Source organism: Arthrobacter sp. H-02-3, from assembly GCF_003097355.1.
Lineage (GTDB): Bacteria > Actinomycetota > Actinomycetes > Actinomycetales > Micrococcaceae > Arthrobacter > Arthrobacter humicola.
In genome coordinates this window covers 1-112965 of record NZ_PYUI01000008.1, presented here as the reverse complement: position 1 = coordinate 112965, position 112965 = coordinate 1, and the positions used below count along the sequence as shown (strand labels likewise).

Sequence of the window (112965 nt, the reverse complement as noted above, 5' to 3'; positions counted from 1 at the left end):
CAGGTAAGCCGGGCGGGGGACGGACGATCTCAGATCCGAGATAGAGAGCGTGAGAACCTGCGCATGGGGGAGCCCCGTGACGGGCTGGCGGGCCTCCGGCCGTCCGTCCCTGAGCAGGCCCAGCCCCGTGCCGGCCCGCAACGTCACGACATCCGGGCCCTCCGCCGTCGAGTATTCATATTCGCTGTAACCCAAGAACGTGAAGTTGCCCCGGTCCAGCCAGCCCAGCAGCTCCACGAGCTGCTCCGGGGTCGGAGCCGTGGCCGCCGGCAGCCGCTCCAAGGAGCCGACGGTGCGCGCGAGACTGGCGTGGATGGCGGGGGTGTCATCAGCGACCAATTGGACGTCCGCCAGGACGCGCCGCACGTTATCCGTAAGCTCCGCGATGGCCCGCGGCCCCGGCAGGCGGCCTATCTCTGCCGCCACCCAGATTTCGGACGACCAACCCGGCGGGATCTGGGCGGCCTCGGGGGCGCCCGGAATGCCCGGGATTCGGCCCGTCGGTGCGGACTGCGGCAACCCGTGCCGTACTTCCAACAACCGGCCGGTACGGGGATCGCGCCGCACCAGAAAATTGGGATGCACCAGCAACCGGATGGACTCGTTTTGGCGCGTCAGTTCCGCGGTGAGCGAATGGATCAGGTGCGGTATGGCGTCGGCAACCACCAGCAGTACGCTGGCATCGCTTTCGTTCAAGACGTCTACGATGGCCGTGCCTGCCCGGTGGCTGCCCGCCAGTTCCGCATGGCGCCTGGCCCGCTTCGCCAGGTTTTCGGGACTGTATCCCTGGAGGTCCTCCGGCGCTACGTGCTCGTAGTACTCCGCGAGGAACTGTTCATCGAGGCCGTCGAGGATGCTTGCGCGCGCATGCCCCGGATGTGCAGATTTGGGTGACATAAGCCTGCGCCTCCACTGCGCGGGATCAACCGCATGCCGCCGGCCGTTCCATCCCCGCGCCTGCTTTCATCATGGCCGCGTTGAGGGGTGCAGTCCAGCCCCTGTGGGCAGGGTGCGCCTCCGCCGGGGACCGGCAGCCAGGAACGCGCCGCCCGCTACGCCGGACGGCCGGTGGGATCTTCCGCCGTCGGGTCTGCCAGGGCCAGGCCCTCCACGGGGCTCTCGTCCCAGTGGATGAGCCGCCATCCGGCGTCGGGATCGCCCTCCAGAGCCACAATGCCGGTGTTGGCAACTACGTGGCGGACAGCGAATTCAGGTTCCACGTTGACGGCCCGCACGCCCGCCCAGACCCTGATGGCGGCGCCATGGCTCACCACGGCCACAGCGCCGGACCCGGCCGTTGACCCGGCCGCGGCCGCAATCCGGGCAATCGAGTCGTCGAAGCGTTCAAAGAAGTCGTGGCCGCTGGGCCCGGCCGGCATCCTCCGGGCCAGGTCGCCCTCGGTCCACGCAGCGACCGTACTGAAGTAGCGCATGTGGGACTCGCGGTCGGTGAGTTTCTCCAGTGAGCCTGCTTCGATTTCCCGCAGGCCCGCCAGGACCTCGATGTCGAGGCTGCGCATGGCGGCCAGCGGTTGTGCCGTGATCTGGGTGCGGATCAGGGTGGACGCGTAAAGCAGCCCGATCTCCTCATTCGCCAGCGACCTCGCCAGGGCAGCGGCCTGCCGCTCGCCGAGCTCCGTCAGTCCGGGGCCAGGGTGGGCGGTGTCCAGCTGCCCAAGCACGTTCCCGGGCGTCTGGCCGTGGCGGATGAGCAGGAGCCTCACTTGAGGTGGTCCACCAGCTTGTCCGCGATGCCGGTATAGCGGCCGGGGGTCAGCGCAAGCAGCCGGGCTTCGGCGTCGGCGGACAGGCCCAGGCCCTGGACGAATTCCTGCATCCGGGCGGCGTCCACGCGGTGTCCGCGGGTCAGGTCCTTGAGCCGCTCGTACGGGTTCTCCATGCCCTCGACGCCGGCGATCGCCTCGGCACGCATGACCATCTGGATGGCCTCGCCCAGGACCTCCCAGTTGGTGTCCAAGTCCGCGGCCAGGACGTCCTCGGCCACCTTGAGCCGGTCCAGGCCCTTGGCGACGTTGGAGATGGCGAGCAGCGAGTGGCCGAACGCCACGCCGATGTTGCGCTGCGAGGACGAATCGGTGAGGTCGCGCTGCCAGCGCGAGGTGACGAGGGTGGAACCCAGCACGTCCAGCAGCCCCGAGGAGATCTCGAGGTTGGCCTCGGCGTTTTCGAACCGGATCGGGTTCACCTTGTGCGGCATGGTCGAGGAGCCGGTGGCGCCCGCGACCGGGATCTGCACGAAGTAGCCGATCGAGATGTAGCTCCAGATGTCGGTGCAGACGTTGTGCAGGATGCGGTTGAACCGCGCGACGTCGGCATAGAGTTCGGCCTGCCAGTCGTGGCTTTCGATCTGGGTGGTCAGCGGGTTCCAGGTCAGGCCGAGGCCTTCAACGAAGCTCTTGGCAACCTGCTCCCAGTCGGCGCCAGGGACGGAGGCGACATGGGCGGCGTAGGTGCCGGTGGCGCCGTTGATCTTGCCGAGGTATTCGGTCCGGGCAATCCGGTCCAGCTGGCGGTTGAGGCGGTGCGCAATGACGGCCAGTTCCTTGCCCAGCGTGGTGGGGGTAGCCGGCTGGCCGTGCGTGCGGGAGAGCATCGGCACCGCGCGATTGTCCTCGGCCATGGCACTGATCTGGGCAACCAGGGCGCGGGCCGCGGGCAGCCAGACGTCCTCCACGGCTCCCTTGACGCCGAGGGCGTAGGAGAGGTTGTTGATGTCCTCCGAGGTGCAGCCGAAGTGCACCATGGCGGTCAGGTGATCGATCCCGATGCCGGGCAGGCGGCGGCCGATGTAGTACTCCACAGCCTTGACGTCGTGCACCGTGACCGCCTCGATCTCGGCCAGTTCGGTGACTGACGCGGCGTCGAACTCCGTGACAATCGCGCGCAGCTGCTCCTGCTGGGCCGCTGTGAGCGGGCCAGCGCCGGGCAGGACGCTGTTGCTGGTCAGGTGGATCAGCCATTCGACCTCCACAGCCACGCGGTCGCGGTTCAGTGCTGCTTCGGAGAGGTAGTCCACCAGGGGGGCGACGGCGGACTGGTAGCGGCCGTCCAGCGGGCCGAGCGCGATCTGGTGGTCGGACGCGGCGAGGGCCAGGCGTCCGGACGGCGTGCGGGTATCAGCTGTGGCGGCAGTTTCAGGCATGTTCCGATTCTTTCACGAAGTGACGCCGGGCCTTAAGCGCCCCGTCCTTATGACATCACCGTGTGACAATGCCGGTTCGCATCGCGCGGCGATCCGCGGCCGATGTCCACATAGCCGGACTGTCCACATAGCCCGACGCCGCTCTTCAGCGGGTGCCGGCCGCCCGCTAGCGTCACTTCCATGACCAGCATGATGCGCCCCGGTTCGGCTTGCAGTGCGGCTATTTTCGGCGTGACGGCCGCCGACGCCGTTGAGTGCGCATCGCGCAGTTACGAAGTCCAGCAGCTCGCGGCGCGCGTGGCGCGGTGCGCCGATGAGGCCGACGCCGTGCTGGCGGCACTGGGCCGCCTTGAACTGCAGACCTGGCAGTCGCCGGCCGGGCGAGCCTACCGGCTGACCCTGTCCCTGCAGGCTGCAGCCCTGCGCCGCAGCCGGGACGCCTTGCTGGACGCTGTGGCCGTGGTGCGCCGGCACGCCCAGAACGTGACGCTGTCCTCGGGCCGGCTAGGTTCCTGATGGCCGAAGCAACACCGGCAGACTCTGGCGGGATACCCCGGGTTTCCGCGCCGCCGTCGGACGGCAGCCTGCGCATCCGCGGCGGAATCGGAGGGCTCAGCTTCCAGTTCGAGGAGCTCCTTGCCGGCGCAGCGGCACTGGACGCGCTGGTCCGGCAACTGCAGTCGGTTGAACTGGAGGCTGACACCGTGAAGCACGCACTCTTCCCCTATCAGTCCGACTCCTACACCAGCGGCAGCAACGCCATCATCGCGGTGGGAGAAGCTGGCCGGGATGTCGGCCGTGTCCGGTCGCAGCTGCAGCGGATCGGCGACGACGTCCGTGCCAGCCACCGGGAGTACGAGTTTGCGGAGGCCCGGAATGCCCTGCTCCTGCGGCTGGGATTCCACGGCGCCGAGTACGGTGCGGCCCCGGAGCCTTTGGCCCTCCCCGGCGTGCGCGGCGTCGTAGAGGACTGGGTCGCCACGGCGCCGCGGAATCTCGCCGCGCTGCTGGGCCTGCCCGCGCCTCTGGCCGCCGTTCTCGGAGCCCTGAGCGGACCCGCCGACGTCCGCAGCCTGGTCCGGGATGTCTCGGAGGCGCCCGGGCTCGAGTTCCTCAAGCCCCGCCCCGTCAGCATCGTGGGGCGGGAGACGTATTCCGCGGCCGTCGACCTCTCCCCGGCCGGATTGCTGCGGAGAGCCGGAACGGTGGGCGAGCAGGACGGCCAGATCGAAGTCATCGAGGTCGACGGCGGCGCCCGGCCGGCGTGGGTGGTCATCATCCCCGGAACCCAGCTGGACGGGCCGCCGGAAGGGGCCAATCCCTTTGATCCCGCCGGAGTGGCCGAGGCTCTGGGCTACGACTCGGCCTCCACGGGTGCGGCCATCCGGGAGGCGCTCCGGCAGGCCGGAGCCGCGGCCGGCGACCAGCTCGTCGCGGTCGGCTACAGCCAGGGCGGGATTCATGCGATGAATCTCAGCAGGGACCGCGCCGTCCTGGCCGACTACGATCTTAAGTTCGTGCTCACGGCGGGCTCGCCGGTGGGTGGTATCACCCCGGAGCCGGGGATCCGCAGCCTCCACCTCGAACACGCGCAGGACTGGGTGCCGGGGGCGGACGGCCTGGCCAACCCGGATACCAGGGACCGGGTGACCGTGACGCTCACCAACCCGCTGGAAGTGCCGCCGCTGAAGGACTTCGGCTTAGGTCCCGGACACCGGCTGGAAAACTACGCCGACGGAGCCGAGCTCATCTCGGCGAGCCGGGACAACACGCTGCGGGATTCGACGGCGGCGCTGGCCGCTGTCGTGGGAACCGGCGGGGCGGCGACGGTGACCCGCTTCTCGCTCCGGCGTGAAGCACGCCCGTCATCGCTGGGAGTGCCCATGGCTCCGGGGCCGGCTCCGGAGCAGCGGACCGGGCCGGGCGGGGCTAGCGATCGAGGGCCGGCAGGAAGCTCGCCACGAGGGACACGCCGCTGATGATGAGGGCGGCGAACACCGCGGTCCACCAGAAGCTGTCAATGGTGAAGTGCACGGTGGTGTAGCTGCTGATCCAGGAGGTCAGGTAAAGCATTCCCGCGTTGATGACCACCGTAAACAGGCCCAGGGTGAGGATGGTGATCGGAAGCGACAAGAGGCTGACGATTGGCTTGACGAAGGCATTGACCAGGCCGAAGATCAGGCCGATGAACAGGTAGCCCAGGACGATGCTGAAAATGTTGTTGTTCGCGGTGGAAATATCCAGTCCGGTGAGGATCCAGCACGCGATTGCCAGGGCCAGCCCGTTGATGATGACTCGTGCGATGAATGAGCTCATGGTCCCCATGCTGTCATACGCCCGCGGGCAGCGGCAGGGACCATATCCCCCTATTGATCCCCCTATTGCGGCAGAGACCCGAAGTAGGCTAGTGAGCATGACTTCATCAGAGAACACGGCCGGGGGCATCAGGCCCCGTCCGGTGGTAGACCTCCTTCCCCGCTACGCGGCCGGAAAACCGCCCGTCCCCGTAGAGGGCCTGGTCAGCTACAAGCTTTCCTCCAACGAAAACCCGCTGCCCCCGATCCCTGCAGTGCAGCAGGCCATCGCGGCGCAGACCGACTTCAACCGCTATCCCGATCCACTCAGCAGCAAGCTGCGCGCATCGCTCGCCGGCTTCCTGGACGTTCCCGCCGAGGACATCGTCACGGGCGCCGGCAGCCTGGGCGCCCTGAACCAGTTGCTGACCACCTTCGCCGGCCAAAACGACGACGGCAAGGCCGACGAAGTCATCTATGCCTGGCGCTCGTTCGAGGCATACCCGATCTGCGTCGGACTGGCCGGCGCCGAGAGCGTACGGATCCCCCTGACCGCGGACGGGCGGCACGACCTCGACGCCATGGCGGCCGCGGTCACGGCGCGGACCCGGATGATCCTGCTGTGCACGCCCAACAACCCGACCGGACCCATCCTGACCACTGAGGAAACGGAGCGCTTCATCAAGGCCGTGCCCTCGGACGTCGTGGTGGTCATCGACGAGGCCTACCAGGAATTCGTGCGCGCCGCCGCCGCCGTGGACGGCATTGCCATGTACCGCAAGTACCCCAACGTCGTCGTCCTGCGGACGTTCTCGAAGGCTCACGGACTCGCCGGGCTCCGCGTGGGCTACAGCGTCTCCCGTCCCGAACTGACGCAGCACCTGCGGGTTGCCGCCACACCCTTCGCGGTGTCCCAGATTGCGGAAATCGCCGCCGTCACGTCGCTCGAGCACTTCGCCGACGTTGTAGAAAGGGTACAAAGCCTGGTTGATGAGCGGGATCGGGTCACCGCCGGACTGCGCGAGCTCGGGTGGTTCGTTCCCGAGGCGCAGGGCAACTTTGTGTGGCTCAACCTGGGCGCAAACAGCGCGGAATTCGCCGCCCTGGCAGCGGAACGGGCGCTTTCCGTGCGGGCCTTCGGCGACGAGGGGGTGCGGGTCAGCATCGGAGAAACGGAAGCCAACACCCGGTTCCTTGAGCTCTGTGCAATCTATACAAAACCACCACGGCGTTCCTAGCGCTTAACATGACGCGTTGTGGCCGCCCCGTGCGGATAAAGTAAGGACGAGTAAGCCAAAATATATGCCGAATTCGGAATGTATTCCCAGTTCGGCATATATCCCAGCGATTGCGGCGCATTCGGATGCGGCAAGCAAGGAGACGGTATGGGCGCCACACATCTGCCCTCTACCGAGTTCGACGGAACCGATATCGATGACCAGCTCGAGGCGGAAGCCGAGGCCCAACTGGGCGCGCCGGCCGAGCCGATGGTGCAGCTGCTAGGCCCGGACGGCACCCTGGGCTCGGACCCGGTTTTCTCAAAGTACGCCGAGAAGCTCGATCCCGAGACCCTGCGCGGCTTCTACGCCGACATGTCGAAGATCCGGCGCTTCGATGTGGAAGCCACCGCTCTGCAGCGGCAAGGCCAGCTGGCCCTGTGGGTCCCGCTCACCGGGCAGGAAGCAGCCCAGATCGGCTCCGGCCGGGCCAGCCAGCCGCAGGACTACATCTTCCCGACCTACCGCGAACACGGTGTTGCCCTGACACGCAATGTAGACCTGGCCGAGCTGCTGCGACAGTTCCGCGGCGTCTCCAACGGCGGCTGGAATCCCAAGGACACGAACTTCCACCTCTACACGCTGGTCCTGGCCGCCCAGACGCCGCACGCCGTCGGCTATGCCATGGGCATCCAGCGGGACCAGAGGCTGGCGGCCGCCAACGCCGTCGGGGAAGCGGGACAGTCCGCGGAGCCCAAGGCCGCCGTCATGGTGTACTTCGGCGACGGCGCCAGTTCAGAGGGCGACGTTCATGAATCCATGGTGTTCGCCTCGTCCTACCAGGCCCCCGTGGTCTTCTTCTGCCAGAACAACCACTGGGCGATCTCCGTGCCGAGCTCCGTGCAGACCCGCGTCCCGCTGGCCAACCGCGCCAAGGGCTACGGCTTCCCGGGCATCCGGGTGGACGGCAATGACGTCATTGCCGTCCACGCCGTCACGGAGTGGGCCCTGGAGCAGGCCCGCGAAGGCAACGGACCCGTGCTGATCGAGGCGTTCACCTACAGGGTGGGGGCGCACACCACCGCCGATGACCCCACCAAGTACCGCGGATCCGCCGAAGAAGGCCTATGGCGGGCCAAGGATCCGCTGGAGCGGCTGGAGAAGTACCTCCGGGCCGAGGGCCTCGCGGACGATGCCTTCTTCGAACAGGTCAGGGCCGACGGCGACGAACTCGCCGCCTACGTCCGCAAGACCACCCACGACCTGGAAACACCGGACATCCGGACTGCCTTCGCCAATACGTATGTGGAGGCCCATCCGCTGGTGGCCGAAGAGCTGGCCTGGTTCGAGGAGTACAGCGCAGGGTTCGCCGACGAGGAACCTGCAAACGCTGACCAGACAGACAAGGCGGCCCGCTGATGACCACCATGACCATTGCGAAGGCCATCAATGAAGGCCTGCGGGCGACGCTGACCAACAACCCCCGCTCGCTGCTGATGGGCGAGGACATCGGGGCCCTCGGCGGCGTCTACCGGGTCACCGACGGACTGATCGGCGAATTCGGCGGCGACCGTGTGGTCGATACGCCGCTGGCCGAATCCGGCATTATCGGCACCGCGATCGGCCTGTCCCTGCGCGGTTACCAGCCCGTGTGCGAGATTCAGTTCGACGGTTTCGTGTTCCCGGGCTTCAACCAGATCACCACCCAGCTGGCCAAGATGCACTCGCGCAGCAACGGCAACCTGACCGTTCCGGTCGTGGTCCGGATCCCGTACGGCGGCGGCATTGGCTCGATCGAGCACCACTCCGAATCGCCGGAGGCGCTGTTCGCCCACACGGCCGGCCTGCGCATCATCACGCCGTCCAATCCGCACGATGCCTACTGGATGATCCAGCAGGCCGTCGAATGCCAGGATCCCGTGATCGTTTTCGAGCCGAAACGCCGGTATTGGCTCAAGGGTGAGGTCGACACCGAGAACCCCGGCGCGTCCGCGGACCCCTTCAAGGCGCACGTGCTGCGGGAGGGGAGCGACGCCACGGTCGTCGTCTACGGCCCGCTGGTGCCCGTGGCCCTCGCGGCCGCCGAAGCCGCGGCTGAGGACGGCCGCAGCGTCGAAGTGATCGACCTCCGTTCCATCTCTCCGATCGACTTTGACACCGTCACGGCCTCGGTCCAGAAAACCGGCCGGCTGATCGTGGCCCACGAGGCCCCCACCTTCGGCGGCATCGGCGGCGAAATCGCGGCCCGGATCAGCGAGCGTGCCTTCCACTCGCTTGAAGCCCCCGTGATCCGGGTCGGCGGTTTCCACATGCCTTATCCCGTCGCCAAGGTCGAAGAAGACTACTTGCCGGACATCGACCGCATCCTTGAGGCGCTGGACCGCGCCCTCGCGTACTAACGAGGACCCATGACGCTTAACAAGTTCAACCTCCCGGACGTCGGCGAAGGGCTGACCGAGGCCGAAATCGTCGACTGGAAGGTCAAAGCCGGCGACACCGTGGCCATCAACGACGTCCTGTGCGAGATCGAGACGGCCAAGTCCCTCGTGGAACTGCCCTCACCGTTCGCGGGGACCGTCACCGAACTGCTGGTTCCCGAGGGCGTCACGGTGGAGGTCGGCACGCCGATCATCAGCGTGAGCGACGACGCGGCGGCCCCGCCAGCTGCTGCACCGTCGCCTGCTGCCCAGGCACCCGCCGTTGCCGCGCCGATGTACGGAAAGCTGACGGCCGACACGTCCGACGCCGGCGAGACGTCCGGACGCCCGGCCGGCGGCCCGCTGGTCGGTTCCGGTCCCAAGGCCGACGCCGTCAAGCGCCGGCGGCGGATTTCGGCCCCGGCGGCTGCTCCGGCCACAGGCCGCGAAACACCGGCGGCCTCGGCAGCCACCGGCGCTTCCGCCACGGTGGCGGAGCGGGTGGGCGTAGAGACCCACGACATCTGGATCAACCCGGACACCGTCGGCCGAACGGCTGACGAAGCCGCTGGCCCCGCCGGCGCCATCGACCCGCGTCCCACGTTCAGCGGTGCCATCAGCGGCCTGGTGGGCAAGGTGCTGGCCAAGCCGCCCGTCCGCAAGATCGCCCGGGATCTCGGGATCAACCTGGCTGACGTCGTGCCCACCGGCGCCCGCGGTGAAGTGACCCGTGAGGACCTGGTGAGCTACCAGGCCCAACGTGACGCCGAGGTGGACAAGGCGGACTCGTTCTGGGGCAAGTCCGGCCGTCCGCAGGACCAGCGGATCGAGCGGATCCCGGTCAAGGGCGTCCGCAAGGCCACCGCAAAGGCCATGGTTGAATCAGCCTTTGCGGCGCCTCACGTGAGCATCTTTGTCGACGTCGACGCCAGCCGCACCATGGAATTCGTGAAGCGGCTGAAGGCCTCCCGTGATTTCGAAGGCATCAAGGTCTCCCCGCTGCTAATCCTCGCCAAGGCGGTCATTTGGGCCGCGGCGAGGAACCCGAGCGTCAACGCCACCTGGGTGGACAACCCCGACGGCAGCGACTCCGCGGAGATCCACGTCAAGCACTTCATGAACCTCGGCATCGCGGCGGCCACCCCCCGCGGACTGATGGTGCCGAACATCAAGAACGCCCAGGATCTTTCGCTCAAGCAGCTGGCCCTGGCCCTGAACGAGCTCGCCACCACGGCACGGGCGGGCAAGACCCAGCCCGCCCAGATGCAGGGCGGCACGCTCACCGTGACCAACATCGGCGCCCTCGGGATCGATACCGGCACGCCGATCATCAACCCGGGTGAGGTTGCGATCGTGGCGTTCGGCACCATCAAGCAGAAGCCCTGGGTCCTGGACGGGGAAGTCATTCCGCGGTGGATCACCACCCTCGGCGGCTCCTTCGACCACCGCGTGGTGGACGGGGACCTTTCGGCCCGTTTCATGGCCGACGTCGCCGCCATACTGGAAGAGCCGGCACTCCTCCTGGACTAGCCCCCGGAACGGCTGCCGGACCAGGGCCAACAGAACACGGAACCCCGCCGCTGAATGCTTCAGCGGCGGGGTTCCGTCAGTGTCAGGCCTCTGCGCCCGGATGCCTCAGTTTCCCGAGTATGCCGTCAGAACCTGAGCCAGGGCAGGATCGCCGCTGATGCCGGCGAGGGCGGACGCGGCGGCAAACATCAGTCCGGCGAGTCCCAGGCTGCACGCGCTGGCGCCGGCGAGGAACTTCCAGTCCTCGCGGAGCACGCTCCGCACGGTGTCCGGCATGCGCAGTCCCGGGGCAATCAGGTTGGGGGCGCTGTCCATTGATCCGTCGTCCAGAAAGGCGACAACGCGGCCTGCGCCGCGATCCACCCGCATGGTGCTGATGTGGTTACCGTGGCGGGCCAGCAGGATGTCGTGGCCAACCAGTTGGCGGCGCTGAAGAGTGATCATGGGGTCCCCTTGGTAGGTGGATTCTCGGATGTCCGCACCATCGCAGGGCACTTCCCATTTTACCGAGCCACGCTCTTCCGGACGGGGCGCAGGGCGGTGAGGCTGCCCACGGGAGGGGGTGATCCTCATCAACTCCAATCACAGCCAAGTCCGGTCCCGGCCAGGTCCGTGCCGTCCTGTCCGCCGGGCGCACCCCGGCACTAGAGTGACACCAGCCGCCGCCAGCCCGGCGGACGCGGATCAAAGGAGATGTTGCGTGTTTTCAAGCCCGTACCCCGACGTCGATGTTCCCAACCTCGGTATCTACGACTACCTCTTCGGCGACCTGGCCGAAGAAGACCTGGACCGGGTCGCCGTCGTCGACGGCGCCAGCGGTGCGGAAACCACCTACCGTACGCTCCGCGGCCAGATCGATGCCCTCGCCGGTGCCGTTGCCGCCCAAGGACTCGGCGTCCACAGCGTGGCAGCCATCCTGTGCCCGAACATCCCCGCGTTTGCCACTGTTTTCCACGGCCTGCTGCGGGCGGGCGCCACGGTCACCACGATCAACTCGCTGTACACGGCGGAGGACATCGCCAACCAGCTCACCGACGCCGGCGCGGGCTGGCTTTTCACCGTCTCGGCGCTGCTGCCGGCTGCCCGGGATGCCGCCGAAAGGGCCGGGATCCCTGCCGCGAGGCTCGTGGTGATCGACGGCGCCGACGGCCACCCCTCGCTGGCTGACCTCCTCGGCGCCGGGGCGCCGGCGCCCCATGTTTCGTTCGATCCCGCCACCCATGTGGCCGTGCTGCCGTACTCCTCCGGCACCACGGGCCGGCCCAAGGGCGTCATGCTCAGCCACCGGAATCTCGTGGCCAATGTGGAACAGTCCCGGGGACTGCTCGGCGTCGGCCCCGAGGACCGCGTCCTGGCGCTGCTCCCGTTCTTCCATATCTACGGACTCACGGTGCTGCTGAACATCGCCCTGCGCCAGCGGGCCCGGCTCGTGACCATGCCCCGGTTCGATCTGCCTGAGTTCCTCCGGATCATCAAGGATCACCGGTGCACCTACCTGTTCATCGCCCCGCCGGTGGCCGTGGCGCTGTCCAAGCACCCGCTGGTTGCCGAGTACGACCTCAGTTCGGTCCACACTGCCCTCTCCGGCGCCGCACCCCTGGACGGGGAGCTCGGTACCCGACTCGCGGAGCGCCTGGGATGCCGCGTGCTGCAGGGCTACGGCATGACCGAGATGAGCCCGGTGTCGCACCTCATTCCGCGCGATGGTGTTGATGTTCCCGTCAGTTCGGTGGGGTACACGGTGCCCAATATGCAGTGCCGCCTCGTGGATCCGGCCACGGGGGAGGAGATTCCAGTTCCCGCGGCAGGAACCAGCGCGCCGGGGCACCTGCTGTGCCGCGGACCGAATGTCATGCTCGGTTACCTCAACCGGCCGGAGGAAACCGCGGATACCCTGGACGCGGACGGCTTCCTGCTCACCGGGGACATCGCGACGGTGCGGGCGGACGGCGTCGTGACGATTGTGGACCGGCTCAAGGAACTCATCAAGTACAAGGGCTACCAGATCGCTCCGGCGGAGCTGGAGGCGCTGCTCCTGACCCACCCCGGGATTGCCGACTCCGCGGTGATCGGATCCCTCGACGCCGACGGCCAGGAAGTTCCCATGGCGTTTGTGGTGCGCCAGCCCGGCCCGGACGGCGCCGCCCTGGATGAAGACGCCGTCATGGCGTTCGTGGCGGCCAAGGTGGCGCCGTTCAAGAAGGTGCGGCGCGTGGAGTTCATCGAGGCCGTGCCGAAGTCGTCGTCAGGAAAAATCCTGCGCCGGATGCTCAAGACCACGGCTCCGGCTGCGGGGGCAGCAAAGCAGTAGGGCCTAGCCGACGTCGGTCTTGGCGATGTAGACGTCGCAGGGGGCGTTGTGGGCCACGCTGTTCGCAACGCTCCCCAGCACCCGGCCGATTCCGCTCATGCGCCGGTTGCCGACCACAATCATCCGGGCGCCGGTCCGTTCGGCTTCGTTGATGAGGGCCTCCGCGGGTTTGCCCCGGGCGGCGGCGTAGGAGACGTTGGTGCCGGGGCGGCGCAGGCCGTCCGCGACCGTGCGGGCGACCTTCTCCGCGTTGCCGGCGTCGGAAATGATCCACGTGTCGCCGCCGCTGCTGATGACCTCGGTCCTGTCGCTGTCGAAGGCGCTGACCACGTGAAGGGTCGCCCCCATGGACGCCGCGAGGTCACGCGCGGTCTGGGCCGCCCGCAGTGCAGTCTCACTGCCGTCGACGCCGACAACGATAATTCCGGTCATGGCTTCAGCCCCTCTACAGCTTCGCGCAGGACCGGCGCGAGGCGCCGCACGCCCTCACGGATGGACTCGGGCGGCACAGCGCTGAACGCCAGCCGGATCTTGTTGGACGGGTCGTCCGAATGCGTAAATGCCGCTCCCGGGATGAACACGACGCCGGCGTCGATCGCCTTCCTCAGCAACGGGTAGGTATCCACGCCGTCGGGCAGCGTGACCCACACGAAGAAGCCGCCGTCGGGGCGCGTCCAGCTCAGCCCGTCCGGCATGAATTCTGCCAGGGCGGCAAGCATTGCCTCGCAGCGTTCCTGGTACAGCCCCCGGTAGGTCTCGATCTGGCCGCGCCAGTCGTAATCGCGCAGATAGGCCGAGACCAGCATCTGGTTGAACGTCGGCGGGCAAAGAGTGACGGCCTCCGAAGCCAGGTAATAGCGGCGCTGCAGGTGGGCAGGGACGAGGGCCCACCCGATCCGCAGGCCGGGGGCAAAGATCTTCGAGAAGGACCCCATGTAGATGACGTCGTCCGGATTGGCTGCCCGCAACGGGATCAGCGGCTTGCCGTCAAAGCGGAGCAGACCGTAGGGATTGTCTTCCAGCACCAAGATATTCGCGCGGCGGCATATATCGACCACTGATTGCCGGCGTTCCGGGGAAAGGGTGATGCCGGACGGGTTGTTGAAGCTGGGAATGGTGTAGAGGAACTTGACGTTCTTCCCCGCGGTCTGGAGGGCGGCGATCTTCGCCTCCAGCAGGTCAGGTACGATGCCGTCCCCGTCCATCGGCACGGTTTCGACCTCCACCTGGTAGGCCTCGAAGGTGTTGAGGGCGCCCACATACGTGGGGTCCTCCACAAGGACAACGTCGCCCGGGTTGCAGAAGACCTTGGTGGCTACATCCTGCGCGGACTGGGAACCCGCGGTAATGACGATGTTCGCAGGATCGGCATCGAGGATCCCTTCGGCTGCCATGACCTCGCAGATCTGGGTGCGGAGTTCCTCGGTGCCTTGGCCGCCGCCGTACTGCAGGGCGGTCATGCCCTGCTCGGCGATGATCTTCGCGGCCGTCTGGCCAAGGCGCTCCAGCGGCAGGGACTGCAGATACGGGCTTCCCCCGGCCAGGGAAACGAGGCCCGGGCGCATCGAGATGTCGAAAACATCCCGCACGGCCGACTGTTTGATATTTGCTGCGCGCTCCGAGAACAGGATCTCGTGGCGGTGGGCGGACGTAGCCGCACGTTCGATTGCGTCAATGGCCTCGGCCGGAAGTACTGCTGCGGCGGCATCAAGTGTTTCGTGGGTCACAGTCCCAAGGATACTACCCATGTTGTCTATGGGGAAACGATTGTTTTCAATCCGGCCCATGCCGGGTGCCCTGCGACGGCATCTGCCGGCTGACCGTAAAGTCCAAGGCCCCCGGCAGCCGCGGCTGCCGGGGGCCTCAAGGGAGCAAGGGCTCGGTGTGGGCTACGCCGCTTCCGGGGTGCGGGCTTCGGCCAGCGCGTCGAAGACGCCCTTGATCTGCTCGACAACTTCGGCGTCGTCCTTCGGGTGAACTTCGGCAAAGCGGACCATCGAGCCGGGGACTGCCATCTTGACGTTTTCGAGGACCTGGGCGCCGGCGATGCCGACGGCCTTGCGGGCCTCGTCCTGGGCCCAGACGCCGCCGAACTGGCCGAAGGCGGTGCCGACGACGGCGGTGGGCTTGCCGGCGAGGGCGCCGGCGCCGAACGGGCGGGACAGCCAGTCAATGGCGTTCTTCAAGGAGGCCGGGACCGTGCCGTTGTGTTCCGGCGTGACCAGCAGGAGGGTGTCGGCGTCGTTGGCTGCTGCGCGCAGGGCGGCCGCCGCTGCGGGCACCTGGCCTTCGACGTCGATGTCCTCGTTGTAGAACGGGATGTTGCCGAGGCTCTCGTGAATGACGACGTTCACCTGGTCCGGCGCGTTGAGCTGGATGGCCTCGGCCAGCTGCTGGTTGGTGGAGCCGGCGCGCAGGCTGCCGACGAGGGTGAGGACGGTCTTCTTGGACATGTGTACTCCTATGCGTCACGCCGCGGGACGGTTCCTGCGGCTGGCTGGTCGTGAGGCTTGAGGCCTTCACCCATGCTAAACGGACCGCGGTCCGGTTGTATTCCCAGGCGCTAGAATCAGCGTGTGAGCCTCATCCCGATCCGTCCCGGTGCCCAGTCCGGAGGAGGGCGCGCCCCCGGGCCCGCCGCAGAGTCCGAGCGCCGTGACGCGGCGCGCAACAGGGAGCTCCTGCTCTGCGCGGCCCGGGAAATCGTTGAGGAATCCGGCGCCGACGCGCTCACCATGGACCGGCTGGCCCAGCGTGCCGGCGTTGGCAAGGGAACAGTCTTCCGGCGGTTCGGCAGCCGTGCCGGGCTGATGATGGCGCTCCTGAGCGGTGCCGAGGCCGAGTTCCAAGGCCGGTTCATGTTCGGCCCGCCTCCGGTGGGCCCCGGCGCGCCGCCACTGGAGCGCCTGATCGCCGTCGGGGCCGCGCGCATATCCTGGATCCTGGAATTCGGGGAGCTGGCCCGGGCCGCCGACGCCTCGGTCTACAACAGGTTCGATGTCCCGCCAGCCGTCCTCTGGCACCGCCACCTCGAGATGCTGCTGCGCGAAGCCGGCGTGACGGCGGACCCGTGGCTCATGGCGTCGGCCCTGGGCGCTGCGCTGGAGCCGGAACTGCTGCTGCACGCTGTCGGCGTGCACGGGATCGCGCCCGAGCGGCTCGCGGAAACGTGGCGGGAACTCGTCACGCGCGTAGTGGGTGGCGGGTAGCGGCCGGAGCGGTAGCCTAGGCACCATGAGCAACGATTCAGCGAGCAGTGAATCCGGCCGGCCCATCCGCACAGGCGTCGCCGGGTTCGGCCTCTCGGGCAGCGTCTTCCATGCCCCGTTTCTTGCCGCAAACCCCGCCTTCTCGCTGGATGTCATCTCGACGTCCGACGCCGGCCGGAAGTCTGCCGCCGCCGCCAGCTACCCGGCGGCCAGGATCGTCGACACCCCGGCCGACATCCTGGAGCTCGCCGGCGAGCTGGACTTGCTGGTGCTCGGCACGCCGCCGGCCACCCATTACCCGCTCGCAAAGGCGGCGCTGGAAGCAGGCCTCGACGTCGTCGTCGACAAGCCGTTCGCGGTGCGCAGTGCGGAAGGACGGGAACTCATCGACCTCGCCGCGCGGCGGGGCCGGGTGCTCACCGTGTTCCAGAACCGGCGCTGGGACGGCGACTTCCTGACGGTCAAAGGACTCATAGACACGGGACTCCTCGGCACAGTGACCCGGTTTGAGTCCCGCTTTGAGCGGTGGTCGCCCGACGTCTCAAAAGCGTGGAAGGCGGCCGCGACCTCGGACGACGGCGGTGGGGTTCTCTTCGACCTCGGCACCCACCTGTTGGACCAGGCGGTGCAGCTCTTCGGCCCGGCGGCGGTGACGCATGCGGAACTGGAGGTCCGGCGGCCGGGAGAGAAGGCCGACGACGACGTCTTCGTGGCCCTGCGCCACGGGTCAGGAGTAATCAGCCATCTGTGGATAAACATGCTCTGTGCCCAGCAGGGTCCGCGCTACCGCGTGCTGGGCAGCACTGGAGGTTTCTCCAAGCACGGCGTGGACCCGCAGGAGCCCTACATTGTGGCTGGCGGCAGCCCGCTGGACGCTGACTACGGCGTCGAGGACCCGGACTGGGCCGGGCTGCTGGGACGCGACGGGCACCTGGACCGGCTGCCCACCGAACGCGGCGCTTACCCCGAGTTCTACCGGATCCTGGCGGCGAAGATCGCCGACGGCGGGGCGGCCTCGGCGCTGCCCGTCCCCGTCGACCCCGCCGGGCCCGTCGAGGTGCTGCGGCTCATCGAGCAGGCTCGGGCTTTGGCCTGACGGGCTTCGCTGACCGGGCTTAAAGAGCAATCGACTGCTCCGCAACTGCCGTTTGGGGGTCCAAAAGGGCGGTTACGGAGCAGCCGATGCGCTGATGCTTACGCGGAGACCAGCTGGTGCCAGTCGGCGACGAGGGGCAGGTTGTGCGCCTCGGAGACGGAGTGGTGGGCAACCTTGCCCGCGGCGATGTTCAGGCCGGCGGCCAGGGCAGCGTCACGCTCGAAGGCGGCCTTGACGCCCAGGTTGGCCAGGGCCACGGCGTAGCGCAGGGTGACGTTGGTCAGCGCGTAGGTGGAGGTGTTCGGGACGGCGCCGGGCATGTTGGCCACGCAGTAGAAGATCGTGTTGTGGACCTTGTACGTCGGTTCCTGGTGCGTGGTGGGGTGGGTGTCCTCGAAGCAGCCGCCCTGGTCCACGGCGATGTCCACCAGCACGGAGCCGGGCTTCATCCGGGACACGAGTTCGTTGGTGACCAGCTTGGGGGCCTTGGCGCCCGGGATCAGGACGGAGCCGATCACGAGGTCGGCGTCCACGACGGACTTCTCGATTTCGTAGGAGTTGGACGCGACCGTCTTCAGGCGGCCCTGGTACTGGGCGTCGAGCTCGCGCAGGCGGTTGATGTTGATATCCAGGATGGTGACGTCGGCGCCGAGGCCTAGGGCCATGGCGGCAGCGTTCGTGCCGGCAACACCGGCGCCCAGGACAACCACCTTGGCCGGGCGGACACCGGGGACGCCGCCGAGCAGCACGCCCTTGCCGCCGGCCGGGGCCATCAGGGAGGTCGCGCCGACCTGCACGGACAGGCGTCCGGCAACCTCGGACATCGGGGCCAGCAGCGGCAGGGACCGGCCTTCCTGGACGGTCTCGTAGGCGATCGCGGTGACGCCGGAGTTGATCAGTTCCTGGGTCAGTTCCGGCTCGGCAGCCAGGTGCAGGTAGGTGAAGAGGATCAGGCCCTTGCGGAAGCGGTGGTATTCAGCCTTGACCGGTTCCTTGACCTTCATGACCATGTCGGCGCGGGCCCAGACGTCGTCGGCTTCGGCGACGATCTCGGCGCCGGCAATCGCGTATTCCTCGTCAGTGATGCCGGAGCCCAGGCCGGCGCCGCGCTCTACGAGGACAACGTGGCCGTGGGTGCGGAATTCGTGAACGCCCGCTGCCGTGATGGCGACGCGGAATTCGTTGTTCTTGATCTCTTTGGGGACACCGATGATCATTTTTTGCTCCAGTAGTGGCGGCCTCGCGGGCCTGGATGAGCGGGGGATTTCGTAATTCCAGAATAGATCCGGCTGTGAGGCAGGCGACAGGAGTGTCTGGCCGGTCCAAGGCCCCGGCCCCGTCTTTTCGGGGTTTTTCGAATCCTGTGGTAGACATTTGTCGAGATAGCGGGCGTCAGGTGTCGGCTCGTGTCCGTTCGTGTCCGCATTCGCAGTGCGGCCGTCCGGCGCAGTAGTGTGGCAGCATGCAGCAGCAGGACGTGGAGCAGCTCGTGGAGCAGGTGGCGCAGCGGCTGGGCCGCGGTCTCTCGCTCGAGGACCTCGACGGTTTGCTCCTCGCTTACAGTTCCAACCAGTCACATGCGGACCGCGTGCGGGTGAACTTCCTGCTGAGCAAGCGCGTCCCGGTGGAAGTCAGTGCGTGGCAGCTTTCCCACGGGATCGCGACGGCGGTCCGGCCGGTGGTCGTGCCGGCCAACGCGGACCTCGGCATGCTGGGCCGGGTGTGCGTGCCGCTGCTGGTGCGCGGCTTCCGGGTGGGGTACCTGTGGGTCCAGCTTGATCCCGAGGAACCCAGCGCCGCAACCGTCCTCGCCCAGCTGCCGGACGTGGCGCGGGAGCTGGAACAGCTGTCCTCCCTGCTGCTGGATTCCAACACCGCAGAGTCCGAGTTCCGCCGCCGCCGCGAGCAGGAGTTCCTGGCCGCCTGCGCCGGTGAAGCCAACGCGGCCGCGGCTGTGGCGGGCTGGAAAGAGGTCCAGGGCAAGGGGCCGTGGCAGCTGGTGACTGTCCTGGACGCCGACGGCTGGGCCGGGGGGTCGGATCCCATCGCGGACACGCTCATCCACCGCTCGGCGGCACTGCAGGCCACCATCGGCGTCGACGCCGCCTTGTTCAGTGCCGGCACCGAAACCCACGCCGTGGTGCTCTTCAAGGAATCCACCGGACGGGCTGACCACGCCCAGGTCCTGGTCCACTACCAGCTGGAACTCGCCAAACGCTCGGGGCGGACGGTCCGGCGGATCATCCTCGGCACCAGCGAGGGATTCGCCAAGCCGCGCGAACTCGCCGAGGCCTACCGGCAATCCCGGCAGGCGGCCCAGGCGGCGGCGGTGGATCCCCAGCTGGGAGAGCTCGTCGACTGCCGGGCCACCGGCGTCTACCAGCTTTTGGCATCAGCCGGCGGCGGCGCGGGCGCCTGGGCGGACGCGGGATCCGTGTATTTTCGCATCCTCGAAGACCATGACCGGAACCACGAGCTGCTTCCCGTCCTGGAGCTGTTCTATGACAACGACGGCTCGGTCCAAGAGGTCGCGACCAAGCTGCACCTCCACCGGAGCAGCATCTACAACCGGTTGGGCCGGATCCGGCAGCTGCTGGGCGTGGACCCGCTGAAGGGAATGGTGCGGCTGGAGCTTCACGCCGCGCTCAAGGCCCGGCGCTGGGCCGGCCGGCCCCGGATTTAGCCCTCGCGGTTCGACGCGTCGGCGTCGAGAACCAGTCCGGCGTCCGGGCCGGCAACAGCGGCGTCCGTCCCGGACTGGCGGGCGGCGCTCCGACGTCGGGATATCCGGCTGTCCACCCAGAGGGACACGGCAACGAACGCGACGCCGCTGGCCATATAGGTGGCGGTGTTGTTCAGGCCCATCGCGGTTCCGACGAAGCCGGCGAGCAGCATGGCGGCGATGCCTGCCACGATGTGCCATCCTCTGAATTTACCCACAATTCAAGAGTAACCCGCGGCCTTTCTGTGTTTCGGCGCCGGAGTGTGATCGTTGCTTGATCCTTATCACTGCTTCATGAAGCGCCTGTTTATGAAGCATCCGGGTCGTCATCCTGGCCGGGCAGGGTGCCCGCGCCCGCATTATTCTTCTTCTGCGTTTCGAGCCAGGCCATAATGTCGGCCAGCCGGATCCGCCGGTGCGTTCCGCGGTACTCCACCGGAATCTCGCCGCGGTCGGTCATGTTCCGCAGATACGTGTGCGAGATCCCCGCCAGCTCCGCGGCCCGCGACGTCGTCAGCATCTCCTCGACGCTGCTGACCGTGACGGCCTCGCCGCGGCTGAAGCGGCCCAGCATATCGACGACGGCGTCCCTCGCCTCGGGCGGGAGGCGGTGGACGGTGCCGTCCACGAACACCGTGATGTCGTGGCTGCCGTCGAGGGCGTACTTGAGTTTCTCTGCGTCCTCGGCCGGAAGGCCGGCCGTCACCCTGGGAGCTATCAGTGCCATGAGTGCATCCTAACGGCTGCATTCTGGCGGCTGGATCCGCTGGCGGGGACGCCGGCGGATCCAGCCGTTGGCGCTTCGTCCGTTACAGCCCGAGATCCTCCAGGACCGGCAGCTTGGCCCGGACCCAGGCCCGGGCCTCCGTTGCGCTCGGCGCGGACAGGGCCAGCTTGGCCAGCTCCTGGGCTTCGGCCAGGGTGACGGTCTTCAGTACGGCAGCGACGGCCGCGATGGAGCGCGCCGTCATGGACAGCGTGGTGACGCCCAAGCCCGTGAGGACGACGGCGAGGGCCGGGTCCGCAGCGGCCTCGCCGCACACGCCCACGGGCTTGTTGTGGCCCTCGGCCCTTGAGCCCTCCACCGTCAAGCCCACGAGCCGCAGCACGGCCGGCTGCCAGGGCGTGTTGAGGGCGGCCAGCGGGCCGAGCTGGCGGTCCGCGGCCATGGCGTACTGGGTGAGGTCGTTGGTGCCCAGGCTCGCGAAGCCGACCTCGCGGAGGATCGCCTCGGCGGTGAGCGCCGCGGACGGGACCTCCACCATGACGCCGGGGGTCTTGATCCCCGCCGCGGCACACAACGAGGCGAAACGGGCGGCCTCTTCCGCGGTGGAAATCATTGGGGCCATCACCCAGACGTCGGCTTCGGAGGACTGCTCGGCCAAGGCGATCGCCTGCAGTTGGCGCTCCAGGACCCCCGGCGTGGTGAAGTCGGTCCGGTAGCCGCGGACGCCCAGAGCGGGGTTGGGCTCAGTGGCGTCGGTCAGGAACGGCAGCGGTTTGTCCGCGCCGGCGTCGAGCGTGCGGAGCACCACTTTCTTGCCCGGGAAGGCATCGAAGACGCCCTTGTAGGCGGCGGCCTGCTCCTCCACGGTCGGTTCGGTGTCCCGTTCGAGGAAGCAGAACTCGGTTCGGAACAGGCCCACGCCCTGGGCGTTGAGCCCGGCCGCGGCTACGGCGTCTTTGGCGCCGCCGACGTTGGCCAGAAGCGGGACCAGGTGACCGTCCGCCGTCGTGCCCGTCCCGTCGAAGGCGGCCAGCAGTGACGCGGTGGCGGCCCAGTGGGCCGCGGCGGCGCGCTGGCTCTCGCCGGGCTCCGCGGTGATGAGCCCGGCGGCGCCGTCCACGTATACCTCGGTGCCGTCGGCGAGCTCATCGACTCCGGTGGCGGCCACGACGGCGGGCAGGCCCAGCGAGCGGGCAATGATGGCGGTGTGGGACTGCGGACCGCCGCCCGCGGTGACCAGGGCCAGGATCTTCTCCGGATCCAGGGTGGCGGTGTCGGCCGGGGCCAGGTCCTCGGCGATCAGGATGAAAGGCGTGGCGGATACGGGAATGCCCGGCGCGGGCACTCCGCGCAGTTCCGCAACGATGCGGGCCCGGACATCCAGGACGTCGGTGGCGCGCTCGGCCATGTAGCCGCCCAGGTTGTGCAGCATTTCCGAGACCGAGGCGCCGGCTTCCCAGATCGCCCGCTGCCCGGAGGTGCCGCGGCCGATCAGCTTGGTGGCGGATTTGAGCAGCATGGTGTCGGTGGCCATGAGTGCCGTGGCCTCAAGGACGGCCTTACCGTCGCCGGTGACGGTCTCGGCGCGGGCCTTGAGTTCGTCGTGGACCGCCTTCGCTGCGGCCTTCAGCGCCGCCGTCGCCTCTTCGGCCGTGACGCCGGCGGGCAGCTGCTCTCCGGCGGGCGGTTCGCTGATCGGTTTGGGCATCTGCCGGACGGTGCCGATGATGCGGCCGGGGCTAACGCCTACTCCTGGGAAGTTCTGCACTGAAGGTCCTCATTCTCTTTCGTAGGCCAATGGCCACTAAGCCGGTTAACCAGGTGCCGCCGCTGATCCTGCTGATCATTTGTGCTGCGCGTGACGGCTACGTCTGCGGGCGGATCACGGCACCTGCAAAAATTGTATGTGATGTAGTTCATATAGCGTTGCTATAGGTGCTAGGGTAGCGGTTATGAGTATCGATGGCCAGCTACCACCCAAAGCCCGGCTGCTGCGTGCGGCCGCCGAGCTGCTGGCCAACTCCGGCGGGTCCGCAGTCTCGACCCGTCAGATCACGCAATTGGCCGGTGTCACGGCGCCGACCCTCTACCACCACTTTGGCGACAAGGAAGGGCTGTTCGACGCCGTCGTCGCAGCGGGTTTTGACGAATATGTCGCGGGCGAACGCGACTTCGCGCCCTCTGGCCAGCCGCTGGAGGACATCCGGAGGATGTGGGACAACCACGTACAGTTCGGGCTGAAACAGCCGGAACTGTACCTCGTCATGTTTGGCAACATCCGCCCTGAGAGCAGGCCGGCGATCGTCGCCGATGCCGAGGCCCTTATGGAGGAGATGCTCAACAAGGCGGCTGTCTCCGGCCAGCTCAACGTCCCGCCCCGGGAGGCTGCCCGGTCCATCCTGGCGGCCAACGTGGGTGTGACCCTCATGTTGATCGCGGAAAAGGCGCCCGAACGCAACCTCGAGCTGTCCACCATGACCCGCGACGCCATGATCTTTGCGGTTTCCACGGAACAGGCCCGGATCAACGATTCTGATGACAGCGGAAAATCCTCCGTGGTTGTGGCGGCAATCGCATTGAACGCAGCACTCCAGGCGTCCCACTCGGACCAGCTCTCCAGTTCGGAACTCAAGCTCTTCCTCGAATGGCTCCACCGGATCTCCACCAGCTCCACCAGCTAGCTCGGCGAAATTATCGGACCATCCTGCAAAGCAGCGGGAACGACGGTTAGGAATTCACATGGCAACAGAGACAGTTGCGAAACCAAAGACCAGCGTGCGGGTACACGTCCAGAAATTCGGGACGTTCCTGTCCGGAATGATCATGCCCAACATCGGCGCTTTTATCGCCTGGGGCTTCATCACGGCGCTCTTCATCCCGGCGGGCTTCTTTCCCAATGCGGACCTCGCCAAGCTTGTCGGGCCGATCATCACGTACCTGCTCCCGCTCCTGATCGGCTACACCGGCGGCCGGATGGTCTACGGCGTGCGTGGCGGCGTGGTGGGTGCCGTGGCCACGATGGGTGTGATCGTCGGTACCGACATCCCCATGTTCATTGGCGCCATGATCCTAGGGCCGCTCACGGCCTGGCTCATGATGAAGGTCGACAAGATCTGGGAAGGCCGCGTCAAGCCCGGCTTCGAGATGCTGATCGACAACTTCTCGGCCGGCATCCTTGCCGCCATCATGGCGGCCGTCGGCATGCTCGTGGTCGGCCCGGTGGTGAAAGCGTTCAGCAACGGCGCCAGCGCCGTGGTCGAATTCCTCGTCGTCAACGGTCTGCTGCCCTTCACCAGCATCTTCATCGAGCCCGCAAAGGTCCTGTTCCTGAACAACGCCGTCAACCACGGCATCCTCACGCCGCTGGGCACGCAGCAGGCGCTCGAACAGGGCAAATCCATCCTGTTCCTGCTTGAAGCAAACCCCGGTCCGGGCTTCGGCATCCTCCTCGCCTACTCATTCTTCGGCAAGGGCCTGGCCAAGGCGTCCGCGCCGGGCGCAGCCGTGATTCAGTTCATCGGCGGCATCCACGAGATCTATTTCCCGTACGTGCTGATGAAGCCGATGACGATCTTCGCCGCAATCGGCGGCGGCATGACCGGCATCTTCACCCTGGTGGTCACCGGCGCCGGACTCCGGTCCCCGGCTGCCCCGGGCAGCATCATCGCCGTCTACGCCGCCACCGCACGCGACAGCTACGTCGGCGTGACACTCTCCGTGCTGTTCGCCACCACGGTGTCCTTCCTGATCGCCTCGGTGATCCTGAAAGCCAGCAAGGCGCCCGCCGAAGACGACCTCGACGAGGCCACCCACCGGATGGAGGCCCTGAAGGGCAAGAAGAGCTCGGTTGCCTCCGCCCTGACCGGTGCCGGCATGAATGCCGGCAGCGTCGCGGTCCTCGCGGGCCCGGTGAAGAACATCGTCTTCGCCTGCGACGCCGGCATGGGCTCCAGCGCGATGGGCGCCTCGGTGCTGCGCAACAAGATCAAGGCTGCCGGCTTCGCGGACGTCAAGGTCACCAACTCCGCAATCGCCAACCTCAGCGACACCTACGACGTCGTCATTACCCACCAGGACCTGACCGAGCGGGCCAAACCCGCCACGGCCAGCGCAGTGCACGTGTCCGTGGACAACTTCATGAACAGCCCGCGGTACGACGAGATCGTGGAGCTGGTCAGGGCCAGCAACACGGACGGGGGAGAGGCTCCCGACGCCGGGGCTCCGGCTACCGCATCTCCTGCCGTCGGCGGCACACCGGAAGCCACCGCTGAGGCTCCCGCCGAAGAGGCTGGCCCGGCGGGCATTCTCGTGGCCGAAAGCGTCATCCTCAACGGCGCCGCAACCACGCGGGACGCCGCGATCGATGAGGCCGGGCAGCTCCTGCTGGACCGCGGCGCCGTCGACTCCGGCTACCTGGACGCCATGCACGAACGCGAGGAATCCGTCTCCACCTACATGGGCAGCTACCTCGCGATCCCGCACGGCACCAATGCCGCGAAGGACCACATCATGAAGTCCGCGGTGTCGGTGATCCGCTACCCGAACGGCATCGACTGGAACGGCAAGGAAGTGAAGTTCGTCGTCGGCGTCGCCGGCATCAACAACGAACACCTGCAGATCCTGTCCTCGATCGCCAAGGTCTTCACCAATAAGGCACAGGTCGCGCAGCTCGAAGCGGCCACCACGGTTGACGAAGTCCTCGCCCTCTTCGGAAAGGTCAACTCCTAGTGAAGGCTGTTCATTTCGGAGCGGGAAACATCGGGCGCGGATTCGTTGGCCTGCTGCTGCACGATGCCGGGTATGAGGTGGTGTTCGCCGACGTCGCGGACGCCCTCATCACCCAGCTGGCTGCCGCGGACAGCTATCAGGTCCACGAGGTGGGAGACAACCCCGCCGTCCGGACCGTCGACAACTTCCGCGCGCTTAACTCCGGCACCCAGGAAGCCGACGTCGTCGCGGAAATCGCGACGGCGGACATCGTCACCACCGCCGTGGGGCCGCACATCCTGAAGTTCGTGGCGCCCGTGATCGCCAAGGGGATCGCAGCCCGCGCGGCCGGGTTGGGGCCGCTGCAGGTGATGGCGTGCGAGAACGCCATTAATGCGACCGACATCCTGAAATCCGAAGTCGCGGCCCAGTGGGATCCGGCCGCCGGATCCCTGGACGCTGCCGCGGTGTTCGCCAACACGGCGGTGGACCGGATTGTGCCCAACCAGGAGGCCGGCCAGGGCCTTGACGTCACGGTGGAGACGTTCTACGAGTGGGTGATCGACCGTACCCCGTTCGCCGGGAAAGAGCCGGTCATTCCGGGAGCGACCTTCGTTGACGACCTCGAACCCTACATCGAGCGGAAGCTGTTCACGGTGAACACCGGCCACGCGGCGGCGGCCTACTTCGGTTTCGAAGCGGGCCTGGGCAAGATTTCCGAGGCCATGGCCGATCAGGACGTCGCGGCAGACGTCCGCGCCGTCCTGGACGAAACCAAGGAGCTCCTGGTGGCCAAGCACGGCTTCAACCGCGAGGAGCAGGAGGCCTATGTGGAGAAAATTCTGGGCCGCTTCTCCAACCCGCACTTGCCGGACACTGTCACCCGGGTGGGCCGCGCCCCGCTGCGCAAACTCGGCCGGCACGAACGCTTCATCGGCCCCGCCGCTGAGCTGGCCGAACGCGGGATTGTCCCGGAGGCACTGCTCGGGGCGATCGCCTCGGCCCTGCGCTTCAACGATCCGGCGGACGCCGAGGCCGTGGAGCTGGCGAAAATCCTGTCCGCATCCACGCCCGACGAGGCCACGGAGAAGATCACGGGCCTGGCGCCGGGCCACCCGCTCTTCGCCCCCGTCTCGTCCCTCATTGAGGAAGCCAAGGCGGTCGTCTAGCCTCTTCCGATAACGCCGAGCACTAAACGCCGACGCCGCAACTCGCCTGAGTTGCGGCGTCGGCGTGTTTAAGCCCCGCAGAGGTGGGCCCACCGTCACCCGCCCGTTGCCCTATCACTTATGGCTCGTATTCGCCGGTTTTAGCGACCATAAGTGACAGGGCAACCCTTCCCCCCATTGACCATTAGGGCGCCTAACTGTTAGGCTACCTAACTATGAACGCTGAACCGGCCGACCCGGGCCTCCTCGCCCTCGCCCAAGACTTCCGCGAGGCCCTTCGCCACAGCATCTACCTCGTCCGCCGCCTGGACGCCGACGGCGAACTGAGTGCCGCGCAGCTCAGCACCCTCAAGATGCTGATGGACTCCAGCCCCGCGTCCGCCGGGGCCGGCGCCTCCGGGTCCGGAGTGCGCGTGGGGGAAATCGCCCGGAACCTCGGCGTCAAAGTGCCCAGCGCCACCGAGCAGATCATCAAGCTCGAGCGCGCCGGCCTCGCCCGCCGGGAACCGGACCCCAACGACTCACGCGCTGTCCGCGTCACCCTCACCCGAGAAGGCCGCGCCGCCGTCGAGTCCGCCAATGAGCGTCGCAACACCGTCATGGCCGGCATCCTCTTGTCCCTTTCGGACGACGACCGCGCCGCGCTTGCGGCCGCGCTGCCGGTCATCGGGAAGATCAACGCAACCCTCCAGGCCTGATACTCATCCGCAATCCGGATACTCACCCACAAATTCCAATCACTTAGGAGTGCCCCCCATGCACGGCCAGTCCGCCGACATACTGCCGGCAGCGGAAGTTACCCTCGAGGCCGAGAAAGCCTCACTACTCAAACAACCCAAGGCGGTATGGGCGACGGCCCTCGCAGCCGTGTTCGCCTTCATGGGAATCGGCCTGGTGGACCCCATCCTGCCCGCGATCGCCAAGAACCTGGACGCCACGCCGAGCCAGGTGTCGCTGCTCTTCACGAGCTATTTCCTGGTGACCGCCGTCGCCATGCTGATCACCGGCTACGTCTCGTCCCGGATCGGCGGGAAGCGGACGCTGCTGATCGGACTGGCGGTGATCGTCGTCTTCGCCTCACTGTCCGGCACCTCGGTCAGCGTGGCTGAACTCATCGGCTTCCGCGCCGGCTGGGGACTGGGCAACGCCCTGTTCGTGGCCACGGCGCTGGCCGTGATCGTCGGCGTCGCGAGTGGCGGCGCGGGCACGGCAATCATCCTTTATGAGGCCGCCCTGGGCCTGGGTATTTCCCTCGGCCCGCTCCTGGGCGCATTGCTCGGCGGCTGGCAGTGGCGCGCACCGTTCTTCGGCACCGCCGTGCTCATGGCCTCGGCGTTCATCGCTCTCATTGCCTTGCTGCCCAAGACCCCGCTGCCCGAGCGCAAGGTCCGTCTCCGGGATCCGTTGCTGGCCCTGGGACACAAGGGGCTCAGGACGACGGCGGCTAGTGGCCTGTTCTACAACTATGGCTTCTTCACCGTCCTCGCCTTCACGCCCTTCATCCTGGGCATGGACGCCTACGGAATCGGCGGGGTGTTCTTCGGCTGGGGCGTCGCCGTCGCCGTCTTCTCAGTGTTTGTTGCTCCCGTGCTGCAGAACCGCTTCGGAGCTGTCAGGGTCCTCACCGGCACCCTGTTCCTGCTGATGCTGGACCTTGTGGGACTGGGCCTGTCCGCAGGGCACTCGGTGCCCGCCGTGGTGGTCCTCGTGGTCATTTCGGGGGCGCTCCTGGGCGTCAACAACACGATCTACACCGAGCTGGCCATGGGTGTTTCCGATTCGCCCCGGCCTGTCGCCTCCGCCGGCTACAACTTCGTGCGCTGGATGGGCGGCGCCCTGGCACCGTTCGCTGCCGCGCAGTTGGGCGAGCACTTCGGCCCGCAAGTGCCGTTCTACGCCGGTGCAGTGGCCATGGTGGTGGCTATTGCTGTGGTCTTCGGCGGACGCCGCTACCTGGCAGCGCACGAGCCGCACGTGGTCTAGTGAGCCGAGGTAACAGAAACGCCCATGTTCCGCGGAACATGGGCGTTTCTGCTACCTCCTGCGGCTCGCAGGGAAGGCCTCAAGCCTTGTCGGAAGCCTTGGCGGATCCCTTGGGCACGAACAGTGTCTCGGCCTGTTCCAGGGACATCCCGTTGGTCTCGGGCACCCTGAACGCGACGAAGAAGAACGACGCCGCGGCGAACAGTGCGTACATGGCGTACGTCAGGGGCAGCGAGGCCGCGGCCATGACGGGGAAGCTCAGCGTGATGGCGAAGTTGGCGATCCACTGCGCGGCAGCGGCCAGGCCGAGGGCGCGGGCCCGGATCCGGGACGGGAAGATTTCGCCCAGCAGCACCCATACCAGCGGGCCCCACGAGGCGCCGAAGCTGATCACGAAGACGTTGGCGGCCACCAGGGCCGCGGGACCCCACGCGCCGGGCAGCGTGATGGCGTCACCGGAGCCGGTGGCCGAGCCGAAGGCCAGGGCCATGGTGCCCAGCGAGACGGCCATACCGATGGAACCCGCGAGCAGGATGGGGCGGCGGCCGATCCGGTCCACGAGGGCGATCGCGACCAGCGTCACCAGGATGTTCGTGACGGCGGTGGCCACGGAGATCATGAGGGAATCCTTTTCCTGGAAGCCCACGGCCTTCCACAGCGTGGTGGAGTAGTAGAAGATCACGTTGATGCCGACGAACTGCTGCAGCACGGACAGGACGATGCCGACCCAGACAACCGGCTTCAGGCCCAGGACGTTGCCGCGCAGGGACCCCTTCTTGCCGGCGAGCTTGTCCTCCTCGATGGCCTCCTTGATCTCGCGCAGGTGGCGGTCGGTGTCCTCGCTGGGGGCAATCGACTGGAAGACCTTGAGGGCCTCGTCGTCCTTGCCCTTGAAGACCAGGAAGCGCGGGGACTCCGGCAGGGTGAAGGCGATCCAGCCGTAGATGACGGCGGGGACGGCTCCGGCCAGGAACATCCAGCGCCAGGCCCCGATGCCGAGCCACAGGTTCTGGTCCGCTCCGCCGGCAGTGTTGGCGAAGACGGCGTCGGAGAGCAGGGCGGCGAAGATGCCGGTGGTGATGGCGAGCTGCTGGAGCGAGGCCAGGCGGCCGCGGACGTGCCGCGGCGAGATTTCGGAGATGTAGGCCGGTGCGATCACCGATGCCAGCCCGATGCCCAGGCCGCCTATCAGGCGCCAGAAGATCAGGTCCCAGACGCCGAAGCAGAAGCCGGTGCCGATGGCACTGGCCAGGAACAGCACGGCGCCCAACTTCATGGCCGGGATCCGGCCGTAGCGGTCAGCCACCTTGCCCGCGAGGTAGGCGCCGGCCGCGCAGCCAAGCAGGGCGACGGCGACGGCGAAGCCGGTCACGGCCTCGCTGAGCGCGAACTCCTCCTTGATGGCATCGACGGCGCCGTTGACCACGGACGAGTCGAAGCCGAAGAGGAAGCCGCCGACTGCGCCCGCCACGGCCAGCCAAATGACCCGTTTGGGGATCTTGGCGGTGGTCTGGTCCTGGGTGATGGTCATAAGGCTCCCTCGGCAACTCGCGGTCCACGGCCTGCGCCGCAGCTACCAAGTCTTACACCGGACCCGGTGCGGTGCCTGTCACAAGGCCGGAAAATGAGAGCAAGCTTACATTCCAGGGAAACAGCGACGGCAGGCAGTCCAAACGACTGCCTGCCGTGACGCATTGCTGCATTGAAGGCCTAGTGGGCGGCGGCCGCGGCGCTCTCCCTGGATACCGTCTTCGGGTCCGTGAGTTTCTTGTTCGGCAGGGCGAAGGTGATCAGGAAGGCGATGCCGGTGAGGACAGCGGCCGTGAGCATGACGGCGTCGATCGACTGCGCGAAGCCCTCCGTGATGGGCCGGGTCAACGTCGAATTGGCCGTGTGCAGCCAGCTGGTGTCATTCAGCGAGTCATTGCTGGCGCCGTTCTTGAAGAAGTCGTACAGCTTCGCGTTGGCGGGGTCCGCAGCCACGGCCGGATCCTTCAGCACCTTGAGGTATTCAGGGTCCTGCACGGCGTCCTTCATGCCGGTGGCGATCTTGTCGGCGGCGAGGCTGAAGAGCATGGAGATGAACACGGCCGTTCCGACCGCGCCGCCCATGGACCGGAAGAACGCGGCGGCGGATGTGCCCACACCCATGTCCTTGGACGGAACGGAGACCTGCATGGCCAGCGTCAGGGGCTGCATGCAGAAGCCCAGGCCCAGGCCGAAGAACACGGCGATGAAGCCCGGGACCCACAGCGGCGTGTCGACGCCGAGGGATAGGCCCATGACGACGGCGGCGCCGGTCAGGATGGCGGTGCCCAGGATCGGGAAGATCCGGTAGGTGCCCGATGCCGAGATGGTCCGGCCGGCCGTGATGGAGCCGGTGAGGATGCCCACTGTGAAGGTGATCATCATGAGGCCGGCCTCGGTGGGAGTCAGGCCCTTGACCAGCTGCAGGTACATCGGAAGCATCGCGATGGCACCGAACATGCCGATGCCGATGATGAAGTTCAGCAGCGAGGACAGGCCGAAGGTGATGTTCTGGAACAGCCGCAGCGGGATGAGCGCGTAGTCAGCGGCGTGCTTTTCGGCCAGCAGGAACGCAATGATGCCCACAACGCCCAGTCCGTAGCAGAGGAAGGAGTTGGTGGAGCTCCAGCCCCACGTGCGGCCCTGCTCGGCGACGAGGAGGAGCGGGACGATCGCCAGGGTGATGGCGGCGGCGCCCCAGTAATCGATCTTCTGCTTCACATGCTTGGCGGGGAGGTGCAGGTACATGAACACCACCGTGAGCGCGGCGATGCCGATCGGCAGGTTGATGAGGAACACCCAGCGCCAGCCGTCGATTCCGAGGATGGTCTCGGTGCCTGCGAAGGCGCCGCCGATCACCGGGCCCAGGACGGAGGAGACGCCGAAGACGGACATGAAGTAGCCCTGGTATTTGGCGCGGTCCTTGAGCGCCACGATGTCGCCGATGATGGTCAGGGCGAGGGCCAGGAGGCCGCCGGCGCCCATGCCCTGGATGCCGCGGGCGATCGCGAGTTCGGTCATGGAGTGGACCGATCCGGCATAGAGCGAGCCGGCGAGGAAGATCAGGATGGCGATGAGGTACAGCGGGCGGCGTCCGAAGATGTCGCTGAGCTTGCCGTAGAGCGGCGTGCTCACCGTGGAGGTGATGAGGTAGGCGGTAGTGGCCCAGGCCTGCAGGGACAGGCCGTCGAGGTCGTTTGCGATCGTGTAGATCGAGGTGGACACGATCGTCTGGTCCAGCGAGGACAGGAACATGCCGAGCATGAGTCCCACCATGACGGTGATGGTCTGACGGTGGGTCAGGACCTCTCCTGCGGCGCGCACGGAGGTGGTTTTGGACATGACTGCTCCAAGGGGAAGTGTGGGGATCAAGCTGATAGTTGCTTTCAGTAACTATGTTACTGGCAGATTTGTTCCCGCTACTACCGTCCGAAGAAGAAAGTCCTTAGCGTTCCACCAGAATTCCGTCCGGATCGCACCAGATCATCGCGCCGGGCCGGATGGTCACGCCGCCGATCTCCAGCGGAACATCCACTTCCCCGGCGCCTTCTTTGGCGCTCTTGCGCGGGTTGCTGCCGAGCGCCTTCACACCGAGCGGCAGCCCGGCGATGGCGAGCCGGTCCCGGATGGCCCCATTGATGACGACGCCGGCCCAGCCGTTAGCGACGGCGCTCGCCGCGATCATGTCCCCCATCAGTGCGGTGCGGAGAGACCCGGCGCCGTCGACCACCAGGACGGAGCCGTTTCCGGGAGTGGCCAGCAGGGACTTGACCAGCGCGTTGTCCTCGAAGCACCGGATGGTCCGGACCGGTCCGCTGAAGTGCGTGCGGCCGCCCAGGGACTGGAACTGCGCGGACACGGAGTCGAGCTCCTCGCCGCGCTCATCGTAAAGGTCTGCGGTATTGACGGCGGAAGCGTTCACGGTCACTCCTTCGGTGTCGGCAGCGCGTGTTGGCTGCGGGTGTCATCCCCGAGACTCGCACATACCCGGTTCCCGTGCCACCGCGGACAGTCCATCGGACAAGTCCACCGGGCAAGTCCGCCGGGCAACTCTGCTGCGCGGCTCCGCCGCGATAGTCTGGCTCCGCACTGATACATATGCCTGATCATCAGTTCCAGGGGGAGCCATGAGCATGTCCGATACCACCGCGCCGGCGCTCGCCGAGCCAGAGCACCGCGTCCGGCCCGTCTGGACCGCAGGGGTGGTACTGGTTAACGTCGGCATCAACGCGGCATTCTTCGGCCCGATCCAGGTGCTCCTCGGCCAGCAGGCGGCAGCCTTCAGCGAACCGGACAAGGAAGCCATCCTCGCCCTCGTAACAGGCGCAGGGGCCGCCGTCTCGCTCGTCGCCAACCCTCTCGTGGGCGCCTTCAGCGACCGCACCACCGCGCGCCGGGGCCGCCGGGTGCCGTGGGTGATTTTCGGCGCCATCCTGGGCGCCGCGACACTGATCGCGCTGGCGGGCGCCCCTAATGTCGCCGTCATGACGCTGCTCTGGTGCCTCGTCCAGGCCGGCTGCAACGGCGCCTACGCGGCCATCACCGCGGCCATCCCGGACCGGGTGCCCGTCCCGCAGCGCGGCACGGTGGGCGGACTGGCTGCCATGGGGCAGACAGTCGGGATCCTGGCCGGGGCAGTGATCGCCGCCGCCGTCACCGGAAACTTCGCCGCGGGGTACCTCGTCTGCGCGCTGGCGCTGCTTGCCGGCGTCGTGCTGTATTACTTCAAGAACGACGACGTCCCGCTGCCTGCGCAGGTCCGGCCGCCGTTCAGCCTGGCCGGGTTTGTGCGGGGCTTTTGGATTTCCCCGGCCCGCCACCCGGATTTCGCCTGGGCCTGGCTGACGCGGCTGCTGGTGAACATCGGCAACCACATGGTCACCCTCTATCTGTTGTTCTTCCTCAATGACGCCGTCCGCGTCCGTGAAACCCAGGGCATCGAGCCCGAGTTTGGTGTCCTGATCCTGACCGGCCTTTACGCGGTCATGGTGATCGCCACCAGCGTGGTGGGCGGCCGGCTGAGCGATCGCCTGGGGCGCCGGAAACCGCTGGTCATCATCTCGTCAGCCGTGATCGCCGCGGCCTCCCTCATCCTTGCGTTCGCGCCCACGTGGCCGGGCGCGCTGATCGGCGCCTCGGTGCTGGGCATCGGCTTCGGCTGCTACTTGGCGGTGGACTTCGCGCTCATCACCCAGGTGCTTCCCACGGCACTGGACCGGGGCAAGGATCTCGGCGTCATTAACATCGCCAACTCGCTGCCCCAAGTGATCGCCCCGCTCATCGCATTTCCGTTTGTGGCTCTCTGGGGCGGCTATGTCTCGCTGTATGTCGCGGCCGCCGTAATCGGACTTCTGGGCGCCGTGTTCGTGGTGAAGATCAAGGGCGTGGACTGAGCCGGGCTCGTCCCCTTCCGGGGCTCCTGCGGCCCCGGCTGACTCGCCGGACGTCCGGTTTCGTGGCGTATAGTGGACGGCAATTGCCGCGGCAGCGCTGTGGGGGATAGCTCCCGGCTGCCGAGAAAAACGACCCCCGGAACGCTGCTGATGCCTGACTTTCACTCAGATCTTCCACCGATGGCCCCTCCCCCCACTCTGCCCCGGCAACGGCTCCGCTACGTGCGGATCCTGGACGTTGCCGCAGGGTTTGCCCGCAAGGGCCTGGACTCCGTAGTCCTTTCCGAGGTGGCGGCCAAGGCGGATGTTCCCCTGGGGACGCTGTACCGCTACTTCCCCTCGGCCACCCAGCTGGTCCTGGCGCTGTACCGCAAGCAGCTGGGCGAACTCCTCGCGGGGAGCTCGCCGGCGGCGGGAAAAGCTGCGGCCCAGGCGCTTGTGGGGGTAGTGATGGAGATCTTCCACATGCGCCTCATGCAGCCTGCCGTGGAGCAGTGCCTCAACCGGGCGGTATACGTCAAGGACACGGACACCACGCGGCTGCTCCGTGAGATCGATGCGACAGCCGAGAAGGCCGTGACGGCCGCGTGCGGCGACGCCGCCGTCGCCAGGGTCTTGTTGCTAACGGTCACCGGGCTGGTCCAGGCCGTCCGCTGCCGCCGGCTGTCCCTCTTCGAAGCTGAAGAGGACCTCAAGAAGGCCTGTTCGCTTCTGCAGGGGGCACGACAGGCCGCGTAACTGGTCTAGACCGGTAGAGCTACAAACTGCACCGTGAGTGTGATCTAAGTCACAGAAGACGATGGTCAAACGTTTCACCGTCGCGGGGAATGACTGCAGTGCCGCCTCATCGCCAGGGCGCGTTGTTTACCATGGCTAGACCGGAGAAGGCTGACGCCAGCAACTCCGGGGGTTCCACCGGCGACCGCCACCTCTGGTTGCCGCCGACGCCCCCGACAGACCAACTTGAGCATCTGACGTGCTCAAGCTTCCATGTGCCGTGCGCCCACGGTGATTCCCAGGAGACAACGACGTGTCCACTGAAACGATCATTCCCGCCGATTCCGCTTCCCCGGCCGAGACAGTTGCCGCGCTCAGCGACGAGGAAATCTTCGCATCCCACCAGGGCGGCAAGCTGTCGATTTCCAGCACTGTCCCTCTTGCCAGCAAGCGCGACCTCTCCATCGCCTACACGCCCGGCGTCGCCCAGGTCAGCCGCGCCATCCACGCCAACCCGGAGCTCGCCAAGACGCTCACGTGGGCCCAGCGCCTCGTGGTCGTCGTCAGCGACGGCACGGCCGTGCTGGGCCTGGGCAACATCGGGGCCAGCGCCTCGCTGCCCGTGATGGAGGGCAAGTCCGCGCTCTTCAAGGCCTTCGGAGAGCTCGACTCCATCCCGCTGGTCCTGAACACCACCGACGTCGACGAAATTGTCGAGACGCTCGTCCGGCTGCGCCCGAGCTTCGGCGCCGTCAACCTCGAGGACGTCGCCGCGCCCCGCTGCTTCGAACTTGAAGAAAAGCTCATCGAAGCGCTGGACTGCCCGGTCATGCACGATGACCAGCACGGCACCGCCGTCGTGGTCCTCGCCGCCCTGACCAACGCCGCCAAGGTGACCGGCCGGACGCTCGAGAGCCTGCGCGTGGTGGTCTCCGGCGCCGGAGCCGCCGGCATCGCCGTCGCCGAAATCCTGCTGACGGCCGGGGTCGGCGACGTCGTCCTCCTGGACTCCCGCGGTGCGATCAGCAAGGACCGCGCGGACATCGCCGCGGATCCGGCCAGCAAAAAGGCCGAGCTCGCCGCCCGCAGCAACCCGCGCGGCGTGACCGGCGGCCCCGGCGAGGCGCTGCTTGGCGCCGACGTGTTCGTCGGCGTCTCTTCCTCGAAGCTGGACGAGGAGCACCTGAAACTGATGAACCACAGTTCGATCGTGTTCGCCCTGTCCAACCCGGACCCGGAAGTTCTGCCGGAGGTCGCTAGCAAGTACGCGGCCGTTGTGGCTACCGGACGCAGCGACTTCCCGAACCAGATCAACAACGTCCTGGCCTTCCCCGGCATCTTCCGCGGAGCCCTGGACGCCGGCGCCCGCCGGATCACCCCGGCCATGAAGCTCGCCGCGGCCCGCGCCATCGCCGAACTCGCCGAGGACGACCTGTCCGCCGACTACATCGTGCCCAGCCCGCTTGACCCCCGGGTTGCCCCGGCCGTCTCCGCAGCAGTCGCCGCGGCGGTCGAAGCCGAGTAGCCACAGCTGACCAAACGACGACGGCGGCGCTTCCTTGGGGGGAGCGCCGCCGTCGCCGTTCTAGACTGGGGCCATGAACCCCGAGAGTGCCGTGACCGTGCTGTGCGGCCTCGCCATCCTGGTGGGCGTGGCCGGAACCATCATCCCCGTGCTGCCCGGCAGCATCCTGATCGGGCTGAGCCTGTTCGCCTGGGCGTTGTGGGGCGGCGCCGGAACCACGGGCTGGGTGGTTTTCGGGATCGGCCTGGCCTTCGTCCTGGCCGGCATGGCCGCCAGCACGGTGCTGACCGGCCGGAAACTCAAGCAGCACAGCATCCCGAGCCGTTCCGTGGTGGTGGGGCTGGTGCTGGGCGTCGCCGGCATGTTCATCATCCCCGTCGTCGGGCTGTTCGTGGGCTTCGCCGCCGGGCTTCTGCTCAGCGAGCTGCAGCGTACGCGGGTGTTCAGCACCGCAGTGGCGTCGAGCTGGGCGGCGCTGAAGGCCACTGGCCTTGGCATGATCGTGGAGTTCGGCCTCGCGTGCCTTTCCGCGAGCACCTGGGTGATCGGCCTCTGGGTGGCCGCGGCCGCCTAGCAGGGGTCGCCCGGTCCTACTACCATGAGGGAATGAGCGCCACATCTGGCGAATCCGCCCACCTGAAGCCCAGTGTTCCCAGCCCCACGGGCCCGATCCGCACGGGTCCCATCCCCGCCGGCGGGTCCCGGGGGCAGGGCAGGCCGTATACCGAAACCCGCGATCTGACCCCCTTCCGCAAAGCCGTGGTCCGGACGCCCGTCCGCGGCCTGGCCGGCAACGTGGGCGGTGTGGTGACCGGACTCATGGCGGGCCGGGTCCCGGGGACGCTGGCCGCCGAGGGCGGGGTGCCCCGCCTGGGCAGAATGCCCGGCCGGATGCCGGGCAAGACGACGAAAGCCGTACACGCCGCCGTCTTCGGCAGCACCGAGCCGGACGGGCTGATTGCCCTGGCCCGCACCTACCCCGGTTGGTCCGGACTTTGCTATCTCATGGCCGGGCTGCTGGCGTACTCACACGGCGGCCATCTGCGCGCCTCCGAGCTCTTAAGGCATGGAATGAGCCTCCGGAACGACGCCGACGCCAACCGCTACGCCGCCGTGTACCTGGCGGGTGTGGTCACCAGGGTAGAGGTGGCCGAGCGGATCGAAGTTCCCGTGCTCTTCAGCGAGGAGGCCGTGGTTCTGGCCCTGTCGCATTCCCTGCGCGAGACCGGCCAGACGGAGGAGGCCCTGGCGGCCCTGGCCGGTCTGCCGCCGTCGTTGCCTCTGGCTCTGGCTCGGTGTTCCCTTGCGGCAGAGCTGGGACACGACGTCGACGTGGTGGCAGACACCGAGGGGCTGCTGAACGCGGACGATCTGGCCGCCGCCCTGTTGCTGGTGCGTGCCCGGTGCCTTCGCAGGCTCGGAGCCTACGGCGCGTCCCGTTCCGCCCTTCAGGAGGTCCTGCGGCGCCGGAAGACGCACCTGGCCCTGCGCAGCGACGCGCTGACGGACCAGGCGTTGCTTATCCTCGAGGCGGGCCGCAAGACGTTCGGCGGCCGCGAATGGCAACGCCGGAAATCGACAGAGGTGGAACATGTGGAGGTCGTCCGCAAGGACGCGGAACTGCACGAACTCTGGGACCGCGAATACGGCAGCGCTAGCGACGGCTGACAGGTCAGCGGGCCCACTTGGTGGCCAAATCCACGTAGCCACTACCCTTGCGGGCCTCCGTGGCGGGTAGTACAAACGAGGCATGAGAGATGCCGTGGCGCGCTGGATGCAGCACTACATCACGGCGTGGACGACGAACGACCCGGAGGACATCCGGGCGCTGTTCACCGAGGACGCCATCTATGCCACAAGCCCCCAGGAGCCAGAACCCTGGCGGGGCCGCGAAGATATCGTGGAGCACTGGCTCGCCGGGCGCGACGAGCCGGATGACTGGACGTTTGAGTGGAAGCTGCTTGGGGTCGACGGCGGCCGGGCATTCGTACAGGGCCTGACCACCTACCGCGGCAACAGCCGAAGTTATGACAACCTGTGGATCATCCAGCTCACCGCGGACGGCCGCGCGTCGTCCTTCACCGAGTGGTACATGCAGCGCAAATAGCCTCTGCCATGGATTCGCCGGCTCAGGCGCGGGTCATCGCCGCGCTGACGGCGGGAACGATTTGTTCAGCGAGCAGCATGGCGCCCAGGATCAGCATGATGATCCCGCTGGCCAGCGTCACCTGACGGGCGGCGCCCGGCCGAGCGTGCAGCAGTCTCCGGGCCAGAAGGGCCACGCAGCTGTAGATGACGCCCACGAGCAGCACGAACGTGAGGCCGAGCAGCCCCGACTGGACGGGAACCGGCAGCGCGGCGTCCGGGCTGACGAATTGCGGCACCAAAGCAACAAAGAACAGCAGGCCCTTGGGGTTGATCCCGCTGATGCCGATGCCCTGGAGGAAGATCCGGAACTGGCTCGCAGGGGCCGCCGCCGGGCGAGCGTCCGTGCTGAAAGTGGCGCCGCGCCAGGACCGCAGGGTGCTGTAGCCCAGCCACAGCAGGTAGAGGGCGCCCGCCGCCGTCAGCCAGCCGAGCACGCCGGGCATTCCGGCCAGCAGTGCCGCCAGTCCCAGCACCAGGAGCACGGTGTGCAGGGCGTAGCCGCCGCACAGTCCGGCGACGGCGGGAGCGAAGCTGCGCTGCCTCAGCCCCGCGGCAATCGAGTACGCCCAGTCGACGCCGGGGGTGCAGGCCAGGGCGACGGCGACAACCAGGAAGGCGAGGAAAAGCTGGGGGTTCACGGCAGACTCCAGGGGATGCAGTACCTCGTAGCAGGTACAAGGAAAACTCTAGGCAAATCCGGCCCGGAAATGTTCGCCTATTTACCGCCGAATCGCCCCATCACGGTAAGATTCTTGCGTGATTGACAATATTGACAGAAGTATTTTGCGTCACCTCCAAACGGACGGACGAATGACTGCCACGGCGCTGGCCTCGAAGGTCGGGCTGACCGTGGCCCCGTGTCATCGCCGGCTGCGGGATCTGGAGGCCGCGGGGATCATCCGGGGCTACCGGGCGGACATCGATCCGGCCGCCGTCGGGCTCGGCTTCGAGGCGATCGTTTTCGTGACGCTGCGCCAGGTGGACCGATCGACGATGGAGATCTTCGAGAACCGGGTAGCGGACAACCCCAACATCGTCGAAGCCCAGCGTCTCTTCGGCTCGCCGGACTATCTGCTCAAGGTCATCGCAGAGGATCTTCCGTCCTACCAGCGCTTCTACGACAGCGAGCTGACCTCCCTTCCCGGCGTCGAACGCCTGACGTCCACGCTGGTCATGAAGAACCTGAAGTCGAACACCGGGCCGCCGGTCTGAACGGCGACTTCGGGGCTGCCGGGCTCAGGCGCCCAGGAGTCCCGTCGTCCGGTAGGGGATGACCTCGCGAAGGAACATGCTCGTCGAGGTCCGGACGATGCCGGGACACAGCCGGATTTCCTCGGACACGCGGTAGAGGTCATCCGGGCTCTTGGCCACCACCCGGATCAGGAGGTCGGTGTCCCCGGCCGGGGCATGGCATTCGAGCACCTCGGGGATGTTGCGCAGGGCTGCGATCGCCTCGTTGAGGTGGCTCTGGTCCAGTTCCGCGCTCACCGCAGCCGCCACGCCGCGGCCCAAGGCGGACGGCAGGACCCGGCTGCTGTTCGGCCGGAGCGCGCCCGACGCCGACATCCGCTCCAGGCGGGACTGCACAGTGCCCCGGGCCAGGCCCAGCTTTTGCGCCAGCAGCATGACCGGCACGCGGGGATCGTCGTCCAGCGCGGCGAGGATCCGCCGGTCGGTCGCGTCGAGCTCCTGCAAAATGACCACTTCCTGTTCACTCTTCCGGCTGTAGTTGATCAGACTGACTACTCCTGGCCCGGTCCGTTGCACCAACTGTAGGTCTTCTGCTCAAATGGTGACAACAAAGGGACGCGGCCACCGCCACGGTCCCGAAGGCTACAGGAACCCCGGCACACCACCCGGACCCTGGATGAGGCTCCCGCAAGGAACCTGCCGCTGACTGACTCTTGTTCACGCATCGTCATTCCGCACAGCGCACCACAACACGGCAAGAGCCCCTGAGCTACCGACGTCGGACGTCCCGAAGTCATCGGTAGCTGAGGGGCTCTTGTTCTGCCCGGCATAGGCTGGACCCATGACCTCTGCCGGCCGCTTCGCCCCCAGTCCCTCCGGCGAACTTCACGTCGGCAACCTCCGGACGGCCATCCTGGCGTGGCTCTTTGCACGGTCCACGGGGCGGCGCTTCCTGATGCGGGTGGAGGACCTGGACCGGGCCCGGGCCGGTGCCGAGGCGGAGCAGCTCCGCGATCTTGCGGCGATCGGCGTGACCTGGGACGGCGGCGTCGTGCGCCAGACGGACCGTGAGCACCTGTATGCCGAGGCGATCGCGCAGCTGACGGCAGCCGGGCTGACCTACGAGTGCTTCTGCACGCGCCGCGAAATCCAGGAGGCTCCGTCCGCGCCGCACGCCCCGCTGGGCGCCTACCCGGGGACCTGCCGGAACCTGAGCGACGGGGAGCGCGACGCCAGGCGGGCCGTCCGGCCGGCGGCGGTCCGGCTCCGTGCCGCCGTGGCCGAGACGACGGTGCGGGACGTGCTCCACGGCGACTACACGGGGGTGGTCGACGACTTCGTGCTCCGGCGCAACGACGGCGTGACCGCCTACAACCTCGCCGTGGTGGTGGATGATGCCGTGCAGGGCATCGATCAGGTGGTCCGCGGGGACGACCTACTTCCCTCCACGCCGCGCCAGGCCTACCTGGCGTCCCTGCTAAATATGCCCGTTCCGGAATATGCGCATGTTCCGCTGGTGCTGAACTCCGACGGCGCCCGGCTGGCCAAGCGCGACGGCGCCGTTACGCTCGCGGACCTGGCACGGGCCGGCGTGGGCGCCGACGAGGTCCGGGACATTCTGCTGGCGTCGCTCGGGCTTCCCGCCGGCCCCCTTGCCGATGCCCTGGCCGTATTCGACCCGGCCGCGCTGCCACGGGAGCCCTGGGTGTGGCCCGGCGCGTAGGCTGGATCCATGACCGAGCCCGCACACTCCCAGCCCCGCTTCACCGTTGAGACAGCCAAAGTCCTGGCCGAGGTGGCCCACAACCGCCAGAAGGACAAGCTCAAGCGGCCGTACCGCGAGCACGTGCTCGCCGTCGGGGATGCGCTGGCGGACTTCGACGACGACATCCAGATCGCCGGGTACCTCCACGACATTGCCGAGGACACCCCGATGACCCGGCAGGCCCTCCTGGACATGGGGGTTTCCGAGCGGGCCGCCGACATCATTGAACGCGTCACGAAGCGCTTGCACGAGAACCCCGACGACTACCAGGCGGGCATCCGCTACATCGCCGAAGACCACGACGCCACCCTGGTCAAGATTGCCGACAACGCGCACAATTCGCTGCCCGAACGCGTCAAGGCGCTAGCGGAGAAGTGGCCGGACAAGCCGCCGGTCACCCGCTACGACGAGGCCCGCCCGGTGCTCTACGCCGCGGTCCCCGTGGAGGAGACCCGCAAGATCCTGGCCCGGATCAACCCGTGGCTGCTCCAGGAACTGGACGACATGCTCGACGAGGCGGACGACACCGACTACGAGAACCTGGCCTACGACAACCCGGACGCCGTCGTCTAGCGGATTCCCTCCCACAGCGAGCGTTCCCAGGACCGGGGGTCGTTCACCACACCAGGGGCGACGTCGAAGCGCATGGTGGCCCTGCGGGCGGGTTCATACCCCGGCCAGCCAGGGTCCCCGGTGGCGGCGAAGGACACCCAGGCGGCGTGCAGGGAATCGGCCAATGCCTGCGGCGGGTTGTCGCCCAGAAGCGGCCCGAACAGCCGGGCCGTCGTGTCCAGGTTGTCAAAGACGAACGGCACTTCCAACGCGTGGACCGCACCGAGGCCCGGTGCTGCCCACGCGAACTCGTACATGTAGGTGCCCGTGCCGGTACCCTGCGCCGCCTCGGCGTGGGCCTCGGCCAGGCGGATGGCCGGGATCCGCACCCACCAGTCAGTCTGCACCGCGGCAAGAAGGTCGCCGGGGCCAGCATCGGGGTAGTGGGCCCGGTACGATTCGAGCCCAGCCTGGACCGGGAGGCCGTAGGCGGCAGGCGGCGGGAAGCCCTCGATGCTGTCCGTGCCGCTCAGGCTCTCTTCCGTAACCCTGCCGAGCACGCCGGTGATGGCCAGGAACAGTTTCCAGTCCTCGGTGTTGGTGCCAACGATCACGTCGACGTGCGCGCTGGCCCCGGCGGCGATCCGGTCGATCGGACGGCGCGGAATGACCTCGCCGTCGATCACCGGCTGCCAGGGCATCAGGCTCGCCACGACGTCGTGGCCCCAGCGCTCCGGATCCGGATGCGCCAGCAGCTCGACCTTCAGCTCCGCCTGCGCCGCGAGGAACCGCTCGACCGGAACCGCCGCCATGGCCTCGCGTGTCTGCGAAACGCCCAGCTTCACGGCAAGGGACCGGCCGATCCGTTCCGCGGCCGGTTCGGGGATCACGTGGTGGGCCGCCCCGCTCTGCAGGATGGCCCGCCGGAACAAACCCTCGGCCCGGGGCATGGACAGCAGGATGCCGATGCTCATCGCGCCGGCGGACTCACCAAAGACGGTGACGTTTCCCGGGTCGCCGCCGAAGTCAGCGATGTTGTCCCGGACCCACTCCAGGGCCGCGACCTGATCAAGCAGACCTACGTTGGCGTGCCCGTCGCCGAGGCAGAGAAAGCCGTCGGCGCCCACCCGCCAGTTGATCACGACGCACACGACGCCGTCCCGGGCGAAGCTCCGGCCGTCGTACGCCGCCGTCGAGCCGACCTCGAAGGCGCCGCCCTGGATCCAAACCATCACCGGGAGTCCGGCCGCCCCTGCGCTTGACGTCCCAGCAGCCGCCCTCTTAGCGGGCGTCCAGATGTTGAGGTTCAGGCAGTCCTCCCCGGTCAGCCCGGTGTCCCAGTCGGTACCCGCACCCAGGGGCGGAGCAACCTGGGGAGGCGACGCCCCGAAGTGCGTGGCATCCCGCACGCCGGTCCACGGCTCAACCGGTTGCGGCGGCCGGAGCCGGTTCGCCCCGGACGGCGGCGCCGCGTAGGGGACGCCCAAGAAGGACGCGACGCCGTCGGTCTCCGTGCCCCGCAGCGAGCCGTTGTGGGTGGTGACGACAGCGTCCATGGCCATAACCGCCACTCTGGCAGGTCCCGGGGCGCACCGGAAGGGGCCGAAGGTCACCGGCCGGACTGGCTACACCCGGCCCAGGGCGTCGATGTCCTCGAGGAAGTCCTGGTGCACCTCGTCGCTGACCGTCGTCCGGGTGTCCCGGATGGCATCGAGATAGTCCTGGGTGGAGGGGCCCTTGCGGACAGCCGCACGGGAGGCGGGATCGCCCCCGGACGCCGCGCCGTCGTCGTCGTACACCGCTTTTTCCAGCGCCCGCTGGGAGGCGCTGCGGGCCGCGTACTCAATGTCCGCGGGGGAGAAGCCCTCGGTGCGGTCCACGAGGAGCTCGACGTCGACGTCGTCCACCACGGCGGCGGGGATGAAGCGCTGCCACATCGCCTCGCGGGCCTGCCGGTCCGGCAGGCCGATCGGGATGACGTAATCGAACCGGCCGTGCCGCAGGAATGCCGAATCCAGGGCGCGGATGAAGTTGGTGGCGCAGACCAGGATGCGGCCGGGCTGTTCGCGGAAGGCAGGGATGATCTTGAGGAGCTCGTTGGTCACGCCCTGCAGGGGAGAGGGCGGCTCGCCCGAGCGCTGCGAGGCGATTTCCTCGACCTCGTCGATGAAGACCACCGCGTGCTCGAGTTCGGCGATCTCCAGGAATGTTTCGCGCAGCGCCCCGGCCAGGCCCTGCGGGTCGGCGGCCAGCCGGGAGGGGAAGACCTCCACGAACGGCCACTCGAGCCGGGACGCGATCGCCTTGGCGAACGTCGTCTTGCCGGTGCCGGGCGGTCCAAAGAGGACGACGGCGCGCGGGGGAACCACGCCGTATTCGTCGGCGAGGTCGGCCTCGGCGAGGGGCAGCACCAGCCGGCGTTCCAGCAGTTCCTTTTCGCGGCGCATGCCGGCCACGTTCTCCCACAGGTCGCGGGCCAGGATGCGGCCGCCAAGCTGGCTGAGGGGTTCCAGCTCCTGGCGCTGGACCGGGATCTTCCGCTCAAAGTAGCGCAGGTTCTTCTTCAGCACGAAGCCGCGGCCCAGGAACGCCTCCACCCGGGTTTCAGATTCCGGCATCAGCGCGGAGAGCTTGTTCAGCCCGTGCGGGGCCATCCGGTTCTCGACGGAGGCCAGCAGCGAGGTCCCGATCCCGCGGCCCCGGAACTCGGGCAGCGTCGCCAGGAAAACGATCCAGCCCTGGTCATGGGCGGCACGTCCGACGGCGGCGCCCACCACCTGCTCGCCCTGCACCGCCACGACGGCATGGTCCTTTTCGCACGAGGCCAGGACCTCGGAGAGCGCGTAGACGGGCTCCACATTCGATTCCTTGAGGGATTCCCAAAGGTGCAGGATGCCGTCAAGATCTGCCGAGTGGAAGTCCCTGATCCGCCAGTTGGTCATGAAGTGTCTCCCGGATGGTTCGTCGCTGAGCCGGTGGGCGCCAGTGTGAGCTGGTCTGCTGAGCATATGCGAACCGCCTCGATCAGAGGTTGCGGGGGCGTTGCATTACGCCGACACCCGCCCAACTAGCTCGCAGTTGTGGCCGTTTTGAGCGATCAAAACGGCCACAACTGCGAGCCAGTTGGGCAGGGGGACGAGGTGCTAGTTGCCGCCCGGCGCCCCCGGGCCAGGCCGGTTGGCCACGAGCGGGTATGGGCCGGTGAAGCCGTCGCGGACGGCGGCGATTTCCATGATGCGGTGCCGGCAGAGGCGCCAGCCGAGCATCAGGAGCGGGATGATGACGACGAGGGACGCGATGGTCCACGTTCCCACCGGAGAGTCGAACGCCATGAGGACCAGCACTGCCAGGAGGAAGGCCAGGGTGATCCAGCCTGTGACGGGGGCGCCGGGCATCCGGAAGGAAGGCCGGAGCAGTTCCCCGCGGGCCGCGAGCCGGGCCAGCTGCATCTGGCACAACACGATCATGGCCCACGTGCTGATGATGCCCAGCGACGCGACGTTCAGGACGATCTCGAAGGCCTCGGCGGGGACCACGGCGTTCAGGACGACGCCCAGGACGGCCACACCGGCGGTCAGGGCGATGCCGCCGTAGGGGACACCGGACTTGTTCATCCGGGCGGCGAACTTCGGCGCGGAACCCGACACGGACATGGAGCGCATGATCCGGCCGGTGGAGTAGAGCCCGGCGTTGAGCGAGGACAGCGCCGCGGTAAGGACCACGAGGTTCATGATGGCGTCCACGCCGTCCACGCCGATGGAACCGAAGAACGTCACGAACGGGCTTTCACCGGCCTTGTAGGAGCTGTAGGGCAGCAGCAGCGAGAGAAGGACGAGCGAGCCGACGTAGAACACCGCGATGCGCACGATCACCGTGTTGATGGCCCGCGGCATGATCTTCTCCGGGTTTTCCGTCTCGCCGGCGGCGGTGCCGATCAGCTCGATCGAGGCGTAGGCGAACACGACGCCCTGCATCACCACGACTGCCGGCAACAGGCCGTTGGGGAACAGGCCGCCATTGTCCGCGATCAGGCTGAAACCGACCTCGTGGCCGCCGACGGGCGTGCCGAAGATGACGAAGTAGATGCCCACGAGCAGGAAGGACACCAGCGCCACCACCTTGATGAGCGCGAACCAGAATTCGAGTTCGCCGAACACCTTGACGCTGATGAGGTTCAGGGCCAGGACCAGGATCAGGGCGGCCAGGGCCCAGGCCCACTGCGGCACGTCCGCGATGGGGGCCCAGTACTTCTTGAAGAAGTTCATGTAGAGCGCGACGGCGGTGATGTCCACGATCGCGGTCATGGCCCAGTTCAGCCAGTACAGCCAGCCGGTGACGAATGCGGCTTTTTCGCCGAAGAATTCGCGTGCGTAGGACACGAACGAGCCCGACGACGGCCGGTGCATCACGAGTTCGCCGAGGGCGCGCAGGATCATGAAGGCGAAGAAGCCGCAGACGGCGTAGCTGATGATCAGGGCCGGTCCGGCGGTGGCGAGACGGCCTCCGGCGCCCATGAAGAGGCCGGTGCCGATGGCGCCGCCGATCGCGATCATCTGGACCTGTCGGGGTTTCAGGCTCTTGTGGTAGCCCTGGTCCTCGGCGTGGAGCGCGGCCTCGGTGGCGTGGGCATGCGCCGGAATGGTGTGGTCGGTGACGGCCGGCCGCTGATGGGCGGGCTGTTGGTCCTGCTGTTTTTGGGCGCGGGCAGTGTCGGGATGAGTCATGGGGGTCCTTCGGGGTTCGGAAGTACGCTACTTGCTCAGGTTGGCCAGGCGCTGCGGGCTGAGCAGCTCGGTAAGCTGCTCCGCGGTCAGGAGTCCGTGTTCGAGGACGAGCTCCGCGACGCCCTTGCCGGTGGCGAGGGCCTCCTGCGCGATGGCCGTGGCTGTGGCATAGCCCAGGTGCGGGTTGAGGGCGGTGACGAGGCCGATTGACTGTTCCACCGTGAGGCGGAGCCGCTCGGTGTTGGCGGTAATGCCCCGGACGCAGCGGGCCGTGAGGGTGCGGCAGGCGGCTTCCAGGTGGGAGATGCTCTTGTGGAGGCTGTGGACAATGATCGGTTCGAAGGCGTTCAGCTGGAGCTGGCCGGCCTCGGCGGCCATGGTGATGGTGACGTCGTTGCCGATGACCTCGTAGGCCACCTGGCTGACCACTTCCGGGATGACCGGGTTGATCTTGCCGGGCATGATCGAGGAGCCGGACTGCACGGCGGGCAGGTTGATTTCGCCAAGCCCGGCGCGCGGGCCGGAGGAGAGCAGCCGGAGGTCGTTGCAGATCTTGGACAGTTTCACGGCGACCCGCTTCAGCACGCCGGAGAGGTGCACAAAGGCGCCGACGTCCTGCGTGGCCTCGATCAGGTCTACGGCCGTGACGAGCGGAAGGCCTGTGATGTCGGCCAGGTGCCGGCAGGCGGCCGCGGCGTACCCGGCCGGGGCGTTCAGGCCGGTGCCGATCGCCGTGGCACCGAGATTGATTTCGTGGATCAACAGGTCGGCTTCGGCCAGGCGGAGCCGGTCCTCCCCGATCGTGACGGCGTAGGTGCCGAATTCCTGGCCGAGTGTCATGGGGACGGCATCCTGCAGCTGGGTGCGGCCCATCTTCACCACCGTGCGGAATTCAAGGGCCTTGGCGGCGAAGGCGTCCTCGAGCTCGGTGAGCGCTTCCAGCAGTTCCCGGGCGGCGAAGATCGTGCCGAGCTTGACCGCCGTGGGATAGACATCGTTGGTGGACTGGCTGAGGTTGACGTGGTCGTTGGGGTGCAGCCGTGCGTAGTCGCCCTTGGGGTGGCCGAGGATTTCCAGGGCCCGGTTGGCGATCACCTCGTTGGCGTTCATGTTCGACGACGTCCCGGCACCGCCCTGGATGACGTCCACGACGAACTGCTCGCTGAGCTTGCCGTTCATGACGTCGGCGCAGGCATCCTCGATGGCCCGGGCTCGCTCGGCGTCGAGCAGCCCGAGCTCGTGGTTGGTGCGGGCGGCAGCCAGTTTCACGGCGGCCAGCCCGCGGACCAGGTACATGTTGGAGGACAACGGCTGGCCGGTGATGGGGAAGTTCTCCACGGCCCGGAGGGTATGGACACCCCAGTAGGCGTCGGCGGGAACATCCCGGTCGCCGAGGAGGTCGTGTTCGGAGCGGAAATCCGGGTGTTCGTCGATCGAGGTCATGGCGGTCCTTACTGGGCGTCGGCGGCGTGGGAGGTTTCGGGGGCGGCGAGGAAATCGGCGGCCTGCAGGAGTCCGACGGGCCGCCCGCCGCCCAGCACAGGGGTCGCGGCGAGGTGCCCCAGGGACGAGGTGTCGACGTCGAGCGCCGCCAGGATCCGCACGGTGACGGGCATCCGGGCGCGGTCCCCGCCGTCGGAGATCTTCACGGCGATGGCGCGGCCGTCCGGGAGGCCCACCAGCTGGACACCCTCGAAGCCGTCCTTGGCCAGCAGGCCGGGGACGAGGCGCATCAGCGCGGTGACGTCGCGGTCCTCGCCCGCAACCATCTCGGGGTGGCGGCGCATGGCGCGTGCGACGGCGGCTTCCGCGCTGTCTCCGGATGTGCCGGGGCCGCCTGCCACGGCCAGCCGGCCGAACGCGCGGGCCATGCCGCGCAGGGTGAGCGCGAAGAGCGGGGTGCCGCAGCCGTCAGTGGAGGTGCGCTCCGGTTCCTCGCCGGTCAGCTCCGCCACGGTCCGGGCCGCGAGCTGCTGCAGCGGGTGCTCCGGGGCCAGATAGCCGCGGACCGGCCAGCCGTTGATGACGCAGGTGGCGGCCATCGCTGCGTGCTTTCCGGAGCAGTTCTGGGCCAGCTGGGTGGCCTTTCCGCCGCCGGCGAGCCATTCCTCGCGCTCGCGGGCGCCGTAGGGGAGGTCTGTGCTGTTCTCGAGGTCCTCCGGGGTCAGGCCGTGCAGGTCCAGGATGCGCCGCGCACCGTCGCGGTGGGCGGCGGCTCCGGAATGGCTGGCGGCCGCGAGGGCCAGGAGTTCGTCCGGGAGGTCCAGCCCGGCGCGGACCATGGCCACAGCCTGCAGCGGCTTCAGGGCCGAGCGCGGGTAGAACGGGGCGAGGGGCTCGCCGGCGGCCAGGAGGGTCCGGCCGTCCGCCGCCGTGGCGATCGCGGAGCCGTAGTGGACGCTCTCGACCAGGCCGTCGCGGGTCTGGACCGCAAGCGGGGCGTGCTGCGGGAGCCGTTCCGGGGCCAGCGGGGTGGGTAAGTGCGCGAGGGCAGGAGAAATCATTGCGTCCTTTGGCGGTGGAGTTGTTGGTGTCTGGTCGGGTGCCGGCGGGGGTGGCCGGCGCCTGCCGTGCCTTCTGTTAGGAGTTGAGGATCGAGTCGAGGGCGACGCCAACGGCGTGGAGGTGTTGGCTCATGGCGATGCGCGCCGTCGCCGTGTCGCCGGCTTCGATAGCGGCCAGGATGCGCCGGTGTTCGTCGTCGGAAGCGTGCTTGCGGTCCGCCACCATGTTCAGTGTCTCGGACTGGTAGGCGAGGGCCTCGCGGATGTCCGCGACGACGTTTTCGAACACCTTGTTGCGGCTGGCCCGTGCGATCAACGCGTGGAAGCTGGAGTCCAGGCCCACCCATACTTCGGGGTCGTCCTCGGCGGTCATCGCAGCGACGATGTCCCGCATAGTGTCCAGTTCCTCGGGCGATCGGCGTTCCGCGGCAAGGCCGGCGGCAGGAACCTCGATGTGGGGACGCGCCTCCGTGAGGTCGCGTGCCGAGTACTGGCCCAGCACCAGGTCCTTTGCCACGTGGTTGGCGACGACGAACGTGCCACGTCCGGTCCTGGTGACGGTCAGGCCCAAGGCGGTGCAGGAGCGCAGGGCCTCGCGCACCACCGAGCGGCTCACCCCGTACTCCTGGGCGAGCGTTGCCTCGGAGCTCAGCTTGGCGCCGACGCCGAGCTTGCCGGATTCGATGTCGGAGCGGAGGACGTTGAATACCGCTTCGGCCGCGCTGAGGCGGGCGAGCGGCTGTCCTGCTGTCCGGCTGTCTGACAGGTTCACGCATTAAAATATGGCAGGGGTCACACCTGGTGTCAACTGTGACGACGGCCCGGGGGCCGGATGACCGCCAGCCCGGGGGCCGGTTGCCAGGGGCCGGGGCCGCCGTCACGGTTGGTGCTCTGGTGCTCTGGTGCTCTGGTGCCAGCGTCGCCTACAGCGCGGCGAGCAGTGCCTTCATTTCGGCGATTTCTGCGGTCTGGGCGGCCGCGATGTCCTTGCCCAGCTGGACGGCCTCGGCGCTCTTGCCGCTGCGGACCTCCGCGTTCGCCATCTCCACGGCGCCCTCGTGGTGAGCGATCATCTGGGTCAGGAAGAGTTTCGCGGCCTCGGTGCCCTGGGCGGCGTCGAGTTCCTTGAGGTCATTCTCGCCCATCATGCCGGACATGGCGTGGCCGCCGGCCGTCTGCGTGGATTCGTTCCAGGCCTTGAGCCATCCCGTCATTCTCTCGATCTCCGGGCCTTGGGCGGCCTTGATTTTCGCGGCCAGAGCCGTGATTCGCGCGTCCATGCCCTGCTTCTGCAGCATCATCTCGCTCATTTCGACGGCCTGTGCATGGTGGGGGATCATGCCCTGGGCAAAGAGCGTGTCGGTGCCGTTGTGGGTGGCGCCGGCAGCGGCGGGCGCGGAGCTCGCAGCCATGCTGCCGCTGCCCATTCCGGACATCGTGCTGCCGGAACTCGAGCCGGAGCCGGTGGAGCAACCGGCCAGGGCGATGACGGCGGCGAGGGCGGTCGCGGAAATCGTGAGGGTCTTCTTCATGTCAGATCTGTCCTTTGAAAATCCGGCAGGGAACGCCGGCGTCGGGCGGGCTGCGGCGCAGGAGGGCGGCGCGCCCCGATGGCATGCAGAGGCGCCGGAAAATCAACGGCGCGGGCCCGGGTTTACGTTCGGCTAATGGACAGATCGTTGGGCGTGGGTGAGCCGGGGATGCGGGCCGAGAGCGCCCACTGGGCCGCAACACCTGTCGCCCAGGGCTGGGTTCGCTTCACCGCGGTGCCCGGTGGCGGCACGCTCAGCGAGACGCCGGACACGGAGGGGGTGCAGTCCACATGGGCGGCCGGCTTCTCGGCGCAGCCACCTTGGCAGGTGCACGACGCCGGCATCGGCGTGCCGCCGACTGTCACCGTTGTAGCGAACGCCGGAGGGGCCGCAGGAGCTGCCGCGGCGGGCGAGTGTCCGGAGTGAGTCCGGGCGGCGGGCATGACGCTAGAAGCGCTTGCCGGGTGGGCGGTTTGGCCGTGCATTCCGTGGAGGCCGGCAAGGATGTGCATGCCAAGGAAGCCGGCAATGACTGCGAGGATGCCGGCCAGCAGTGCTGCGCGGCGGAGGACCGGCACGGCACCGGCTGCGCGGGCAGTGGCCATGGCGATCCTCCTAGCTGGGTCGTTGGGCTGCCATCCCGTTTCACGGCGTTCTCGTGACCCGGAGGCACTTTCAGGGTACCCGGATTCAACGCCCGGCTGCGGAACGATGTTCCCGTCCGTAGGCTGCTACTTCAGATCCCGAGCGTCGCCAGGCTCTGCTGCAGCGTTTCTGCCGAGTGGTGGAGGGATGCGAGTTCGCCGTCGTCCATGGGGGTGTCCAGCACCTTCAGGACGCCGCCGTGCCCCACGATGCTGGGCAGTGAGAGCGCCACACCGGAGATTCCGTACTGCCCGTCGAGCAGCGTGGAAACCGGAAGGACCGCGTTTTCGGCGCGCAGCAGGGCCTCGACGATGCGTGCACCGGACAGCCCGATGGCGTAGTTGGTGGCGCCCTTGCCGGCGATCACCTTGTACGCGGCCTGTGTCACCTCGCGCGCGGTCTCGGCCAGGAGTTCGGAGGAGAAGATCCGTTCGCCGTTGACGGTCCAGTTGCGGATGGGGACCGGGCCGATCGTGGCGCCGGACCAGATGGGGAACTCCGTGTCACCGTGCTCGCCCACCATGCTGGCGTGGACGCTGGTGAGCGAGACTCCTGCGCGTTCGGCCAGCAGCCAGCGGAGCCGGGAGGTATCCAGCACCGTGCCGGAGGAGAAGATGCGCGACGTCGGCAGGCCGGAGATCTTCTGCGCGGCGACTGTCAGGACGTCGCAGGGGTTCGTGACGAGCACATAGACGGCGTCCGGGGCATGCTCCAGCAGCCGGGGCATGAGGTCCTCGAGGATCCGGACATTCGTGCCGGCCAGGTCAAGCCGCGTCTGGCCCGGGGCCTGTTTGGCGCCCGCCGTCACGACCACGACGTCGGCGCCCTCCGTGGCGGAGATGTCACCGCCGCCCGTGACGGTGGCCGCCGCGGCGGCAAACTGCGTCCCGTGGGCCAGGTCCAGCACCTCGGCCTCGGCCTTGATGGCGTTGACGTCGTACAGGGCGACGTGGCTGGCCGAGCCCCGGATCAGCGCCGCATAAGCGAGGGAGGTGCCGACGCTTCCGGCGCCGACCACCGCCAGTTTTGAACCACTCTTCCCGGACATGGTGCCCCTTTCGGGCTAGTTCTCCGGCGCGTCGGCCGGGTTTGCCGCGACCGACCCCGCGGTTTCGCCGCCGTCGATCACGAATTCGGCCCCGGTGACGAAGGAGGATTCGTCCGCGGCGAGGTAGACGGCGAGGTCCGCAACTTCCGTCGGCTGGCCGACCCGGTGCAGCGGGACGTGGCCGGTGTCGAAGGTCATGCCCTCCGTCATGGGTGTCTGGATGACCCCCGGGTGCACGGAATTGACGCGGATGCCCAGGCCGCCGAGATCCAGGGCCGCGCTCTTGGTCAGGCCGCGGACCCCGAACTTTGATGCCGTGTACCCGGCGAGCTGTTCGTATCCGCGCAGTCCGGCGATCGATGAGACGTTGATGATGGCGGCGGGACTGGAGCGGGCCAGGGCCGGCACGGCAGCTTTGATGCCGTTGAAGACGCCGGTGAGGTTCACCTCGATGATCCGGGCCCACTGCTCGTGCGGATAGTCGTCGATCCGGCCAAAGTTCACTATTCCGGCGTTGTTGACCAGGATGCTGAGCCCGCCAAAGGCGTCGACGGCCTCGCCCACGGCCTGCTCCCAGTCGGCAGGCTTGGTCACGTCCAGGTGCACGTACCGGGCGCCGTCGCCCAGCCGGGCCGCCAGCGCAGCGCCGTCCTCGTCCAGGACATCGCCGACCACCACCTTGGCCCCTTCCTGCAGCATCCGGGTGGCCATGGCTCCGCCGATGCCACGGGCGCCGCCGCTGATCAATGCCACTTTGCCGTCCAGCCGTCCCATGGCTTGTCCTTCCGGGCCGCTCCGCGCTCGGGCACGGGCACGCCGCCCGCCCTTGTCCAGCATCTCGTCGGGCCCCCGGCGCGGGCAGGGCCGTTGGACCCTAGGGGCGCCGACACCTCCTGCACCGCCGGTACGAACGTGCCGAAATGGCTCTGTACGGGCTCGCCCGGCCGCCCTACACTGGGATTGCGGGAAAAGCGGCACGTTCGTACCTATGAAGGCGGCCGTTCGGACGCATGGTGATCAAAGGGGAGGATGCGGTCATGGGGAAGTCCTTTCCGGACCAGCTCGCTGCGGAGGTCCGCGCGCGGCGCGCCTCGCTCCGGCTGGGGCAGCGTGAACTGGCCGAACTGGCCGGAGTCTCCGAACGCTTCGTCCGTTTCGTCGAGCAGGGCAAACGTACCGTGCAACTGGATTCCCTGCTTGCGCTCCTGGACACGCTGGGGCTGGAACTCCGGGTGCAGACACGGACCAGCGCGGCCGCCCGCGCCCTCGCCGGGCAGCAGGCCCACGGGGAACTGCGGGCACCCGGGGAACCGGATCAGAGTACGGACGCCCGGCCATGAGGCACCGCATCGCCGACGTCTACAAGGCCGGTGTGCTGGCGGCCCGGCTGGAACGGCACGACGGCGGCACCAGGTTCAGTTACCTGCCGGCGTATCTGGCGTCCGGGGCACCTGCCGTCGCGAGCTCCCTGCCGCTGACGGCGGACCCTGTGCTGTCAGCGGCGGGCGCGGCTCCGCCGTATTTCACCGGGCTTCTGCCGGAGGGCCGGCGGCTGAATGCCCTGCGCCGGTCCGTCAAAACCAGCGTGGACGACGATCTGTCGCTGCTCATTGCGGCCGGAGCCAATCCGGTGGGTGACGTGCAAATTGTGGGCCACGGGGAGAAGCTGGATCCGGACGAACACGCCGTCGAGCTTGAACCCGGAACCCCCGTGGATTTCGATGCCCTGCTGGGCGACTCGGGCCTGATCGACCCGGTGGCGCTCGCCGGCGTGCAGGACAAGCTGTCCGCGGGAATGATCTCCATGCCGGTGGCCAGCGCCGGCCGGCGCTACATCCTCAAGCTCAACGCGCCCGAGTTCCCGCACGTCGTCGAAAACGAATACGTCATGTTCCGCTATGCGGCGCGGCTGCGGATCCCGCTGAGCCGGGTCCAGCTGATCCGTGACGTCTCCGGCCGGCCGGGACTGCTAGTGGAGCGCTTCGACCGGGTGCCCATCTCAACGGCTGCGGCGGGCGCGCCGTCGAATGCCGTGCAGCGGCTCGCCGTCGAGGACGGGGCGCAGGTGCTGGGGCTGTACCCGGCCGACAAGTACAACGTGGGGTACGGGCAGGTGTGCCATGCGCTCGCGGCGTACTGCGCGGCGCCGCTGCCGGCGCTACGGAATCTGGCCCTCCAGGCGGCGTTCGCGTGGCTGACGGGCAATGGGGACCTGCACGCCAAAAATGTTTCCATGGTGCAGCAGCCGGGCGGCGAATGGTCTATTGCGCCGGTGTACGACATCCCCTCCACCGTGGTCTACGGCGACAAGACGCTCGCCTTGACCCTGGACGGCAAGCGGACGGGGATATCCCGGAAGCACTTTTTGGGCTGGGCCGCGGGGATGGGGCTGACGGAGCGGGCCGCCGTTCAGGCGCTGGAGCTGGCGCTGAAGGCCGCGGGGCCGCTGCTGGCGGACCTCCAGGCGGGTACGGCGTTCAGTTCCATGACGAACGACGACGGCGCCTCGCCGTTTTCGGCCGCCGTCACCCGCGATTGGGTCAAGGAGCTCAAACACCGGCGCAGGCTGGTGGAGGGGTGAAGTCCTGGCCTTAGAGGTGCTGGATGCCGGCCCGCTGCATGGCGTCCCTGTAGACCTCAACGTTCTTGGCCAGGAGCTCTTCCTGCTTGGCGGGGGAAACGGCGAAGGCGCGGCCGCCGAGCGCGGTGGCTTTGTAGATTTTGACGCCGTGGTTCTTCAACGAGGAATGGTAGGTCTTCTCGAAGAGCGTCAGGAAGGAGTGGGCGTCGGCGCCGTGGGCAATGACGGCCGAGACGCGCTTGTTGATCTTCAGGAACTGGCGGAAGGGCCGGAGTCCGTCCGTCTTCTCCTGGACATTCAGGGCCGATGCGGCGTCCGGATCTCGGACCCACGGGTAGGCGTTCCACGGCATTACGTAGCGGGGGTCCAGCTCTGCGGCCTCGTAGATGGAGGTGGCGCGGCGGGCCGTTTCGTCGTCGTTGAAGTGCGAGACAAAGCCCGACTCCGTGCCCTTGCCGGGGCTGATATGCAGGCTGACAATGCGGCATTCGTCCTCGTCATGGACGGGGTCGATGTAGGGGACCACGGATCCAGGCTTCTTTTCCATGAGCTCGTCGCACAGCTGCGTCACCGCGGCGATGTTCGGCTCCTGCAGCAGGGCCTTTTTTTCGTCCCAGTCAATCGTCACGATTTCTCCCTCAGCACTCGGCGTCCAGAATCAGGCGGCTTCCTCCACTCTACGCTTTCGCGGAAGAGCGTGTTTTTGTGGCGGGGTCCAGAGGCTTTCTTCCTCTCGCCACGGTGGGGAGGCAGGCGTACGCTTAAAGCGCCTGCAGGTAACCACTTGATTAAGCCGGGTCGTTCTGGTCATGCAAATGTCCGAGCCGTCTCATAGCGAGATCGCGAAGGTACCTGCAGGCCTCACGTGTTGCAGCTGCACGAGGCAGTGGGACAGTCCGTTCCCCTGGCTGAGGTTCAGTTTCCCGCAGACCAGCCGACGCTCGTCGGTGCTGCGCCGGGACCGATAGCCGTAGAAGCCGTGTTTGAGCGGCTCCGGTCTTCCTATCACTCATTGGCGTTGCGCGCGATGTCCTTAATGAGTGTGTTAATCCGCTTGAGGATTTTTGCGGTTCTTGGATTGCCGCCAAACACGGTCTGTCGCCCGAGCCCGGGGGCTCAGATTGTTCTTGATCTCCTAGCCTCTTGTGATTGCAAACCCAGGAGGGTCTCAGGCCGCTGCCGTGGCGCGAGGCCTTGCTGGTTTGGGCGCCTTGGCGAGGTACCGGAGCTTGCGCCGGCGGAGCGGTGCCGCTGCCTTGGGATACGAAAATGAGGGCCGCCGAACTTGCGCGTCGGTAAGCTTCGAAGGAACGCCCCCGCCCCGATCCAAGGAATCCATGCCGATCAACAGACAGTCACTGAAAAAGGACGGGTTCACAGGATTCCGGCTGCTCGGGGATCTTGACATCAACCGGATCCCGCAGAAACCCGGAATTTTCGCGGTGTTAACGCGCGAAGGGTACCGCCCGCAGTTCCTGGCCAGGAGCACGGCTGGCGTCTTCAAGAAGAAGGACCCCACCCTGAAAGCCGAAGCGCTCGACGCCGAATGGGTCGACGGCGCCGACGTCCTCTTCGTGGGCAAGGCCGGTCCCGGGAGCAAAGGCAACCGCGGGCTGCGGCGGCAGATTCAGGAATTCGTCGACTTCGGCGCCGGCAAGCCGCCCGGCCACTGGGACGGCCGGCTCATCTGGCAGCTCGCCGCGGCTGGGTCACTGATCATCGCGTGGAAAGAGCTGCCCGTTGGGGAGCTCAACGCGGCCGAGGCCGCCTATCACGCGGCGTTCGTGGCGGAGTACGGCCGCCTGCCGTACGCCAACCTCGTCCAAGCGCGGGTCAAGGGCAAAGACTAGTCGCCAGCCAGACGCCGTCGCGGTCAACAACTAAACGCCGCCGTACTTAAATCTCCCTGCTATCAGCGTGGCGGCCACCGGCATCGCGGCAAACTCTGCCTCGGACGCAGTGAGCGGGTCGACGTCGAGCACCGCGAGATCCGCCGGATCCCCGACCCGAATCCTGCCCCGCCCGCGCGTTGACGCCGTGAGTGCCTCTTGCCGGGTGAGAGCCTGCTCGGCATGCCAGGGTCCGCGGCCGTCCTGCCGGGCGCGCGTTGTTGCGGCGGACATGGCGGTCCAGGGGTCCAGCGGAGCCACCGGGGCGTCGGAGCCGAGAGCGAGCCTCGCACCGGCGGCCACCAACGAACGCAGCGGGAAGGAACGGTCCGTGCGGCCGGGCCAGTTCGCCTCGGCCGCGTCGCGGTCATCGAGGGCGTGCGCCGGCTGGACGCTAGCGATCACGCCCAACCGGCCGAAGCGGGCGAAATCCTCGTTCCGGACAAACTGGGCATGTTCCACCCGTCCGGCAATTCCTGCCGCCTCAAACGCGTCCAGCGCCACGCGGTTGGCCGCGTCGCCAATCGCGTGGACGGCCGGCACGAATCCTGCTTGCCGCGCCCGGAGCAGCAGGGCAAGCAACTCTGCCTCGCCCACCGTCAGCAGGCCGTGGCCGCCGCTCGGGTACGGGTCAACACAGTATGCGGTGCGGGTGTTGAGCGAGCCGTCGATCAGCACCTTCAGCGGGCCCACGGTCAGGAGCCCGCCGCCGCCGGCGACCTCCAAGCCTGTCCGCAGTCCCTCGGCCACGGCCCTGTCCAGATCCTGCGGGTAGACCCCCGCTTCGACCCGGAGCGCATCGAAGCCTCCGGAGATCCGCCGCAGCCAGGGGCTGCGGTTCCACGTCATCTCGAAGTCCACGATCCCGACCACGCCCCGCGCGGCAGCGGCTTGGGCCGTCTTCTGCACCCAAGCATCCACCACCGTGTCCGGAAGCTTGCCTAGCTCGCGTGTCAGGGCAAACGCCGGTTCTTCCCGGAGCAGGCCGCCCGCGTCCACCTGCACGCCGTATCGCCGGGCCGCCGCGGAGTTGAGCCAGACGCAGTGGAGATCATGGCTGATCAGGGCCGTCGGCCGGCCGTGCGTCACGCCGTCGAGGAGGTCCAGGGTTGGCAGATCCGTCCAGACGGCATCACGGAAACCGACTCCCACCAGCGTCTGGACAGTACCCGGAACGGCGTCGCCACCTCCGGCCCCGGCCAGGTGAGCCCCGGCCAGGTGAGCAGCGACGACGGCGGCCGCCTCGCGTGCCGAGCCGGCCCCGGAGAGATCAAGGCGATTAGACGCTAACGCCCACTGCGTCATGTGGACATGCTCATCCCAGAGTCCCGGAATGATGTAGCGGCCGTCGAGAGCCTCCACCCGGGTGCCGGCGACGCCGGAATTCCCGGTTGACGGACTAACCGCCGCCACGACGCCATTTCGTATATGCACATCGGAGCATGTGTCGTCCCCGGGCTGCCGCACGGCTGCCAGCACGAGGTCGGGCGAGAGGCGGGAACCGAGCTGTTCAGACATAGAGATCAGGCTAGGCGTGGAGCGACGAAGGACCTAAACGCCCATAAGGGACTTTCGCCCCTTACCCCTTCATCCCGCACCCCCCAAGCTGAACTTGGGGCGGTTCCTGCACGGCCAGTTGGGGGATGAACCGCTTGCTTGTCAGGTGCACGGTCTCGCTTAAAACCTTGGGGAAGGAAAAGGCATTCCGCCCTTTCCCGCGTCTGCGGGAACAGGGCAGGAGACCGAAGCCAACATGACTTTTGACAGCGATTTTTACATTTTTGAGTCCAGTGACGGGCTGCGCGGGAGCTCTGACCTCACGTGACCCACAGGCAATACGGAAACCGATCCAGCGCCTACTACGCGCACCCCTCGCATGGGGATCCCCGCATCAAAGTCCTTATTCGGATCGACGCCATTGAGCAGTCGGCGAGGGTCAACGTGCGGGGCGTCGTCACCCCCGCAAATATCCGGGCCCTCTATGTTGTCTGCCGCCGCGTGGCAGCCAAACTTCCCGGGTACGAAATCGTGGTGGACCTGGCCCACTCCCGCGTGACGGACGATGCCATTGAAGAACTCTACGAGCATGCCCGTCGCTCAGTCATGTCATCCGGAATCGACGACTCGGTAACGCCGTGCCGGCTGCGCATCGTGGATCCGCCGACCATCCTCAAGACCAAGGAGCACGTATGAAAGCCCTCGTCTATGGCGGTCCTGGAGAGAAATCCTGGATCGACGTACCCGACCCCACCATCCAGAGCCCTAGCGATGTGATCGTCAAGGTGGACACCACCACCATTTGCGGCACGGACCTGCACATCCTCAAGGGCGATGTTCCGGCGGTGACAAAGGGACGCATTCTGGGCCACGAAGGGGTCGGCACCATTACGGAGATCGGCGCGTCCGTGACCAGCCTGAAGGTCGGGGACCGTGTCATCATCTCCTGCATTAAGTCTTGCGGGCACTGCGCCAATTGCAAGACCGGCCTGTACTCCCACTGCTTGGGGGATGAGGGCACCTCCGGCATCGGCTGGGTCTTCGGGCACCTGATCGACGGCACCCAGGCCGAGTTCGTCCGCGTCCCGTACGCCGAGAACTCATTGCACCTCCTGCCCGAGGGAGTCAGCGACCAGCAGGCCGTCATGCTTTCGGACATCCTGCCCACCGGCTTTGAGATCGGCGTGCAGTATGGCCGGGTCAAGCCCGGTGACACGGTGGCAGTGATCGGCGCAGGTCCCGTGGGGCTGGCCGCGATCTCCACGGCGGGCCTCTATGGCGCCGCCACGATCATCGCCGTCGACCTCGACGCGAACCGGCTGGAGAAGTCCCGCGAATTCGGCGCCACCGATGTGGTCCTCTCCAGCGATCCCAATTGGAAGGAGCAGGTGATGCTCCTGACCGACGGGCAGGGCGTGGACGTGGCGATCGAGGCCGTCGGCGTCCCGGCGACTTTCGCCATGTGCACCGACATCGTGCGGCCCGGCGGGAATGTGGCCAATGTCGGCGTGCACGGCAAAGCCGTGGAGCTGCACGTCGAAAACCTCTGGATCCAGAACATCAACATCAGCATGGGCCTGGTCAACACCAACACCACCCCCATGCTGCTCAAGCTCGTGGCGCAGCAAAAAATCCCAGCGGACAGTTTCGCCACCCACCACTTCACCTTTGACGAGTTCATGGAAGCCTACGACACCTTCGCCCGCGCGGCAGAGACGAAGGCCCTCAAAGTGGTGATCACGGCTTGAAAGCCTTCATTGTCTACGACTCGGCCTTCGGCAACACGAAGGCCGTGGCCGAGGCAGTGGCCGGTGAGCTCGAGGGACTGGACGCCGCGGCCGTCCCGGTCGACGACTTCAACGCCGGAGAGCTGGCAGCGGGGGACCTCCTCGTCGTCGGCAGTCCCATCAACGGATGGCGTCCGACGCCGAAGGTCACCGCGCTGCTTTCGGGCCTCGGCAAGGACCGGCTCACGGGGGTCAAGGCGGCCGCCTTCGACACCCGCGTGCGCATGTTCATCCACGGCGACGCCGCCAAGAAGATCACGCATGCCCTCCGTTCCGGCGGAGCCGACATCATCTCCGAGCCTATGCCGTTCTACGTGGGCGGTACCAAGGGCCCGTTGCGCAGCGGTGAAATCGAGAAGGCTGGCAGTTGGGCAAAGACCCTCCTGACCTCGCTCGGTCGGTAGCGGCGCGGCCAGGCGCACCCTGCATCCGGAAGTCCTGCCCGACCGGGCGGGGCAAACGGACCATCTGAAAGGACGGCGGCCATGAAAGCAGGCCGGATTGTCATGCTGGTCCTCGGCGCGCTGTGCGCCTTGGTGGGGCTCGGACTGCTGGCGGGAGCCGGCGTCACGGGATGGGCCAACTACCAGCAGCGCGACGGCAGGTACTTCGTCACGCCGTCGGAGCAGTTCTCAGGCGATTCCTTCGCCCTGACGACCCCGCGGCTGGACCTCATGACCGCAGGCGGCCTGCCCGAGGGCACCCCCGTGGACCTTGCAGGCAGCGTGCTGCTCCGCGGCTCCACCAACGACCCCGGCAAAGAAATCTTCATTGGAATTGCCCCGCGGGCCGACGTCGCGGCGTACATGGCCGGGGTCCGGCATACCGAGATCGTCGACGTCAGGTTCGATCCCTTCCGCACTATCTACCGCGAAGTGGACGGATTCAAGCCGCCGGCCGATCCGGCGCGGCAGAGCTTCTGGGCCGCGACCGCCACGGGCCCTGGTGAACAGGAACTCACCTGGAACCTGCGCTCCGGAAGCTGGGCCGTGGTGGTCATGAATGCCGATGCGAGTGCACCGGTGGCGGTAAATCTACAGGCAGGGGCACGCTCCGACCTACTGTGGCCGATCTTCATCGGCCTGCTGATCGGCGGCCTTGTGATGCTGCTGATCGGGGTGCCGCTGATCGTGCTGGGCGCAGCCGGCCTCGGCCGCGCCGCACGGTCCGGCCGAGGCGGCCCGGGCAGCGGCGTCCCTCCCGGCAACCTGCCGCCCCAGCCCGGCCAGCCGCATCCCGTGGGTGCGTACGCGCCCGGGGCCCCAGGGCAGTTGAACAGCGCAGTGCCGCCGGGCGCGGCAGGGTCCTCCGGAGCCCCGCCAGGCGCCGTAGCAGCCTACGCTGCCGCGCCGGGAACTCCCTATCCGGTGCCTCCGGGCGGCCCCTCGCACTACGTGTATCCGGCCCGCCTCAACGGCTACCTCGACCCGAGCCTGTCCCGCTGGATGTGGCTCGTCAAGTGGTTCCTGGCCATTCCGCACTGCATCGTGCTGTTCTTCCTCTGGTTCGCTTTCGGCGTCGTCACTCTTGTGGCCTGGTTCGCGATCCTGTTTACGGGCCGCTACCCCCGCTCACTGTTCGACTTCAATGTTGGCGTGATCCGCTGGAACTGGCGTGTGGCCTTCTATGCCTTCAGCGCCATCGGCACCGATGCCTATCCGCCCTTCACCCTGGCCCGTACCAACTACCCGGCCGACTTCGACGTCGACTATCCCGACCGGCTGTCCCGCGGCCTGATCTTCGTGAAATCGTGGCTGCTGGCCATTCCGCATCTGCTGATCATCGGCGTGCTGACCGGGACGGCGAGGTCATGGGAGTTCCGCGACGGTCGCTGGGTGCAGGAAGGCGTGGGCATCTCGCTCCTCGGGCTGCTGGTCTTCATTGCCGGCGTGATCCTGTTGTTCACCGGCCAATACTGGCGGGGTTTGTTCGATCTTCTGCTCGGCCTGAACCGCTGGATCTACCGCGTCATCGCATACGTATCCCTGATGCGGGATGAATATCCGCCGTTCCACCTCGATATGGGTCCCGTCGATCCGGGCGACATGCCGGTGCCGGCCTATGCCGGCCCGCCAGCCGGACCTTATTCCGGTCCGCCAGCCGGGCCTTCGGTCGGGCCTTATGCCGGCCCGCCGGCCGGGCCTTATGCTGGCCCAGCCGGACCCTATTCCGGTCCCCCAGCCGGGTCCGCCGCGGCAGCCCCGTATCCGGTCCCCGGTCCATCCCCGTATCCCCCAGCAGCGCCAGGTCCAGCCCCGAGTCAGGGTCAGGCGACCGTGCGTGGCCCGGCACCCGAGCGTGAGGCTCCAAGCGGATCGCCTGGCGGCCCCCCGTCCGGTCAGACTGGCGGCCCGGCTGGCGGCCAAGCGGGCTTCTACGGCATAGGCGGCCCGGCGGCCGCGGTCAACGCTGAAACCCCTGAAGTCCCCAACAACCAGGGCGGCCAGAGTGACCCTAAACCGCCGGCTGACGCCGGTGTTGAAGGGCCCAAGGGAGAGGGGCCAAGTGGAGAAGTGCCCGGCGGCCCTCCCGGAACCTAGCGCCGAGTCACGCTGGTGATGGCCCCCGGTCCCGGCCGTTCCGGACCATGGCCGGGAAGAATGTGCCGGCGAATTCGGGGGAGACGATTTCCTGCTCGTGGCGCAGGACCATGTGGGCAAACTCGTGGAGGACAATCTGCTGCCGGTGGACCTCGGAGGCCGCCCGTGCGTGCAGGATCAGGTCCATGTGGTCCAGCCCGAACCACAGCCCGCAGACTTTGTCTGTTGCCCCTGCGATGGGGTTGATGACGATCTTGCGGCCCCGCTGCCGTTCAAGGTGTCTCTGGATTGAGGCAAGGGACACCGGCTAGGCGAGGACGAAGCCGGCTTCTGCTTCCCATGCCCGCGACCGGGCGGCGTCGTAATCCATGTACCGAGTCCTTGGCGGCTTACTCAGGGCTCGTCCGTATCCCCGCGCGAGAGCTGTTCGTCGATCAGGTCCCGGATCTGGAGCAGGGTTTCGGGGGAGAGGCCGTCCAGTTGGCGGGCGGCAAAGTTACGGACTTTGTTGGCCCGCATCGAGGCGAGCAATTCAAGCTGCGCCTCCACCCGGGGCGGAAGTTCGTCGTCACCATCGATCAGGTAGTTCTCGTTCACGCCGAAGAACCTGGCCAGGTTCTGCAGGAGTTCGACCTTCTTGACGGCGGGGCCGGTCCCCGATCGCATGTAGTGCCATCTGGCGCGAGAGAGCGGTGTACCGGCCTCGGACATGGCGTCCCTGACGTCATTGAACGTGATTTTCCGGCCCTCGGCCTCAGCGGTATCCAGGAGAATGTTCAGTTTGCGGGCGAGGGCTAGGCCCGGCGCAGAGGTCGACTGGTCACTGCTCACAGTGGCTTCTTTCATCAAGCGAATATGGTCGGACGCGGCTCTTCACGTGTCGTCAGTTCGCGTGCAATCCTAACAGATTGGACATGTCTAATCTGTTCCGGTTACGCTCAGGGCGAGGAATTGGACGTGTCCAATTCCTCGATGGCAGGACGGCGGTAAGCCGTCAGGCTCGCCGTGATTCGGCCAGGCGTAAGCATTTGGGGGGCTCCTGGCCGGGTCCCGGCGTTGCCCCGGCCCCTCCCCGGTGTTGTCCCGCGAATGTCCGCACGGCGCCGGGCCTCTTGCCACCGACGCCCGGCAAGAACATAGTTGAGGGAATTCACGAACTCCGCGGCACTAGGCAGGCGACCATGCTGAATAACGGGCTTCCGGACAACGGCTTGCTGCACGGCAAGACCGCACTGATCTACGGCGGCGGCGGGGCGGTCGGCGGGGCGGTGGCCAGGGCCTTCGCGGCCGAAGGCGCGTCCGTCCACATCGCCGGCAGGACCGAAGCGCGACTGGAGAAAGTGGCCCGAGACATTCGCGAGGCCGGCGGCACGGCGGAGACCGCCGTCGTCGATGCCCTGGACGAGGAGCAGGTGGATGCCTTCGTGAACCGGGTTGCGAAAAAGAGCAAGAGGATTGACATCTCCTTCAACGTGATCTCGTTTGGAGATGTCCAGCAGCCGCTCATGGACATTGATGTGGACGACTTCACCCGGCCCATCAGCCTGGCTGCGCGCACCCACTTTCTCACCACCCGCGCGGCCGCCGCCCACATGGTCAAACAGCGTTCCGGCGTGGTGCTCATGTTCGGCGGCTCGGGCCCGCAGACCGTACCGGGCCTGGGCGGGTTCAAAGTGGCGCTCGACGCGATGGAAGGACTGCGCCGGCAATGGGCCCTCGAGCTGGGAAAGCACGGTATCCGCGTGGTCACCATGGTGACCGGCGGCATTATCGAAACCATCCCATGGCAGGCCGAAGGCCGGGAAGAGATCGTGGTGGAGATCGCCAGGACGGCCCATCTGAACCGCACCGCCACCCTGACAGACGTCGGGAACGTGGCCTCGTTCATCGTTTCGGATAAGGCGGCAGCCATCACCGACGCGACGGTCAACATCTCCGCCGGCGCGATCGTGGACTACTGACGCCGGCTAGGCGACGAGGTTCGCCGCGGCGACGTCCATGTGTTCGAGGACGGTGGCGCGCGCCAGCACTGCGTCGCCGGTCTCGATCGCGGCGACGATGTCGTGGTGCCGGTCAACGCTCATGTTCTTGACGGCCCGTTCGATCCCGGCAAACATGATCGACATCCGGATGGAGCCCTCCAGCGATTCCCAGGAGTGCAGCAGGGTCTCGTTTCCCGTCAGCCGGCACATCGTCCGGTGGAACTCGAGATCGGACTCGATCCGTTCCTCCAAGGTCCCCTCCGCGGCCGCTGCCATGGCGTCGATCGCCGAGCGCAGGGACGCAATCACCGGGATTCGGTCCGGCAGTTCACACAGCGTCCGGACCGCGAGCGACTCCAGCGCCGCCCGGACGGCGTAGATATCCCGGATTTCCTTGCTGTCCAGATGCCGTACGGACAGCCGTCCCCGCGCGCCGGCCGAGAGCAGCCCTTCCTGTTCCAGCTGCCGCAGGGCCTCGCGCAGCGTTCCCCGGCTGATCTGGAGCATGTCGGATAGTTCCGTCTCCACCAGATGCCGGCCCGGCTCAAGTTCACCGCTCGTGATCGCCGTGCGCAGGGCGGACAGCGCCTGCTCGCGAAGGCTCTTCTTTTCGAGTCCGAGCAGCGGGGCTGTTGCTCCGGCCATGGTGTGTCCTCACTGTCAGTGGTCAACTGTCTACAGTTGGTGTGTTAACAGTTGATGGTACGGCACCCGCGCGGGACCGGCGGCTGCCGGGCCCGCGCGGCGACTCCTCTTCGGACTTAGCCCAGTTCGGCGAGGACCTTGGCGACGATCCGCTGCACCGAAAGCCCGTAGCGTTCGTGCAGAGTGGGCAACGCCCCGGCGTCGAGGAACTCATCAGGCAGCGCCACCGGCACCACCCGCTTGCCGAGTCCCGCCGTGACCACGGCCGAGGCGACGGTCTCGAAAAGGCCGCCCACCACGCTGTGGTTCTCCAGCGTCACCGCGAGGCGGTCGGTGTTCAGCTCGGCCAGGACCGTTGCGGAGTCGAACGGCTTGATGGTGGGGGCATGGACGACGGCGACATCCACGTTGTGCGCGGCCAGCGCCTCGGCCGCCTGAAGCGCCCGCATGGTCATGAGTCCGCTGGAGATGAAGACGACGTCATTGCCACCGCGCAGGACTTTCGCCTTGCCGAGTTCGAACGTGTAGTCGTACTCGTCCAGCACCGTGGGGACATTGCCGCGCAGCAGGCGCAGGTACGTGGGGCCCTCGCTGGCCGCCAGCTGGGGGACCGCCTGCTCGATGTCGAGGGAGTCGCACGGATCCACGATCGTCAGGTTGGGCATGCCGCGGAAGATCGCCATGTCCTCAGTGGCCTGGTGGCTGGGGCCGTAGCCGGTGGTCAGTCCGGGGAGTCCTCCCACGATGTTGACGTTGAGGTTCGGCTCGGCGGCGTCCAGGCACAGGAAGTCGTAGGCGCGCCGGGCGGCGAACACCGAGTATGTGGATGCAAACGGGACCAGGCCCGTCTCCGCCAGCCCGGCCGCCGCGCCGAAGAGCAGCTGCTCGGCCATGCCCATCTGGAAGAACCGTTCCGGGAAAGCCTGGGCGAAGATATGCATGTCCGTGTACTTGCCCAGGTCCGCGGTCAGGCCCACGATCTTGTCGTTCTCCTGTGCGGCTTTGACCAGGGCGTGCCCAAATGGTGCGGACGCGGTCTTCTGGCCCGGGTCCGCGAAGGAAGCGATCATGGCCGACGTCTTCAGCTTCGGTGTTGCGGCGGTGCTCATCGTGCGGCCTTTCCTTCGAATCCTGCGGTCAGGTGCTCGCGGCAGAGCTGCCATTCGTGCTCTTCAATGCGCATGAAGTGCGCCTTTTCGCGGTCCTCGAGCAGCGGGACGCCGCGTCCCACTTTGGTGTCGCACAGGATCACCGAGGGACGTCCGGCGGCGGCCGCCTGGGCAGCGGCGTTGTCGAACGCGGCCAGCAGCGCGCCGACGTCGTTCCCGTCCACGCGCTGGGTGTACCAGCCGAACGCCTCCCACTTTTCGGTGACGGGCTCGGTGCGCAGCACGGTGTCGGTCTTCCCGTCGGCCTGCAGGGCGTTGATGTCCACCATGGCGGTGAGGTTGCCGAGCTGGTGGTGGTGCGCGCCCATGGCGGCCTCCCACGTGGAGCCCTCGTCGAGTTCGCCGTCGGAGAGGAAGTTGTAGACCCGGGCGTCCGACCCCTGGTAACGCAGGCCAAGGGCGGCGCCGACGGCGATCGAGAGGCCGTGGCCGAGGGAGCCGCCAGAGATCTCCATGCCGGGGGTGTAGGTGGACATCCCGGACATCGGCAGCCGGGAATTGTCCGAGCCGTAGGTCTCCAGTTCCGTGACGGGGATGGTCCCGGCCTCGGCGAGGGCCGCGTAGTGGCCGATCGCGTAGTGGCCCGTGGAGAGCAGGAACCTGTCCCGCCCGTCCCATTCGGGATCGTCGGCGCGGAACCGGAGCTGGTCCGCATAGACAACCGCCAGCATGTCGGCCGCGCCGAGGGCCTGGCCCACATAGCCCTGGCCCTGGACCTCGCCCATGTTCAGGGCGTGGTGCCGGATCCGGAACGCGGCCCCCTCGACCCGTTCAAGGCGTGCTGCCTCGACGTCGGAGGGTTTGCCCCGGGCTGCTTTTTCCTGTGTGAGAACCACAATTCTGCCTTTCAAAAGTGACGTGACGAGCTACTGCGGGAGGCCGTCGACGGCGTCCGGTGGGGTGCGTCCCTACGCGGTCACGTGGGCGGGGGTGCTTTTGGTGGCCTCGTCCGCGAGCTGGCGTTCGCGCTTGCCCCAGGTTTCCCGGGTGGCGAGGGCGGCCCAGAGGCCGATGGCGGCGTAGGTGCCGAAGAGCAGTGCCGGGCCCATCCAGCCGAAGCTGACGAACAGCAGGGTGGTGATGAACGGGGTGAAGCCGGAGACCATGGCCGAGATCTGGTAGGCCAGCGAGGCGCCGGAGGCGCGGGTCTTGGCCTGGAAGAGCTCCGGGAACCAGGCGCCCTGGGCGCCGGCGAGCGAGTTCTGGCACACGGCGTAGGAGATCACGAGGGTGGCGATGATGAAGATGAACAAGCCGGTGTTGACCAAAAGGAACATCGGCACGGCGAAGGCCACCGCGAAGGCGCAGGACCAGATGTAGAGCGGGCGCCGGCCGATCCTGTCGGTCAGTCGTGCCCAGGCCTGCGTGGCGAAGATGCCGATCGCGGAGGCGATGCACAGTGCGACGAGTGTCTGGGTCTTGTCGGCCAGGTGCTGGCTGTTCAGGTAGGAAATCATGTAGGTGATGGACACGGCGTAGCCTGCGGTCTCGGCGATGCGGAGGCCGATGCCCTTGACGATGTTGCGCCAGTCGGTCTTGAGGACCTCCGTGATGGGCGACTTCACGATGTTGCCGCTGTCCTTGACCTCGTCGAAGACCGGGGACTCGGGGACCTTGGAGCGGATGATCAGGCCGACGACGACCAGCACGATGCTGGCGAGGAACGGAATGCGCCAGGCGAGTTCGCCGCCGAGCTGGACGCTGAAGAGGAACACCAGGTTGGCCAGCAGCAGCCCGACCGGGAAGCCGGCCTGGACCATGCCGGTGTACTTGCCCTTGGATTTCCACGGCGCGTGTTCGTAGCTCATGAGGATGGCGCCGCCCCACTCCGCGCCGAAGGCCAGGCCCTGGACGATGCGGACGAACACCAGCAAAGCAGGAGCCATCAGGCCGACCTGGCTGTACGTGGGAAGAAGGCCGATGACGAAGGTGGCGACGCCCATGAGGATCAGGGAGGCCACCAGGACCGGTTTGCGGCCGAGCTTGTCACCGAGGTGGCCGCCGATGATGCCGCCAATGGGACGGGCCGCGAAGCCGACACCCAGGGTGGCGAAGGCGGCCAGGGTCCCGGTCACCGGGTCGCCCGTGGGGAAGAAAGCCGTACCGAAGTACAGGGCTGCTGCCGTGCCGAATCCGATGAAGTCATAGGTCTCGATAACTGCGCCGACGCTGGAGCCGATCGCGACGCGCCGGGCGTCCTTCGTGCCATGCACAGGGCCTCGCATGGTGAGAGCTTCGTTGCTCATGTCAATCCCTTTCGAAGAGAGCTGTCGACGCTTCAGCGCCAACACTGTCGACTGTTAACAGATGATACGCCAGTGTGACCCGCGACATAAGTAATGTCAACAGTCAACTTCAAAGGTTGACTGTTGACAGTCGACTTTGTAGTGTGGTCCGTATCACCACCGCCCTCGGGGCACGACCAGAGGATCAACGACGATGTTCAATTCCCGACTCGGCTGCTCGTCCATCAGCTTCCGCCACCAGGACCTGCCCACGGCCCTGCGCACCATCAGCGGCCTGGGTTTCGAGGAAATCGATCTCGGCGCCCTTCCCGGAGTGTGCGACCACGTTCCCTACGACCTTGACGCCGCTGCCGTCGCCGCCGTGACGGCCGACGTCGTTGCCTCCGGGCTGCGGGTCCGTTCGGTCAACGGAGACATTGGGGACCTCAACGCCGTGCTCGACGCCGACGCGCAGTCCGCCCGGAACCGGCACCTTGACGCCCTCCTCACCCTGGCGGCCGGAATTGGTGCCAAGGCCCTTGTCCTTCCCTGCGGCGCCCTCGGCCACGAGCCGGTCCGCAGCATCGACGATGATCTGGACACCATTGCCGCTCAGCTCCTCGGGGCCAGGCGACGCGCGGACGAGTTCGGCGTCGAGCTCTGGACCGAGTCACTGCACTTCCTGCGCTTCTGCTGGAACCTGGAGCGCGCGGAACTGCTGGCAGAGCGGCTGGCCGGATCCGGCGTCGGGATCGTCATGGACTTCAGCCACATCGTGGCCGCCGGCGAGGACCCGCTGAACTACCTTCAGCGGCACCGGGGCCGGATCGCCCACGTCCACCTGCGCGATGCCGTGCCGGGGAACATCAACCTCAGCATCGGCAACGGCGACGCCGATTTTGCCGCCGGCCTGGGCGCACTCGCTGCCCACGGTTACGCCGGCCACTTCTCCCTGGAGCTGGAGACCCGCGACGTCACGCACGACGAACGCCCGGCAGCAGCCGCCAAGGCCGCCAGCTTCATCACAGACCTCATCTGACCCATCGACTGCTCCGAAACGGCCGTTTTGGACCGCCAAAACGGCGCTGTTGGAGCAATCGATTCCATCAAAGAGACACCACACCAACTCCAAGGAGCATCATGAGCACCACCATCCAGCGCACCGCCGTCCTCACCGGGGCAACCTCGGACCGGGGCATCGGCATCACCACCGCACGCCGCTACGCCAGCCAGGGCTGGGGCGTGGTGATCCTGGACCTCGACGGCGAGAAGTCCGCCAAGGTCGCCGCGGAGATCGGCAACGAATTCAACGTTCCCGCCTTCGGCCACGAGATCGACGTCGCCAGCGAGGACTCCGTGACAGCCGCGTACCAGGCGGTGGCCGCCGAGGTCAGCGCCGGCAACCTGCCCGCCGTCGGCGCCCTGGCCAACATCGCCGGCATCACCTCGCCGGTGCCGTTCCTGGAAACCACCCTGGACCTCTGGAACAAGGTCATGGCCGTCAACGCCACGGGTACCTACCTGGTTACCAAGGCGTTCCTGCCCGACATGATCGCCAGCGGCTGGGGCAGGATCGTGAACATGTCCTCCGTGTCCGCGCAGCGCGGCGGCGGCGTCTTCGGCAAGGTCCCCTACTCCGCAGCCAAGGCCGCGATCCTGGGTTTCACCAAGGCCCTGGCCCGTGAGCTCGGAAGCACCGGCGTGACCGTCAACGCCATCACCCCCGGCGCTGTGGACACCAACATCCGCGTGGGCAGCACCGAGGAGCAGGAAGCGGCCATCAACGCCGGTATCCCGCTCGGACGCAACGCCAGCACCGAGGAAATCGCTGCCGTCATCACCTTCCTGTCCTCCGAGGAGTCCGCCTACCTCACCGGAACCACCATCGACATCAACGGCGGAAGCCACATCCACTAGCAGCCTCAACGTCTATTGGACAGAGCGGCAGACGACCGAGTTCAGCTGAGAGAGCCCATCATGACCAGAATCTTTAACGACCCGTCCGATTTCGCCGAGGAAGCCCTCGCCGGCTTCTGCGACGTCCATGCCAACCTGGTCCGCCAGGTGCCCGGCGGCGCCGTCCGCCGGCACCGGCCCCGCCAGCCGAAGGTGGCCGTACTGGCCGGCGGCGGCTCGGGCCATTACCCGGCCTTCGCCGGGCTCATCGGCACCGGCATGGCCGACGGCGCCGTCGTCGGAAACATCTTCACCTCGCCGTCCGCGCAGCAGGCGTATTCCGTTGCCAAAGCCGCGGACAGCGGCGCCGGCGTGGTGTTCACCTACGGCAACTACGCCGGCGACGTCATGAACTTCGGCCTGGCCAGCGAACGGCTGGCCGCCGAAGGGATCCAGGTGGACAACGTGCTCGTGATGGACGACATCGCCAGCGCACCGCCGTCGGAATCCGGCAAGCGCCGCGGCATCGCCGGCGACTTCACCGTCTTCAAGATCATGGGAGCCGCCGCCGAGGCCGGCGAGACCCTGCCCGAGGTTGTCCGCCTGGGCCGCAAGGCCAACGACCTGACGCGCAGCATCGGCAGCGCCTTCAGCGGGTGCACCTTTCCGGGCGCCGACGCTCCGCTGTTCACGCTGGAGGACAAAATGATGGGGCTCGGCCTGGGCATCCACGGCGAGCCCGGACTGTTCGACACCGAACTGCCGCCGGCACGGGAGCTGGGCGAGGAACTGGTGGCGCGCGTGCTCGCGGAGACGCCGCACGGTGCCGGCCGGCGGATTGCCGTGCTCCTGAACGGGCTCGGCTCCACGAAACAGGAAGAGCTCTTCGTGCTGTGGCTGACCGTCGCCCCGCTGCTTCGCGCCGCAGGCTACACACTGGTGATGCCGGAGGTCGGCGAGCTCGTCACGAGCCTGGACATGGCCGGCGTCTCATTGACCGTCACGTGGCTCGATGACGAACTCGAACCGCTCTGGACCGCTCCCGCCGAGACCCCTGCGTACCGGCGGGGCAACGCAGCCCTCCCCGGCGGCGTGGCGGAGGAGCCGACGCCTGCCGAGGCCACCACGGCACCGGAGGCCTTCACCGCGGCGGACGCTTCACGTAATTACGCGCTGCGCTGCATCGCCGCCCTAACGGCGGCCCGGGACGCACTCCACGACGCCGAGAAATCCCTCGGCGACCTCGACGCCATCGCCGGCGACGGCGACCACGGGCGGGGGATGGTCCGCGGCATTGACGCGGCCTGTGCCGCCGCCTCGGGCGCTGCGTCCCGCGGCGCCGGAGCCGGCGCCGTCCTGGCCGCCGCCGGCGATGCCTGGGCCGACAACGCCGGCGGCACCTCCGGGGTGCTGTGGGGCGCCGGCCTGCGGGCCTTCGGTGAGTCCCTCGGCAACGACCACGCGCCCGAGGCGTCTGAGCTCGCAGCGTCCGTGGCGGCTTTTGCCGCCCGGATTGCGGAGCTCGGCAAGGCCGATGTTGGGGACAAGACCATGGTGGACGCGCTTGTCCCGTTCACCGAGACCTTCAGCCGGCTGGCCGGCGAAGGCGCCGGCGCGGATGCCGGCTGGGCAGCAGCGGCGCGCGAGGCCACCGCCGCGGCGCAGGCCACCGCGGCCCTGCGCCCGCTCAAGGGGCGCGCCCGCCCCCTGGCCGAAAAGAGCGTGGGGACACCGGACCCGGGGGCCACGTCCCTGGCCATGGTGTTCGGCGTGTTCGGTCCACACCTCGCCGGTGTGCGGCAAGCGGCCGGAGCACGCTCATGAGCCCGGCAGGCATCCGGCTCATTGTCGGCGCGGACGAAGCTGGCGTGGACTACAAGGACCAGATCCTGGCGGACCTCCGGACCGATCCACGGGTCGCGGAAGTCATCGACATCGGGGTAAACCGCGACGACGCCCCGGAGCAGTTCACCAAGCCGTATCCGTATGTGGGCATCGCCGCGGGGGAACTGATCCGGGACGGGCAGGCAGACCGGGCCATCCTGTTCTGCGGCACCGGAATCGGCGTCGCCATCGCCGCCAACAAGGTGGACGGCATCCGGGCCGCGACCGCCCATGACTCCTTCAGCGTGGAGCGCTCCGTGCTCTCCAACGACTGCCAGGTCCTCACCATGGGGCAGCGTGTTGTCGGGCTGGAGCTGGCACGGCGGCTCGCGCGGGAATGGATCGGCTACACCTTCGATCCCTCGTCCGCCTCCGCGGAGAAGGTCAAGGTGCTCACCGACTTCGAGGGATGCTGAGGGTCCTCCAAGGAAAGGCGCCTATCATGGGCCAGTGCCACCCCTTGATGTAGTCCTCACCGCCTGGCAGATCGACTGGGCTGCTGCTGCCCTCATCAGCGCTTCGGCGGTGCTCTACGCCCTCGGCCTGAAGGCCGCAGCGGCGCGCGGGCACCGCCAGCCCGTATGGCGGACACTGGCGTTCTATCTCCTGGGCCTAGGGTTCCTGACAGTGCTGACGTGCGGGTTCCCGGGCGTCTACAGCGCCCAGCTCCGGTGGGCCTTCACGCTCAAGATTTCGCTGATGCTCTTCGTGGTGCCGCTGCTGGTCGGCCTGGGAAAACCCATCTCCCTGGCGCGCGCCGCCCTGCCGCCGGGGGGCGTGAACCGGCTGAATAATGTACTCGCGCACCGCGCCGTGCGGTTTGTGAGCAACTCCATGGCCGCCCCGCTCCTTGGCCTTGCCCTGTTCTCCACTTTCCTTACGCCGGCGTTCTACACCCTCCGTACTGCGCCGTTGGCCGAGTCGCTGCTGACCGTCGGGGTTCCGCTGCTGGGCATGCTGATGGCCCTGCCGATCATCGAGGAAGCGGATTTCCGCCGGTCCAGCGCGTTCTTCATCCTGGAATTCGTGTTTGTCTTCATTGAGCTGCTGGTCGACGCCGTTCCGGGGATCCTGCTGCGCCTCAACGGCCAGGTACTGGATCACGTCACGACGCGGCAGTCTTCACTGGGCTGGTTTCCGGACGCCCTGCGCGACCAGCAGCTGGCGGGCGACGTTCTATGGTTCATCTGCGAGATTGTCGATTTGCCGCTCATCATCCTGATGTTCATCCGCTTCTCGCGCAGCGACAAACGCGAGGCCCGCGGCTTCGATGACCTCACGGACGCGCAACTCGACGAACTGAACGCCGAGCATCTGGGACGCGGCCGCTAGGTCCCGGCCCCGGGGGCACCGCACGCGGTTTACTGCCCGACGGTGACCTTGATCCGCTGGACCACGTTGTTTCCCATCCCCTGGTAGTTCCACACCGGCTCCAGCGGCTGCACCGCGCCGCTGGCATCGGTGGCGCGGCAGCTGAGCTCGTGTTCGCCCGGGTCGGCCACCCACGGCATTGACCAGGCGGACCACGCGAACGGCGCGGGCGGGTGCTCCAGATGGGCCGGCGCCCACTTGCCGTCGATCCCGACGTCGACGCGCTGCACGGCGCCCTGCCCGGACCAGGCCCGGCCGGTCAGCAATACCGGTCCCGGGGGCAGGATCCGGCTGCGGCTGAAAAAGTCCGGAACGCCCGGCGGAACCATCAGCGAACGCACCTTCATCCACGTCACGGGAGTGCCGGCGTCGTCCGCGTCCTCCTGGTAGCGGTACGCCACGGCCTGCTGGAAACCGTCGTAGGGTCTGGTGAGGACCTTGATCGAGGACAACCACTTCACGCTCGCCATGCCGTACCAGCCCGGGACCACCAGCCGGAGCGGATAACCGTGCTGCGGCGGCAGCTCTGCGCCGTTCATCCGGTAGGCGAGCACGACGTCGGGCCGCAGGGCCTCCTCGATCGGGAGGCTCCGGGCGAACTGCTGGCGGACGCCGCCCTGGACCCCGGCGTCCGCTCCGCTGAAGAGCACCTCCACGGCGTCGTCCTCCACGCCGGCCTGGGTCAGCAGATAGGCGAGCGGGACGCCGGTCCACACAGCGGTGCCCACTGCTTCCAGGACCCACGGCTGGCTCAGCGGGCGGGGCCGCAGGAGGGACCGGCCGTTGCCGGCGCATTCGAGCGTGACGGGGATGGTGATGCTGGGAGCCCGAAGCAAAGCCCGGAAACTCAGCTCCAGGGACCGCTGCACGGCGCCGCCGATCTGCAGGTGCCAGTGGTCGGTATCGATGAACGGGATGTCGAAGTGGGTGAGCACATAGTGCAGCCCCGGCGGCGTGGTGTCCTTCCGCAGGGCTTCGAGCGGCATTGAATGGTTCCGCACGGCGAGCTGGAGTTCCTCCGCTGTCAGCGGGCCGTGGGTGGGTTCGCCGGAATGCGGCCGGGGTTTCCCGGCCTGCCGGCGCGGACTCTTCAGGACAGCGGAGTGTCGGGACATTTGCTTTGGCATGGCGCGCTGCGATTCTTATGAAGGCCCAGCCCGTTTTTGGCCGGTGTCACCTGAATTCAGGTCTACGCCGCGCCCCGGACGCCGTCAATACTGGGTTCTGTAGGTCCAGTGCGGCGGCCTACAACGTGTGGGCCTCCGCAAGGAACTGTTCGAGGCTCAGCGGTTCGCGGCCCGTCAGCTCGTGTACGGCGGAGGTGGGGCCTGCCAGTTCGCCGGCCGCGATGGCCGTGTATGTGCTCACCCAGGCGTCCACCTGCCACGGCGGTGCACCGTAGGAGGCGCGGGAGGCATAGGCCTCCTCCAGGGTTTCGTTGTGGAAGGTGATGGTCCGGCCGGTTCCGGCGGTCAGGAGTTCCGCGCCGCGGGCCAGCGAGATGTCCTCCGGGCCCGTCAGATCGTAGGTCCGTCCCACGTGCAGGACCGGGTCCCGCAACACGGCGACGGCCGAGCGGGCAATGTCCGCCCGCGCGACGGCGGCCATCACGCCGTCGCCCGCGGGGCCGCGGATGACGCCGTCGTCCCCGGCCAGCAACGGCAGGAAGTCCAGGTAGAAGTTGTCGCGCAGGAACGTGTAGTCCATGCCGGAGGCCTTGATCCGCTCCTCCGTCGCGAAGTGGTCCCGGCCCAAGGTGAACGTGGCGTCCGGCGCCGCCCCGAAGAATGAGGTGTACACAATGTGCCGGACGCCCGCTGCGGCCGCAGCATCGACGAAGGCGGAGTGCTGTTCCAGCCGGTCCTCGGCCTCGGCGGCGGAGACCATGAACAGCGTCGTCGCGCCTGCCAGGGCCGCCTTCGCCTGTTCCCGGTCGGCGTACGTGGTCACAAACGGGACGGCGCCGTCGAGCTCGGGCGCCCGCGCGGCGTCCCGCACCAGCAGCCGCTGCTGACTGCCGGCCCGGGCCAGCAGCCGGGCCACCAGGCCGCCCAGGTGGCCGGTGGAACCGGTGACGGCGAGCTCGGGGGCGTTGGTCATGACCCTAGGCTTCGCGGGAGGCCGGCGACTTGGTCTGCGCGGGGTCACGTTCGGCCAGGGCTCCGATGACGCCATCGATCTTGTCCATGATCGCCGGGTCCAGCGTCACGCCCGCGGCCGCCACATTCTTCTCGATCTGCTCCGGCCGGGACGCGCCCATGATGGCCGAGGCGACGTTCTTGTTCTGCAGCACCCAGGCAATGCTGAGTTGGGCCATGGTCAGCCCGGCCTCGTCTGCGATCGGCTTGAGCTGCTGGACGCCGGTGAGGACCTCGTTGGACAGCCAGCGCTCGATCATCCGCGAGCCGCCCTTCGTGTCCGTGGCGCGGCTGCCTTCGGGAGCCGGCTTGCCGGGGTGGTACTTGCCGCTCAGCACGCCCTGCGCCATGGGGGACCAGACGATCTGGGACAGGCCCAGCTCCTCCGACGTCGGAATCACCTCGGCCTCGATCACCCGCCACAGCATGGAGTACTGCGGCTGGTTGGAGATCAGCTGGATGCCCAGTTCCTGGGCAAGGGCATGGCCGTCACGGATCTGGTTGGCAGTCCACTCGCTGACCCCGATATACAAGGCCTTGCCCTGCCGCACGATGTCGGCGAAGGCCTGCATGGTCTCTTCCAGCGGCGTTTCGTAGTCGTAGCGGTGGGCCTGGTAAAGGTCCACGTAGTCGGTCTGCAGCCGCCGGAGGGAGCCGTTGATGGCTTCCATGATGTGCTTGCGGGACAGGCCGAGATCGTTGTGGCCTTTGGGGCCGGTGGGGCCGAATACCTTGGTGAAGACTTCCAGTGACTCCCGGCGTTCATCCTTGAGGGCTTCGCCGAGGACCGTCTCCGCCGCGGTGTTGGCGTAGACGTCGGCCGTGTCGAAGGTGCTGATACCGGCGTCGAGCGCGGCACGGACACACTGGGTGGCGACGTCATTCTCCACCTGGGAGCCATGGGTCAGCCAGTTGCCGAACGTGATTTCTGAAATCTTGAAGCCGCTGTTCCCGAGGTATCTGAATTCCATGGGTTCCAACGTAGCGGACTTGCCCGCCCGGGGTAAGGGCTCAGCCGGCTTTGCGCTCCGGGGCCTGCTGTTTGGCCTTCCCGACCGGAAGGCTGCCGTGCAGCGATACGAGCGAGCCGGTGTCCAGCATGGACTTCGCGGCGGGCATAGGCGGCTTCTTGAAAGCCCGGGGGACGGCGCCGAGCGTCCCGTTGGTGTCCATGGCCGACTCGACGAGGGCTGAGACTGCCGTGATGTCCCGCGCCGGCGCCTTGGGGTTGGGCAGGTCCCGGACGGAGACCCGGACGTCGGGGCCGGCCTCGGCCTTGGCCCTCGCGGCGGCGCGGGCATCGGCCCGGGCCACGGCGGCGGCCCATTCCGGGGACAGCGCAGCTTCCTTCTTGGCAGGGTTCCTGGTTGCGTTCCTGGCAGACTTCCCGCCTGTCATGGAAGAACGGGCCGGCTTGGCTGCCGCGGCAGGTCGCCCGGGGTTCGTAGCTGTCGAGGGATTGTCGCGTGTTTCAGGGCGCCTGCCGAGCCCGGCGACGGCCATCACAACAACAGCTACCAGCCGGCCGATCCCGGCAATGACGAGAGTTGCGGCAAACACCAGGAAGAGACCAAGGAACATGACGAACGCCACCCCGAGGGTCCCGAAAAAGGTCAGGTGCAGCGCAATGGTCGTTGGATCTTCCATGTCACCTCTCCTTGCCGTCCTGCTGCAGCGCGGTCCGTGCCGCAACCATGTGGCGGGCAGGAGCCGCTCTTAACAATACGTACTTTTCGCCCGGCCACGTGTCGCCGCCGCTGCCCCCGGCGAAGATGTGTCGAAGCCGTTACCCGCGAGCGGGGATCGGCGCCGCGGGGCAGGCGTCTATAGTCAAAGTCAGCCCCGCCGGCGTCGTCCGGCCCGCCGGAAGGACACCTTGTGACGCACGCCGCAGCAGCAGATTCAGACCCCGACGGCGCGTCGCCGGCGAGCCCTGGTGGGAGCCGGGCGGCCGTGCCGTACGAGGGGAACTGCCCGTGCCTGTCCGGTGAGCAATACGCCGACTGCTGCGGCCGGTTCCACCGCGGGGACGCCGAGGCGCCGACGGCCGAGCAGCTCATGCGGTCCCGGTACAGCGCCTTCGTCGTCCGGGACGAGGAGTACCTCCTGCGCACGTGGCATCCGACCACCCGGCCCGCTGCGCTGGGGCTGGATGCCGACATGCAGTGGCGCCGCCTGGACATCCTTTCCACCAGCCGCGGCGGTCCGCTGGACACCGAAGGCACGGTGGAATTCGCGGCGCACTACCGGCACGACGGCGAACGCGGCGTGCAGCGCGAAACGAGCCGCTTTGTGCGGGAGGGCAGGCGCTGGTACTACCTTGACGGCGTCGTGTCCGGCTGACGTGAGTTTCCGGCGGGGTGTTCTTCGGCCGTAGTTGCCGGCGCGAAACCGGCCCGGTCCACCTTGCGGTGGAAACGCATGCCCGCGAGGCCGCCGATCACTGCGCCCACCAAGGCAACCACCGCAACGACGACCGCCGCGATGATACTCATGGTGTTCAGCTCGCCCTCGTTGACCGGGATGCGCGGGAAGCTGTTCAGGTTTGCCAGGATGTTGAAGCGCTGCCCGGCGACCATGCCCAGCACAGCGACCACGATCGCGGCGATCAGGGCCCAGACCCAGACCATGAAGCCCTGCCTGGCGCCGTTGAAGCGCGCCATCCGGCCGGCCACGTACCCGCCGCAGTAGTAGGCGACCAGAAGGATCACCAGCAGAACGATGATGCCGGCCAAGCCGATTGTCTGGTTGCCCGCGGCCTGGTTGACGGCGTCGTTGACGTCGGTGTTGGTGGCCAGCCCGACGGCGGTGCCGCCGGCGGCGACCAGTGCGGTGAGCAGTACGGCAGTGCCCGTGGCGGCCAGCCAACCGAAGAATGCTGAGCCGACCTTGATGCCGCCGAACTGCTCCTTCTCGCGGGCCACGACGGTTTCGCGGGTCGGCGCCTCGGCCACCGCGGCGTCACGGAGTGGTTCGTGGACGGGGTGGACCGATTCACGGACGGGTTCGTCGTGCCGCCGGACGGCCGTCACCGGTGTGGCAGGAAACGGGCGCGTGGCATCGGTCCGGTTCGCGCGCGGCGGCGCCTCTTCAACCCGTTCTTCGCGCGTGGCGTCCTGCATGGCGTCATGGATGCGGGGTTCTCGCGGCGAAGCCGTGCCGTCCTCCGGCACGACGCGGCGGGGCGTGTTGTCGTCAGGGCCTGCTGTGCTGCTCATGAGGATTGCTCACTTTCGCTGGTTGACCCGGGCACGGTCAGGGTGCCGGTCTCGGGTCCACCTAACCACGGCGGATTCCGGTTAGCAAGGATGCTTACTATCCGTTGTTGGTACGTCGGGGGTGGCCCAGCGATCTGTCAGCGGTACTTGCGGTGCAGGTCTTCCTTTACCGAGGCGCGTGGGCTGGCGTCCGCGATCCACGGCCCGGTCCCTTCCGACTGGTCAAGGACGCCGGCCTCCAGCCAGGTGTAGTCGCCGCCCAGTGTCTTGCGGGCCAGGGCATGATCGGCGTCGTCGGTATTCCGCCACAACCGGTCGAAGTATTCGTCCACACGCACACGGGCCTGTTCGCAGTATGCCTCGGCGAGTTCGTACGCGGAGGCACCGCGTTCCGGCTGCGTCCGCAGGAGCATCTCGGCGCGGGAACAGCATGCCGCCATGGCAAACAGCTCCGCACCGATGTCCACGATCCGGCCCAGGAATGCCTGCTTGTGCTCGAGCTTGGCCTGCCAGCGGCCCATCCCGTAGAAGGTCTGCCGTGCCAGCCGCCGGGAGGAGCGCTCCACGTACCGCAGCTGCTTGGCGAGCCGGCCGAAGTCGCTGTAGGACCTCGGGTCCATGCCGGCGCCGGCCACGAGCTTGGGCAGCCACTTTGCGTAGAAGCCGGAGGCGCCGACGGCGGCCTTCGCCTTGTCCGACAGGGGGGCGTCTGCCGAGGCGAGGTCTCCCGCGGCGGCCAGGTGCGCGTCCACGGCTTCGCGGGCGATCAGCAGCTTCATGATTTCCGAGGACCCCTCGAAGATTCGGTTGATCCTCAAGTCGCGGAGCTGTTGTTCAGCCGCAACGGCGCGCTCGCCGCGGGCCTCGAGGGAATCGGCCGTTTCAAAGCCGCGGCCGCCGCGGATCTGCACGAGTTCGTCGGCGATCAGGCAGCTGATCTCCGTGGACCACAGCTTGGCCAGCGCCGCCTCGATCCGGACGTCCTTCTGCCCGGCGTCGGCCATTTCCGCGCAGAGTTCGAACACGGCGTCCAAGGCGAAAGTGCTGGCCGCGATGAAGGCGATTTTCTTGCCCACAGCCTCATGCTGGCCGATCGGGCGCCCCCACTGGGTGCGGGCGTTGGACCATTCCCGGGCGATCTTCAGGCTCCACCGGCCCGAGGCGACGCACAGTGCTGGGATCGAGAGCCGGCCCGTGTTGAGGGTGGTGAGGGCGATCTTCAGGCCCTGGCCTTCGCGGCCCAGCCGGTTGGCCGCGGGGACCCTGACCTGATGGAAACGGGTGACGCCGTTTTCGATCCCGCGGAGACCCATGAAGGCGTTGCGGTGCTCCACGGTGATGCCGGGGGTGTCCATTTCCACCACGAATGCGCTGATGCCGCCCTTGTGGCGGGTTCCGTCCGCGTCGGTGTGTGGCGGCACGAGTGCCATGACCACGACGAGTTCGGCGATGACGCCGTTGGTGGTCCACAGCTTGACGCCGTCCAGGACGTACGATGCGCCGTCGTCGGACGGGACGGCGGTGCTGCCCATCCGGGCGGGGTCGCTGCCGACGTCGGGCTCGGTCAGCAGGAACGCGGTGATGGCGCCGGCGGCGCAGCGGGGCAGGTACTCCTTCTTCTGGGCCGGAGTGCCGAAGACTTTGACCGGCTCCGGGACGCCAATGGACTGGTGCGCGGACAGCAAGGCGCCGAGGCTTGGGTGCACCGAGCCCAGCAGTGCCAGAGCGCGGCCGTAGTACACGAGGGTGAGGCCCAGCCCGCCGTATTCGCGGGGGATCTTCATTCCGAAGGCGCCGAGCTCGGCGAGCCCCCGGAGGTATTCGTCCGGAATCCGGGCGTCCCGTTCGATGGTGCGTCCGGACATTGTGCGGCAGTAGTCGGTCAGGCGCGCCATGAACGCCTCGCCGCGTTCGACGTCGTCCGCCGGGGCCTCAGGCCACGGGTGGATCAGGCTCAGGTCGAAGCTGCCCAGGTAAAGGCCCTTCGCGAAACTGGGCTGGCTCCAGCTGGTCTCGCGGGCGGCCTCGGCAATGGCCCGCGCGTCGGCGGCAGTTGCGGCGGGGCCGATGTGCTCCGGCGGCACGGGCGAGTCTTGCGCAGGAGAGTCCGGCGTCGGAGTGCCCTGCGCGGGATTTTGGGGAGCGGTGGCGGGGTCTTCAATGGCGGAGCTCACTGGGCATCTCCTCTAACCGGGTGGCCGGCTTGAGCCCTGGATCCGCCTGGGGTGGAGGACCCTTCAGCTGTCCCGCAATACTACTCGCGGGTAAGTGCCTGTGCTAGGGGCGGCCTGCCCCGGATACTCGGCCCGGAAGTCCGTGCCGAAGTCGACCTGGAAATCGCCTGGCAAATCCACCGTGGAGGCGTGGTGGACCAGCCGGTCCCAGCCGTGGTTGATGGCGTGGACCATGCCCACCACCACGCCGGCCACGAGGTACCAGGTGAGACGTCCCACGCCCAGCAGCACCATGGCCACAAAGGCGGACACCATCATGAAGAGGCCGATCAACAGGGCAAACACCAAGGTCCCGATGACCACCATCGTGCCCGTCTCCACTGCGCTTAGGTCGAACTGCATTCTTCCCCCTGCACCATCGCTTCGGTTTGAACCAGTAGCCCGAGACTAGGGGGCCGGAGACGTGCTCAACTAGGGTCCTTTGCACATTCACCGCCTCTTGATACGGGATCGAAATGCTACCGATGCGTAGGTCACGGCGCGGTTGCGGCAGCCCCACCAGTCCCAGGCGCCTCGTCATTCCAGGTCGGGGAGGCCACGATGAATGCGGCCGAAGCCCTGCGTTAACCTTGTAGCTGGCAGTTTTTCGAATCCGCTGCCCCGCAACACCAACCCAAACCAGCCTCTGGCAGCCGAAGGAGAGTGCGTGTCCCGCTCCGCCGTGTCATCAGCCGACGCCATCAGTGCCCGGCTCCGGGACCTCGAACTGCTCACCAAGGGACCCGCCTGGGCCCTCACGCGCTCGGCACCGTGGGTGATCGCCGTGCTTCAGGCATCCTTTACGCGCACCCGCGCCCAGCTGCCGCTCGAGGAGTTCCACGCCGACGTCGACGCCTTCCTTGAGCAGCTGCGCCGGCAGGCCCCCGGCACGGGAGAGCAGCAGAGCGGCCCGGCCAACGGCACGCCATCCGGCAAGAAGTACGCGGACGAGTGGACCCGCAAGAACTTCCTGACCCGCCGCAACCAGTCGGGTCAGATCGTTTACGAAGTCACCGAACCCGCCGCCCGCGTGCTCGCCTTCCTGGACAGCCTCTCCAGCGAACGGTCCACGCTGAACGGTTCCCGGCTCGGCACCCTGCTGGGCGACGTCGAGAAACTCGCCAACGAGACCAACCCGGACCAGAGCGCACGGCTCGAATCCCTCGAAGAGGAGATCGACGAGCGCCGCCAGCTGATGGAGGACATCAGCTCCGGGGACTTCGATGGACTGCTCGACGACGACGAGGCCGTGGAGGCCGCCGGCAACATCCTGGACCTCGCCGCAAGCCTGCCCGCGGACTACAAGAAGATGCGTGACCGGATCGAAGAGCTCGTGGGGGACCTTCGCAACCAGATCATCGAGGAATCCCTCAGCAAGGGGGCCACCATGGCCCAGGTGCTTGAGGCCGACAAGCGGCTCCGGCAGAGCCCCGAAGGCCGGACCTTCCGCTCGTTCACTGCGTTCCTGGAGGACCCGCAACAGCAGCTGCGGTTCCGGTCCGCGATCGGCGAGGTCCTGAGCCGGCAGTTCGCGGACGAACTCAGCCACGACGAACGCGAGACCCTCAAGAACCTGGTGGCCGAGCTCCGCAGCCAGCACAGCCAGATCCAGAGGATCTACGGAAAGCTCAGCGAGAGCCTCAACACGTACGTCCAGAGCGACGACTTCCGCCAGTCCGTCCGGCTCCGCAAGGTCCTGCGGGAGGCTGAGCAGGCCATCCGCTCGCTGCCCTACGAGCGCGAACGGCCAGGCCTGGTCCCCGGCCCGGTGCTGTACAGCGCCGGCTTCGAGTCCCTGGCCATGGTCAAGCTCTTCGACCCTGACGAGTTCGCGGCACCGCCCAAACTGGCCGACCCGATCGCTTTCTCCGACTCGGACCGCGCCCGCTCGCCCCGAACCGCCAAAGCCAAACCGGAAGCCATCCGCGCCGCGCTCGCCGGAGCCTCAACCCTGGCCGAGGCCTGGGCGCAGCTCCCCGCCGGGGAACGCCACATCAACTCCATCCGGGCCCTGCTCTCGCAGACCCTCCACGACGGCGCCGGGTTCGACCGCGAGGCCTGGGGGCCCATCGAATTCGAACAAATAGACGGCACCACCCGCACGGCATTCCTGCCTGTCGTCACGCTCACGAAGGATTGAAGATGACCGAACTCTCCCAAGAAGCGCCTGACGCAGCGGACACGGTGGACACGGCCCCGGAGCCCGCCCCGGCCGCACCGGCTGAATCAGCCGACGAGCCCGCCCAGCACGTCCACGAGGCCCCCTTCACAGTCACCCCGCGGGACACCTTCGTCGACGGCGCCGCGCTCTTCCCGGGCGACACGGGCGTGCTTCCGATGAAGGTCCGGCAGGCGCTCGTGAAGCTCCTCAAGGGTCCGTACATCGACGGCGGCCGCGACGAAAAGCTCTGGACCACGCTTCTGGACAACCAGCTGATCCTGCGCAGTCGCCTCTCCGAGCTCTTCCTGACCCTGCAGCTGGACCACGAGCGCAAGGTCGCCGTCCTGCGCCCCGTGGACCCCGAGGCGATCGGCGGCAACACCCGGTCCAGCATCCTGCGGCAGCAGCGCGCCCTGAGCCGGGTCGAAACCATCGTCCTGCTCCGCCTGCGCCTGCTCCTGGACCGCCACGTCACTGCCCAGACCGACCCTACGATCACGCGCGAGGAAATCGCCGAACTCGTCGCCCACTACCAGCCCTCCGGCCAGCAGGACGCCCTCCGCGACTCCGACGTTGTCAACCGCGCCATCACCAAACTCCTGGCCCGCCAACTCCTGCTCACCACCGGCCTGGACGAGGTCTACACCATCTCCAACGCCCTCCCCCTGGCCCTCCCGTTCGAGAACATCGGCGACATCCCGGCCCACATCGAAGCTCTGGTAGCAGCCAGCACCGACCAGTCCGGCACGGAACCCCTCCTGGAGCTCGACGCCGACACCCCGGCAAACACGGACGACCCGGACGACGACGGCGATTCGGAGCCGACCCGCCACGAGGACGGCAATGTCGCCAAAGGTAACGCCGACAACGACACAGAAGCCGCTACGGACGCCCAAGGTGACCTGAACAACGACGACGACGGCGATGCCGCCCCGGGAGTGGCATCGGGCCTGTCGGAGCCGGACGGCCTGCTGCTTGCAGCAGAGCCGTCCGGCGAAGGGGCGGGGGCGGCATCGCCGTCGGCGTCCAACGCAACCACGGAAAGAAATGAGGCCAACAAGTGAGCATCGCAACCATGCTGCCGATGGGCGAGCTCACGAACCCCGGCCAAATGCGCCTGGCCCTCGTCCAGGTGGTCAACTGGGGCACGTTCCATGGCGCCCACACAATGCACGTGGACCGCAACGGCACCCTGCTGACCGGCAACTCCGGCGTCGGCAAGTCCACGCTGTTCGACGCCATGCTTCGGGTCTTCGATGCCCGTCCGCGCTCCAATGAAGCCGCGGCACAACGGGTCGGGGGTGCTGTCGAGGACAAACGCACCACGTTCACGTACATGCGCGGCAAAGTGGGCGACAAGGCGGTCGGGGAGGGCTCGGCAAGCGCCTTCCAGCGCCCCGGGGCGACCTGGTCCGCCGTCGCCCTGACGTTCGACAACGCCGTCGGCACCAAAGTCACGGTCTCGGCGCTGTTCGACCTCCCGAAGAACGGCACGGAATCCAGCGTCGGCCGGTACTACCTGATCGACACCAAGCCGCTGGATCTCGCAGCGATCGAGGGCATCGCGGACAAGCGGTTCACCAAGTCCGCACTGGACGCGATCTTCCCGGATGCCCAGATCTTCGATGTCCACAAGGCGTTCGCCGAACGCTTCCGCCGCCTCCTGGGGATCAACTCGGACCAGGCCCTGCCGCTGCTGCGCGTCATCCAGGCCGGCAAGGGACTCGGCGGCAGCGTGAACACCTTCTTCCGCGATCAGGTCCTCGATGCACCCGCCACGCTGGCCGCCGCCGACGACGTCGTCGAGGAATTCAGCAACCTCATGTCCATCCGGCAGCGCCTCGAGGACGTCCGGCAGCAGCGTGACCAGCTGGCACCCGTCCCCGGGCTGAACAAGGAGTATGCGCAGGCGCTGCTGGACGCGAACCGGCTGCGGGAGCTTTCCGGCGAGGAATTCGAGGCCTACAAGCAGCAGCTCGCCGTCACGGTCCACGAGAAGACCCTGGCCCGGTTGAAGGAGCTCGCCCAGGCCAAAGCCAGCGACCTCGCCGCCGAACGCGCCGTCCGCGACGGCTTCGCCAAGGAGCTTCGGCAACTCGAGGGCGAGTACAACAACCAGGGCGGCAACGCGATCTCCGCGATCGAGCAGTCGCTGGAGAACGCCCGGGTGGGGCTCAAGCTCCGCCAGGAGGTGGAGGAAGCGGCCCGCAAGGCGCTCTCCGACGCCGGACTGGACCTTCAGTGGTCGGCCGCCGGCTGGGACCAGGCCCACGCCCATGCCGCCGCGCGCTCGGCCGAACTCCAGGACGATTCCGAGGCCCTCAGGGAGCTGAGGTTCGAGGCGTTTGACGGCCACGCGACCAAGAAGCGCGAGCTTGCCGCGGCCCAGCAGGAACTGGTGTCGCTGAAGACGCGCAAGTCGCTGCTGCCGCCGTCGAGCATTGAAAACCGCAGCGCCATCGCGGCGGCCACCGGGGTTCCGGAAGAGCACATGCCCTTTGGCGGCGAACTGATCGACCTCGCCGAGGGCCAGGAACAGTGGCGCCCGGCCGCCGAGCGCGCGCTCCGGAGCCTTGCCACGACGCTGCTGGTCCCGGGAGAGCACTTTGCCGCCGTGACCCGGTACCTCAACGACCACTCCGTGCGAGGGGCGCTGCGAGCCGTGGACGTCTCCCGGCCCCTGTCCGGCGGTGCGCTGGCCGTCGAGGACGTGGCGGACGGCGACCTGCTGACCAAGCTCCGTTTCCTCACCGACGCCGGGCTGCCCGCTGGCCCTCAGGCCCACGCGCTGGCGGACGCCAGCGCCTGGCTCCGCGAACGGATTGCGCTCGACTTCGCCTACCCCTGCGTGGAAGACCCGGACGAGCTCGCCGGCCTCGACAAGGGCCTGAGCCTGGGCGGCGTGGTCAAACGCAACCGCCACACGGTGGAAAAGGACGACCGCTTCACGTCCCGCCAGGATTACGTCCTTGGTTTTGACAACGCCGCCAAGCTGGAGCTCGTGGCGGCCCAGGTGGAGGACCTGCAGCAGGAGCTGGCCAAGGCCGCCGAGCTCGCGCAAACCCGGGAAGAGTCACACCAGGGCATGACCCGGCAGTTGGAAGCCCTGCGCCGGGTGGCCGAGGACCACCGGCCCTGGGACCAGGTCTCGGCAGCCGTGGCCGCGGAGGAGCTTGCACGGATCGAGCAGCGCCTCAAGGACGCCCTCGCCGCGCAGGCGGACCTCGAACCGCTGCGGGCCAACATCGAGGCCGTGCGGCAGAAGCACCAGTCCAGCACGGAGGCGGCGGCCGTGCTGCAGAGCGAGTACAAGGCGCTTGATTCGCGGCTGACTGCGGCTGATTCGCTGCTCGACGGTGCACGTGACCGGCTGGCGCAGTCGCCGCCGTCGGACACCAGCGCCGCCGCGCTGGAACCGTACTTCACCGGCGTCGGCGACGTCCGGGAAATGTACGAGCTGGACAACCTCGCCAACCAGGTCCGCACCCGGCTCCTGGCCGAACTGCACGCGGCCGAGTCCCGCGGGCAGGCCACCTCGGAGCGTCTCACCCGCATCTTCGAGGGCTTCGTCCGCGAATGGGGCACGGCGATTTCCGCGGACCACGGCACGTCGATCGGCGCCGCGGGGGAGTTCGAATCCCGCTACCACGCGATTGTCAGCGACGGACTGCCCGCCCAGGAGGCCGAGTTCCGGCAGTTCTTCAACCAGCGCACGCACGAATCCTTTAGCACCCTGCTGCACCTGCTGGATGAGGAACGCCGCTCCATTACGAGCCGCATCCTGCCGCTGAACGGCATCCTGTCCGAGGTCAACTTCCATGAAGGCAGCTTCCTGGAACTCGACATCAAGCAGACACTGCCCCCGACGGCGAAGCAGTTCAAGGACGCCATCCAGAACGCGCTCAGGGTCCGGCATACCCGGCCGGGCAAGCCCGCGGCGGCCGGGGCGTCCGGGACGGAGGCGGACGACGACGCCGAGCTCACCAACCGCTACAAGTCCCTCGAAACGCTGGTGAAGCGGCTCGGCTCACAGACCCCGGAGGACCGGCGCTGGCGGGCCGAGGTGCTCGACGTCCGCGGGCACCTGTTTATCCAGTGCAAGGAGCACCGCGAAGTGCAGGGCAGCGGTGCCCGGGGCGCCGGGTCCAAGGCGGCAGGTCCCAAGGGGGAAGGGAAGGCCGCGAAGAAGACCGAGGTCTTCATGCACGCGGACACCGGGTCCATGTCCGGCGGCGAGCGGCAGCGCTTCACCGCGTTCATCATGGCCGCGGCACTGAGCTACCAGCTGGGCATCGCCGAGCAGGGCTTCACCACCTACGGCACCGTCATGATGGACGAGGCCTTCGTGCTCGCCTCGGAGGAATTCGCCGGCGCGGGCATCAAGGCCCTGCACGAGTTCGGCTTCCAGCTCCTGCTGGCCGCGCCGGAGAACGTGATCGACCTCTCCCGTCACCTGGGGTCGGTGACGGAGATCCTCCGGGACAAGCGCACCAACCGTTCCGGAGTCCTGACCGCGCCCGTGATTGCTCCGCGTCCGGGAGCCGAGGGCACCTGGCGGTCCGAGGCAAACCCGGTGGACATCGTCCTGCGCTGACCCCACGATGCTTGTGCTGGGGCTAAGGGGCGGGGCGGAGCAGGCTCACCGGGAGTAGCTGTACCAGCCGGCGCCCGACTTGCGGCCCAGCTTCCCGGCCCTGACGAGGGCGGCAACAGACTCGTCCGGGGCGTCAGCCGGGTCGCCGGTCGCCGCATACGTGGCCTGGGCGATGTAGTCCACAACGTCCAGCCCCACCAGGTCCATCAGCTCAAATGGCCCCATCGGATGCCGCAGCGCGGTCTTGGCCGTGGCGTCGATGTCTTCCATGCTCGCCACACCGCCGGCCAGCAGCGCGAGTGCCTCCTTTTGCACGGCGCCCATCAACCGGTTGGCCACGAACCCCGGCACCTCCCGGTTGATCAGCACAGGTGCCTTGCCCAGGCTGCGGGCCAGTTCGAGGGTGGTCTCCACGGTTTCCCGGGACGTTCCGGCATGGCGGACCACTTCCACGCATTCCATGACCAGCACGGGATTGAAGAAGTGCATATTGCACACCTGCCCGGGCCGGCCGCTGGCCGCGGCCACGGCGGAGGAGCCGATCGTGGAGGAGTTGGTGGCCAGGATGGCGTGTGGCGGGGCGAGCCGGCCCAGCCGGGCAAAGATGGCCTTCTTGGTTTCCAGCCGTTCGGTGGCGGCCTCAATGACAAAGTCGGCAGCAGGCGCCACCGCGTCAAGATCGGTGCTGAACGCCAGCCGGTCATGGGAGCGCTCGGCGTGCTCCGCGGCCAGTCTTCCGGATTTCACCATTTTGTCCGTGCGTTCACGCAGTTGGGCCGCGGCGTCGTCCAGTTGGCTCGGCGACACGTCCTGCACGGTGGTGGTGTACCCGGCCAGGGCAGCGGTCAGCGCGATCTGGGACCCCATGGCGCCGGCGCCGATAACGAGGACATGCGTGATTGTGGTGGGTGGTGGCATCGTTTTCTCCGGTTCGGTGGGGACGGACTGCTAGGACTGTGCGCCGGACAGGGGCCGGCCGCCCCGAAGGTAGACGGTGGTGGTGTGCGTGTAGAACTCCTTGGCGCTCTGCCCCTGCTCCTTGGGGCCGTAGCCGCTCTTCTTGGCCCCGCCGAACGGCACATGGGGATCGGCGCCGGCCGATTCGGAGTTCACGTGCAGGATCCCGACGTCCAGCTCCTCCATTCCCTCCAGCGCCAGGGTGACGTCCTGCGTGAAGAGTGCTGCGGAGAGCCCGAAATCGCTGTCATTGGCCAGGTCAAAGGCTTCCTGCGTTGAGGCTGCCCGGCGGACGCTGAGCACGGGCCCAAAGAGCTCATCGCGCCAGACATCAGCGTGGCGTGCCCCCGTGAGCTCCAGGATCGTCGGGGCAACGAAGTGGCCTTCGGCCCGGGCCGCGTCGTCATAGGGGAGGCCGCCCGTCAGCAGCCCGGCGCCCTGGTCCAGCGCCGTCGCGATGCCGCGCTGGATGGATGCCCGGGCGTCGGCGCTGACGACGGGTCCCATCTGGGTGGACGGATCTGCGGGGTCGCCCACCAGCAGGGACTGGGCCCGGGTGGCCAGCCCGGCGAGGAATTCATCCGCGACGGCGTCCGCCACGATCAGCCGCGACGTCGCCGTGCACTTCTGCCCTGTGGAGCGGAAAGCGCCGAGCATGACCTGTTCCGCGGCTAGCTCGAGGTCCGCGTCGGCCAGGACGATGGCGGCGTTCTTCCCGCCCATTTCCGCCTGGATCGGCACGCCGCGGCCCGCCGCCGCGGCGGCCAGGGTGCGGCCCACGCCGGTGGAGCCGGTGAATGACAGCCCGTCCAGCGCCGGATGCTCCACCAACGCGGTCCCGATGGCGCCGGGGCCAATCACCAGATTCAGGACGCCGGCGGGCAGGCCGGCCTGTTCCAGCGACTGGGTCAGCCGCATGGCGAGCAGGGGCACTGTGCTGGCCGGCTTCCAGACCACCGTGTTGCCGTATGTCAGGGCGGGGGCGATCTTCCAGGCCGGGATGGCGATGGGGAAGTTGAACGGCGTCACGACGCCCACCACCCCCAGTGGTTTGCGCGTGACGAAGATCTTTTCGCCCCGCCGCGGGGAGGCGTAGATCGCCCCGGCTTCGCGGTCGCCGTCGTTGCCGTAGTAGCGGAAAATCTGCGCGGCGCGCAGCACCTCGCCCTGGCCCTCGGCCAGCGTCTTTCCTTCCTCACGGGCCAGCTCCAGCCCCCAGGCCTGCGAGTTCGCTTCCAGGATCGCCGCCGTGCGCAGCAGCACCGCGCCGCGTTCATGGGCCGGGGTGCGGGCCCAGCCATGCTTCGCCGCTACAGCGCTGGCCATGGCGCGGTCGACGTCGGCCGGTCCGGCCTGCAGGCCGTGCGCCACCGTCTCGGCCGGGCGGGCGGGATTGACGGAGGTGATGATGCCTCCGTCGCCCTGAAACCAGGTGCCCGAGACGTAATGCTGCAGTTCGACTGCTGTAGTCATTGCTGTTCCTTTACTGGCTGCGCCTTAGCGGAAGGCCGGGATGCCGGTGATGTGGTTGCCGAGGATCAGGGTGTGGACCTCGTCGGTGCCCTCATACGTGCGCACGGATTCGAGGTTGTTGGCGTGCCGCAGCGGCGAATAGTCCAGGGTGATGCCGTTGCCGCCCAGCATGGCGCGGGCATCACGGCAGATCTGGATGGCCTCGCGGCAGTTGTTGAGCTTTCCTACGGAGATGTGGTGCGGCTTGAGCTGGCCGGCTTCCTTGAGGCGGCCGATCTGCAGTGCCAGGAGCATGCCCTTGTTGATTTCCAGGGCCATGTTGACCAGCTTTTCCTGGGTCAGCTGGTAGCCCGCCAGGGGCTTGTCGAACTGCAGGCGCTCCTGCGAGTAGCTGACGGCCGTCTCGTAGCTGTCGCGCGCGGCCCCCATGGCTCCCCAAATGATGCCGTAGCGGGCTTCATTGAGGCACTCGAACGGACCGCGGAGTCCCTTGGCGTTCGGCAGTATCGCGGTGGACGGGAGGCGGACCTCACTCAGTTCGATGTCGCACTGGATGGAGGCGCGCATGGAGAGCTTGGGCTCAATCGGGGTGGCCTTGAACCCGGGGGTGTCGGTGGGCACGATGAAGCCGCGCACGCCGTCGTCGGTCATGGCCCAGATGATGGCGATCTGGGCGATCGAGGCCAGGCCGATCCAGCGCTTGGAGCCGTTGATGACCCAGCCGTCCCCGTCGCGGCGGGCGAAGGTCTTCATGCTGCCGGGATCGGAGCCGGCCGTGGGTTCCGTCAGGCCGAAGCAGCCGACGATGTCGCCGGCGGCCATCCCGGGCAGCCACTGGTTCTTCTGCTCCTCGGAGCCGTGCTTGTAGATGGCGCTCATCGCGAGGGAGCCCTGCACGCTGACGAAGGTGCGCAGGCCTGAATCGCCTGCCTCAAGTTCCATGGCGGCGATGCCGTATTCCACGGCGGAACGGCCCGGGCAGCCGTAACCCTTCAAATGCATGCCAAGCAGGCCCAGCCCGGCCATGTCCTTGATGATCTCGACCGGGAAGATGGCCTGCTCGTACCAGGCGGCGATATTGGGCCGGATGGTGCTGTCCACAAAGGACCGCACCTTGTCCCGCATGGCCAGTTCTTCGGGGGTGAAGAGGGAGTCGATGTTCAGCAGGTCAGAGGATTCGTTCATGGTGTTCTCCAAGAGTTTGCGGGGCTGGGGACTTAGACGGCTGCCAGTGCCGCGGCACTGGCAGTGTCCGTGTCTGTCTGAGCGGCATTGGCGGCCACGATGGCGTTGCGCAGCACGCCGAGGCCGTCCCGGATCAAGTCCGGACCAATGACCAGGGGCGGCAGCAGCCGGATCACGTTGCCGTGGGTGCCGCAGACCAGGACCAGGACGCCCTGCCGGTGGCAGGCGGCCGCCACCTGGGCCGCAAGATCGGCGCGCGGTTCCAGCGTGTCCTTGTCCGCGAATTCGACGGCGAGCATGGCGCCGCGGCCGCGGAACTCGGCAATGATGGCCGTGCTGTCGACGAGGGGCTGCAGCACCTCGCGGGCGGTTGCCTCGATGGTCACGGCGTTCGCCAGCAGCGTGCCGTCTTCGAAGGCCTCGAAAACGCCCAGCGCGGCGGCGCACGCCACCGGGTTTCCGGCGTACGTGCCGCCCAGGCCGCCGGCGTGCGGGGCGTTCATGAGCTCGGCCCGTCCGGTGACCGCGCTCAGCGGCAGGCCGCCCGCCAGGGCCTTGGCGGTCAGGGTGAGGTCGCCGGCGACGCCTTCGTGCTCGCTCGCAAAGAGCCTGCCGGTGCGCCCCATGCCGGTCTGGATCTCGTCCATCACCAGCACGATGCCGTATTTGGTGGCCAGCTCCCGCAGTCCGGCCAGGAAGCCGGGGGCGGGCACCAGGAAGCCGCCTTCACCCTGGATGGGTTCGATGACCATGGCGGCAAACGATCGGGGATCGTTCTCCAGCAGCAGCGCCTCGACGCCGGCCAAGGCGGTGGCCGCCGTGGCGTCCCCGCCGCCTCTGGCCCACAAGCGGGTGGCCGTGGGAGCGCGGAAGACCTCTCCCGGGAACGGGCCGAAGTTCTTCTTGTACGGGTTGACCTTGGCGGTCATGGCCATCGTGAGGAGAGAGCGGCCGTGGTAGGCGTCGTCGAATACCAGCACGCGTTCCCGGCCCGTGGCAGCGCGGGCAATCTTGACGGCATTTTCCACGGCTTCCGCGCCGGTGGAGAAGAGTGCGGTGCGCTTTTGGAAGTCTCCCGGGACATGCGCGTTCAGCCACGCGGCCACCTGCGTGAAGGAATCGTACTCGGTCACCATGAAACAGGTGTGGGTGAACCGGGCCATCTGGGCGGCCACGTGCGCCTGGACCTGGGCGTTCACGGCGCCCACGCTGGTCACGGCGATGCCGGAGGCGAAGTCGATGATGCGGTTGCCGTCAACATCTTCCAGGATTCCACCGGAGGCACGGTTGATGAAGACGGGCATGGTCACGCCGAAGCCGGAGCTGACCTGCGCTTCGCGCTCGCGGTGCAGGGCTGTGGAGACGGGGCCGGGAATGGCGGTGGCAAGGTGACGGGTCTGGGGGAGGCTGTCTGTGGAACTGGTCATGTAGACAAGGTAATGTGCCCTCCCTCGCCTGACATTGGATGGTGCATCCAATTTTGAGTCCAAATTGGTTAGAATATCCAAAGGATTCGTGTCTGCCCTGAAAGGACCGCCGAGTGATCAGCCTGGCCCAACTGCATAGCCAACTCGGCAGCGATCTCCGCCCGGCCGCGGGAGGCGCGGTGGCCGTGCGGCAGATCTCGGGTGTGCACATCTCCGAGCTCGACGATCCCACGCCGTATCTGGAAGGCGGCGAGTTGCTCCTCACGACGGGCATCCCCGTCTCGGGCGGAGAAGCCAAAGTGCAGGCCTACGTCCGGCGACTTGTGGAGCGCAACATCGCGGCTCTGGGCCTCGGCCTGGGGGCCGGCGTGGATGAGGTGCCGCCGGCTTTGAGTGCCGCCTGCGCCTCGGCCGGGCTGGAGCTTCTGGTGGTGCCCGACGGCACGCCGTTCATGAACGTCTCCCGCGCCTATTGGGACCTCGTGGGCCGCGAAGGCCAGGCCGACCTGACCGCCAGCCTCGGCACGCAGACGGCGCTGGCCCGGGCCGCGACGCAGGCGGATGCGCTCCCTTCCGTGGTCAAGGCCCTGGCCCAGGCGCTGGGCGGTTGGGTGGCGTACCTTCCGGCCGACAGCGGGGCGGAAACACTGTGGCCGGCGGACAACCACACGATTGTGGAGCAGCTGCGCAGGGAGACCTCGCGGCTTGACATGGCCGTGACGCATTCGGCCTCCACGTTTCAGATCCACGGCACCGACGTCGTGGAGTATCCCGTGCTGGTGGGGCGGCGGACGGTCGGGTTCCTGGCCATTGGTGCCGGGCGCAAACTGACCCGTGCTGACCGGCAGATCATCATGACGGTGTGTGTGTTGCTCTCGCTCAAGGCGGCCCAGCAGCTGGAGAGCGACGCCACCGCTTCCGCGCTCGGCTCGGCCGTGACCAAGCTCTTTCTCACCGGACATGTTGACGCCGGCCGGGCCCTTGCACCGGACCTGGGCATCGTCGCGCCCACCGGCGCAGTGCGGCTCCTGGTGGTGCGTGGCGAGATCGATCCCGCGACGGTTTCCGGGGAGCTGGAGTCGAGGCTGCGCGCCGGGACCGGATGGGCTGGCTGGACTGAGGCCGGTGGTGCCCTGCGCTCCTGCCGCCTGCGCCACGTGGCCGGCGGCCTCAGCTATTACGTGCTGGACGCGGAATACCGCGACGCCGGTACTCCCGGCATTCCCGGCAGCGCCGGCAGCACTGCGCAGCCGGAGCAGTACGACGGCGGAGCCGGCAACGCCGCCGTTACGGCCGTGCTGAGCCGGCCGATGCCGCTGGAACGGGTGCACGAGGAGGCCGGACAGCTGGCCGCCACGGTGCGTGCGCTGGCTGCCGGGCAGATTGTCGACGCACCGGAGGGGGCCCTGGATCCGCGGGCCCAAGGCTGGGTGGCGGCGCTGCGCGGGTACCAGCGCGCCGACCTGGTCGGAACCGTCCGCGCCTATCTGCGGCACCGGGGCCAGTGGGAGGGCGCCGCCCGCGAGCTGGGGATCCACCGGAACTCGCTGCGCCACCGGATGGGAATAGCGGCGGAACTGCTGCAGGCGGATCCGGACGATCCCGACGTCGCCGCTAACCTCTGGCTGGCACTGCGCTGGGCCTAGCGCCGGACTGGTTAGCGCGGTCAGCGCGGTCGGACAGCCACGCCCGGACGGGGTCGCTGTGTTCGCCCAGCGACGGCGGAGCCGCTGCGGGGGCCGGGAACGCAGGCGTCCAGGTAATGGGATGGCGGATCTGCCTTCCGGCCGGCTGGCCGGCCGCGTTGCGGACCTCGATAGTCGGTTCAAGCCCCAGTGACTCGGCGTACTCAAGACCCTCGTCGATGCCTGCGACATGGCCGGCCGGGACGCCGGCGTCGATCAGCTTTCCCTGCCAGGTGAGGGCAGACGACGCGGACAGGGCATCCTCCAACAGGGGCACCAGCTCGGTGCGGTGCTCCACCCGCGCGTTGTTGGTCGCAAAGCGCGGGTCACTGGCCAGCCCGGCAATGCCCAGAACCTGGGTCAGCTTGGCGAACTGTCCGTCGTTGCCGCAGGCCACTGCCAGCGGCGCATCCGCACACTCCAGCAGCTGGTAGGGCACGATCGAGGGGTGGGCGCTGCCCATCCGGTGCGGAACCTTGCCCGCGCCCAGGAAGGCCTGGCCCTGATTGGCCAGCGCGCCCTGCAGGCTCGAGAGCAGGTTGAGCTCCAGGTGGGCCCCGCGCCCCGAGACTCTACGGGCCGCCAGTGCGGCAAGGACGCCAATGGTGGTGTCCTTGGCCGTCAGGACGTCGACGAGCGCGACGCCGGCCTTGGTGGGGCTGCCGTCTTTCTCCCCGGTGATGCTCATCAGTCCGCCAAGGGCCTGGACGATGAAGTCATAGCCCATCAAGTTGGCCCCGCCCGTGCTGCCAAAACCCGTGATCGAGGCGTAGATCAGGCCGGGGTTGGCGGCGGAAAGCTCCGCATAGCCCAGGCCCAGCTTCGCCATCCCGCCGGGCTTGAAGTTTTCCACCAGGACATCGGCACGCAGGACCAACTCCCTGGCCAGCTGCAGGTCCCCGGGGTCGGCAAGGTCCAGGCAGACGGATTCCTTGTTGCGGTTCGCGCTCTCAAAGTAGGTGGCCCCGGTGGGGGAATACGGCGGCCCCCAGCTGCGGGTGTCGTCACCGGCGCCGGGGCGCTCCACCTTGATCACCCGGGCGCCCAGATCTGCCAGCGTCATGGTGGCCAGCGGTCCGGCCAGGACACGGGAGAAGTCGGCCACCAGGAGACCCGACAGCGGTCCGGCAGGCATGTCCGCGGGCTCTTGGGCGGCGTCCCGGGCGGCGGAACCGGGCTGGGCGCCGGGCGTCGGAATCATGGGGAGTCCCTTCGTGGAGTGCCCGCGGCACATCGCCGTGCCCGGGCATCTGATCAAGGATTCGAAGCCTAACAAGGCGCAACCACCCGAACATTGGATGAACCGACCTGGCACTGGCTGCTCTGCACAACAACCATCCGCCAACGAGCGTGGCGCTGCGGCGGGCGGCCACGGCGGACCGTGCACCCGCGCGGCCGATAGAGTGGCGCTATGGAAGCAGATCCTTCGGTTCCGGCCAGCCCGGAACGCGGCTGTCCGCAGGCGCCGCGGTGAGCCAGGAACCATCCGCCACCACGCCGTCGCGCGGGGCCCGGGCCGCCGTCTTCGCCCAGCTGACCGGCGCCGGCAGGTCCGAGCAAGTGGCCCAGCGGCTGACCGATGCCATTCTGCTCGGCGTGCTGGCCCCCGGCGACCGGCTGCCCAGTGAGGCCGAGCTGGCCAAGCGCTTTGGCGTGGCCCTCGTGACGGCGCGCGACGCGCTCGGGGCTGTCCGCGAGGCCGGGCTGGTGGAGACCCGGCGCGGACGCGAGGGCGGCAGCTTTGTGCTGGCCACCGAACAGACGCCGGAAAGGCTCCTGCAGGCCCGGCTGCGCGGACTTTCGCAGGTGGAGATCGCCGACCTCGCCGTCTATTTCGGCACGCTGGCCGCCGGCTGCGCGGAACGGGCGGCCGAGCTCGCGTCCACCGATGAAGCCGAACGGCTCACCGCCTGGCTTCACGATGCCGACTTCAGCTCCGCCAGCGATTCCGGCCGGAACGCCGGCGGTTTCTACCTCGAGATCGCCGTCGTCAGCCAGTCGCCGCGCCTGGTGCGCGAGCAGATCCGCCTCCAGGCCGAGTTCGGCCCCATGCTGTGGCTGTGCCTGACCGACCCGGTCATGCGGGCGCGGGTCTATGCGCAAAACCAACGCACCGCCGAGGCGATAGCCGCCCATGACGCCGCCGCGGCCCGTGCCTCGGTCCGGGCACAGATCAGCGACCTTTCCGCCTGGCTGCTGGCAGCCAAGGAACGTCTTGAGCAAGGAGCAGCAGCCGATGGCTGAGAACCACAGTGCGGATTCCGTGCAGGCGCGGGCGCGCAACTGCGCCGCGGCCATCGGAGCGTTGTTCAACGGCGTCTTCGGAACCCTGGACCACTGGCGCAGCCGGGTCGAAGCCTCAACCGCCTGGGGTGCGGGAGAGATCGATCCCGCCGTGTACGCGATGGTCGGTCCGGAACTCACGGCCGCCGACCCGCTGCTGATCGGCGCCGGATTCATCGCGGCACCGGGCGTGGTGCGCGGGAAGGGCCTCCATTTCGCCTGGTGGCTGGGCCCGCTGGAGGACAATCCGATCCTCGGCACCACCACCGAGCCGAGCCAGCTGGATCTGGCGTCGCGCGAGTACGCCGACTATCTGCGGGACCTCAGCGCGCTGGAGTGGTACCGGGTTCCCGAAGCCACCGGTGCCCGGCACATCACGGGCCCGTATGTGGACCACTTGTGCACGTGCGACTACATCCTCACGCTCACCGCGCCCGTCGTCGTCGGCGGATCCATGGCTGGAGTGGTGGGCGCGGACGTCCTGGTGCGCCGGCTGGAGCGGGACGCCCTCCCGCTGATGCGCGCCGTGGGCGCCCCGACAGCTCTGGTGAGCGCCGCCGGCCGGGTGATTGTGTCCACCGATCCGCAACTCCCCGTGGGCACTCTTGCCGCCGCAGATGCGGGCCCGGCCTGGACCGGCGCCATCACCTGCCCCGGAACCAACCTGAAGGTCCTGGTGCGCACAGCTCAATAATTTAAACATCCCATTTCAGATGAATAAGGTGTAGTCTCACCATGTGGCCGTGAACCAGGTCACATCGTGGCAGGGTTCGCGGCGCGGACCGGCCACCCAATTCATTGAAGGGAACCACATGAGCGTGCGGAATTTGCGGAACTTCGTCAACGGCCAGTTTGTTGACTCGGCCGCCACCAGCCGGCTGGATATCCACAACCCGGCCACCGAAGAAGTCATCGCCACAACGCCCGTTTCCACCGCCGCCGACGTCGCTGCCGCCTACGCGGCGGCCGCGGCGGCGTTTGAAATCTGGAGCGAAACCACTCCCGCAGAGCGCCAGCGGGCGCTGCTGCACATTGCCGGCGCCGTCGAGGCCCGCGCCGAGGAACTGGCCGACCTGGAATGCGCCGACACCGGCAAGCCCCGGGCCGGGATTGTCCCGGATGAGATCGACGTACTCGTGGACCAGATCCGCTTCTTCGCCGGCGCAGCCCGGACCCTGGAAGGGCGCGCCACCGCCGAGTACCTCGCGGACCACAGTTCCTCGATCCGGCGCGAGCCCATCGGCGTCATCGGCCAGGTGGCCCCCTGGAACTATCCGCTGATGATGGCCGCGTGGAAGGTCATTCCCGCGCTTGCGGCGGGTAATACCGTAGTCCTCAAACCCTCCGATTCCACACCGAGCTCCACCCTGCTGTTTGCCGAACTGGCCAGCGAATTCCTCCCTGCCGGCGCGTTCAACGTGGTGCTGGGGGACCGTGAGACCGGCAAGGCCCTGGTGGCCGACGAGGCTCCGGAAATGGTGTCCATCACCGGCAGCGTGCGGGCCGGCATGGAAGTGGCCGGAGCGGCCGCCGCCGACGTCAAGCGCGTTCACCTCGAGCTGGGCGGCAAAGCCCCGGTCATCGTGTTCGACGACGTCGACATCGCCACCGCCGTGGCGGGGATCGTCCCGGCTTCGTTCTACAACGCCGGCCAGGATTGCACCGCGGCCACGCGGCTGCTCGTGCACGAGGACATCCACGATGAGTTCGTGGCTGCTTTTGCCGAGGAAGTGCGGCGCAACGCCAGGACCGGCGGCCCCGCCGAGGACGGAATCCTGTACGGCGCGCTCAGCAGCGCCGACCATCTTCAGCGCGTCGCCGGATTCCTGGAGCGGCTGCCGGAACACGCCACCGTTGAAGTCGGCGGCAAACGCCACGGCGGTGTGGGCTACTTCCACGAGGCCACCGTGGTGTCCGGGCTTAACCAGGACGACGAACTCGTCCAGAGCGAGGTGTTCGGCCCCATCGTCACGGTGCAGAAGTTCTCCACGGACGCCGAGGCCCTGGCCATGGCCAACGACGTGGACTACGGGCTGGCGTCTTCGGTGTGGACCAAGGACCACACCCGGGCCATGCAGTTCGCCAAGCGACTGGACTTCGGCTGCGTCTGGATCAACACCCACATCCCGCTGGTGGCCGAGATGCCGCACGGCGGATTCAAGCACTCCGGGTACGGCAAGGACCTGTCCATGTACGGGCTGGAGGACTACACCCGGATCAAGCACGTCATGAGCTACATCGGTTAAGCCGCCCCGCGAGCCCCCGGCACCCGGAAACCACCGGCATCTCCGGCCGGCACCCCCGCCAGCAACTCCCGCCAATGTCGTCGGAAGGAAACCATGTCTACCGAACCACGCAGTACCACCGAGCTCAACGATAGTGAGCACCTTGCCGTCCTGGGCTACCAGGATTCCTTTGACCGGTCCATGTCCCTGTGGGCAAATTTCGCCCTCGGATTCACGTACCTTTCGCCGCTGGTGGGGGTGTACTCCCTCTTCGCGATCGCCATGGCGGCCGGCGGCCCGCCGTCGGTCTTCTGGATCTTCATCGTGGGGGCCGGACAAATGCTGGTGGCACTGGTCTTCAGCGAGGTGGTCTCGCAATACCCCATCCACGGCGGCATCTATCCGTGGACCAGGCGGCTGTGGGGCCGGCGCTACGCCTGGATGGCCGCCTGGGTCTACATCTGGGCCATGATTGTCACCATTACCGCGGTGGCCGAATTCGGCAGTGGCTTCCTGGCCAGCCTGTTCGAGGTTGAGGTGACCCGGGAAACCACGCTTGGCCTGACGGTACTGCTCCTTGTTGTGGCGCTGGCCTTGAACTTCACCGGTACCAAGACGATGGCGCGGGTGGCCCGGATCGGGCTGGCTTCCGAGCTGATCGGCGTGATCGCCGTCGGCCTCTACCTGTTGATTTTCCAGCGCAAGCAGAGCTTCGGCGTGTTCTTCGACTCGATGGGGGTGGAGGGCGATGGCAGTTACCTGCACGCCTTCATGGGGGCCGCCCTGGCCGGGCTCTTCCTGTTCTACGGCTTTGAAGCCTGTGGCGACGTGGCGGAGGAAGTCGCCAGTCCGGCGCGGCGGATCCCGCGGGCCATGATGATGACCATTGTGGTCGGAGGCGTCTCGGCGCTGTTCTCCTTCGGCGGCTATGTGCTGGCGGCGCCCAACCTGCAGGAAATCGTCAACGGCCAGGACCCTGACCCGATCCCCGCCATCCTGGAATCGGCCCTCGGGCCGGTAGGTGCCAAGATCTTCCTGGTGGTTGCGATCACGGCCTTCTTGTCCTGCGTGCTGAGCCTGCAGGCAGCGGCCAGCCGGCTGATCTTCTCCTTTGCCCGTGACGGCATGGTGCCCGGCCACCGCTGGCTCTCCAGGGTTTCCGGCACCGCCAGGGTCCCCGCAAACGCCCTCATCGTCGCCGCGAGCATTCCGTTGGCCATCTGCGTCATCATCTATCTGGGGTCCGACGAGCTGCTCACGCAGATCACCTCCTTTGCCGTACTGGGCATCTACATTGCGTTCCAGTCGGTGGTGCTCGCCTCCCTGCGCCAGCGCCTCAAGGGATGGCGTCCTGCCGGGCCGTTCAGCCTGGGCGCCGCAGGGTTCGCGATCAATGTCGCGGCCCTGGCCTACGGCATCTTTGCCATGGTGTTGCTGGCTTGGCCCGGCTCCACGGGTGTCTTTGTCACCGACTGGACCGTCCTGATCGGCCTTGCCGTTGTGGCGGGCACCGGCCTCCTCTACCTCCTGCTGGCCCGCCCGGACGCCAAATCGACGGCGCCGGCCGGCGACGCGATCGACGTCGCCGCCAAGCTGCGGGCCGGCAGTGCCCGGCAAGCAGCGGTCAACTAACGCACCAACGAAAGAGCAGACAGTGAAAAGTATTGAACGCGATGTTGTCATCATCGGCGCCGGCCCGGCCGGGCTCAACGCCGCCCGGGACCTGAAAGCGGCGGGCCTGACGGTTGCCGTGCTGGAGGCCCGTGACCGGGTTGGCGGCCGGACCTGGACCAGCACCATTGACGGCGCCATGCTTGAAATCGGCGGCCAGTGGATATCACCGGACCAGACGGCACTCAAAGGCCTGCTGGGCGAGCTGGGCCTGGAAACATTCAGCCGCTACCGCGAGGGCCAGTCTGTCTACGTCGCCCCGGACGGCACCCGCAGCCTCTACACGGGGGAAATGTTCCCGGTGTCCGAGCGCACCGAGGCCGAAATGCGCCGGCTTATTGGCATCCTGGATGAGCTGGCCGCCGAGATCGGCGCCGAGGAGCCGTGGGCGCACCCCCGGGCCCGCGAACTCGACACCGTCTCGCTGCACCACTGGATGCGCCAGCTTTCCGATGACGACGAGGCCTGCGCCAACATCGGCCACTTCCTGGCCGGCGGCATGCTCACCAAGCCGGCGCACTCCTTCTCCGCGCTGCAAGCCGTGCTGATGGCGGCATCGGCGGGCTCGTTCTCGAACCTGGTGGACGAGGACCTGCTGCTGGACCAGCGCGTGGTGGGAGGGATGCAGCTCGTGTCGGAGACCATCGCCGCCGCACTGGGGGACGACGTCGTCCTTGAGTCCCCGGTGCGGACCCTGCGCTGGGACGAAAACGGCGTCACCGCCGTCTCGGACCGGGCCACGGTGAACGCCCCGTACGCCATCATGGCCGTGCCGCCGAACCTGTACTCGCGCGTGAGTTTTGACCCGCCGCTGCCCCGCCGCCAGCACCAGATGCACCAGCACCAGTCGCTGGGCCTGGTCATCAAGGTGCACGCCGTCTACGAAACGCCGTTCTGGCGCGAAGAGGGCCTCTCCGGCACCTGCTTCAGTCCCGATCTGGTGGTCCAGGAAATCTACGACAACACCAATCACGAGGACCCGCGCGGAACCCTGGTGGCCTTCGTGCCGGATGAGAAGGCGGACGCGATGTTCGCCCTCGACGCCGGCGAACGGCGTCGGGTGATCCTCTCGGCCATGGCGGAGTCCTTGGGCCCGAAGACCCTGGAACCGGTGGTGTATTACGAGTCCGACTGGGCCTCCGAGGAATGGACCCGCGGCGCCTTCGCCTCCAGCTACGATCTGGGCGGCCTGCACCGCTACGGCGCGGACCAGCTCACCCCGGTGGGACCCATCTACTGGGCGTCCTCGGACCTGGCAGCCGAGGGCTACCAGCATGTGGACGGCGCGGTCCGGATGGGTCGGGCCACGGCGGCCCGGATCCTGGACCGCGACGCCGCCAGCACGGAGGCCGCCGCGTAGCGGCCGCACCGCCCGGCCTTCCAGCGACGCGGGGTCACTTACGGCCCATAATTCCGGGCCGTAGGTGACCCCGCGTTGCTTGTGCCGTCGCTACGTTCCCTGCACGCGCTCCACGAATTGGGCGGTGCGGGCCGCCAGCCCGTCGATCTGCCGCAGCACGACGGCGGCGGGGTCCGGATTGATCTCGTTGGCCGGAGGCTCCACCCGGACATTGCGGCAGCAGAGGAACTCGGCGCAGATCAAGGTGCCCAGGGTGTTGCCGTTGCGGCCGGACTGCCCTGCGCGCTTGGCCACCCAGAGCAGGACATCGTCCTTGGAGAACACATCCCGGCACAGCTCGCAGAGCACGGAGCGGTTCTTCTTGGCCCCGCCTTCAGGGGCCCGGAGCATGATTCCGGTGGGACCCTTCGTCCCGGGCACCACGAGATAGCCGCGCAGGGGCATCTTCTCGTCCCGCCAGGCCAGGAAGTCGAGCTTTTCCCAGTCCAGGGTGTCGAAGTTTTTGGGCAGATTGAGCTTCGCGGCTTCTGACCGGCTCGCGTTGATGAAGGACGAGCGGATCTGCTGCGGCGTGATTTTTTGCATGACGGAAACTTTCGGAATCGAAGAGGTGCCGCCCGGGCGGGCCTACTGCGCGCCAAGGCGGAACGGGGGCAGACGAGTGCCAGCCTGCGACTCCGGTTAGGATCGGGCGTCTCCGCGTGGTGATTCAGCAGCGGGACGGGATTGTTCGGAAAGGGCCGGCAGTAGCGCGGGCGCGTAGCAGGCCACAGCGGCCACCCCGCTAACCGTGGCAGCGGTGATCGTCGCGATCCGCATGCTCACCCCCCGTTCCAAGAGTTCCCCGGTTCTGATGATCCGGGTCCGTTTATCCGGAGAGCCCATCCTTGCAAAGCCCTGAATTCCTGTCCAGTCGACTGCAAGAACCCGGACCACAGGGTGGTCTGCCGTTCTCCAACGGACGCTCCCGCTTCATCTCAGGCAGTGGGCGACGCAACCAGGGGCGCGGTATCGCTCAGCCGCCGCAACTTGGGAATGGGGATCCGTTTGTTGATGGCGACGGCGGTGCCCGAGCCGTCGTCGTGGGACCACCGCATGAGGGCAGGTCCGCCGGCGGGATCGCCTTCGAGGAACTCAGGGGCACCGGCTAAGGGCAGGAAGCCGCTCGCCTTCAGGCTGAGGCCGAACTGCTCGGTCCAGAAGTAGGGCTGGAAGTCGAGCTCCGGTGCTTCATCGCCCCGTACGAGAGCCAAGGCCGCGGCCTTGCTCTGCTCGATGGCGCTGGTCCACAGGGGAACGCGCTGGATGCCGTGCTTGGTCGGGAACGCGGCCACGTCTCCTGCGGCGATGATGCCGGGACGGACGCGCCCGCGGGCGTCGACTTCGAGCCGGCCGTTGGTCAGTAGGCCGCTGGAGGCGAGCCACTCGACGTTGGGGGCATCTCCTACGGCACTGACCACGAGTTCGGCTTCGATGGTTGAACCGTCCGCGAGGACAACCAGCGGACGCCCGTCGGCCGTGCGCCCACCGGTGCTGCGCAGTTCGACCGCGTGGGACGGCGCTAGCTTGAGCCCGTGGCGGCGGGCTGCGGCAAGGAAGGCACCGGACAAGTACGGGCCCAGCTGTCTGGTCAGCGGACGGTCATGAGCCACCAGGGTTACCTCGCAGCCCGCGGAGAGGCACCCGGAGGCGATCTCCATACCCAGGGCACCTCCACCAATGACGACGACGGACGGCCGGTTCGTGAGCCGGCGGCGCAGCGTCAGCGCGTCCTCCAGATTGCGCAGGGTCAGTTCGCCGTCGCAGCGGCCCGCATTTCCCTCGGTCTTGGGGCCGGTACCGAGGAGGCGTGCCCGGGAGCCGGTGGCGATGACCACGGCGTCGTACGGAAGGCCGCTGCCGTCGTCGAGGTGCACCACTTTCCGGTCGGCATCAAGCCCCGACGCGCTCACGCCCCGGACCTCCTGTGCCTCGTGGGTGGACGGCGGCAGCTGATGGGACGTCATGTCGTCGGCGTCCAGCAGGGCAGCCTTCGAGAGGGCGGGGCGGCTGTACGGTGCATGGGGCTCGTCGCCCACGATGGTCAGATCGCCGTCGAAGCCTGCCGCCCTCAGGGAGTCTGCCGCGGTAAGGCCGGCGATGCCATTTCCGACGACGACGATGCGTTTCAGTGTCATGCTCATGCCAGCCGCAGCGCGGCAACCGGGCAGACGCGAACCGCGGCCTTTGCCGGTTCCACGTCGTTGTCGACCGTCTCGATGTCCAGCACGAGTTCGCCCTCTTCGTCCAAGTGCATCAGCTGTGGGGCAACGTCCTCGCACAGGCCGTGGCCTTCGCAGCGCGGTCGATCGAGGACAATCTTCATGGCTTTCTCCTTTGAAAACGGTGGCGTGGATCACAATCAGAGCGTATGTTGAGTTTCCCAGCTGTATAGCATGTTCACAAATGAATATTGCTCATCCTTGATATGCACCGTATGAATGGCCGGGTAAGCTGGGCCACGCGCCGGAAAAGCGGCGTGCGACAAGGGAGGTGTGCAATGGCAATGAAGCCGAGACTGACCTGGAATGCGAAAGACAGTTTTGTGTCGTATGTGGAGGCCCGCGACCTCGAATTGCGGGACCCGCGCATCCAGCAGCTGAGTCCGCTGCACGCTGTTTTCCCGGCGAGTCATGCCCGGTAGCCAGGGAAGATCCGGGATGGACGGAGAGCTGGCCCGGCTGGCTTCGGTCGACCTCAACCTCCTGGTGCCACTCCTGGCGCTGCTTGACGAGCGGTCGGTGACGGACGCTGCGGCCAAAATCGGTCTGTCGCAGCCGGCCATGAGCCATGCGCTGACACGCATGCGGCGCATGCTCAGCGATGAACTCCTCGTGCGGCAGGGGCGCGGAATGGTGCTGACGCCGCGGGCCGCGGAGCTTTTGCCGGCACTGCGCCAGATGCTGACGCAGACGGCCCGGCTCGTCAATGCCGCCCCGTTTGACCCCGCAACCGACGAGCGCCTGATCACTGTGGCAATGACCAACAGCACCGCGTTCGTCATCGGCAGCGCGCTCACCCGGCTGCTGGCCGAGCGTGCGCCGAACACGGTCCTGCGGTTGCGAACCACGTCCTCGCCGACCATCGCGGTGTTCGCGGACGATGCGGCGGACGTCATTCTGCTCCCCGAGACATTCGCCACGCCGTATCCGCGGGAGCGCCTGTACGACGACCGCTGGGTCGTCGTCACTTCGTGGGACTCACCGCGGCAGGCCAGCGCTCTGGAGCTCCTGGAGACGGTGCCCCATGTGATGCTGGACGCGGCCCCGGAACGCCTGCGGCCCTACGAAATCCTCGACGAGCGCAAGGTGCCGTACACGGTCCGGCAACGCGTGTCCGACTACCTGTTCATTCCCCACCTGATCGCCCAGGCCGGTGGGGTGGCGGTCCATCGGTACCAGGTCGGCTTGGCATTCGAGGGCCGGTTCGACCTGCGCATGGAGGAGTTCCCCTTCCCCATCCAAACCCTGGGCATCGACATGGTGTGGAACCCGTGGCTCGCGGAGGACCCGTTCAAGGACTGGCTGCGGGGGATCCTTCTGGAGGCCGCCGTCCCTCTGCGGGCCCGGTACGGTCCTGTGCCCGCCAGATCCGGGCCGCCCGTGTGACCCATTCAGTGCCTGCACCGGCCTGCCTGGGGCGAATGACACCCGCCTGTTAACCCCGCTGTTCCCTGATGGCCGGATGGACTGGCTACCGTGGACGCGTGGTTGGAGACATTCTTGGTGCGGGCCCGGGGGGCCGGCGGCTGTTCGTTGCCCTGGGCGATTCCTTCACCGAGGGTGTGGGCGACTATGACCCCCGGTTCCCCAATGGCGTGCGGGGCTGGGCGGACCGGGTCGCGGAGAAACTGGCCAAGGCGCAGCCGGGGTGGCAGTACGCCAATCTGGCCATCCGCAGCAAACGGCTGCGCCACATCATCGCCGAACAGCTCGGACCCGCCGTGGCCATGGAGCCGACGCTCATTACGCTGTACGCGGGCGGCAACGACATCCTGGATTTCGGCACGGACATTGCGGCCCTCATGCAGGACTATGAGTCCCTGGTGGAGGCGCTCGCTGGCACGGGAGCGACGCTGGTGCTGTTCACCGGCTTCGACGTCAAGGTCTCCGCGCTCCTCGAGCCGCTGAAGAAGCGCAACGCCTTCTATAACGAGCGGGTCCGCGAGATCGCCGGCCGCTACGGCGCGGTATTGGTGGACTACTGGTGCTTCGACGCATTCCATGACCCGCGGATGTGGGATTCGGACCGGCTGCACATGTCCAAGGCGGGCCATAAATACCTTGCCGCGCAGGTCCTGGATCATCTCGGTGTGCCCCATACGATCAAGCCCAGGAAATGGGAGCCGCCGGTGAAACAGGGCCTGCGCGAGTGGGAACGCCGGCAGCGCCGCTGGGTGCGCGACTGGGTGTTGCCCCTGTTCGGACGGAAGCTCCGCGGGGTCACCCTCGGCGACCAGCTCCGGCCGCGCTGGGCGGAACCCGTAAAGGTCCCGCGGAAGGGCGGCCTGAAGAAACTGTTGCAGGCGCAGCACGACGGCGGTTAGGCCGGATCCCGGCAGCCGCCCGGCCCGCGCTCCGGGCCAGCCTCGACTCAGCTGTCCAGCAGGTTTTCGAAGCCGGGGGCCACCCTGTTGGCGTGGAATTCCATGACCTCGAAGTCAGCCACACCGTTGACATAAAACGGGTCCTTGGCGAGGGCGGCGTCCAGGCTGTCCCTGTCCGCGTTGGAGAGCAGCAGGCCGCCGGTGCGTGGGATCTTGCGCCCGGCGACCATGAAGATGCCCTCATCGAAGGCCGCCTGCAGCCACGTGACGTGGGCCGGGAGGTGGAACTCCACAATGTCGTCGGGGACCTTGTATGTCAGGGAGACTACGTACATGCGGCCAGCCTACCGGTAGCGGGTCGCGGACAGGACGGAACTTTTCCGAGAATCCCCGGCCGAAGTTGAATCGTCAAGCTTCAAGTCTCCTAGAATGTAGCCATGACCGAACCCCGCTGGCTCAATGCCGACGAACGCCGGGCCTGGCTGGCCCTGCTGAGCATCACTACGCTGCTGCCGGCCGCCTTGGACACCCAGCTTCATGCCGCGGGGAAGCTGTCCCTGTTCGACTACAACGTGCTGGCGATGCTCTCCGAGGCCGAGGGGCGTTTCCTGCCCATGAGCGAGCTCGCCGCGCGCACCAGCGCTTCGCTGTCCCGGCTCTCCCACGTTGTCACCAAGCTGCAGAACCGCGGCTGGCTTGAGCGCCGCCCGCACCCCGGTGACGCCCGCGTCACCACAGCGCACCTGACCGACGCCGGCATGGAGACGATCGTGAAGCTCGCCCCGGGCCATGTGGAGGCCGTCCGGTCGCTCTTCCTCGACGCCTTGAGCCCCAAAGACGTCGCGGACCTGGCCCGGATCGGCGAGAATATCGTCGCCCGCCTCGACGACGATCACTGGATCCTGCGCGACAACTAAGCGCGACAATTGAGCGCGGAAGCTGGACGCGCCGCCGTCTTTGTTGCTTGCGGCAACTGCTGGCAGACTTGGTTCATGGATTTCACGTCCCGGTATGTAGCCCTTGGAGACTCGTTTACGGAAGGCGTCGGCGACGACGACCTCACCCGTCCCAACGGCGTCCGGGGCTGGGCGGACCGGGTGGCAGAGCAGCTCGGCGCCGCCGATCCGGCCTTCGGCTACGCGAACCTCGCCATCCGGGGCAGGAAACTGCGCCAGATCATGGCCGAGCAGGTGGACGCCGCCGTCGCACTCAAGCCCACCCTGGTGAGCATCTACGCCGGCGCCAATGACATCCTCCGGCCCAAGATCGACATTGATGACCTGCTCGTGGAATACGACGCCGGGATCCGCAAGCTCGCGGCCACCGGCGCCACCGTGGTCATGTTCACGGGCTTCGACGCGCGCGGCTCCAAGATATTCGGCACCATGCGCGGCCGCACCGCCATCTACAACGAACTGGTGCGCGGGATCGCCGGCGACCACGGTGCCCTACTGGTCGATTACTGGCGCTTCAGCGAATACTACGACTGGGGCATGTGGGCCACGGACCGGATGCACATGTCCGCCGCCGGCCACGCGAACATGGCCAAACGGGTCCTGACGGTCCTGGAACATGAACACTCGATTGACGTCCCGCCCATGACGCCGGTGCCGGAACTGGGCCGCGCGGACGCCATCCGTGCCAACGCCCGCTGGGTCCGTGAATTCGCCGGCCCGTGGGTTGTCCGGCGCGTCACCGGCAAGTCGTCCGGGGACGGTCTGCAGCCGAAGTACGGCCAGCTCACGCGTCTCTAAGGGGAAGACCCGGCAGTTCAGGCGCGGAATCCCGGCGTCGCGAGCAGTTCCCCGTCGCGGCGGACGGCGAGCACATCGATTTCCCAGCCGTCCGTGGCCCGGTGCAGCATCGCGGTGCCGCCCGCGACGATCGCCGTGGCCAGCACATCGGCCGTCACAATGTCCGCCGCGGCCACGGAGACCTGGGTAAACTCCGCGCCGCCGGCTCCGGCCGTCCAGATGTGGTCACCCCGCTCCGCCGAACCCGACGTCGCCAAGGCACGCCGGGTGCCTGTCTTCAAGTCGGCAGGCCCGCCCAGCTCGAACGCGGAAAGCAGAGCCGTACGGTCCTGCGGGTCAACCACCCCTGCCGCCCAGGAGGCTCCGCTGCCCGGAACGGGCGAGCCCATCACCAGCACATCGCCCCCGGCGTTCAGGCACCAGTCGGTGATCCCTTGGGACTGCAGCGTCTCGCCTGCCTTCGCGATCGCGTAGCCCTTGATGAGCCCGGAAAGGTCCAGCACGCCGTCGGGCCGTTCCGGTGAGAACGCACCCTCCGTCATGAGCCGCCAGCCCACGGCATCCGCGTACCGGTCCCGCATCCCGGCGGACGCTTCCCGAAGCGAAAGCTCCCCGCGGGCCAGCCTGCTGGCCTCGGAATCGGGGCGGTACAGGCTGAAGGATTCATCCAGCCGGGCAAACACCCGTTCGACGGCGGCGACGGCGGCGTCGAGTTCGTGGTCGGCGACGGCGGCCCCGGCAGGAACGGTCAGACTGATGACGGTTCCCATGGAGCCAAACGTCCTGGCCTTCAGAGCAGAACCGCCCAGCTCAGAGATTGGCTGCATCGAGGGCCGCCTGCAGGGAGGAGAGGTACGCGTCGCTGGTCACCGTGGCACCGCCGATGGTCTGCACGTTCGCGGACTGTGCCTGAAGCACTTCCGATCGCAGCAGCGGCGCCGCCCGGTTGCTGATGGCGACGGACCTCCGGTCTTCATCCGTGAGCTGGAGGGCCGTTACATCGGTGATTTTCCCTCCACTGACCGTGATCTGCACCTGGACGTTCCCGAAGCGGGTCTGGCTCACGGAGCCGGCGAAGGTTCCGCTGCCATTCCCGGCGCCGGCCGCTGAGGTGGTGGTTTCCGTCGAACCGGTGGATCCGGTTGCCCCGCTTCCGGAAGCTGCCCCGGAGGTGCTTGTGCCGGAGCTACTCCCGGACCCGCTGCCCGTGGCGGCAGACGCGCCGGTCGATCCGGTCGTTCCGGTCGTTCCGGCGGAGGTACCGATGGACGAACCTGCCGCCTCCGTCACGTGGCTGCCGGACTGCCATCCGACCAGGAGGATTCCGGCCGAAGCCAGGGTTGCTGAAACTGCTGCGCGAATTCTCACCAGTCAAACCTTTCGTAGTGAAGCTGTTCTTCCCGCACGCCTGCTGCTCGTGCGTCTTTGAGGACGTTTTGGGCCCAGGCTGCCGGTCCACAGACGTAGACGTCGGCCTCGGCGATGTTTGGTGCGTAGCTCCCCAGCCGGTATCCCGAACGGGTGGCGTCGGCGGGAAGCCACGTCTCGACGCCCGCCGGGCGGCGCCCGGTGAGGTGGTACAGGGTCGCGCCACGGCGTTGGCAAAGGTCCATGATCTCTTTGCCCAGGTACAGCTCCTTTTCGCTGCGGCCACGCAGAATGACGGTGGCGTCCCCTGGGTTGAAAGGCGTGCTTTCCAGCAGCGCCCGGATAGGGGTGATCCCGATGCCGGCACCGATCATCACGACGTGATTCCGGCTCCTGGCCGCGGTGCTGAAGAGTCCGTAGGGGCCTTCAATGGCCACTTTTGTGCCGCGTTTCAGCCGGGCCAACTGGGACGAGCCCTTGCCGAGGTTGCGGACCGTGATCCGCAGGGAGCCGCTGGGGCCGAGCTGGAGGGGCTCCGCGGAGAGGCTGAAGGGGTGCGGGTGCCACCACATGCCGGGAGCGAGGAACCGCCAGATGAAGAACCTGCCGCCGGCGCCCGTCAGTTCGTCAAGGTGACGCCCGGTCATCTCAATACTGACGACGCCGGGGGCGACCTGCACAACGCGGCTGACGCTAAGTTTGTGCCGGGTAGTGGCCACAATCGGCTCCAGAACCCGGTTATGCAGGAGCGCGGCGCCGGTACCGATGCAGGCAGCCAGCCAGTACCAGCGCTGCCAGGTGCCCGGTGCGAAGAGGCCTCCGACGCTGAACTGATGAGGGATGGACGTCAGCACTGCGGCATAGGTCAGCAGGTGGACGGCGTACCAGAACTCGTAAGGGAACCGGCGCCGGACGGCCACCAGAGAAGTGACCACGACGGCGATGAACAGAACCATGGAGATGTAGGCCAGCCACATGTCGGGGACCTGGACCCACAAGTTCACGGCCTCAGTGACGGGATCCAGCCCTTCGGCCATGCCGTAGCCGATCGCAATGAGGATCCCGTGCGCCAGCAGGAGGTACAGGGCCGGCTTGCCCAGCTTGCGGTGGAACTCCAAGGCGCGGTCATGGCCGACGGCGCCATCAATGAAGGGAAGCCGGGCGGCCAGGAGCAGCATCAGGAGCACCAGGTCCATGCCGGCGAGACCGGCCACAATCCCCAGTGCGGTGAAGGAACCGGCGGGAGTCGAGAATCCGGATGCTCCGCCGTCGGCCAGCCACAAAGCGATGGCGCCCGCCAGGGACGCCCAAAAGAGAACAGTCAGCAGATCCGCTCTCAGCAACCGCCGCCGATGTTGCCCCTTAAAGGGGTTCACGGAGCCACGAGAGCTGCGGCGAACCTCGGGACGGGTCGTCAGAAGTTGTGTGTTCATGTATCCAGAGTCGCCCCCCTGCCTATCATTTGGCTGTGAAAATGCTTCGTCCGGCATATGACCTGGAGCGGTTCCCCTCTTTGCGCAGGAGCTCCGGCGGGCATTTTCCGGTACCCCACATGGCGGCGGATTGGTCTTTAATTAGTCGAACTCGTAGACTTGGTAGGCGCTAGGTGGCGCGGAGCGTGTGCAATTGCTCCGGTTGGCAGGACTCGTCTGAGAAATCGACGGTCGTGGCGGCCGGTAGTTAGGGGCTCAAGTTGCGCGCATTCCTGTATTCGCCCAGCATCCCGGCACTTCGCATTGGCTGTCCCACGGACCGCCACCGCCCGGTGCCCGTGGCCCACAATCTTTGCCGCAGTGAGGAAATCAGCCGGTTTGCGCCGGCTTCAGATTCCTGCGGATCTGGTGATTGGGGCGGGAGCTGGATGCGGACGCCGCCCATCGCACGGTCAGTGGGAACTCCGCTAGCCGTTTCATTTATTTTTTGAGGAGAGTCGTCATGGCAGCACACTGCCAGGTGACCGGAGCCGAGCCGGGCTTTGGACACAGCATTTCGCACTCGCACCGTCGCAACAAGCGCCGGTTCGACCCGAACATCCAGAAGAAGCGCTACTGGGTTCCGTCCCTGCGCCGTAACGTCACGCTGCAGGTCTCTGCTCGTGGCATCAAGACCATCGACGTACGTGGCATCGACGTAGTCGTCGCCGCCATCCTGGCACGAGGAGTGAAGCTCTAGTGGCAAAGGACAAGGACGTACGTCCGATCATCAAGCTGAAGTCGACCGCGGGCACGGGCTACACCTACGTGACGCGCAAGAACCGTCGTAACGACCCGGACCGCCTGGTTCTGAAGAAGTACGACCCCAAAATCCGCCAGCACGTCGAATTCCGAGAGGAGCGCTAAACACATGGCTAAGAAGTCAATGATCGCTAAGAACGAACAGCGTAAAGTCATCGTCGAGCGTTATGCTGCAAAGCGCCTCGAACTGAAGAAGGCTCTGGTTGACCCCGCTTCAACCGACGAAGCACGCGAAGCTGCACGCCTCGGCCTGCAGAAGCTGCCCCGCAACGCCTCCCCGGTACGTCTGCGTAACCGCGACATCATCGATGGCCGCCCGCGCGGTACCTTCCAGAAGTTCGGCATCTCCCGTGTTCGCTTCCGCGACATGGCTCACCGCGGTGAGCTCCCGGGCATCACGAAGTCTTCCTGGTAATTCAGCACTCCTGAAGCCAGTGGCTTGAGAAGGGCCGGCAACCTTTTGGTTGCCGGCCCTTCTTGCGTTAACGGCCCGCACCAACAGCCCGTGGCGCGCCCTTCGTCCATGCCCGCACCGCGGTGACGCAGCACACAACCGTCATTTGCGACGCCGGGACGCCCGGTTGGGTGCCTAGCGACCGGTTTAGGCCCGCGCCGGCGGGGTTTTTGGGGTGCTGTGGGGGTGGGTTTGCGG

At 67.6% G+C, this 112965-nt stretch carries 107 protein-coding genes and 1 pseudogene (1 of these 108 only partly in view); 54 read left to right on the top strand and 54 right to left on the bottom strand.

What is annotated here, in order from left to right; translation table 11 throughout:
* From C9424_RS10125 to purB, 3 genes are all read right to left on the bottom strand, one after another.
* Positions 1 to 897, bottom strand: the beginning of a protein-coding gene (locus C9424_RS10125; protein ID WP_116766725.1) for an NAD-glutamate dehydrogenase. Its footprint begins 3954 nt before the window's first position; the window shows 897 of its 4851 coding nt (coding positions 1-897); it begins with the start codon at positions 895 to 897; its stop codon lies off the left edge, out of view.
* Between the two features lie 155 nt (positions 898 to 1052).
* The gene (locus C9424_RS10120; RefSeq protein WP_116766724.1) at positions 1053 to 1724 is read right to left on the bottom strand and encodes a histidine phosphatase family protein; all 672 of its coding nucleotides are present in this window, start codon (positions 1722 to 1724) and stop codon (positions 1053 to 1055) included.
* The gene (purB, locus tag C9424_RS10115; protein WP_116766723.1) at positions 1721 to 3163 is read right to left on the bottom strand and encodes an adenylosuccinate lyase; all 1443 of its coding nucleotides are present in this window, start codon (positions 3161 to 3163) and stop codon (positions 1721 to 1723) included. Before purB ends, C9424_RS10120 begins: the two co-directional genes overlap by 4 nt.
* Before the next feature lie 180 nt (positions 3164 to 3343).
* On the opposite strand from purB, the gene C9424_RS10110 reads away from it, so the two are divergent.
* A complete protein-coding gene (locus C9424_RS10110) occupies positions 3344 to 3679 on the top strand; it encodes a hypothetical protein (RefSeq protein WP_237563394.1) in 336 nt (111 codons plus the stop codon).
* Complete coding sequence (locus C9424_RS10105; protein ID WP_116766721.1) at positions 3679 to 5142, top strand: hypothetical protein; 1464 nt, start codon at positions 3679 to 3681, stop codon at positions 5140 to 5142. Before C9424_RS10110 ends, C9424_RS10105 begins: the two co-directional genes overlap by 1 nt.
* On the opposite strand, the gene C9424_RS10100 is transcribed toward C9424_RS10105, so the two are convergent.
* Positions 5093 to 5479: a phage holin family protein gene (locus tag C9424_RS10100; RefSeq protein WP_116766790.1), complete on the bottom strand. Its 387-nt coding sequence runs from the start codon at positions 5477 to 5479 to the stop codon at positions 5093 to 5095. The two genes, C9424_RS10105 and C9424_RS10100, sit on opposite strands and share 50 nt — an antisense overlap.
* 97 nt (positions 5480 to 5576) lie before the next feature.
* Here C9424_RS10100 and C9424_RS10095 point away from each other — a divergent pair, with 97 nt between their 5' ends.
* The 4 genes from C9424_RS10095 to C9424_RS10080 all read left to right on the top strand — a co-directional run bounded on the left by C9424_RS10095 (position 5577) and on the right by C9424_RS10080 (position 10621).
* Positions 5577 to 6695, top strand: a complete 1119-nt coding sequence (locus tag C9424_RS10095; RefSeq protein WP_202615828.1) for a histidinol-phosphate transaminase — start codon at positions 5577 to 5579, stop codon at positions 6693 to 6695.
* 147 nt (positions 6696 to 6842) lie between these two features.
* On the top strand, positions 6843 to 8093 hold the full coding sequence (pdhA, locus tag C9424_RS10090) for a pyruvate dehydrogenase (acetyl-transferring) E1 component subunit alpha (RefSeq protein WP_116766720.1): 1251 nt from the start codon (positions 6843 to 6845) through the stop codon (positions 8091 to 8093).
* Positions 8093 to 9073 (top strand): alpha-ketoacid dehydrogenase subunit beta, encoded by a 981-nt coding sequence (locus C9424_RS10085; RefSeq protein ID WP_116766719.1) that lies wholly within the window; start codon positions 8093 to 8095, stop codon positions 9071 to 9073. The genes pdhA and C9424_RS10085 overlap by 1 nt, the downstream gene beginning before the upstream one ends.
* A 9-nt stretch (positions 9074 to 9082) precedes the next feature.
* Positions 9083 to 10621 carry a dihydrolipoamide acetyltransferase family protein gene (locus C9424_RS10080; RefSeq protein ID WP_116766718.1) on the top strand — a complete coding sequence of 513 codons (1539 nt, stop codon included), beginning with the start codon at positions 9083 to 9085 and terminating at the stop codon, positions 10619 to 10621.
* Positions 10622 to 10726: 105 nt separating this feature from the next.
* On the opposite strand, the gene C9424_RS10075 is transcribed toward C9424_RS10080, so the two are convergent.
* Positions 10727 to 11065 (bottom strand): hypothetical protein, encoded by a 339-nt coding sequence (locus C9424_RS10075; RefSeq protein WP_116766717.1) that lies wholly within the window; start codon positions 11063 to 11065, stop codon positions 10727 to 10729.
* Positions 11066 to 11321: 256 nt separating this feature from the next.
* Between C9424_RS10075 and C9424_RS10070 the strand changes: the two genes are divergently transcribed.
* Positions 11322 to 12932, top strand: coding sequence for an AMP-binding protein (locus C9424_RS10070; RefSeq protein WP_116766716.1), 1611 nt, complete (start codon positions 11322 to 11324; stop codon positions 12930 to 12932).
* Between the two features lie 3 nt (positions 12933 to 12935).
* Here C9424_RS10070 and C9424_RS10065 read toward each other — a convergent pair whose 3' ends face one another.
* From C9424_RS10065 to C9424_RS10055, 3 genes are all read right to left on the bottom strand, one after another.
* A complete protein-coding gene (locus C9424_RS10065; protein ID WP_116766715.1) occupies positions 12936 to 13364 on the bottom strand; it encodes a universal stress protein in 429 nt (142 codons plus the stop codon).
* The gene (locus C9424_RS10060) at positions 13361 to 14659 is read right to left on the bottom strand and encodes an aminotransferase-like domain-containing protein (protein WP_116766714.1); all 1299 of its coding nucleotides are present in this window, start codon (positions 14657 to 14659) and stop codon (positions 13361 to 13363) included. The genes C9424_RS10065 and C9424_RS10060 overlap by 4 nt, the downstream gene beginning before the upstream one ends.
* Positions 14660 to 14821: 162 nt before the next feature.
* A complete protein-coding gene (locus tag C9424_RS10055; RefSeq protein ID WP_116766713.1) occupies positions 14822 to 15385 on the bottom strand; it encodes an NAD(P)H-dependent oxidoreductase in 564 nt (187 codons plus the stop codon).
* Positions 15386 to 15508: 123 nt separating this feature from the next.
* Between C9424_RS10055 and C9424_RS10050 the strand changes: the two genes are divergently transcribed.
* Entirely contained in the window at positions 15509 to 16141 is a 633-nt protein-coding gene (locus C9424_RS10050) for a TetR/AcrR family transcriptional regulator (protein WP_202615827.1), read from the top strand.
* A gap of 25 nt (positions 16142 to 16166) precedes the next feature.
* Positions 16167 to 17237: a Gfo/Idh/MocA family protein gene (locus C9424_RS10045; protein ID WP_116766712.1), complete on the top strand. Its 1071-nt coding sequence runs from the start codon at positions 16167 to 16169 to the stop codon at positions 17235 to 17237.
* 98 nt (positions 17238 to 17335) lie between these two features.
* On the opposite strand, the gene ald is transcribed toward C9424_RS10045, so the two are convergent.
* Positions 17336 to 18454, bottom strand: a complete 1119-nt coding sequence (gene ald, locus C9424_RS10040; RefSeq protein WP_116766711.1) for an alanine dehydrogenase — start codon at positions 18452 to 18454, stop codon at positions 17336 to 17338.
* Between the two features lie 245 nt (positions 18455 to 18699).
* Between ald and C9424_RS10035 the strand changes: the two genes are divergently transcribed.
* Complete coding sequence (locus tag C9424_RS10035) at positions 18700 to 19920, top strand: PucR family transcriptional regulator (RefSeq protein ID WP_116766710.1); 1221 nt, start codon at positions 18700 to 18702, stop codon at positions 19918 to 19920.
* Here the strand turns inward: C9424_RS10035 and C9424_RS21655 are convergent.
* The 3 genes from C9424_RS21655 to ptsP all read right to left on the bottom strand — a co-directional run bounded on the left by C9424_RS21655 (position 19917) and on the right by ptsP (position 22454).
* Complete coding sequence (locus C9424_RS21655) at positions 19917 to 20177, bottom strand: hypothetical protein (protein WP_116766709.1); 261 nt, start codon at positions 20175 to 20177, stop codon at positions 19917 to 19919. The genes C9424_RS10035 and C9424_RS21655 overlap by 4 nt on opposite strands.
* Before the next feature lie 89 nt (positions 20178 to 20266).
* Complete coding sequence (locus C9424_RS10025) at positions 20267 to 20686, bottom strand: helix-turn-helix domain-containing protein (protein WP_116766708.1); 420 nt, start codon at positions 20684 to 20686, stop codon at positions 20267 to 20269.
* 82 nt (positions 20687 to 20768) lie between these two features.
* Positions 20769 to 22454 (bottom strand): phosphoenolpyruvate--protein phosphotransferase, encoded by a 1686-nt coding sequence (gene ptsP / locus C9424_RS10020; protein WP_116766707.1) that lies wholly within the window; start codon positions 22452 to 22454, stop codon positions 20769 to 20771.
* A gap of 184 nt (positions 22455 to 22638) precedes the next feature.
* Here ptsP and C9424_RS10015 point away from each other — a divergent pair, with 184 nt between their 5' ends.
* From C9424_RS10015 to C9424_RS09995, 5 genes are all read left to right on the top strand, one after another.
* Positions 22639 to 23367 (top strand): TetR/AcrR family transcriptional regulator, encoded by a 729-nt coding sequence (locus C9424_RS10015; RefSeq protein WP_116766706.1) that lies wholly within the window; start codon positions 22639 to 22641, stop codon positions 23365 to 23367.
* Between the two features lie 58 nt (positions 23368 to 23425).
* Positions 23426 to 25414, top strand: a complete 1989-nt coding sequence (locus tag C9424_RS10010; RefSeq protein WP_116766705.1) for a PTS mannitol transporter subunit IICBA — start codon at positions 23426 to 23428, stop codon at positions 25412 to 25414.
* Positions 25414 to 26562, top strand: coding sequence for a mannitol-1-phosphate 5-dehydrogenase (locus tag C9424_RS10005; RefSeq protein ID WP_116766704.1), 1149 nt, complete (start codon positions 25414 to 25416; stop codon positions 26560 to 26562). The genes C9424_RS10010 and C9424_RS10005 overlap by 1 nt, the downstream gene beginning before the upstream one ends.
* A gap of 215 nt (positions 26563 to 26777) precedes the next feature.
* Positions 26778 to 27260 (top strand): MarR family transcriptional regulator, encoded by a 483-nt coding sequence (locus C9424_RS10000; RefSeq protein WP_116766703.1) that lies wholly within the window; start codon positions 26778 to 26780, stop codon positions 27258 to 27260.
* 58 nt (positions 27261 to 27318) lie between these two features.
* Entirely contained in the window at positions 27319 to 28545 is a 1227-nt protein-coding gene (locus C9424_RS09995) for an MFS transporter (protein ID WP_116766702.1), read from the top strand.
* A gap of 79 nt (positions 28546 to 28624) precedes the next feature.
* Here C9424_RS09995 and C9424_RS09990 read toward each other — a convergent pair whose 3' ends face one another.
* From C9424_RS09990 to rraA, 3 genes are all read right to left on the bottom strand, one after another.
* Positions 28625 to 30076, bottom strand: a complete 1452-nt coding sequence (locus C9424_RS09990) for a sugar porter family MFS transporter (RefSeq protein ID WP_116766701.1) — start codon at positions 30074 to 30076, stop codon at positions 28625 to 28627.
* A gap of 179 nt (positions 30077 to 30255) precedes the next feature.
* Positions 30256 to 31914, bottom strand: a complete 1659-nt coding sequence (locus C9424_RS09985; protein WP_116766700.1) for an MDR family MFS transporter — start codon at positions 31912 to 31914, stop codon at positions 30256 to 30258.
* Between the two features lie 103 nt (positions 31915 to 32017).
* Positions 32018 to 32494: a ribonuclease E activity regulator RraA gene (gene rraA, locus C9424_RS09980; RefSeq protein ID WP_116766699.1), complete on the bottom strand. Its 477-nt coding sequence runs from the start codon at positions 32492 to 32494 to the stop codon at positions 32018 to 32020.
* 205 nt (positions 32495 to 32699) lie between these two features.
* Here rraA and C9424_RS09975 point away from each other — a divergent pair, with 205 nt between their 5' ends.
* From C9424_RS09975 to C9424_RS09950, 6 genes are all read left to right on the top strand, one after another.
* Positions 32700 to 33965, top strand: coding sequence for an MFS transporter (locus tag C9424_RS09975; protein WP_116766698.1), 1266 nt, complete (start codon positions 32700 to 32702; stop codon positions 33963 to 33965).
* Between the two features lie 180 nt (positions 33966 to 34145).
* Entirely contained in the window at positions 34146 to 34703 is a 558-nt protein-coding gene (locus C9424_RS09970; RefSeq protein WP_425547234.1) for a TetR/AcrR family transcriptional regulator, read from the top strand.
* A 292-nt stretch (positions 34704 to 34995) separates the two neighbouring features.
* Positions 34996 to 36207 carry an NAD(P)-dependent malic enzyme gene (locus C9424_RS09965; RefSeq protein WP_202615826.1) on the top strand — a complete coding sequence of 404 codons (1212 nt, stop codon included), beginning with the start codon at positions 34996 to 34998 and terminating at the stop codon, positions 36205 to 36207.
* 73 nt (positions 36208 to 36280) lie between these two features.
* The gene (locus C9424_RS09960) at positions 36281 to 36781 is read left to right on the top strand and encodes a DUF456 domain-containing protein (RefSeq protein ID WP_116766696.1); all 501 of its coding nucleotides are present in this window, start codon (positions 36281 to 36283) and stop codon (positions 36779 to 36781) included.
* Positions 36782 to 36813: 32 nt separating this feature from the next.
* Complete coding sequence (locus C9424_RS09955; protein WP_237563393.1) at positions 36814 to 37875, top strand: hypothetical protein; 1062 nt, start codon at positions 36814 to 36816, stop codon at positions 37873 to 37875.
* Between the two features lie 82 nt (positions 37876 to 37957).
* Positions 37958 to 38314 (top strand): nuclear transport factor 2 family protein, encoded by a 357-nt coding sequence (locus C9424_RS09950; RefSeq protein ID WP_116766695.1) that lies wholly within the window; start codon positions 37958 to 37960, stop codon positions 38312 to 38314.
* 22 nt (positions 38315 to 38336) lie between these two features.
* On the opposite strand, the gene C9424_RS09945 is transcribed toward C9424_RS09950, so the two are convergent.
* Positions 38337 to 38993: a LysE family translocator gene (locus C9424_RS09945; protein WP_116766694.1), complete on the bottom strand. Its 657-nt coding sequence runs from the start codon at positions 38991 to 38993 to the stop codon at positions 38337 to 38339.
* Positions 38994 to 39111: 118 nt separating this feature from the next.
* Between C9424_RS09945 and C9424_RS09940 the strand changes: the two genes are divergently transcribed.
* Positions 39112 to 39567, top strand: a complete 456-nt coding sequence (locus tag C9424_RS09940) for an Lrp/AsnC family transcriptional regulator (RefSeq protein ID WP_116766693.1) — start codon at positions 39112 to 39114, stop codon at positions 39565 to 39567.
* A 24-nt stretch (positions 39568 to 39591) separates the two neighbouring features.
* Here the strand turns inward: C9424_RS09940 and C9424_RS09935 are convergent, their stop codons facing one another.
* On the bottom strand, positions 39592 to 40050 hold the full coding sequence (locus tag C9424_RS09935) for an Lrp/AsnC family transcriptional regulator (RefSeq protein WP_175460378.1): 459 nt from the start codon (positions 40048 to 40050) through the stop codon (positions 39592 to 39594).
* Positions 40051 to 40387: 337 nt separating this feature from the next.
* Between C9424_RS09935 and gluQRS the strand changes: the two genes are divergently transcribed.
* Positions 40388 to 41269 carry a tRNA glutamyl-Q(34) synthetase GluQRS gene (gene gluQRS / locus C9424_RS09930; RefSeq protein WP_116766692.1) on the top strand — a complete coding sequence of 294 codons (882 nt, stop codon included), beginning with the start codon at positions 40388 to 40390 and terminating at the stop codon, positions 41267 to 41269.
* Positions 41270 to 41278: 9 nt separating this feature from the next.
* Positions 41279 to 41884: an HD domain-containing protein gene (locus C9424_RS09925; RefSeq protein ID WP_116766691.1), complete on the top strand. Its 606-nt coding sequence runs from the start codon at positions 41279 to 41281 to the stop codon at positions 41882 to 41884.
* Here C9424_RS09925 and C9424_RS09920 read toward each other — a convergent pair.
* The 10 genes from C9424_RS09920 to C9424_RS09875 form a co-directional block, all read right to left on the bottom strand.
* Positions 41881 to 43425, bottom strand: a complete 1545-nt coding sequence (locus C9424_RS09920; protein ID WP_237563392.1) for a carboxylesterase/lipase family protein — start codon at positions 43423 to 43425, stop codon at positions 41881 to 41883. The genes C9424_RS09925 and C9424_RS09920 overlap by 4 nt on opposite strands.
* A gap of 63 nt (positions 43426 to 43488) precedes the next feature.
* Complete coding sequence (locus C9424_RS09915) at positions 43489 to 44805, bottom strand: ATP-binding protein (protein WP_116766690.1); 1317 nt, start codon at positions 44803 to 44805, stop codon at positions 43489 to 43491.
* Positions 44806 to 45006: 201 nt separating this feature from the next.
* Positions 45007 to 46587, bottom strand: a complete 1581-nt coding sequence (locus tag C9424_RS09910; RefSeq protein ID WP_237563391.1) for an amino acid permease — start codon at positions 46585 to 46587, stop codon at positions 45007 to 45009.
* A 27-nt stretch (positions 46588 to 46614) separates the two neighbouring features.
* Complete coding sequence (locus tag C9424_RS09905; RefSeq protein ID WP_116766689.1) at positions 46615 to 48030, bottom strand: aspartate ammonia-lyase; 1416 nt, start codon at positions 48028 to 48030, stop codon at positions 46615 to 46617.
* 8 nt (positions 48031 to 48038) lie between these two features.
* Positions 48039 to 49091: an asparaginase gene (locus C9424_RS09900; protein WP_116766688.1), complete on the bottom strand. Its 1053-nt coding sequence runs from the start codon at positions 49089 to 49091 to the stop codon at positions 48039 to 48041.
* Between the two features lie 76 nt (positions 49092 to 49167).
* Complete coding sequence (locus C9424_RS09895) at positions 49168 to 49863, bottom strand: FadR/GntR family transcriptional regulator (protein ID WP_116766687.1); 696 nt, start codon at positions 49861 to 49863, stop codon at positions 49168 to 49170.
* Between the two features lie 151 nt (positions 49864 to 50014).
* Positions 50015 to 50623 (bottom strand): DUF305 domain-containing protein, encoded by a 609-nt coding sequence (locus C9424_RS09890; protein ID WP_116766686.1) that lies wholly within the window; start codon positions 50621 to 50623, stop codon positions 50015 to 50017.
* 122 nt (positions 50624 to 50745) lie between these two features.
* Positions 50746 to 51228, bottom strand: coding sequence for a hypothetical protein (locus tag C9424_RS09885; protein WP_116766685.1), 483 nt, complete (start codon positions 51226 to 51228; stop codon positions 50746 to 50748).
* A gap of 131 nt (positions 51229 to 51359) precedes the next feature.
* Positions 51360 to 52316 (bottom strand): L-lactate dehydrogenase, encoded by a 957-nt coding sequence (locus C9424_RS09880; protein WP_116766684.1) that lies wholly within the window; start codon positions 52314 to 52316, stop codon positions 51360 to 51362.
* Positions 52317 to 52331: 15 nt separating this feature from the next.
* Entirely contained in the window at positions 52332 to 53090 is a 759-nt protein-coding gene (locus C9424_RS09875) for a glucose 1-dehydrogenase (RefSeq protein ID WP_116766683.1), read from the bottom strand.
* A 263-nt stretch (positions 53091 to 53353) separates the two neighbouring features.
* On the opposite strand from C9424_RS09875, the gene C9424_RS09870 reads away from it, so the two are divergent.
* Together C9424_RS09870 and C9424_RS09865 are read left to right on the top strand one after the other, a co-directional pair.
* Positions 53354 to 53656: a type II toxin-antitoxin system Y4mF family antitoxin gene (locus tag C9424_RS09870; RefSeq protein ID WP_116766783.1), complete on the top strand. Its 303-nt coding sequence runs from the start codon at positions 53354 to 53356 to the stop codon at positions 53654 to 53656.
* Entirely contained in the window at positions 53653 to 54897 is a 1245-nt protein-coding gene (locus C9424_RS09865) for a type II toxin-antitoxin system HipA family toxin (protein WP_116766682.1), read from the top strand. The genes C9424_RS09870 and C9424_RS09865 overlap by 4 nt, the downstream gene beginning before the upstream one ends.
* 10 nt (positions 54898 to 54907) lie before the next feature.
* On the opposite strand, the gene C9424_RS09860 is transcribed toward C9424_RS09865, so the two are convergent.
* Positions 54908 to 55525 carry a uracil-DNA glycosylase gene (locus C9424_RS09860; RefSeq protein WP_116766681.1) on the bottom strand — a complete coding sequence of 206 codons (618 nt, stop codon included), beginning with the start codon at positions 55523 to 55525 and terminating at the stop codon, positions 54908 to 54910.
* Between the two features lie 709 nt (positions 55526 to 56234).
* Between C9424_RS09860 and C9424_RS09850 the strand changes: the two genes are divergently transcribed.
* On the top strand, positions 56235 to 56747 hold the full coding sequence (locus C9424_RS09850; protein WP_116766680.1) for a hypothetical protein: 513 nt from the start codon (positions 56235 to 56237) through the stop codon (positions 56745 to 56747).
* Between the two features lie 30 nt (positions 56748 to 56777).
* On the opposite strand, the gene C9424_RS09845 is transcribed toward C9424_RS09850, so the two are convergent.
* Positions 56778 to 58304 (bottom strand): amidohydrolase, encoded by a 1527-nt coding sequence (locus C9424_RS09845; RefSeq protein WP_116766679.1) that lies wholly within the window; start codon positions 58302 to 58304, stop codon positions 56778 to 56780.
* Positions 58305 to 58607: 303 nt separating this feature from the next.
* Between C9424_RS09845 and C9424_RS09840 the strand changes: the two genes are divergently transcribed.
* The 4 genes from C9424_RS09840 to C9424_RS09825 all read left to right on the top strand — a co-directional run bounded on the left by C9424_RS09840 (position 58608) and on the right by C9424_RS09825 (position 62610).
* Positions 58608 to 58979, top strand: a complete 372-nt coding sequence (locus tag C9424_RS09840; RefSeq protein WP_116766678.1) for a hypothetical protein — start codon at positions 58608 to 58610, stop codon at positions 58977 to 58979.
* Positions 58976 to 60031, top strand: a complete 1056-nt coding sequence (locus C9424_RS09835) for a zinc-dependent alcohol dehydrogenase family protein (RefSeq protein WP_116766677.1) — start codon at positions 58976 to 58978, stop codon at positions 60029 to 60031. Before C9424_RS09840 ends, C9424_RS09835 begins: the two co-directional genes overlap by 4 nt.
* Positions 60028 to 60474: a flavodoxin family protein gene (locus tag C9424_RS09830; RefSeq protein ID WP_116766676.1), complete on the top strand. Its 447-nt coding sequence runs from the start codon at positions 60028 to 60030 to the stop codon at positions 60472 to 60474. Before C9424_RS09835 ends, C9424_RS09830 begins: the two co-directional genes overlap by 4 nt.
* A gap of 81 nt (positions 60475 to 60555) precedes the next feature.
* The gene (locus tag C9424_RS09825) at positions 60556 to 62610 is read left to right on the top strand and encodes a DUF4389 domain-containing protein (protein ID WP_237563389.1); all 2055 of its coding nucleotides are present in this window, start codon (positions 60556 to 60558) and stop codon (positions 62608 to 62610) included.
* Positions 62611 to 62617: 7 nt separating this feature from the next.
* Here the strand turns inward: C9424_RS09825 and C9424_RS09820 are convergent, their stop codons facing one another.
* Entirely contained in the window at positions 62618 to 62914 is a 297-nt protein-coding gene (locus tag C9424_RS09820; RefSeq protein ID WP_116766675.1) for a hypothetical protein, read from the bottom strand.
* A gap of 89 nt (positions 62915 to 63003) precedes the next feature.
* Positions 63004 to 63456: a hypothetical protein gene (locus C9424_RS09815; RefSeq protein ID WP_116766674.1), complete on the bottom strand. Its 453-nt coding sequence runs from the start codon at positions 63454 to 63456 to the stop codon at positions 63004 to 63006.
* A gap of 335 nt (positions 63457 to 63791) precedes the next feature.
* Here C9424_RS09815 and C9424_RS09810 point away from each other — a divergent pair, with 335 nt between their 5' ends.
* The gene (locus tag C9424_RS09810) at positions 63792 to 64571 is read left to right on the top strand and encodes an SDR family NAD(P)-dependent oxidoreductase (protein ID WP_091255415.1); all 780 of its coding nucleotides are present in this window, start codon (positions 63792 to 63794) and stop codon (positions 64569 to 64571) included.
* Positions 64572 to 64577: 6 nt separating this feature from the next.
* Here C9424_RS09810 and C9424_RS09805 read toward each other — a convergent pair whose 3' ends face one another.
* From C9424_RS09805 to C9424_RS09790, 4 genes are all read right to left on the bottom strand, one after another.
* Positions 64578 to 65237 carry a GntR family transcriptional regulator gene (locus C9424_RS09805; protein WP_116766673.1) on the bottom strand — a complete coding sequence of 220 codons (660 nt, stop codon included), beginning with the start codon at positions 65235 to 65237 and terminating at the stop codon, positions 64578 to 64580.
* Positions 65238 to 65353: 116 nt separating this feature from the next.
* Positions 65354 to 66346 (bottom strand): transketolase family protein, encoded by a 993-nt coding sequence (locus C9424_RS09800; RefSeq protein WP_116766672.1) that lies wholly within the window; start codon positions 66344 to 66346, stop codon positions 65354 to 65356.
* A complete protein-coding gene (locus tag C9424_RS09795; protein WP_116766671.1) occupies positions 66343 to 67242 on the bottom strand; it encodes a transketolase in 900 nt (299 codons plus the stop codon). The genes C9424_RS09800 and C9424_RS09795 overlap by 4 nt, the downstream gene beginning before the upstream one ends.
* A 72-nt stretch (positions 67243 to 67314) precedes the next feature.
* Entirely contained in the window at positions 67315 to 68652 is a 1338-nt protein-coding gene (locus C9424_RS09790) for an MFS transporter (RefSeq protein ID WP_116766670.1), read from the bottom strand.
* A gap of 193 nt (positions 68653 to 68845) precedes the next feature.
* On the opposite strand from C9424_RS09790, the gene C9424_RS09785 reads away from it, so the two are divergent.
* The 5 genes from C9424_RS09785 (at position 68846) to C9424_RS09765 (ending at position 73743) form a co-directional block, all read left to right on the top strand.
* Positions 68846 to 69670: a sugar phosphate isomerase/epimerase family protein gene (locus C9424_RS09785; RefSeq protein WP_116766669.1), complete on the top strand. Its 825-nt coding sequence runs from the start codon at positions 68846 to 68848 to the stop codon at positions 69668 to 69670.
* A 101-nt stretch (positions 69671 to 69771) separates the two neighbouring features.
* A complete protein-coding gene (locus tag C9424_RS09780; RefSeq protein WP_116766668.1) occupies positions 69772 to 70548 on the top strand; it encodes an SDR family NAD(P)-dependent oxidoreductase in 777 nt (258 codons plus the stop codon).
* A gap of 60 nt (positions 70549 to 70608) precedes the next feature.
* Positions 70609 to 72351 (top strand): dihydroxyacetone kinase family protein, encoded by a 1743-nt coding sequence (locus C9424_RS09775; protein ID WP_116766667.1) that lies wholly within the window; start codon positions 70609 to 70611, stop codon positions 72349 to 72351.
* The gene (locus C9424_RS09770; RefSeq protein ID WP_116766666.1) at positions 72348 to 72827 is read left to right on the top strand and encodes a ribose-5-phosphate isomerase; all 480 of its coding nucleotides are present in this window, start codon (positions 72348 to 72350) and stop codon (positions 72825 to 72827) included. Before C9424_RS09775 ends, C9424_RS09770 begins: the two co-directional genes overlap by 4 nt.
* 34 nt (positions 72828 to 72861) lie before the next feature.
* Positions 72862 to 73743, top strand: a complete 882-nt coding sequence (locus C9424_RS09765; RefSeq protein WP_116766665.1) for a cytochrome c oxidase assembly protein — start codon at positions 72862 to 72864, stop codon at positions 73741 to 73743.
* A 29-nt stretch (positions 73744 to 73772) separates the two neighbouring features.
* Here the strand turns inward: C9424_RS09765 and C9424_RS09760 are convergent, their stop codons facing one another.
* The 4 genes from C9424_RS09760 to C9424_RS09745 form a co-directional block, all read right to left on the bottom strand.
* Positions 73773 to 74909: a sulfite oxidase gene (locus tag C9424_RS09760; protein WP_442862026.1), complete on the bottom strand. Its 1137-nt coding sequence runs from the start codon at positions 74907 to 74909 to the stop codon at positions 73773 to 73775.
* 118 nt (positions 74910 to 75027) lie between these two features.
* Positions 75028 to 75882 (bottom strand): SDR family oxidoreductase, encoded by an 855-nt coding sequence (locus C9424_RS09755; RefSeq protein ID WP_116766663.1) that lies wholly within the window; start codon positions 75880 to 75882, stop codon positions 75028 to 75030.
* A 4-nt stretch (positions 75883 to 75886) separates the two neighbouring features.
* Positions 75887 to 76891 carry an aldo/keto reductase family protein gene (locus C9424_RS09750; protein ID WP_116766662.1) on the bottom strand — a complete coding sequence of 335 codons (1005 nt, stop codon included), beginning with the start codon at positions 76889 to 76891 and terminating at the stop codon, positions 75887 to 75889.
* Between the two features lie 40 nt (positions 76892 to 76931).
* Positions 76932 to 77567, bottom strand: a complete 636-nt coding sequence (locus C9424_RS09745) for a hypothetical protein (RefSeq protein ID WP_116766661.1) — start codon at positions 77565 to 77567, stop codon at positions 76932 to 76934.
* 306 nt (positions 77568 to 77873) lie between these two features.
* On the opposite strand from C9424_RS09745, the gene C9424_RS09740 reads away from it, so the two are divergent.
* On the top strand, positions 77874 to 78263 hold the full coding sequence (locus C9424_RS09740) for a YchJ family protein (protein WP_116766660.1): 390 nt from the start codon (positions 77874 to 77876) through the stop codon (positions 78261 to 78263).
* On the opposite strand, the gene C9424_RS09735 is transcribed toward C9424_RS09740, so the two are convergent.
* From C9424_RS09735 to C9424_RS09725, 3 genes are all read right to left on the bottom strand, one after another.
* Positions 78236 to 79138 (bottom strand): hypothetical protein, encoded by a 903-nt coding sequence (locus C9424_RS09735; RefSeq protein ID WP_116766659.1) that lies wholly within the window; start codon positions 79136 to 79138, stop codon positions 78236 to 78238. The genes C9424_RS09740 and C9424_RS09735 overlap by 28 nt on opposite strands.
* 137 nt (positions 79139 to 79275) lie before the next feature.
* Positions 79276 to 81222 (bottom strand): acyl-CoA dehydrogenase family protein, encoded by a 1947-nt coding sequence (locus C9424_RS09730; protein WP_116766782.1) that lies wholly within the window; start codon positions 81220 to 81222, stop codon positions 79276 to 79278.
* A 153-nt stretch (positions 81223 to 81375) separates the two neighbouring features.
* Positions 81376 to 81714, bottom strand: coding sequence for a hypothetical protein (locus tag C9424_RS09725; RefSeq protein ID WP_116766658.1), 339 nt, complete (start codon positions 81712 to 81714; stop codon positions 81376 to 81378).
* A gap of 304 nt (positions 81715 to 82018) precedes the next feature.
* Here C9424_RS09725 and C9424_RS09720 point away from each other — a divergent pair, with 304 nt between their 5' ends.
* The 3 genes and pseudogenes from C9424_RS09720 (at position 82019) to C9424_RS09710 (ending at position 88106) form a co-directional block, all read left to right on the top strand.
* Complete coding sequence (locus tag C9424_RS09720) at positions 82019 to 83491, top strand: DUF3375 family protein (RefSeq protein WP_116766657.1); 1473 nt, start codon at positions 82019 to 82021, stop codon at positions 83489 to 83491.
* 2 nt (positions 83492 to 83493) lie between these two features.
* Positions 83494 to 84321: pseudogene (locus C9424_RS09715) on the top strand (DUF4194 domain-containing protein); the annotation flags it as partial.
* Between the two features lie 251 nt (positions 84322 to 84572).
* Complete coding sequence (locus C9424_RS09710; RefSeq protein WP_116766656.1) at positions 84573 to 88106, top strand: ATP-binding protein; 3534 nt, start codon at positions 84573 to 84575, stop codon at positions 88104 to 88106.
* A 45-nt stretch (positions 88107 to 88151) separates the two neighbouring features.
* Here C9424_RS09710 and C9424_RS09705 read toward each other — a convergent pair whose 3' ends face one another.
* Genes C9424_RS09705 through C9424_RS09690 form a run of 4 tightly spaced genes read right to left on the bottom strand, consistent with a single transcriptional unit; the run spans position 88152 to position 93148 of the window.
* On the bottom strand, positions 88152 to 89024 hold the full coding sequence (locus C9424_RS09705) for a 3-hydroxyacyl-CoA dehydrogenase family protein (protein ID WP_116766655.1): 873 nt from the start codon (positions 89022 to 89024) through the stop codon (positions 88152 to 88154).
* Between the two features lie 30 nt (positions 89025 to 89054).
* On the bottom strand, positions 89055 to 90536 hold the full coding sequence (locus C9424_RS09700; protein ID WP_116766654.1) for an aldehyde dehydrogenase family protein: 1482 nt from the start codon (positions 90534 to 90536) through the stop codon (positions 89055 to 89057).
* Positions 90537 to 90560: 24 nt separating this feature from the next.
* Positions 90561 to 91721 carry an acyl-CoA dehydrogenase family protein gene (locus C9424_RS09695; protein WP_116766653.1) on the bottom strand — a complete coding sequence of 387 codons (1161 nt, stop codon included), beginning with the start codon at positions 91719 to 91721 and terminating at the stop codon, positions 90561 to 90563.
* Positions 91722 to 91753: 32 nt separating this feature from the next.
* Positions 91754 to 93148: an aminotransferase class III-fold pyridoxal phosphate-dependent enzyme gene (locus tag C9424_RS09690; protein WP_116766652.1), complete on the bottom strand. Its 1395-nt coding sequence runs from the start codon at positions 93146 to 93148 to the stop codon at positions 91754 to 91756.
* A gap of 113 nt (positions 93149 to 93261) precedes the next feature.
* Here C9424_RS09690 and C9424_RS09685 point away from each other — a divergent pair, with 113 nt between their 5' ends.
* Entirely contained in the window at positions 93262 to 94794 is a 1533-nt protein-coding gene (locus tag C9424_RS09685; protein WP_116766651.1) for a PucR family transcriptional regulator, read from the top strand.
* Here the strand turns inward: C9424_RS09685 and C9424_RS09680 are convergent.
* On the bottom strand, positions 94763 to 95968 hold the full coding sequence (locus tag C9424_RS09680; protein WP_116766781.1) for a CaiB/BaiF CoA transferase family protein: 1206 nt from the start codon (positions 95966 to 95968) through the stop codon (positions 94763 to 94765). The two genes, C9424_RS09685 and C9424_RS09680, sit on opposite strands and share 32 nt — an antisense overlap.
* A gap of 335 nt (positions 95969 to 96303) precedes the next feature.
* On the opposite strand from C9424_RS09680, the gene C9424_RS09675 reads away from it, so the two are divergent.
* The 5 genes from C9424_RS09675 (at position 96304) to C9424_RS09655 (ending at position 102372) form a co-directional block, all read left to right on the top strand.
* A complete protein-coding gene (locus C9424_RS09675) occupies positions 96304 to 97077 on the top strand; it encodes a FadR/GntR family transcriptional regulator (protein WP_116766650.1) in 774 nt (257 codons plus the stop codon).
* Positions 97070 to 97810 carry a cache domain-containing protein gene (locus C9424_RS09670; RefSeq protein ID WP_116766649.1) on the top strand — a complete coding sequence of 247 codons (741 nt, stop codon included), beginning with the start codon at positions 97070 to 97072 and terminating at the stop codon, positions 97808 to 97810. Before C9424_RS09675 ends, C9424_RS09670 begins: the two co-directional genes overlap by 8 nt.
* Positions 97811 to 97928: 118 nt before the next feature.
* Positions 97929 to 99362 carry an aminobutyraldehyde dehydrogenase gene (locus C9424_RS09665; RefSeq protein ID WP_116766780.1) on the top strand — a complete coding sequence of 478 codons (1434 nt, stop codon included), beginning with the start codon at positions 97929 to 97931 and terminating at the stop codon, positions 99360 to 99362.
* Between the two features lie 93 nt (positions 99363 to 99455).
* Entirely contained in the window at positions 99456 to 100973 is a 1518-nt protein-coding gene (locus tag C9424_RS09660) for an APC family permease (RefSeq protein WP_116766648.1), read from the top strand.
* A gap of 22 nt (positions 100974 to 100995) precedes the next feature.
* Positions 100996 to 102372, top strand: a complete 1377-nt coding sequence (locus C9424_RS09655) for a flavin monoamine oxidase family protein (RefSeq protein WP_116766647.1) — start codon at positions 100996 to 100998, stop codon at positions 102370 to 102372.
* Positions 102373 to 102462: 90 nt separating this feature from the next.
* Here C9424_RS09655 and C9424_RS09650 read toward each other — a convergent pair whose 3' ends face one another.
* The 3 genes from C9424_RS09650 to C9424_RS09640 form a co-directional block, all read right to left on the bottom strand.
* Complete coding sequence (locus C9424_RS09650) at positions 102463 to 102957, bottom strand: FBP domain-containing protein (protein ID WP_116766646.1); 495 nt, start codon at positions 102955 to 102957, stop codon at positions 102463 to 102465.
* Positions 102958 to 103349: 392 nt separating this feature from the next.
* Positions 103350 to 104549, bottom strand: coding sequence for an NAD(P)/FAD-dependent oxidoreductase (locus tag C9424_RS09645; RefSeq protein WP_116766645.1), 1200 nt, complete (start codon positions 104547 to 104549; stop codon positions 103350 to 103352).
* A gap of 2 nt (positions 104550 to 104551) precedes the next feature.
* Complete coding sequence (locus C9424_RS09640; RefSeq protein ID WP_116766644.1) at positions 104552 to 104737, bottom strand: ferredoxin; 186 nt, start codon at positions 104735 to 104737, stop codon at positions 104552 to 104554.
* A 334-nt stretch (positions 104738 to 105071) separates the two neighbouring features.
* Here C9424_RS09640 and C9424_RS09635 point away from each other — a divergent pair, with 334 nt between their 5' ends.
* A complete protein-coding gene (locus tag C9424_RS09635) occupies positions 105072 to 106019 on the top strand; it encodes a LysR family transcriptional regulator (RefSeq protein WP_116766643.1) in 948 nt (315 codons plus the stop codon).
* Between the two features lie 98 nt (positions 106020 to 106117).
* On the top strand, positions 106118 to 106957 hold the full coding sequence (locus C9424_RS09630; RefSeq protein WP_237563388.1) for an SGNH/GDSL hydrolase family protein: 840 nt from the start codon (positions 106118 to 106120) through the stop codon (positions 106955 to 106957).
* 47 nt (positions 106958 to 107004) lie between these two features.
* Here C9424_RS09630 and C9424_RS09625 read toward each other — a convergent pair whose 3' ends face one another.
* Positions 107005 to 107292, bottom strand: a complete 288-nt coding sequence (locus C9424_RS09625; RefSeq protein ID WP_091255466.1) for a YciI family protein — start codon at positions 107290 to 107292, stop codon at positions 107005 to 107007.
* A gap of 102 nt (positions 107293 to 107394) precedes the next feature.
* Here C9424_RS09625 and C9424_RS09620 point away from each other — a divergent pair, with 102 nt between their 5' ends.
* The gene (locus C9424_RS09620) at positions 107395 to 107874 is read left to right on the top strand and encodes a MarR family winged helix-turn-helix transcriptional regulator (protein WP_091255468.1); all 480 of its coding nucleotides are present in this window, start codon (positions 107395 to 107397) and stop codon (positions 107872 to 107874) included.
* A gap of 75 nt (positions 107875 to 107949) precedes the next feature.
* Positions 107950 to 108711, top strand: a complete 762-nt coding sequence (locus C9424_RS09615) for an SGNH/GDSL hydrolase family protein (protein WP_116766642.1) — start codon at positions 107950 to 107952, stop codon at positions 108709 to 108711.
* Positions 108712 to 108728: 17 nt separating this feature from the next.
* On the opposite strand, the gene C9424_RS09610 is transcribed toward C9424_RS09615, so the two are convergent.
* From C9424_RS09610 to C9424_RS09600, 3 genes are read right to left on the bottom strand one after another with little or no spacing between them, the layout of a single operon-like run.
* Positions 108729 to 109481 (bottom strand): FAD:protein FMN transferase, encoded by a 753-nt coding sequence (locus C9424_RS09610; RefSeq protein ID WP_116766641.1) that lies wholly within the window; start codon positions 109479 to 109481, stop codon positions 108729 to 108731.
* Between the two features lie 40 nt (positions 109482 to 109521).
* The gene (locus tag C9424_RS09605; protein ID WP_116766640.1) at positions 109522 to 110079 is read right to left on the bottom strand and encodes an FMN-binding protein; all 558 of its coding nucleotides are present in this window, start codon (positions 110077 to 110079) and stop codon (positions 109522 to 109524) included.
* The gene (locus tag C9424_RS09600) at positions 110076 to 111512 is read right to left on the bottom strand and encodes a ferredoxin reductase family protein (protein WP_116766639.1); all 1437 of its coding nucleotides are present in this window, start codon (positions 111510 to 111512) and stop codon (positions 110076 to 110078) included. Before C9424_RS09600 ends, C9424_RS09605 begins: the two co-directional genes overlap by 4 nt.
* A 502-nt stretch (positions 111513 to 112014) precedes the next feature.
* Here C9424_RS09600 and rpmB point away from each other — a divergent pair.
* The 3 genes from rpmB to rpsN are packed head-to-tail and all read left to right on the top strand — an operon-like array spanning position 112015 to position 112728.
* Positions 112015 to 112251 carry a 50S ribosomal protein L28 gene (gene rpmB / locus C9424_RS09595; RefSeq protein WP_011693744.1) on the top strand — a complete coding sequence of 79 codons (237 nt, stop codon included), beginning with the start codon at positions 112015 to 112017 and terminating at the stop codon, positions 112249 to 112251.
* Positions 112251 to 112418, top strand: coding sequence for a 50S ribosomal protein L33 (gene rpmG / locus C9424_RS09590; RefSeq protein ID WP_003798558.1), 168 nt, complete (start codon positions 112251 to 112253; stop codon positions 112416 to 112418). The genes rpmB and rpmG overlap by 1 nt, the downstream gene beginning before the upstream one ends.
* A gap of 4 nt (positions 112419 to 112422) precedes the next feature.
* Positions 112423 to 112728, top strand: a complete 306-nt coding sequence (rpsN, locus tag C9424_RS09585; protein ID WP_011693742.1) for a 30S ribosomal protein S14 — start codon at positions 112423 to 112425, stop codon at positions 112726 to 112728.
* Positions 112729 to 112965: the final 237 nt, after the last annotated feature.

What these genes read in the sequence shown, in the direction of transcription:
- C9424_RS10065 (WP_116766715.1), bottom strand. Translation starts at nt 13,364, where the DNA reads ATGACCGGAATTATCGTTGTCGGCGTCGACGGCAGTGAGACTGCACTG.
- C9424_RS09615 (WP_116766642.1), top strand. Translation starts at nt 107,950, where the DNA reads ATGGATTTCACGTCCCGGTATGTAGCCCTTGGAGACTCGTTTACGGAA.
- C9424_RS09995 (WP_116766702.1), top strand. Translation starts at nt 27,319, where the DNA reads ATGCACGGCCAGTCCGCCGACATACTGCCGGCAGCGGAAGTTACCCTC.
- C9424_RS09790 (WP_116766670.1), bottom strand. Translation starts at nt 68,652, where the DNA reads ATGAGCAACGAAGCTCTCACCATGCGAGGCCCTGTGCATGGCACGAAG.
- C9424_RS09625 (WP_091255466.1), bottom strand. Translation starts at nt 107,292, where the DNA reads ATGTACGTAGTCTCCCTGACATACAAGGTCCCCGACGACATTGTGGAG.
- C9424_RS09695 (WP_116766653.1), bottom strand. Translation starts at nt 91,721, where the DNA reads ATGAACGAATCCTCTGACCTGCTGAACATCGACTCCCTCTTCACCCCC.
- C9424_RS09950 (WP_116766695.1), top strand. Translation starts at nt 37,958, where the DNA reads ATGAGAGATGCCGTGGCGCGCTGGATGCAGCACTACATCACGGCGTGG.
- C9424_RS10110 (WP_237563394.1), top strand. Translation starts at nt 3,344, where the DNA reads ATGACCAGCATGATGCGCCCCGGTTCGGCTTGCAGTGCGGCTATTTTC.
- C9424_RS09620 (WP_091255468.1), top strand. Translation starts at nt 107,395, where the DNA reads ATGACCGAACCCCGCTGGCTCAATGCCGACGAACGCCGGGCCTGGCTG.
- C9424_RS09745 (WP_116766661.1), bottom strand. Translation starts at nt 77,567, where the DNA reads ATGGAAGATCCAACGACCATTGCGCTGCACCTGACCTTTTTCGGGACC.
- C9424_RS09670 (WP_116766649.1), top strand. Translation starts at nt 97,070, where the DNA reads ATGGCTGAGAACCACAGTGCGGATTCCGTGCAGGCGCGGGCGCGCAAC.
- C9424_RS09635 (WP_116766643.1), top strand. Translation starts at nt 105,072, where the DNA reads ATGGACGGAGAGCTGGCCCGGCTGGCTTCGGTCGACCTCAACCTCCTG.
- C9424_RS09975 (WP_116766698.1), top strand. Translation starts at nt 32,700, where the DNA reads ATGAGCATGTCCGATACCACCGCGCCGGCGCTCGCCGAGCCAGAGCAC.
- C9424_RS10075 (WP_116766717.1), bottom strand. Translation starts at nt 11,065, where the DNA reads ATGATCACTCTTCAGCGCCGCCAACTGGTTGGCCACGACATCCTGCTG.
- C9424_RS09600 (WP_116766639.1), bottom strand. Translation starts at nt 111,512, where the DNA reads ATGAACACACAACTTCTGACGACCCGTCCCGAGGTTCGCCGCAGCTCT.
- C9424_RS10015 (WP_116766706.1), top strand. Translation starts at nt 22,639, where the DNA reads ATGAGTATCGATGGCCAGCTACCACCCAAAGCCCGGCTGCTGCGTGCG.
- C9424_RS09960 (WP_116766696.1), top strand. Translation starts at nt 36,281, where the DNA reads ATGAACCCCGAGAGTGCCGTGACCGTGCTGTGCGGCCTCGCCATCCTG.
- C9424_RS09665 (WP_116766780.1), top strand. Translation starts at nt 97,929, where the DNA reads ATGAGCGTGCGGAATTTGCGGAACTTCGTCAACGGCCAGTTTGTTGAC.
- pdhA (WP_116766720.1), top strand. Translation starts at nt 6,843, where the DNA reads ATGGGCGCCACACATCTGCCCTCTACCGAGTTCGACGGAACCGATATC.
- C9424_RS09990 (WP_116766701.1), bottom strand. Translation starts at nt 30,076, where the DNA reads ATGACCATCACCCAGGACCAGACCACCGCCAAGATCCCCAAACGGGTC.
- C9424_RS09690 (WP_116766652.1), bottom strand. Translation starts at nt 93,148, where the DNA reads ATGACCAGTTCCACAGACAGCCTCCCCCAGACCCGTCACCTTGCCACC.
- ald (WP_116766711.1), bottom strand. Translation starts at nt 18,454, where the DNA reads ATGATCATCGGTGTCCCCAAAGAGATCAAGAACAACGAATTCCGCGTC.
- C9424_RS09650 (WP_116766646.1), bottom strand. Translation starts at nt 102,957, where the DNA reads ATGCAAAAAATCACGCCGCAGCAGATCCGCTCGTCCTTCATCAACGCG.
- C9424_RS09805 (WP_116766673.1), bottom strand. Translation starts at nt 65,237, where the DNA reads ATGGCCGGAGCAACAGCCCCGCTGCTCGGACTCGAAAAGAAGAGCCTT.
- C9424_RS09870 (WP_116766783.1), top strand. Translation starts at nt 53,354, where the DNA reads ATGGGGAAGTCCTTTCCGGACCAGCTCGCTGCGGAGGTCCGCGCGCGG.
- C9424_RS09915 (WP_116766690.1), bottom strand. Translation starts at nt 44,805, where the DNA reads ATGACCAACTGGCGGATCAGGGACTTCCACTCGGCAGATCTTGACGGC.
- C9424_RS10100 (WP_116766790.1), bottom strand. Translation starts at nt 5,479, where the DNA reads ATGAGCTCATTCATCGCACGAGTCATCATCAACGGGCTGGCCCTGGCA.
- C9424_RS09755 (WP_116766663.1), bottom strand. Translation starts at nt 75,882, where the DNA reads ATGACCAACGCCCCCGAGCTCGCCGTCACCGGTTCCACCGGCCACCTG.
- C9424_RS10045 (WP_116766712.1), top strand. Translation starts at nt 16,167, where the DNA reads ATGAGCAACGATTCAGCGAGCAGTGAATCCGGCCGGCCCATCCGCACA.
- C9424_RS09640 (WP_116766644.1), bottom strand. Translation starts at nt 104,737, where the DNA reads ATGAAGATTGTCCTCGATCGACCGCGCTGCGAAGGCCACGGCCTGTGC.
- C9424_RS09775 (WP_116766667.1), top strand. Translation starts at nt 70,609, where the DNA reads ATGACCAGAATCTTTAACGACCCGTCCGATTTCGCCGAGGAAGCCCTC.
- C9424_RS09700 (WP_116766654.1), bottom strand. Translation starts at nt 90,536, where the DNA reads ATGACTACAGCAGTCGAACTGCAGCATTACGTCTCGGGCACCTGGTTT.
- C9424_RS10095 (WP_202615828.1), top strand. Translation starts at nt 5,577, where the DNA reads ATGACTTCATCAGAGAACACGGCCGGGGGCATCAGGCCCCGTCCGGTG.
- C9424_RS09810 (WP_091255415.1), top strand. Translation starts at nt 63,792, where the DNA reads ATGCTGAATAACGGGCTTCCGGACAACGGCTTGCTGCACGGCAAGACC.
- purB (WP_116766723.1), bottom strand. Translation starts at nt 3,163, where the DNA reads ATGCCTGAAACTGCCGCCACAGCTGATACCCGCACGCCGTCCGGACGC.
- C9424_RS09875 (WP_116766683.1), bottom strand. Translation starts at nt 53,090, where the DNA reads ATGGGACGGCTGGACGGCAAAGTGGCATTGATCAGCGGCGGCGCCCGT.
- C9424_RS09610 (WP_116766641.1), bottom strand. Translation starts at nt 109,481, where the DNA reads ATGGGAACCGTCATCAGTCTGACCGTTCCTGCCGGGGCCGCCGTCGCC.
- C9424_RS09885 (WP_116766685.1), bottom strand. Translation starts at nt 51,228, where the DNA reads ATGGCCACTGCCCGCGCAGCCGGTGCCGTGCCGGTCCTCCGCCGCGCA.
- C9424_RS09850 (WP_116766680.1), top strand. Translation starts at nt 56,235, where the DNA reads ATGCCGATCAACAGACAGTCACTGAAAAAGGACGGGTTCACAGGATTC.
- C9424_RS09800 (WP_116766672.1), bottom strand. Translation starts at nt 66,346, where the DNA reads ATGAGCACCGCCGCAACACCGAAGCTGAAGACGTCGGCCATGATCGCT.
- C9424_RS10085 (WP_116766719.1), top strand. Translation starts at nt 8,093, where the DNA reads ATGACCACCATGACCATTGCGAAGGCCATCAATGAAGGCCTGCGGGCG.
- C9424_RS09785 (WP_116766669.1), top strand. Translation starts at nt 68,846, where the DNA reads ATGTTCAATTCCCGACTCGGCTGCTCGTCCATCAGCTTCCGCCACCAG.
- C9424_RS09890 (WP_116766686.1), bottom strand. Translation starts at nt 50,623, where the DNA reads ATGAAGAAGACCCTCACGATTTCCGCGACCGCCCTCGCCGCCGTCATC.
- C9424_RS10010 (WP_116766705.1), top strand. Translation starts at nt 23,426, where the DNA reads ATGGCAACAGAGACAGTTGCGAAACCAAAGACCAGCGTGCGGGTACAC.
- gluQRS (WP_116766692.1), top strand. Translation starts at nt 40,388, where the DNA reads ATGACCTCTGCCGGCCGCTTCGCCCCCAGTCCCTCCGGCGAACTTCAC.
- C9424_RS09880 (WP_116766684.1), bottom strand. Translation starts at nt 52,316, where the DNA reads ATGTCCGGGAAGAGTGGTTCAAAACTGGCGGTGGTCGGCGCCGGAAGC.
- C9424_RS09705 (WP_116766655.1), bottom strand. Translation starts at nt 89,024, where the DNA reads ATGCCACCACCCACCACAATCACGCATGTCCTCGTTATCGGCGCCGGC.
- C9424_RS10055 (WP_116766713.1), bottom strand. Translation starts at nt 15,385, where the DNA reads ATGTCCAAGAAGACCGTCCTCACCCTCGTCGGCAGCCTGCGCGCCGGC.
- C9424_RS09845 (WP_116766679.1), bottom strand. Translation starts at nt 58,304, where the DNA reads ATGTCTGAACAGCTCGGTTCCCGCCTCTCGCCCGACCTCGTGCTGGCA.
- C9424_RS10080 (WP_116766718.1), top strand. Translation starts at nt 9,083, where the DNA reads ATGACGCTTAACAAGTTCAACCTCCCGGACGTCGGCGAAGGGCTGACC.
- C9424_RS09900 (WP_116766688.1), bottom strand. Translation starts at nt 49,091, where the DNA reads ATGATTTCTCCTGCCCTCGCGCACTTACCCACCCCGCTGGCCCCGGAA.
- C9424_RS10105 (WP_116766721.1), top strand. Translation starts at nt 3,679, where the DNA reads ATGGCCGAAGCAACACCGGCAGACTCTGGCGGGATACCCCGGGTTTCC.
- C9424_RS09970 (WP_425547234.1), top strand. Translation starts at nt 34,146, where the DNA reads ATGGCCCCTCCCCCCACTCTGCCCCGGCAACGGCTCCGCTACGTGCGG.
- C9424_RS09865 (WP_116766682.1), top strand. Translation starts at nt 53,653, where the DNA reads ATGAGGCACCGCATCGCCGACGTCTACAAGGCCGGTGTGCTGGCGGCC.
- C9424_RS09955 (WP_237563393.1), top strand. Translation starts at nt 36,814, where the DNA reads ATGAGCGCCACATCTGGCGAATCCGCCCACCTGAAGCCCAGTGTTCCC.
- C9424_RS10000 (WP_116766703.1), top strand. Translation starts at nt 26,778, where the DNA reads ATGAACGCTGAACCGGCCGACCCGGGCCTCCTCGCCCTCGCCCAAGAC.
- rpmB (WP_011693744.1), top strand. Translation starts at nt 112,015, where the DNA reads ATGGCAGCACACTGCCAGGTGACCGGAGCCGAGCCGGGCTTTGGACAC.
- C9424_RS09910 (WP_237563391.1), bottom strand. Translation starts at nt 46,587, where the DNA reads ATGACTCATCCCGACACTGCCCGCGCCCAAAAACAGCAGGACCAACAG.
- C9424_RS09905 (WP_116766689.1), bottom strand. Translation starts at nt 48,030, where the DNA reads ATGACCTCGATCGACGAACACCCGGATTTCCGCTCCGAACACGACCTC.
- C9424_RS09760 (WP_442862026.1), bottom strand. Translation starts at nt 74,909, where the DNA reads ATGCCAAAGCAAATGTCCCGACACTCCGCTGTCCTGAAGAGTCCGCGC.
- C9424_RS09815 (WP_116766674.1), bottom strand. Translation starts at nt 63,456, where the DNA reads ATGAAAGAAGCCACTGTGAGCAGTGACCAGTCGACCTCTGCGCCGGGC.
- C9424_RS10025 (WP_116766708.1), bottom strand. Translation starts at nt 20,686, where the DNA reads ATGGCACTGATAGCTCCCAGGGTGACGGCCGGCCTTCCGGCCGAGGAC.
- C9424_RS09825 (WP_237563389.1), top strand. Translation starts at nt 60,556, where the DNA reads ATGAAAGCAGGCCGGATTGTCATGCTGGTCCTCGGCGCGCTGTGCGCC.
- C9424_RS09780 (WP_116766668.1), top strand. Translation starts at nt 69,772, where the DNA reads ATGAGCACCACCATCCAGCGCACCGCCGTCCTCACCGGGGCAACCTCG.
- C9424_RS09770 (WP_116766666.1), top strand. Translation starts at nt 72,348, where the DNA reads ATGAGCCCGGCAGGCATCCGGCTCATTGTCGGCGCGGACGAAGCTGGC.
- C9424_RS09920 (WP_237563392.1), bottom strand. Translation starts at nt 43,425, where the DNA reads ATGGCCATGGACGCTGTCGTCACCACCCACAACGGCTCGCTGCGGGGC.
- C9424_RS09925 (WP_116766691.1), top strand. Translation starts at nt 41,279, where the DNA reads ATGACCGAGCCCGCACACTCCCAGCCCCGCTTCACCGTTGAGACAGCC.
- C9424_RS09735 (WP_116766659.1), bottom strand. Translation starts at nt 79,138, where the DNA reads ATGAGCAGCACAGCAGGCCCTGACGACAACACGCCCCGCCGCGTCGTG.
- rpsN (WP_011693742.1), top strand. Translation starts at nt 112,423, where the DNA reads ATGGCTAAGAAGTCAATGATCGCTAAGAACGAACAGCGTAAAGTCATC.
- C9424_RS09835 (WP_116766677.1), top strand. Translation starts at nt 58,976, where the DNA reads ATGAAAGCCCTCGTCTATGGCGGTCCTGGAGAGAAATCCTGGATCGAC.
- C9424_RS09680 (WP_116766781.1), bottom strand. Translation starts at nt 95,968, where the DNA reads ATGCCTGCCGGACCGCTGTCGGGTCTCCTGGTGGCCGACTTCTCCCGT.
- C9424_RS09725 (WP_116766658.1), bottom strand. Translation starts at nt 81,714, where the DNA reads ATGCAGTTCGACCTAAGCGCAGTGGAGACGGGCACGATGGTGGTCATC.
- C9424_RS09985 (WP_116766700.1), bottom strand. Translation starts at nt 31,914, where the DNA reads ATGTCCAAAACCACCTCCGTGCGCGCCGCAGGAGAGGTCCTGACCCAC.
- C9424_RS10035 (WP_116766710.1), top strand. Translation starts at nt 18,700, where the DNA reads ATGCAGCAGCAGGACGTGGAGCAGCTCGTGGAGCAGGTGGCGCAGCGG.
- C9424_RS09645 (WP_116766645.1), bottom strand. Translation starts at nt 104,549, where the DNA reads ATGACACTGAAACGCATCGTCGTCGTCGGAAATGGCATCGCCGGCCTT.
- C9424_RS09660 (WP_116766648.1), top strand. Translation starts at nt 99,456, where the DNA reads ATGTCTACCGAACCACGCAGTACCACCGAGCTCAACGATAGTGAGCAC.
- C9424_RS09750 (WP_116766662.1), bottom strand. Translation starts at nt 76,891, where the DNA reads ATGGAATTCAGATACCTCGGGAACAGCGGCTTCAAGATTTCAGAAATC.